Origin of the sequence: Streptosporangium sp. H16, from assembly GCF_051918855.1 — a bacterium.
In the GTDB taxonomy this organism is placed as follows: Bacteria; Actinomycetota; Actinomycetes; order Streptosporangiales; family Streptosporangiaceae; genus Streptosporangium.
Genome location: NZ_JBPXMD010000008.1, coordinates 171,025 through 282,855, shown reverse-complemented (window position 1 = coordinate 282,855; position 111,831 = coordinate 171,025). Strand labels below are relative to the sequence as shown.

The following is a 111,831-nucleotide window of genomic DNA, read 5'->3' as shown; positions in this document are numbered from 1 at the left end:
CCGCTCGATCTGGCGCTCCACGGCGGCGTCGACATAGGCGGAGAACCCGCGGGCTCCGACCCGCTCCCTGACGGCGCGAATGTTGCCCGCCCTCAGGGAGACACTGACTTTGGCGGCCGGCCCGTCTCCGGGAGCGAACTCTCGCTCAGGCATACCCATGGAATTATCTTACTACTTGAAGTAGCAAAACACTGGTCATAGCCCTGCATGAGAGTTCGACCGCTACGTATGGCCATGCCTCGCCGGAGGTCAGCCCGACCGGGCAGCCAATCCCGCAGTAGCCGCCGGGGTTCTTGAACAGATACTGCTGGTGGTAGACCTCTCACTCAGGCAATAATTCCTGCGGAGGTCCCCATGGCACAGGTCGGCTCGGCTGTCCCCGTCGTCTCCTACGCTCGCATCTCCGCGGACATCAGGAGAGACGAACACGGAGTTCAGGACCAGCACAAGCTCAACCGCGAGACGGCGGCGCGACAGGGCTGGGCCGTGGTCCACGAGTTCACGGACAACGACAAGTCCGCGGCCAAGGCCGACGTGGTCCGTGACGGCTTCGAAGCGATGCTCAAAGCGCTTCGTGCCGGTGAGCTTTCCGACGGTACGGCGGTCCAAGGTGTCGTCATCGTGGCCGAGGACCGTCTTGCCCGCCGTCCAGGTGACTACGAACGCTTCGTAGAGGCGATCACATACCGGGACGGCCGCGTGTTCGCCGACGCACGTGGGATGAAAGACCTCTACAGCGAGGACACCGAGAGCATGGGTCTCTTCGGCGCGGTCATCTCCAAGATGGAAGTCCGGAAGATGCAGCGCCGGATGCGCCGCTCACACCGGACGCGCGCGGAACTGGGAGTACCCGTCGGCGGAACGCGCCCCTTCGGCTGGCTGCCCGACCGCCTGGCGCTCGACCCTCGGGAAGCTCCCCTCGTACGGCAGGCAGCTATGGATGTCATCAGCGGCCGCTCGCTCAACTCGATTGTGGGCGAATGGCAGAGAAAGGACATCAAGACATCCCTTGGCAACAACTGGAGCTCACGGTCCCTGAAACTCATGGTCACAAATGCTCGGCTGTGCGGTTGGAGAGAACTCGACGGCGAGCTCGTACGAGATGCCTCGGGAGACCCGATCGTCGGCCAGTGGCAACCGATCATCACCTCTGAGCAGTGGATCGCGATCAAGAACATCTTCGAGGCACGGAAGGGTCATTACATCTACCCCGACGGAAGAGTCGGCGGCATCCTCGCAAGAGACTTCAAGGAACATCGGTACCTCCTGACCGGCTTCCTGCGTTGTGGACGCACCAAGCCCGATGGCTCGATCTGCAACGCCTCCCTTCGTGTCACCCGTGTGAAGGAGTGTGTCCAGCACATCTACTCCTGCCCTGCCAAGACGGTGGGTGGTTGCGGTGGGCTCGGCAGGCGTGGAGACATGGTTGACCTGTACGTCTCCGAAGCCGTTCTGGCCAAGCTCGAAGAAGTTCAGATAGCTGCATCCGTCAGTCCTGCCGAATGGGAAGGAAAGCAGGAATACGAGGACACGAAAGCTCGTCTCGAAGAACTCCGCAGCCAGTGGGCCGCAGGGAACATAAGCAACGAATTGTTCTTCTCCACAGCGCCTGACCTTGAAAAACGCATCAGCCGTCTACGCGCGGAAGGGCAGAACTTCACGGCGTCCGCCGAACGTCATCTGGCCCGATCCACCACGGACGTGGTCGAGATCCGGCGACGCTGGTACCTCACCGAGGAAGAGGGCGGCCTGCCCCTGTCCATCAAGCGGTCGTACATCCGCGAAGCCCTGCATGCGGTGATCATCTATCCCAGCGGCGGAGGTCGTAGGCCCTTCAATCCCGATCTCCTCGAACCGGTCTGGCGGGAGACCTGAGTCTCAGGACGTCCTTGGACGTCTTCCGCGAGCAGGCGAGCCGTTGCCCTTACCTAAGGGTGACGGCTCTCTTACTTCATGCCCGGTGTAGCCGGACGTCACAGGATTTCAGAGGACGCATACGGACGTCAAGGGACGTCGACGGACGCCCCTGCACAGCAGGAACGCGCGCAGTCCATGAGGCTTATTTAGCGGCTTCCGGTGGTAAAAGAATAAGTAATCAAAACCGCGCCACGAATGAGGGAGACAGCGAGAAAACGGCCTGCGGCCCAATCCGAGCGTGTAAGAGAACCGGGCAAGACCACATCCCCTAGACAGCCGTTCCGCTGGAAGCACCCGGCCCAGTGGTAGGCCGGCAACGCACGGCACGCTCGCCGGTCATCGTCGCAGCAGACACTCCATTTCTCCTCTCGCTGGCAGCACCACGACTCGCCACCGGTTGTCTTCGGCATGTTCGCGATACTGCTCGCCCTTTCCCGTCCGTCGGCGACGGTTCCCTACTCGGAAAGGAGGCACTACGAAGTCCCTACCACCCACCGCGCAGGCCCAGGAGTGGGGCAGGCGCCAAGCAGCCCGATCCCCCCGGTGGGATCGCGATAAGTGGCGACGCGTCGCCACTGTCTTCGGTGTCGAGATCAGCGACGAGATCTCCGACACCGCCCCGGAGCGCGGTGGGAGGGACGCCGCATGAGCAACGGCCCCTCCTTCTCCCCTGATGTGCTCGCCGCCGTACAGCGCGCGGCCATGCCGGACTTCGACCGGTGGCAACGCATGGTGTACGCCACTGGCGGCTGTGCCCAGCCTGTCCGGCTCCACGGCGAACGCATCACCGTGGACGCCGGAACGGGCGAGATCCTGGACGTCTACCGAACGGCCGACGAACCCACCGGTTTTCTGCTGACCGCATGCGGCAACCGCCGCGCGTCCCGTTGCCCTGCCTGCTCGGCCATCTACAGGGACGACACCTATCACCTGATCATCTCGGGATTGCGCGGCGGTAAGGGCGTCCCCGAGGAGGTGAGCGGGCATCCCCGCGTGTTCGCCACCTTCACCGCCCCATCCTTCGGCGTGGTCCACGCACACCGGTCAGGCGAGAACGGCAAGCCGTTGCTGTGCCGTCCTCGGCGTGATCGTCCGGTGTGCGAGCACGGGCGACCGGAAAGCTGCGGCGCACGCCATGGCAGCGATGACCCCCAGGCGGGGCAACCCCTCTGCGTGGACTGTTACGACTACCGCGGTGCGGTGTTGTGGAACGCACACGCGGGCCGGCTCTGGCAGGAGTTCACCAAAACCGTCCCCTCGGCCCTCGCCCGATTGCTCGGCGTCAGCCGTACCGAGCTACGCCGGACGCTGCGCCTGTCGTACGCCAAGGTCGCCGAGTACCAGGCGCGCGGCCTGGTCCACTTCCACGCGGTGATCCGCCTCGACGGTCCAGAGGGGCCAACCGATCGGCCTCCGGACCGGGCTACCGTCCCGCTCCTCGATCGCGCGATACGACAGGCCGTTGAGCAGGTCACCCTCACCGTTCCCGGCGGGACATCCGCCGGTTATCCGCCGATCTCGTTGCGTTGGGGAGACCAGCTCGACGTGCGGCCGGTGTACGTCTCCACCGACCTGGACGGGGTAAGTGATCAGCGGGTGGCGTCCTACGTGGCCAAGTACGCCACCAAGGGTGCGGAGTCGGCCGGGACGGTGGACCGACCGATCCGCAACATCTGGGACATCACCGGCCTGGACGTCACCGAACACACCCGCCGCATGATCATGACCTGCTTCACTCTTGACGAGCTACCCCAGTACCGGGACTTCCCGTTGCGGCGATGGGCTCACATGCTCGGCTACGGCGGCCACTTCTCGACCAAGAGCCGCCACTACTCCACGACCCTCGGTGATCTCCGCCAGGCCCGAGCCGATCATCGCGCCACCCAGGCCCGGCTCGCCCTTGGCCTCCCCGACCCTTCCGAAAGCAGAACGATCACTTTGTCCGAGTGGCGCTACGCCGGAAGCGGCCACCGGCACGGCGAGCTCTTCTGGGCTGAACTCGCCCGCCAGGGCATCGCCGCCGCTCGCCGAGCTGCTTGTAACCGGCAGGTTCCCGATTGAGCTTGAGCCCTGCTCTCTGCCCTGGCGATGTGGCCGGCGGAGTGTCGTAGGCACCCGGGGACTCACGAAATGAGTCCGGCCGTCCACAGCACGGCGAGCTGTAACCGCGCGAATCGGAAAGAGCTCGGGCCTCAATGAGCGTCAGGTGTCTCAGTCTCCGTTCAGGATGTGGGTCATCCACTCCAGCGACCCCGTGCCGAGCGCCTCGTCCGCGAGGCGCTTCGCGGACGCCGTCTTCAACGCGGCGAGCGAGCTGTCGATCCACGGCTGCACGTTCTGATGACCCTGCTCGCGATACTCGATGGCCTGGATCAGGCATTCGAGCTTGTCGGCGTCCCGGGCGCAGACCGCTTCGAGACTGGCCTTCTCCTCGTACTCCCTGACCGCGCCGCTCACCATTTCCGCCACCGACTCTGGAACGCCACGCATCTGGTCGGCGGTGACCTCCTCGTTCGGCGCCGCCTTCAGATACCGCTTGCCGATGTAGGGGATATCGGTGATGCGGGTCTCCTGCGTGTCGTGGAACAGGCTCATGAACGCCGCACGCTCGGGGTTGCCACCTTCCAACGCCGTGATCACACTCGCGATGATCGCTGTCCGGAAGGAGTGGTCGGCGATGCTCTCGGGATCCCGTACCCCCGCGACCAGCCAGCCCGTGCGCTTGTAGCGCTTGAGCAGCCCGATCTCGTACAGCAGGCCCGTCAGCTTCGACAGTTCCTCCGCCATGGAAGTCCCCTCTCACCCTCGGTGGATCATGCGCAGAGCGTAGATGACCGCCTCCAGTTCCCGCTGGGACTGCGGTGACGCGGTGGCCTCGTCCAGGGTACGGACGGCTGCATCTCTGAGAGCATCCGCGCTCTGGGTGTCCAGCGCCGAGGGACGCAGCATGACCAGCGCCCACAGCGTGTGCGCCACCACGTCGAGGTAAGGGTTGGTGGAGTCCAGCTTGCCGGTCAGATGCCTGAGAAGCTCCGTCCCACGCCAGACGTCCGGGTTCAGCTCAATCATGAACGTGTCCGCCAGCTGTGGCTCGCCGACCTCGCCGAGCCAGTAGGCCCAGTAGTTGAGGTTCGCCATCTCGCAGATCTCGTCGGCCAGATGAACCCGGATAAAGTGCTGCAACCCCTCGCGGTCGCCGAGCCGGGCCAGTGAGTGAGCGCCGGATCGGACGACAGCCCATGACGGGGTCCATTCGCCCGCCCGACCTATCCGCCGTTCTTCGGCGCGCTGCATAGTCGTGAGCCAGTCGGCGGTGTCGGCAGTGTCGTCGAAGCTCGCGACGTAGCAGCATGCCGTCCACCCGGCCCGTATCGGCGCCCTCGGCCACTGCCTTCAGATGCTCGAAGAAGTGCACGCGTTCGTCGGGCAGAAGAGAAGGCGCGGTTGCCACCGGCCCCCGGCGGCCGGTCCCGCGAACGGCTCCCGCCACAGCAGACGGCGCGGACTTGGTGAATGGCCACGCCACGAGATCGGTGAACGGGCGCGTGATCACCCATGACGCCAGCGGATGATCCTCGGTCCCGGCTTTTCCTGGCTCCGTGCTGAGCACGTAGCCGACGAATCGGTCCGCCTCAAGGGCCATGTCCAGCTGAGAGAGCAGACGCGACCGGACACCGAGCCGTAGAAGCCAGTGTCGCAACGACAGGTATGCGCCCGTGGAGATCGCCATCAGTGGGCGCCGCCCGGACTCCCACCCCTGAACCGTCGTGACGTCCAAGCCAAGGCGTTCAGCGAACCGCTCCTGGGTCAACCCCGCGGACTCACGGATGACCTTGAGCACATACCCGGAGATCCGGCCTTCACGGCCGCGCTCAGCGTTACCCCGACGGGTGGTCAGGGTTCCCGCACCGTGGACAGTCATGAGAGGGAGCCACCGCCGTCCGTACTCGTACTTCCGGTCAGTTCTGCGACATCCGCGCTGTTCCTAGCGTTGTCACCAGCACGGACAAGCCGATCCAGCGTAACCCGCAAGGGCCTGGTGTGACCGACTCATTCAGCAGGTGGAGCAATGGAATCACCACCCAGGACGAAGCTCATCAGAGGCACCGCTGACGACTTTGCCTATCGTCCGTCATATGTCGCCTCCGCCGAGCGCTTGAAGCTCTCGCTCGAAGACCTTCAGATCGCCGCCGATGTTCACGAGGGGCAGGGGGTCGCGCTCGTGTCGGTCTGGCTGAATCTCATCGTCTGGACGAACGGGCGCTGGTACCGGTGGTGGACAGGGCGGGTGTCACAGAAGACGGGGAGACGGTTGTACGCCGTCCACAGCACGGAGAACCCGGTCACCACCGCGCGCCATGTCGCCCTCCGATATCGCGAGCTTCACACCAGCCGTCCGCTGCCGGCCGTGCCGGCCGAGGCTCGATGTGATCCTGTCTGACGAGTGCCTGAGCCCGCACGTGGTCCTGGCCCAGCGGGATCACCTGCGGCTGGAATGGCGACGACCGTACCCGGCATTGGAGCGGGTGCGGCCGGTGGCCTGGACCTGCTTCTGTCGCGCCACGGTCTACGAACTATGCGAGGGCGGCGGACGGGCCTTCATCCGGCGGATCGTTCAGCTCGACGACGGACATGAGGTCCATGAGACCTCTGTCTACTCGATCCATGAGGCTCGGGCGATCTGGACGGCTCTGCTGTCCGGAAGAGCCCGGTAAACCAGGCGTGGCGGCGCGGGATCCGGAGGGACGGCGCCGCCACGCCTGCCAGAGACCACCTCACCGACTCCTGGCCCACTCCTCCCCGACCAATAGGTACGGAGGGATGTGAGGTTGAACAGGAGGCAACGGGGCGAGGAGTCAGAGCACTTCATTACGAGTCAACGGCACGTCCCAGGTCGGTGGCCTCACACCCTGATCAGACGGTAGATACGTGTCGGTGGCGTGTGATCGTGTAAGACGGTGTTGCTGTACGGAACTGCTGTACAGCGCTCCTCGCCGGGCTGCGGCACGGCCGCTCGATCACCGCTTACTGTGCAGGATCTCCATGGCCTGAAGCACGTCGGTGACGACATGATCTGCGCTGTGATCGTGGCCGACCCAGGTGCCTCGGTCGATCCAGATCGTACGCAGTCCGGCTGCCTGTCCCCCGCCGATGTCGGCAACGAGGTGGTCACCAACCATCCATCCCCCGCCTTCGAGGGTCACACCGCAACGCTGGGCCGCGACCTCGAACAGACCGATGTCAGGCTTTCGGATGCCTTCGAGTCCTGAGAGCGCATAGGCGTCGACAGCCTCGACCAGCCCCGTCTGCTGGATCTTGCCGAGTTGGTTGTCCGCGGTGCCGTTGGTGACGATCGCCACTTTCCAACCCGACGCGCGGAGTTGAGACAACCCGTTCATCACCTCGGGCCGACAGTGAACCAGGTACGGCATGCGCTGGCGGTAGCGATTCCACAGCTCGTCGACCGGCTCGGGTAGAGCGAAACGGTCCCGGACCTTGCTGAAGAAGACCTCACGATGGGGGTAGCCGACCCGGTCCAGAGCGAGCAGCCAGTCAGCCGCTTCGCGCTCAAGGTAGTGCTCGTCGGCGAACTCCCCGGCCCAGACCTGGAAAGCCGCGTCCAGGTTGATGAGAGTGTTGTCCAGGTCGAAAAGCGCGAGTCGTTGCACATCGATCCACCCTAGGTACGGTCGTCACCGCAAGCTTGAGCTTGTGATTTAACCTCTGATCTTCGCATTGCCTTGCTTGACGACGAGGTGATCAATCGCGCATGGCGGACTGGGCATAGGACGGGCCTGGAGCCGTCGCCATCTCGCCGAGACCATGCTGTGGGTCCTCCGAGTCGTCATAGGGCGAATATTGATTGGCAGGCTTCTCGATCGTGTCCGATGCTGGGGGTCGTGATCAGGATTCCGCCGCGTACGGCTACCGACGCCTACCTCGCCAAGATGGGCGGGGCGAGGCGTCTCGACATCGTCTTTGATATCGATCTTGGGGAACTGCTAGAAGGCCACCACGTGGTTGCCCGCGGACTGGAGATATCAGGCGCCGACGGTGTGCTGCACTACGAGTTCGTTCCGGGACTGCAGCAACACGAGATAGATCTCAAAGGACCGTTCTTCTGGTATTGGACCCTGTCTGCGGAGGATGACCTTGGCACCCTTTACCGCGATGACAATGGTGGTGCCTTCGATCCAGACGGCAAGACGGCCGCGCATGGAACTCGCTACCTGGGTGGGCCGGTTCCCGGCTCGGCCCGCCGACTGCGTGTGAACTTCACGCCGGTCGAGGGATGGACGCCGACGCGATCGTGGTGCCGACAGTTGGATATCGCACTGCCGGGCGGCCGCGTCACAGAGGCGTGGACCGACCCGCGCCAGGACGCCGGATGACGACGGCCTCGGCGACGACCGGGGCGGCGTCACCGCCCTGTTCAGCTCCCTGACCTCGGTGTACCGCCCCAAGTAGTCCGCCACGGATTGCTGTCACTGGAGATCAAAAAGCCCCGAACGATGATCGTTCGGGGCGTCTTTGCTGCTCAGATGATGTGGTCAGGGGCGGGGTCGAACCGCCGACCTTCCGCTTTTCAGGCGGACCAATCACCCTGGTGTGGTAGCAGAGACCGTGGTCAGAGGGTGGTGGACGGTAGCCGAAGTGAGCCCGTGTGTGAGGACGTTGCTGTCAGCGCTGCTGTCACCTTCGACCGTAGCCGTTCGGTGGCAAGCCCCTCTTCCGTTGGGGCTTGCCACTAAATGCCCCGGCCGTCGCCGAACCCCGGCCTTAATGTGGCGGCCATAATCGCATGACCATCAGAATCCGAGAACAAGTTTTGCTGCAGCAACTAGAGCTTTCGACCGCTCTTCAATGAAGGCTTCATAGCTATCATCAAACAGGGACGCTGGACAGTATGCTCGCTCAAGAATCTTGGGAATCGAAAGCGCGTTCATATGCCCTCTATAAACACTCGGCGCTACTCCACCCAAGGTCTTGTTGTCTTGTGAAGACATGAAGACGAAATTTGCAAGCCGATTAATTTCTGGAGCAGAGAAGCCCTTTGACTTCAAGTACGCCTGCGGGTATAGGTGATGAAACTCGTTCCTATTATAATTTTGTAGTACATCATCAAGGGAAATTGGCTGACCAGAAACAAAGCTTAGGGGCTGCGAGTGGGCCAACAGCATCACAAAAGTCTTAGTGTTGGTTGTTCGAATGCTAAATAGCTCACTAAAGAACGATGGTTCGACGGAAACGGAAATACGGTCAAGGGTGAACCCATTGCCGTCTCGAAGATTCTTCGCCTCTTTGATATCTCGATTTAGGTTCCTGATAACACCGGCACTGAACCTACGAGAGAAGCACGAGCGCCAGACCCAACGCGTAAGAATTTCCCGTTGACGATCTGAAACCTTGACAGCCTTGCTCCCCGGACTGGCGAAAAAGACCGCCAAAGGGATGATCAGTGCGGAATAAGGCAGGTTGTCAAGGGACTCAATTTTGAAGTTTCTTCGAAGAAAGTCGATAGCGCCCTTGATCCCATTTTCAACCTCGGAGAACCGGTCTCGCACCTCCGAGCCATTCATACTCACGAGCGTTCCGGGCGACACATCGTTCTTTACGATGGCAGCGCAGCAGCGGAGAAGAAGGTTTGTGTCATCACCTACAGACTCAAAGCCAAATGGCTTTAAGTCGTCAGCCAGCTCTGTAAATCGGTTCTGGAGGTCAAAATCTTCACTCCACGTCCAGGCCGAGAGCAGCTGAAATACGTCTAGCTCAACCCCCATTCGGTTAACACGCTCGAAGACAATCGCAACCTTAGCTCGATTGTCAGTTTCGATATACTGAACAGGAATCGATGCCTCTTTAAAGGTAGACTGAACAGAATCTATGAGATTGGCTTTCTCGCCGCTTAAATTCTGGGTTGCCTTACGGTATCCCTGAACGTCGAAAAATGTCCCAATTGGAAAGTGTCGATCACAGTCGGCCTCGTCGGGGGGTATAGCGACAAACTGAGAATCCTGAAAGTTTCCCGAAGCCGCTTCCATATCGAAATAAATGTTCGTCCAGCTTGCATCACCGTTGGGGATAATATCAGTTTGGAAGACTCCAAAGACGGATGTCAGTCGCTGCTGACCGTCAAGTACATAATCAATTGGATAATCTGGTTCACTATCCGGGAGCTTAAACGGACCTAGATTACGCTCGGTTTTGAGTTGTTCTTTTGTTCGCCAGAGAATGGCCGCACCAAAAGGATATCCCTTATAGATGCTATCCATGAGGAATGCCACACGCTCGGCATCCCACACGAAACCTCGCTGGAATGCGGGAATTCGCAATGATCCGGACATTACGTGCTCAATCACCCGACGAATAGGAAACCCGTCCACATGTCCTCCGGTCTAGTCAAACGCTAGGCGAGTATGCCGTTTCGGATTGTAATGGTGTCGTGGCATGTTCGCAGGATTTCGCTTGCTGTACTGACTGCTAAAGCCGGTTAGTCGGGCCAGGACTGCTCGGCCCGGAGAGGCCGCACGTCCGGTCCGAACGGACTGGCTCCGGCGTGGGCCGAGACCCTGGAGGTCTCCTGCTAGACCAACTTTGGCCGGTTCCGCAGGAAACCGGCCCCATCTGCGATGCTCTGGTTGAGGCATGTATGTGTGCTACAGGATGATCACGTCCACGCGGCATGGCCACTCGATCACCGCGCGCTGTGCAGGATCTCCATAGCTTGAAGCACGTCGGTGGCGACATGATCGGCGCTGTGGTCGTGGCCGGTCCAAGTGCCTCGGTCGATCCAGATGGTACGTAGTCCGGCCGCTTGTCCCCCACCGATGTCGGCGACGAGGTTGTCACCGACCATCCATCCTCCGCCTTCGAGAGTCATACCGCAGCGCCGGGCCGCGACCTCGAACAGACCGATGTCGGGCTTACGGATGCCTTCGAGTCCTGAGAGCGCGTAGGCGTCGACGGCCTCGGCCAGTCCCGTCCGCTGGATCTTGCCGAGCTGGTTGTCCGCGGTGCCGTTGGTGACGATCGCCACCTTTCAGCCCGACGCGCGGAGTCGAGACAGCCCTTCCATCACCTCGGGTCGACAGTGGACGAGGTAGGGCATGCGCTGGCGGTAGCGATTCCACAACTCGTCGACCGGCTCGGGCAAGGTGAAGCGGTCACGGACCTTGGTGAAGAAAACCTCGCGGTGCGGGTAGCCGGCTCGATCGAGAGCGATCAGCCAATCAACCACCTCGCGGTCTAAGTTGTGTTCCTCGGCGAACTTTCCGGCCCATGCCTGAAACGCCTCATTCAGGTTGACGAGCGTGTTGTCCAGATCGAAGAGCGCGAACCTCTGCACGGCTGCCACCATACCTGGGGGCATTCCTTTGTCCGCGTGTGCTTGGACGGCGCGATCACGCGGTCATCCGGTGGCAAGGGGACCCGTACCGCAGGGCCGCCAGGCCCGAGGCACGGAAGCCCCGCGGCAGCCTGCTGTTACGCTTTTCAAGTCTAATTGCCAAACCGAGATGTACCCACTCTTAGCATTAAATGGCTGCTCATAAGCGGCACTGCTTGTCAATGATGACCAGCTTTTCCGTCACATTGGCTGATAAGTGTCCAGCCACTAGCCGTGCTCACCGGATGCGGGGCCTTTATTATCCTCCCTGGCATCCACGAGCACAATCGTCGAACGCTCTTCATCTGTCAAGCTATTCATTAGACGTCCAATTCTTTGCTCATCTTTAGCGTCCGAGTAGACAATGACATAAAACGAACTGCTAGTACGATTTACATCCTCATAGATCTTCAATTGATTGCGCAAGCCTGATTCCAGCCGCTTGCTACTAGCAAGCTTAAATTCGACGAGAGATTTGTCCTTTGAGCCCATGCTCACAGAAAAGTCAACCGCCCCGCGTCCATTGCGCGGTTCACGGTTAACATCGAAGGGGGTTCCGTGCCACACCGCTTGGAATAGTATTTGCACATCATTTTCTCTTAGATTCTCTACCCCATTCCGATGAAGGAGCTTATAGCCGTCCTGTTTCTCGATGAAGAACTTAAAGGTTTCCAGTCGACGGCAGGTCTCTTCGCGGCTTGTTGTTTCCGTACTATAGAAGTTAGTACTACCTCTTAACCTAGCGCTGATCTCTTCAGCCATCTGGCGAATATCGGCAGCCCTTCTAATTTCCGACGGATTGAACACTAGTCCTACATCTCCACGACCTCCCCATTTGGTGTCAGGAGGCACTAAGACGCGCTGTCGCGCCTTTACCGTTGCCCCGGATTCACCTAGTGTTACTTGAGGTTGCCATACCCTCGAACTCTTCCGTGCGTTATTGCAAAATTCAGGAAGCGCAATAACAGCGAAATCTTTAGGGTCAATACGGAAGGGCAGATTATCGTCCTGAGCAAACATCACACCCCCCTCCGACTCAATCAGTCGCCAGTCACTGATTGTCACTTCACTATTTGATCTATTTCGTACAGTTAAATATATGCAGCCAAAGGATTTCCAGAACGTCTGCTTGCTTACATCGATGACACTCCCCTTGTATGTTCGAATTTGATGACCACCTTCCGGATCATCAAAAAAGCCTGCAATCCCATACCCCAGGTGCAAAATCACGGGGCGGATGAATGTAAGGGAAAACACATCGACTCCATCACCAGTCGCATAGCCTTTGTGACAGCTACATAGATTACTCCGAAGCCCTTAAATTCTCAGCTAATCACCTCATACATCGACAAACCGTCGCGTGGAGGCAGTAAGCGGGCGACGGAGCGTCAAGCCTGGCTCTGCGTATACGTTTGCTGGCCACCGTTCCACCATCATGTGTTGCCCCTACGATTGCAGCTGGGTTTGGTGCGGTGGGGCTAGTCTTCTGCGCCTCGGGATAGATGGTGCGCGAGGAACTAGGTTTCACCTCGGCCACTCCACGAGCTCGGCGTCGCATGATCGCCTAGGAGCCGGAGATCTCCGCCGAAGGCGTGCTCTCACTGTCGCCGACTACGGTAGGGACGTCGACTCCTGGACGTACTCCATGATTGCCTTCCGCGTGTTTCAGCCGGTTCTCTATCAGGAATTGGCGCGTGGGCGGCGCTGGTCGCGACCGGCCGAAGAGCCGCAGCGCGGCCAGCGACCGCCCGGCGCGCGCAGGCCGCCGCAGGCGGACTGCCTTGACCCTGTAGTGATACTTGTCGCCGAAAACGGCTCTGGCCCAAGATCGACACCGGATGTTCCGGGTGATCAAGGGCCAGGATCTAACTAAAACCGCAGGTCTACGCCTCGCCGGAGGTCAAGCCGACCGGGCATGAAACTCCGGTGCCGCCGATCCCGCAGTACCCGTTAACGTTGCGGTGAAGGTACTGCTGGTGATACTCCTCGGCAAAGAAGTAGTCCCCCGCCGGGGCGATCTCGGTGGTGATGGGGTCGTAGCCCGACTCGGCGAGCACCTTCTGGTAGGCGTCACGCGAGGTGAGGGCCGACTTCTCCTGCTCGGGCGAGTGGAAGTAGATCGCCGAGCGATACTGCGTGCCGACGTCGTTGCCCTGGCGCATGCCCTGGGTGGGGTTGTGGGCCTCCCAGAAGACGCGCAGCAGCTCCTCGTACGACACCTTGGCAGGGTCGAAGACGACGCGGACGAGCTCGGTGTGGCCGGTCTGGCCGGTGCAGACCTCCTCGTAGGTCGGGTTCTGGGTGTAGCCACCCGCGTAGCCGACCGAGGTGGTGATCACTCCCGGGGTCTGCCAGAAGATGCGCTCGGCGCCCCAGAAACAGCCGAGGCCGAAGTCGGCGATCTCGCTTCCCTCGGGGTACGGCGGAGCGAGCGGGGCGTCGAGGACCGCGTGGCGGCCGGGTGCCGTGATCGGCGTGGGGCGGCCCGGGAGCGCGTTCTCCGGGGACACCATCGTCGTCTTGTCCTTGCCGAACAACCAGCCCATTGTGAACCTCCTCCTGACACGTTCTCACCAGGAGGCAACCGTGCGCGACCTTCCCGTGTTCCCGTAAGTCACGCTTAACAGAGCGGAAAGCACTACTAAATTGTATTAAACCTAGTAAGGAGCGAAGATAGGCGTCATGCCTGAAACGCGCCGTGGAGTCCTGTACGGCATCGCCGCCTACAGCATGTGGGGCCTGTTCCCGCTGTACTGGCCGCTCCTGAAGCCCTCGGCCGCCCTGGAGATCCTGGCGCACCGCATCGCGTGGTCCCTGGTCGCCGTCGTCGCCATCCTGGCGGTACGGCGCCACTGGTCCTGGTTCCGCGAGCTCCTGCGCACCCCGCGCAAGCTCGGCCTCCTCGTCCTGGCAGCGGTGATCATCACGGTCAACTGGGGCCTCTACATCTACGCCGTCAACAGCGGGCACGTGGTCGAGAGCGCGCTCGGCTACTTCATCAACCCGCTGGTCAGCGTGCTCTTCGGGGTGTTCCTGCTGAAGGAGCGGCTGCGACGGTGGCAGTGGGTCGCGGTGGGGCTGGGCACGGCGGCGGTGGTCATCCTGACCGTCGACTACGGGCGTCCGCCGTGGATCGCGCTGGTGCTGGCCGCCAGCTTCGGCACGTACGGGCTGGTCAAGAAGATCGCCGGGGTGGGCGCCGCGGAGAGCATGACGGTCGAGACGCTGGTGCTACTGCTCCCCGCGCTGGGCTACCTGGTCTACCTGGGACAGCAGGGGACGAGCACGTTCGGCAACGCGGGGGCGGGCCACGCGCTCCTGCTGGCCGGGGCGGGTGTGGTCACCGCCGTCCCGCTGCTCTGCTTCACCGCCTCCGCGATCCGGATACCGCTCACCACGATCGGCCTGCTGCAGTACATCGCCCCGATACTGCAGTTCCTGTGCGGCGTGTTCGTCATAGGGGAGGTCATGCCGCCCAGTCGCTGGCTGGGGTTCGGCGTCATCTGGCTGGCATTGTCGGTCTTCACCTGGGACAGCCTCCGGACGGCCGCTCAGGCCCGCCGGACGGCTCCCGACTCCGTTCCCGTACAAGAACCCGCGTAAGACCCCATAGCGCCACATGGTGGCGCCAGGGGCCGTGGAGGGCCGCGCAGAGGCGACCGGGCCGGTCAGGAGCCGCGGACGGCGAGGACCAGCGGGGTGAGGTCCGGGTCGACGCCGGCCTGCTCCAGGGCCGCGGCCAGGGAGCGCTCGTAGGTGGGCGTGGCCGCGGCCAGCCGGGCCCGTCCCTCGTCGGTGATCACCGAGTAGACGCCGCGGCGGTCGTCCGAGCAGAGGTCGCGCCGGGTCATCCCGGCCTCCTCGAGGCGGGCGACGAGGCGGGTCACCGAGCTCTGGTTGAGCCCCACGGCCTCGGCGAGTTCCTGCATGCGCATGCAGCCGGCGGGGGCGGTGGCGAGCCGCCCCAGCGCGCGGTACTCCGACAGCCCGAGGCCGTGTCCGCGCTGGAGGGCCTTGGTCAACTCCGCCTCCACGCGCGCGTGCAAGAGGGCGAAACGATCCCACGACATGGTGATTCCTCCTGGAGTGTTCTATCGGCAGGAGTCTACATGCACATACAATATTTGCTTTTACATGCAACAAACATCGTGGAAGACATACGAAAAAAACCGGTCGGACCGGGCGGGTGAGCCGGGTGATCATGCCTGCGGTGGCCGGCCGGAACGCCTCACGACGTGGTCGCACGACTCCAGGCTAACGGGGCCGGCCGGACCGCTCCACGAGGCGGCCGCACACCGCCTGGCGGGCGGCGGCCGGCCGGACCACCCACGACATGACCACACGGCGCCAAGAAAGCGGCGCCGAGGGAGCGGCGCCGAGAAGACAGGGCAGGCGGTGGTCAGCCGGAACGCTCCACCACGTAGTCGCACAGCGCCAGGTAGGCGGAGCGGGCCGGGATGTCGGGCAGGCTCATCAGATCCTGGCGGGCGCGGTCGGCCCAGGCGAGCAGCTCGGCGCGGGCGCGTCCCATCGCGGGGTCGGCGCGGAGCAGACCCAGGGTCTCCTCGATGTCCTCCTCCGCCACCGGACCGGCCAGCAGCTCGCGCAGACGGGCGCTCTCGGGGGCGTCCGAGGCGAGGACGTAGAGCACCGGCAGGGTCCGGATGCCCTCGCGCAGGTCGGTTCCTGGGGTCTTGCCCGACTCGACCGTCTCCGAGGCGACGTCCAGCAGGTCGTCGCCGAGCTGCCACGCCACCCCAATCGCCTCGCAGGCCCGGGTCAGCCGCTCGACCACCTCGGGCGAGGCGCCGCTGAGCATGGCGCCGAATCGGCCGGAGGTGGCGATCAGCGAACCGGTCTTGTCGGCCAGCACCCCGATGTAGTGGGCCACCGGGTCGTCGCCCGGGCGGGGGCCGATGGTCTCGCGGATCTGGCCGCGCACCAGGCGGGAGAACGTCTGGGCCTGGATCCTGATGACGTCGGCACCGAGGTCCGCGAGGATCTCCGACGCCTGGGCGAACAGGTAGTCGCCGGTCAGGATGGCCACGGTGTTGTCCCAGCGGGCGTTCGCCGACGGGGAGCCCCGGCGGACCGGGGCCTCGTCCATCACGTCGTCGTGGTAGAGCGTCGCCAGGTGGGTCAGCTCGATCACCACGGCCCCGGGCACCACGCCCTCGGCCTGCGGCGAGCCGAACTGGGCGGCGAGCAGGGCCAGCATGGCCCGGAACCTCTTGCCGCCGGCCTCGATGAGGTGCTTGGACGCCTCCGTGACGAAGGCGTCCTCGCTCTGCACCGAGGACCGCAGCAGCTTCTCGACCTCTGCCAGTCCGGTCGCGACGTCCTGCGCCAGCCGCTCGTCGACGAACGGAAGATCAACAACCGGTGGCGCAGCCATGAAACGTTACTCCTCTAGCGAATGAACAGCGCGGACGCAGCCTGATCCGCGAGATCGAGCACCGGCTGCGGGAAGACCCCGAGCACTACCGTAGCCGCTGCCGCGAGGGTGACCACAGCCGAGGTGCCCACCGTGGGCGCCGCGATGGACGGCCCGTCGGCGGCGGGCTCGCTGAAGAACATCAGCACGATGACGCGGACGTAGAAGAACGCCGCGATCGCCGAGCTGACCACACCCACGACGACGAGCGGCAGGGCGTCCCCGGCGACCGCCGCCGAGAAGACGGCGTACTTGCCGAAGAAGCCGCTCGTGAGCGGGATGCCGGCGAAGGCGAGCAGGAAGAAGGCGAAGATGCCCGCCAGGACCGGGGAGCGCTTGCCCAGGCCGGCCCACCGGGACAGGTGCCCGGCCTCGCCACCCGCGTCGCGCACCATGGTGACGACCGCGAAGGCGCCGACCGTGGTGAAGCCGTACGCGGCCAGGTAGAACAGGATGGCCGACAGGGCCTGGGCGTTCTGCTCGGCGGCGCCGACCGCGACGATGCCGGTGAGCAGGAAGCCCGCGTGCGCGATCGAGGAGTAGGCGAGCATCCGCTTGATCTCGGTCTGGGTGATGGCCAGGATCGCGCCGACGATCATCGTCAGGATCGCGACGCCCCACATGACCGGCTTCCAGTTCCATTCAAGGCCGCCCAGAGCCACCCAAAAGACCCTGAGGACGGCTCCGAAGGCCGCGACGAGCACGGTGGAGGCCATCAGGGCGGTGACCGCGGTGGGCGCGCCCTGGTAGACGTCAGGCTTCCACGCCTGGAACGGCGCGGCTCCGATCTTGAAGAGCAGGCCGATGCCGAGCATCGCGGTGCCGATCAGCAGCAGGGTCTCCTGGCCGCTGACCGCGCTGAGCGAGGCGCTGATGGCCCGCAGGTCCACCGACCCGGCGTAGCCGTAGATCAGGGCCATCCCGTACAGGAAGAAGGCCGAGGAGAACGCGCCGAGCAGGAAGTACTTGACCGAGGCCTCCTGCGAGAGCAGGCGGCGACGGCGGGCCAGGCCGCAGAGCAGGTACAGCGGCAGGGACATGACCTCGAGGCCGACGAACATGATCAGCAGGTCGTTGGCGGAGGCGAAGAGCAGCATGCCGCCGACCGAGAACAGCAGCAGCGGGTAGACCTCGGTCTGGGCGTACCCGCTGAGGATCGCCTCCTCCTCGTCGGGGCTTCCCGGCACCGCCGCCGCCTGCGCGACGAACTGCTCCTCGTCGTTGATCAGGAGCGTGCTGACCAGGGCGAGCACGAGGATGATGCCCCAGATGAACAGGGAGGGACCGTCCACCGCGACCGAGCCCATCGCCGCCGGGGCGTCCGGCAGGCCGTTGACGGCGTTGAGCACGGTCATCAGGAACGCGCCGGCCAGGGCCAGCAGCGTGAGCGGCATGTGGATCGACTTGCGCAGGTAGCGGGGCGCGAACGCCTCGATCAGCACGCCGATGATGGCCGCGCCGAACACGAGCAGCATCGGCGACAGCAGCGCGTACTCGATCGTCGGGGGTTGGATGATGGCGTCGTTCACTGCCCGGCCCCCTTCTGGTCCGCCACGGCGGGTTTGGGCTGTTCGATGTTGATACTGCTGAGCGTCTTGTCCACCGCCGGGTTGATCACATCGAGCACCGGCTTGGGATAGAAGCCCAGCACGAGGAGCACCGCGACCAGCGGGGCCACCACGAAGATCTCACGCAGGTTGAGGTCGGGCAGGCTCAGCACCGGCTTCTTCGAGGAGCCGGGCTCCTTCGGGGAGTCGGGCAGGACGTGCGCCGCCTCCTCGGGGGAACCGGGCACGGCGTACGCCGGCTCCTTCGGGGCGCCGGTCATCATGCGCTGGTACATCCACAGGATGTAGACGGCCGCCAGGACGACACCGCTGGTCGCGATGATCGCCGGGACCGGGTAGCGCTGGTAGGTACCGAGCAGGACCATGAACTCGCTGACGAACGTGGACAGACCCGGCAGGGAGAGCCCGGACAGGCCGGCGATCAGGAAGGTGCCCGCCAGCAGCGGGGCGACCTTCTGCACGCCTCCGTAGTCGGCGATACGGCTGGAACCCCGGCGGTAGATCAGGAAGCCGGCGATCAGGAACAGCGCGCCGGTCGAGAAACCGTGGTTGACCATGTAGAGGGTGGCGCCCGCGCCCGCGTTCGCGGTCATCGCGAAGACGCCCAGCGCGATGAAGCCGAAGTGCGAGATCGAGGTGTAGGCGATCAGGCGCTTCATGTCGGTCTGGCCGATGGCCACGATCGCGCCGTAGACGATGCCCACGACCGCCAGCACGATCACCAGCGGGGTGAAGAACTTCGACGCCTCGGGGAACAGTTCCAGGCAGAAGCGGAGCATCCCGTACGTGCCGACCTTGTCCAGCACGCCCACCAGCAGCACCGCGGCGCCGGCCGGGGCCTGCGCGGCGGCGTCGGGCAGCCAGGTGTGGAACGGCCACAGCGGCGCCTTGACCGCGAACGCGATGAAGAAGCCCGCGAAGAGCCACTTCTGCGTGGTCGGGTCCTGAACGGCCGCGATCAGCTCGGGGAACATGAAGGTGTTCTTCCCGGCGACCACGTAGAGCGCGATCACCGCGACCAGCATGAGCAGGCCGCCGAAGAGCGAGTACAGCAGGAACTTCACGGCCGCGTAGGACCGCTGCGCCCCGCCGTACGACCCGATCATGAAGTACATCGGGATGAGCATGGCTTCGAAGAAGACGTAGAACAGGAAGACGTCGGTCGCCGCGAAGACGCCGATCATCATCGCTTCCAGCACCAGCAGCAGCGCGAAGTAGGTCTTCACCGACCGCTTGGGCGGGGCCTCGGCCCCGGAGCCGTCGGCGTCGTGCCAGGAGGCGAGGATCACGATCGGCACGAGGATCGCCGACAGCGCGATCAGCACCAGGGCGATGCCGTCGACGCCGACGCCGTAGTGGACGCCGAAGCGCGGGATCCACTCGTAGACCTCGGCGAACTGGAAGCGCGTCCCGGAGGCCGGGTCGAACTGCGCCGCCAGGACGCCGGTCAGCGCCAGCACGACCAGCGAGACCGCAAGGGCCAGCTGCTTGGCGAGCTTGTCACTCTTGACAAGGGAGACACCCACCGCGCCCAGAACGGGCACGGCCATCAGGGTCGAGAGCCAGGGCATCACATGTTCCCTACGTAGAGCAGCGCGCCAACGACCACGGCGGCACCGAAGAGGATGGACAACGCGTAGGACCGCACGTAGCCGGTCTGGATGCGACGCAGCCGCCCGGAGGTCCCGCCGATCCCCGCCGCCAGGCCGTTGACCAGGCCGTCGATGCCGCGGTTGTCGAAGAACACCGCGATGCGGGCCAGCCACTGGCCGGGGCGCATGAACAGCGCCTCGTTCAGCGCGTCGCCGTACAGGTCACGGCGGGCGAAGGTGGTGACGAACGAGCCGCGCGGAGCGACCCGGGGCACCTCGGCGGAGCCGTAGCGGAACCAGGCGAGGACGACACCGACGGCGACCAGCGCGAGCGTGGCCAGGCCGGGGACGCTGAAGGGGTGGAACCCGGGGAGTTCCTCGGGCAGGCCGACCGCCGGGGCGAGGAACCTCATGAGCCGGTTGTCCAGGACCATGAAGGCGCCCAGGAAGATCGAGCCGATCGCCAGCAGGATCAGCGGCACGGTCATCACCGAGGGCGACTCGTGCGGGTGCGCGTCGTCGGCCCAGCGCTTCTTGCCGAAGAAGGTCATGAAGATCATCCGCGACATGTAGAAGCCGGTGATGCCCGCGCCCAGGACCGCGAGCCAGCCCAGGATCGGGTTGTGGTGCATCGCCGTCTCGATGATGCCGTCCTTGGTGAAGTAACCGGACAGCAGCGGGAAGCCGATGATCGCGAGGTAGCCGACGATGAAGGTGACCGCGGTGACCTTCATCACCGAGAACAGCCCGCCGTACTTGCGCATGTCGACCTCGTCGTTCATGGCGTGCATGACCGAGCCCGCCCCGAGGAACATGTTGGCCTTGAAGAAGCCGTGCCCGATGAGGTGCGCGATGGCGAAGGCGTAGCCGACCGGGCCGAGGCCCGCGCCGAGCATCATGTAGCCGATCTGCGACATCGTCGAGCCCGCGAGGCCCTTCTTGATGTCGTCCTTGGCGCAACCGATGATCGCACCGGCGAGCAGCGTGGCCACGCCGACGATCGTCACGACGAGCTGCGCGGTCGGGGCGGCCTCGAAGAACGCGCCCGAGCGGACGACCAGGTAGACGCCCGCGGTGACCATGGTCGCCGCGTGGATGAGGGCCGAGACCGGGGTCGGGCCCTCCATCGCGTCCAGCAGCCACGACTGCAGCGGCAGCTGGGCCGACTTGCCGCAGGCGCCCAGGAGCAGCAGCAGTCCGATCGCGGTGATCGTGCCCTGCGAGGCGCCGCCGGAGGAGATCGCCCCGCTCACGGTCCCGCCGGACAGCTCGCCGAAGGCGACCGTGCCGAACGTCGTGAAGATCGTGAAGATCGCGATCAGCAGGCCGAAGTCGCCGACGCGGTTGACGATGAAGGCCTTCTTCGCCGCGGCCGCCGCCGAGGGCTTGAACTGCCAGAACCCGATGAGCAGGTACGAGGCCAGGCCCACGCCCTCCCAGCCGATGAACAGGGCGACGTAGTTGTCGGCCAGCACCAGCAGGAGCATCGCCGCGACGAACAGGTTCAGGTAGGCGAAGAACCGGCGCCGGTCGACGTCGTGCGACATGTAGCCGATCGAGTAGATGTGGATCAGCGATCCCACACCGGTGATCAGCAGGGCGAAGCTGATCGACAGCGGGTCGATCAGCAGCCCCATGTCGGCGACGCCGGGGATGAACTGGTAGAGCGGGACACCCTGGCGGCGCTGGGCCTCGGGCAGGCCGAGAATCTCGACGAAGGCGGCGACCGCCACCACGAAGGCGCCCAGGGACATCGCGACGCCGAGGAGGTGACCCCAGCGGTCGGAGCGACGCCCGGCCAGCAGCAGGACCGCGGCGCCGAGCAGCGGGAGTGCGATCATGAGCCAAGAGGCCCCGATCACGCCCCCGGAATGCTGGATGATCTCAGCGGGTTCCACGGCCACCTCTTAGTACTTCAGCAGGTTGGCGTCGTCCACCGACGCGGACCTGCGGGTTCGGAAGATCATCACGATGATGGCGAGGCCGATCACGACCTCGGCCGCGGCCACCACCATCACGAAGAACGCGATGATCTGGCCGTCCAGGTTGCCCTGCTGCCTGGCGAAGGTGACGAACGCGAGGTTGCAGGCGTTGAGCATGAGCTCCACGCACATGAACACCACGATCGCGTTGCGCCGCACCAGCACACCGACGGCGCCGATCGCGAACAGCAGCGCGGAGAGCACCAGGTAGTGAGTGGTCACTTGCCGTCCTCCTGCTGGAGTGCCGCGTCCCTCACATGGACGGGCTCGTCGTCTGAGCCGGAGTCGCGGCCCTGTGCCGCCTCCTTCTCCAGGACCTGCTTGATGAGCGCCGCCTTCGCCGGGTCGGTCGGCGCGAAGCCGTCCTCGATCTCGTGCCGGGCGAGCACCCGGTTGATGGACTTCTCCGCGACCGTGCCGTCGGGCAGCAGGGCCGGCATGTCGATCGCGTTGTGCAGCGCGTAGGTGCCGGGCCCCGGCAGCGGCGAGGGCTGCGGACCGGTGAAGCGAGCGCGGGCCAGGTCACGCTGGGTGGCCTTGGGCCGGATGCGCTCGCGGTGCGCCAGCACCATCGCGCCGAGCGCGGCGGTGATCAGCAGCGCCGAGGTGACCTCGAAGGCGAAGACGTACCTGGTGAAGATGAGCTGCGCCAGGGAGGGCACGTTGCCGCCCGCCCCCTGCACGGCCGTGGCGAGGCCGGTGGGCGGGGCGTAGACGGCGTTGCCGACGCCCAGGGCGAGCAGCGCCGCGAAGGACATGCCCGCGACGAACGCCCACAGACGCTGTCCCCTGATCGTCTCGACCAGCGAGTCGGCTGAGTCGACGCCGACGAGCATCAGGACGAACAGGAAGAGCATCATGACCGCGCCGGTGTAGACGATGATCTGCACAGCGGCGAGGAAGGGGGCGTCCTGGACCGCGTACAGCACGGCCAGCGACAGCATGACGACGCCCAGCATCAGCGCCGAGTAGACCGCCTTGCGGCTGAAGACGAGCCCGAAGGCCGCCCCCACCGAGACGACCGCCAGAACCCAGAACGTGATGGTCTCACCCATTGTTGCGTCCCAGCCGGTAGTAGTCCTCTTCGGTCTCGCCGAGACGCATGGGGTGCGGCGGGACCTCCATGCCGGGGCCGAGCGGCGCGAGCAGCATCTCCTTGGTGTAGATGAGGCTCTCACGGCTGCTGTCGGCGAGGTCGTACTCGTTGGTCATCGTGAGCGCCCGTGTCGGGCAGGCCTCGATGCACAGGCCGCACAGGATGCACCGCAGATAGTTGATCTGGTAGGTGCGCCCGTAGCGCTCACCCGGCGAGAACCGCTCCTCGTCGGTGTTGTCCGCACCCTCGACGAAGATCGCGTCGGCCGGGCAGGCCCAGGCGCACAGCTCGCAGCCGACGCACTTCTCCAGGCCGTCGGGCCAGCGGTTGAGCTGGTGCCGGCCGTGGAAGCGCGGGGCCGTGGGCCGCTGTTCCTCGGGGTAGTTGACCGTCTCGACCTTCTTGAACATCGTGTGGAAGGTCACGCCGAATCCCTTGATGGGATTCAGCCAATCAGTTGCTCCCACTGGGAACCTCCTTGCGCGCTACACCGTGGTAGTGCGGCAGGTCGAGCGGCGGCACCGGGAAGCCACCGGCGGACGGCTCGGCTTGGAGTTGCTCGAACTCGGCCTGGACCTGGGCGGCCCTGGTCTCCTTGCGCCTCTGCAGCACGCTGTCGAAACGCCACCAGATACCGAAGCAGCCGACCAGCACGGCCGCGAGCACGATGAACACGACCGACTGGTCGACGTTGTCCAGCCGCATGGCCTTGACCGTGGCGACGAGCATGATCCAGGCCAGGTTGACCGGGATGAGGATCTTCCAGCCGAGGGCCATCAGCTGGTCGTACCTGACACGCGGCAGCGAGGCGCGGCACCAGACGAAGAAGGAGAAGACCAGCACCATCTTGAGGAAGAACCACAGCAGCGGCCACCAGCCGGTGTTGGCCCCGTCCCACATGGAGATCGGCCACGGGGCCCGCCAGCCGCCCATGAACAGGGTGATGGAGACCGCGGAGACCACGAAGACGTTGACGTACTCGGCGAGCATGATGACCGCGAACTTCAACGAGTTGGAGTATTCGGTCTGGAAGCCGCCGACCAGCTCGCCCTCGCCCTCGGGCAGGTCGAAGGGGACCCGGTTGGTCTCGCCCAGCATCGTGATGATGTAGATCAGGAAGGACGGGATCAGCAGGATCATGTACCAGGAGGGCAGCGGGATCTCCAGGCCGCCCAGCGTGAGCACCCCGCCGTTGGCCTGCGCCGCGACGATCTCCGAGGTGGAGAGGGTCCCGGCGAACAGGAAGACGCCGACGAACGACAGGGCCATCGCGATCTCGTACGAGACCACCTGGGCGCTGGCCCGCAGGCCGCCGAGGACCGAGTAGGGGGAGCGCGAGCCCCAGCCGGCCAGCACGATGCCGTACACGCCGATCGAGGCCATCGCGAGCACCAGCAGCACCGCGACCGGCAGGTCGGTGAGCTGCAGCGGCGTCTGCACCCCGAACATCGAGACCATCGGGCCCATCGGGATGACGGAGAAGGCGAGGAAGGCCGGGACCGCCAGGACAACCGGGGCGATGAAGTAGATCACCTTGTCGACGGTCCGGGGCATCAGGTCTTCCTTCAGCCCCATCTTGAGACCGTCGGCCACCGACTGGAGCAACCCGAACTTGCCCGCCCGGTTGGGACCGTACCGGTTCTGCATGCGGGAGATGAGCTTGCGCTCGAACCACACGCCGAACAGCACGCCCAGCATCAGGACGATGAAGATGACGGCGGCCTTGATGATGCTGATCCAGAGCGGGTCCTTGCCGAAGTCGGCGAGGCTCGGATCGGCCGCTAGAAGAGTCCGGGCGTTCATTACCGCTCCTCGTTGGCTTCGCCGGCGGCGCGTGCCTCGCCGGCCGTCGTGCCGGTGGCACGCTCGTCGGACCCGGTGTCGGTGGCCGCGCCGATGCCCGCGACGGTGCTCGCCGAACCCGGCGTGACCGGGCTCGCGGCGGCGGGCGCGACGGAGGCACCCCCGTCGGACGCGGCGTTCCCGGAGGAGGCGCCGATCGCGACCACGTCACCGGCGACGGCGCGCAGGTCCCGGGTGACCGAGCGGCCCGCGGAGTTGGCCGGCAGCCACACCACCCGGTCGGGCAGGTCCGCGATCCGCACGGGCAGGCTCAGCGAGCCGCGCTCGCCGCTGACGACGATCTCGCCGCCGTCGACCAGGCCCGACTCGGCCGCGGTGGACTCCGACACCAGCGCCTCGGCCCGGCGGGCGGTGCCCGCCAGGTACGGCTCTCCGGCCTGCATGCGGCCGTCGTCGAGCAGCAGGTGCCAGCTGGCCAGCACGGCCTCCCCCGCCCTCGGCCGGGCGGCGGCCCGGCCGACCGCGTCGGGGGCGGCGGCCCTGGGACCGCGCCACGCGCCGATCGAGCTGAGCTCGCGGCGGGCGGCGGCGGGGTCGGGCAGGCCGAGGTGCACGTCCATCGCGTCGGCGATCGCGGAGACGACCCGCAGGTCGCTCATGATCCCCGGAACAGGGAGCGCCTCGGCGAAGGTGCGCCCGCGTCCCTCCCAGTCGACGAAGGTGCCCGACTTCTCGGCCACCACGGCGACGGGGAGCACCACGTCGGCGCGGTCGGTGACCGCGCTGGCGCGCTGCTCCAGGCTCACGATGAACGGGGTGTTCTCCATGGCGAGCAGCGCGGCCTGCGGCGCCGGCAGGTCGTAGGGGTCGACACCGGCGATGACGAGGGCGTCGAGCTCGCCGTCGAGCGCCGCCGCCAGCATGGCGGTGGTGTCGCGGCCCTCGCCCTCGGGCAGGGAGGCGACGTCCCACGCCCTGGCCACCTCGGCGCGGGCGGTCTCGTCGGAGACCGGGCGGCCGATCGGCAGCAGGTTCGGCAGCGCTCCGGCCTCGACGGCCCCGCGCTCACCGGCGCGGCGCGGGATCCAGGCCAGGCGGGCGCCGGTGGAGTCGGCGAGCCGCAGCAGCGCCGACAGCGCGCCCGGCACGGTGGCGAGCCGCTCACCGGCCAGGATGATCGCACCCGGCTGCCTGATCGCCTCGGCGGCGAGCGCGTCCACGGCGGCCAGGTCCTCCAGGACGGCGGTCTCCGACCCCGGCACCGCCGGGATCAGGGTGCCGCCCATCTTGGCGAGCCCGGGGCCGGCGAACGGCGCGACCGAGAAGACCTTCAGGCCCTTCTTGCGGGCCGCCTTGCGCAGGCGCAGGAAGACGATCGGCGACTCCTCGTCGGGCTCGAAGCCCGCCAGGAGCACCGCGGGTGCCTTCTCCAGGTCGGCGTAGCGGACCTCGATGCCCTTGCCGGCGACGGCGTGCGCGAGGAACCGCGCCTCCTCCTCGGAGTGCGGCCTGGCACGGAAGTCGATGTCGTTCGTGCCGAGAGCGATCCGGGCGAACTTCGCGTACCCGTACGCCTCCTCGACGGTGAGGCGACCGCCGACCAGCACGCCGGCGCGCCCGCGCGCGGCGGACAGGCCCCTGGCGGCCGCGGCGAACGCCTCGGGCCAGGAGGCCGGGACCAGGCGTCCCTCCTCGTCACGGACGAGGGGGGTCTTCAGCCGGTCGGGCTGGGTCGCGTAGGTGAAGGCCCAGCGACCCTTGTCGCAGTTCCACTCCTCGTTGACCTCGGGGTCGTCCCCGGCCAGGCGGCGGGTGACCTTGCCGCGCCGGTGGTCGGTGCGCAGGGAGCAGCCGCTCGCGCAGTGCTCGCAGGCGCTGGGCGTGGAGACCAGGTCGAACGGGCGGGCCTGGAAGCGGTACGCGGCACCGGTGAGTGCGCCCACCGGGCAGATCTGCACGGTGTTGCCGGAGAAGTAGGACTCGAACGGGCGTCCGTCGGCGGTGGCGACCTGCTCCTTGGCCCCGCGCTCGAAGAAGTCGATGAGCGGGTCTCCGGCGATCTCGTCGGAGAAGCGGATGCAGCGCGCGCACTGGACGCAGCGCTCGCGGTCGAGCAGCACCTCGGAGGAGAGCGCGACCGGCTTGTCGAAGGTCCGCTTCTTCTCCACGAAGCGGCTCTCGCCCTGGCCGTTGGACATGGCCTGGTTCTGCAGCGGGCACTCGCCGCCCTTGTCGCAGACCGGGCAGTCGAGCGGGTGGTTCAGGAGCAGCAGCTCCATCACACCACGCTGCGCCTTCTCGGCGACCGGGGAGGTGAGCTGGGTCTGCACGACCATGCCCTCGGCGACCTCGATCGCGCAGGAAGGCTGCGGCTTGGGGAAGCCGCGGCCGTTTCCGGCGTCGGGGATGTCCACCAGGCACTGGCGGCAGTTGGCGGCCGGCTCCAGCAGCGGGTGGTCGCAGAACCGGGGGATCTGGATGCCGAGCAGCTCTGCCGCCCGGATGATCAGGGTGCCCTTCGGGACGCTCACCTGGAAGCCGTCGATGGTGACGGTGACCAGGTTCACCGGCACCTGCTGCGCCGGGGTGGTGGCTTCGACGGTCATGGCGTCTCCTCCGTCGGCCTCATGACCGAGACGGTGCTGTGCTTGCCGACGTGCTTGCCGGTTGCCTGGGTCCGCGCGCTCACTGGGCACCCCACACCGTGGACGGGGCGTGATCGAACGGGCAGCCGCCGATCTCGAAGTGCTCGAGGTATTCGTCGCGGAAATATTTCACCGACGAGTGGATGGGGCTGGTGGCCCCGTCGCCCAGGGCGCAGAAGGAGCGTCCCAGGATGTTGTCGGCGATGTCGGTGATCGTGGTCAGGTCCTCTTCGGTGCCCTGACCCTTCTCCAGCCGCTTGAGCACCTGCTTGAGCCAGTAGGTGCCCTCCCTGCAGGGGGTGCACTTGCCGCACGACTCGTGCGCGTAGAACTCGGTCCAGCGGAGCACGGCGCGCACCACGCAGGTGGTCTCGTCGAAGATCTGCAGGGCCCGGGTGCCGAGCATCGAGCCCTTCGCGCCGACGGACTCGAAGTCCAGCGGGACGTCGAGGTGCTCGTCGGTGAAGATCGGGGTGCTCGACCCGCCGGGGGTCCAGAACTTGAGCCGGTGGCCCTCGCGGATGCCGCCGGACATCTCCAGCAGCTCGCGCAGCGTGATGCCGAGCGGGGCCTCGTACTGGCCGGGCGTGGTCACGTGGCCGCTCAGCGAGAAGATGCCGAAGCCCTTGGACTTCTCCGTGCCCATCCCGGCGAACCAGTCGGCGCCGTTGGCGATGATGGAGGGAACACTCGCGACCGACTCGACGTTGTTCACCACTGTCGGCGAGGCGTACAGGCCCGCCACGGCGGGGAAGGGGGGCTTGAGCCGAGGTTGGCCGCGATAGCCCTCCAGCGAGTCGAGCAGCGCCGTCTCCTCGCCACAGATGTAGGCGCCGGCGCCGCTGTGCACGACCAGCTCGAGGTCGAAGCCGGAGCCGAACAGGTCGGTGCCGAGATAGCCCTTGGCGTACGCCTCGGCCACGGCCGCCTGCAGGCGGCGCACGACGTGCACGACCTCGCCGCGCACGTAGATGAAGGCGTGGTTGGCCCGGATCGCGTACGCGGTGATGATGACGCCCTCGACCAGCGAGTGCGGGTTGGCCATCATCAGCGGGATGTCCTTGCACGTGCCGGGCTCGGACTCGTCGGCGTTGACCACCAGATAGTGCGGCTTGCCGTCACCCTGGGGGATGAAGCCCCACTTCATGCCGGTGGGGAAGCCCGCGCCGCCTCGGCCGCGCAGTCCGGAGTCCTTGACGGCCTGGATGACGGCGTCGGGGTCCATGCCCAGCGCCTTCTCGGCCGCCGAGTAGTCGCCGTAGCCCTCCAGGGTGAAGGAGTTGGGCTGGTCCCAGTTCGCGGTCAGAACCGGGGTGAGAGTGGTCACTTCGTCTCCTCGCCTGGCAGCCCGTCGCTCCGTGACGAGGCCGCTCCGTGCCTGCCGGCACGCTCGTTGCGCCCGCACGCGCCGGTCTGACCGGCACGCCCGCTCCTGGTGGCTCCACACCGTGGCACGTTCACGCCTCCGGAGCCTTCCATCCCTTGGCCTTGGCGATCTTCAGACCCTCCAGGGAGGGGCCGTTCGCCGAGGGGCCGTCGCCGGCCAGGCCGTCGGGCAGGCCCGCGAGCACCCGCGAGGCCTCCTTGAACGTGCAGAGCTTCTTCGGCCCCCGGGTCGGGGAGATCTCCTTGCCGTCCCTGAGATCGTCGACGAGCTGCTTGGCCGAGGCCGGGGTCTGGTTGTCGAAGAACTCCCAGTTGACCATCATCACCGGGGCGAAGTCGCAGGCGGCGTTGCACTCCAGCCGCTCCAGCGAGACCTTGCCGTCGGGGGTCGTCTCGTCGTGACCGATGCCCGCGTGCTCGGACAGCTCTTCCCAGATCTGGTCGCCGCCCATGACCGCGCAGAGCGTGTTGATGCACACGCCCACGTGGTACTGGCCCATCGGCCTGCGCTTGTACATCGTGTAGAAGGTGGAGACGCCCACGACCTCGGCCTTGCTCAGGCCGAGCATCTCGGCGCAGAACTCGTGGCCGTCGTCGGAGACGTAGCCGTCCTCCGACTGCACCAGGTGCAACAGGGGCAGCAGGGCCGACCGCGGCTTCGGGTAGCGGCCGATGATCTCCTTGGCGTCGCGCTCCAGGCGCTCCCGCACCTCCGGCGCGTACCCCTTGCTCACGGTCGCGCTCACCTCCTCGCCACCCGCGCGGGCGGCCTCGTTCGAGGGCTCGCCGCCCAGGGCGGTGCTCGTCCCGAGGGCGCTCTCGCCCGTCAGGCCGGTACCCGTGCTCGCGTCGAGCCTCTCGTCCGCCGCGTTCGCCGACTGGCCGGCCGGGCCCTTGCTGGGGCTCATCGGTCGACACCTCCCATCACCGGGTCGATCGAGGCCACCGCCGAGATGACGTCGGCGACCATGCCGCCCTCACACGTCGCGGGCATGGCCTGCAGGTTCGTGAAGGACGGGTCGCGGAAGTGTACGCGGTAGGGGCGGGTTCCGCCGTCGCTGACCACGTGGGCGCCGAGCTCGCCGCGGGGCGACTCGACCGAGGCGTACGCCTGCCCGGCCGGGACCCGGAAACCCTCGGTCACCAGCTTGAAGTGGTGGATCAGCGCCTCCATGGAGCCGCTCATGATGTGCGCGATGTGGTCGGGCGAGTTGCCCAGGCCGTCGGGGCCGAGCGCGAGCTGCGCGGGCCAGCCGATCTTCTTGTCGTCGATCATCACCCGGTCGTTCTTGAGCGGCCCGGAGAGGCGGTCGAGCGCCTGCTCGATGATCTTGAGCGACTCCTCCATCTCGGCCACCCGCACCAGGTAGCGGCCGTAGACGTCGGCGGTCTTCTCCGTCGGGACGTCGAACTCGTAGGTCTCGTAGCCGCAGTAGGGCTGCGACTTGCGCAGGTCCCACGGCAGGCCCGCGGCCCGCAGCATCGGGCCGGTGACGCCCAGCGCCATGCAGCCGGTGAGGTCGAGGTAGGCGACGTCCTTGGTACGGGCCAGGTAGACCGGGTTCGCGTCGAGCATCTTGCGCATGTCCTTGATGCGCCCCGGCATGACCTTGAGCAGCTCGCCGACCTTGTCGACGGCGCCGGCGGGCAGGTCGACCGAGACGCCTCCGGGCCGGACGTAGGCCATGTTCATCCGCAGGCCGGTGATGTACTCCATCACGTCGAGCACCATCTCGCGCTCGCGGGACCCGAAGAGGAACGGCGTGGTCGCGCCCAGCTCCATGCCGAAGGTGCCGATGGCCACCATGTGCGAGGAGATCCGGGTGAGCTCCATCATCATCACGCGGATGGCCTGGGCCCGCTCGGGGATCCGGTCGGTGATGCCCAGCAGCCGCTCGACGCCCATGCAGTAGGCGGTCTCGTTGAAGATCGGCGCCAGGTAGTCCATCCGGGTGACGAACGTCGTGCCCTGGGTCCACGTCCGGTATTCGAGGTTCTTCTCGATGCCGGTGTGCAGGTAGCCGATGACCGTGCGGGCCTCGGTGACCGTCTCGCCGTCCAGGTTCAGGACCAGGCGGAGCACGCCGTGCGTGGACGGGTGCTGGGGGCCCATGTTGATGACGAGCTGCTGGTCCTGCTGGCCGGAGAGGGTCTCGACCAGTTCCGTCCAGTCGTTGCCCGAGACGGTGTAGACCTTGCCCTCGGTGGCGTCGTCGTACGCGTCGTACGGGCCGCCGATGGTCTCCTTCGTCTCCTGGTAGGGGACGCTCATGTGTAGGACCTCCTCTGGTCCGGCGCGGGGATCTCGGCGCCGCGGTACTCGACCGGGATGCCGCCGAGCGGGTAGTCCTTGCGCTGGGGGTGACCGTCCCAGTCGTCGGGCATCATGATGCGGGTCAGCGCCGGGTGCCCGTCGAAGACGATGCCGAAGAAGTCCCAGGTCTCGCGCTCGTGCCAGTCGTGGGTCGGGTACACCGAGACCGTGGAGGGGATGTGCCGGTCGTCGTCGGGGCAGGAGACCTCGACGCGCAGGCGGCGGTTGTGCGTGATCGAGCACAGGTGGATCACCGCGTGCAGCTCCTGGCCCACCAGGTGGGGGTAGTGCACGCCGGAGACGCCGAGCGAGAGCTCGAAGCGCAGGGCGGGGTCGTCGCGCAGGGTCCTGACGACGTCGAGCAGGCGCTCGCGCCTGACGTGGAAGGTCAGCTCGCCGCGGTCGACCACCACGCGCTCGACGGCGTCGCCGAGATCGCCGCCGAGGGCGCGCTCCAGCTCGTCGGCGACGGTGTCGAAGTAGCCGCCGTACGGGCGGGCGCTGGACAGCTCGGGCTTGCGCCGCACGACGAGGCGGCCGTAGCCGGAGGTGTCGCCGGTGCCCGAGGCGCCGAACATGCCCAGGTGGGCGATCGGCTCCTCCGGAACCTCGGGGAGGTTGTCAGCGGGTTCGCTCGTCATTTGGCGGTCCCCTGGTCGATCAGCGGCAGCGTCCGCAGGGCCTGCAGTTCGAGCTCGTCGATCTGCTTGGCGCGGTGCGCGCCGAACTTCGTGTTCTGGATCTTGTCGTGCAGCTTGACGATCGCGTCGATGAGCATCTCGGGCCGCGGCGGGCAGCCGGGCAGGTAGATGTCGACGGGGACGACGTGGTCGACGCCCTGCACGATCGCGTAGTTGTTGAACATGCCGCCGCTGGAGGCGCAGACGCCCATCGCGATGACCCACTTGGGCTCGGCCATCTGGTCGTAGATCTGGCGCAGCACCGGGGCCATCTTCTGCGACAGCCGTCCCGCGACGATCATCAGGTCGGCCTGGCGCGGAGACGCCGAGGCGCGCTCCATGCCGAAGCGCGCCAGGTCGTGCTTGGGACCGCCGGTGGACATCAGCTCGATGGCACAGCAGGCGAGACCGAACGTCGCCGGCCAGACGGAGTTCTTGCGCGCCCAGCCGGCCACCTGCTCGACCGTGCTGAGCATGAACCCGCTCGGAAGTTTCTCTTCAAGACCCATATCTAGTCCCAGTCCAGACCCTTGCGGCGCCACACGTACGCGTAGGCCACGAGCACGGTGACGATGAACAGCAGCATCTCGACCAACCCGAACAGCCCGAGCTGGTCGAACGCGACCGCCCACGGGTAGAGGAAGATGATCTCGATGTCGAACACGATGAACAGCATCGCGGTGACCATGTACTTCAGCGGGAAGCGGCCTCCGCCCACGGGCTGGGGCGTCGGCTCGATGCCGCATTCGTAGGCGTCGAGTTTCGCGCGGTTCCAGCGCTTGGGACCGGTGAAGGGGGCGATCGTCACCGAGAAGATCGCAAATCCCGCCGCGAGAACGGCGAGCACCAGGATGGGTGCGTACAACTCCATCGCTACGCCTCCTCTCCCATCTCCACGCGCGCCGGCGCGTAGCTCTGCGTTGTGGTGTATTTCGAAAGTCTAGGCAGGGCGATCATCGCCCCCGGTTCCAGGTGTCCGGCCCTCGTCGCTCTCATGCCGGTGGCGCCACCTTCGACAGGGCGTTGATGATGCGGTCGGACGCGTCACCCCGCCGGTCGGTGAGATTAGCAAGGAGCTTGAGCGCGAACCGCATCAGGTGGGGGTGCGGCAGCGCGTGACGCGTCGCGAAGTTCATCACACCGCGGTGCCCGATCAGCTCCACGAATCCCCTGCCGAGGGTGAAGTAACCACCGTATGCGTCTTTCAACGTCTGAGGGTAGGCGCGCAGCACGCGCTCCCGCTGCGCGGGGGTGACCCTGCCGAGCGCCTGGACGATCGTCTCGGCGGCGATGTGGCCGGTCTCCATCGCGTACGCAATGCCCTCGCCGTTGAACGGGTTGATCATCCCGCCGGCGTCGCCGACCAGCACCAGGCCCCGCGTGTAGTGCGGCTGGCGGTTGAAGGCCATCGGCAGCGCGGCGCCCCTGATGGGGGTCGTCATGTTCTCCTCGACGTAGCCCCACTCGGGGGGCATGCCCTTCACCCAGCGCTTGAGCAGGTCGCGGTAGTCCATGCCCTTGAAGGACTCGCTGGTGTTCAGCAGCCCCAGGCCCACGTTGGAGGTGCCGTCGCCGACACCGAAGATCCAGCCGTAGCCGGGCAGCAGGGTGTCGCCGTCCCACAGCTCCAGCCAGGTCTCCAGGTAGTCGTCGTCGTGGCGGGGGCTCTCGAAGTACGTCCGCACCGCGACGCCCATCGGGCGGTCCTCGCGCTTGTGCAGCCCCATCGCCAGGGAGATGCGGGTGGAGTTGCCGTCGGCGGCGACCACCAGCCGGGAACGGTAGGTGACCTCCTCGCCGTCCCGCTTGGCGACCACGCCGACGATGTGCCCGCTGCGGTCGTCGAGGACCGGGGCGGTGACGTTCACCCCCTGCAGCAGGCGGACGCCCGCCTTGACCGCGTTGGCGGCCAGGATCTCGTCGAAGTCCTGGCGGGTGCGCACCAGGCCGAAGTCGGGGAAGCTCGACAGCTCCGGCCAGTCGAGCTCGAAGCGCATCCCGCCGCCGACCACGCGCAGGCCCTTGTTGCGGACCCAGCCGGGGGCGTCGATGTCGATCCCCATCGCGATGAGCTGCTTGACCGCTCGGGGCGTCAGCCCGTCGCCGCAGACCTTCTCGCGGGGGAAGGTGGTCTTCTCGAGCAGCAGGACGTCGAGCCCGGCCTGCGCGAGGTGGAATGCGGTTGTCGAACCGGCGGGCCCGGCGCCGACGACGATGACGTCGGCGTCAGCCTCAGCGACTTTCCGCTGTGTGGCGGCTGGCACGGTCACGGGACCTGTCCTGTCCTACACGCTGTGGGGGCCTCGGGGTAAGGGGCCTTTCGTTCCTTTGTGAAGAGCTTCACAAACTTGTCGGGCCGAAGTCTAACGCCTTTGCGGGGCAAAGTGTCAGGCGGGTGTTGCCCTCGTCGCCAATCTTCCACGCGGGGCGCTACGCGGGCTTGTACGCGCGGTGCAGGGCCACGATTCCCAGGCTCAGGTTGCGCCAGGCGACCCGTTCCCAGCCCGCTCCCTGAATGATCTTCGCCAACCCCGCCTGGTCCGGCCAGGCCCTGATCGACTCCGCCAGATACTCGTAGGAGTCGTCGTTGGAACCGAAGAGCTTCGCGGCCCGCGGCATCAGCTTCATCAGGTACTGCGAGTATACGAGGTCGAAGGACCTGGGCGTCGGGTGCGAGAACTCCAGGATCACCAGCCGCGCGCCCGGCCTGGCCACCCGGTACATCTCGCGCAGCGCGCCGCCGGTGTCGTGCACGTTGCGCAGCGCCGTGGAGATCGTCACCGCGTCGAAGACGCCGTCGGCGAAGGGCAGCCGCAGCGCGTCGCCCGCGACGAAGCTGACGCCCCGCACCCCGCCCCCGGAGATGCCGGAGCCGCCCCTGCGCCTCACCCCGGTGCTCAGCATGCCGAGCGAGAAGTCGGAGGCGATGGCGCGGGCGCCCAGCGCGGTGAACGTGTCGGTCGACGTACCGGTGCCCGCGCCGAGGTCGAGGACCAGCTCGCCGGGGCCCGCGTCGACGGCCGCGGCGGTGGCCTTGCGCCACAGCCGGACCTGGCCCAGGGAGATAACGTCGTTGACGAAGTCGTACCGCCTGGCCGTGCGATCGAACATCGCGGCGACCTCGTGCGGCTGCTTGTCCAGAGAAGCGCGCGTCATGACTCCCACCCTAGGCCCGCCCCGATAATCCACGGAAAGTAGTCATTCCATCACCCAGAGCATGCTAAAAATTGTCGAATGTTTGCCAGAGCCACTTGCCTGCTGGTCGCGGTCCTGACCCTGGTCCCACCCGGGATCGCCGCCGCCGGCACCACGAAGCACAGCGGGGTCGTCTCGGCCGATCCGGCGAACACCACCCCCCACGTGCTCGACGGGATCGTCAACGCCATCGCGCTGGTGGGCGGCACTGTGGTGGTCGGCGGCTCGTTCGGCGAGGTGCGCGAGGCCGGGAGCGCGGGGGTGGCGAGAGTGCTGCCGCGCACCAACCTCTTCGCCTACGACCTGGCCACCGGCCGGATCCTGCCGGGCTTCGCGCCGCGCCTCGACCGCCCGGTCCAGGCCCTGGCGGCGGGGGTCCGCGGCACCGTCTACGCGGGCGGGCGGTTCACGAGGACCGGTGGCGCGCGGACGCGGGGCCTGGCCCTGCTCCGGCTCTCCGACGGCTCCCCGGTGTCCCGTTTCGGCGCCCAGGTCCGCGGCGGCACGGTCACCGGTCTGGCCAGGCTCGGCCGACACCTCTACGCGGGCGGCGACTTCACCCACGTCGGCCCCGTCGCCCGTACGGCACTGGCCAGGATCGACGCCGTCACCGGCGAGGCCGACCCGTCCTTCACGATCGAGCCGGGCGCGCCCAGGGGAGGCAGGACCAGGGTCCACGCGATCTCCCTCAGCCACGGCAGGCTCGCGGTCGGCGGCGACTTCACCACGCTCGGAGGCCTGCCGCGGGCCCAGCTCGGCCTGATCGCCGTCACCCCCCCGGCCGTCACCGCGCCGAACTCCACCGCGCCGGACGCCCCGTCGCCGGGTCTCCTCGCCTCACCCGCCGAGGTGGCGCCGTGGCGGACCGACGCCTACCGGGGCCGGTGCAGGGCCGACTTCCCCGGCTACGTGCGGGGCCTGGACTTCGCCCCCGACGGGAGCTATCTCGCCGTCGTCACGACCGGCGGGCCCGGGGGCCGGGACAGGATGTGCGACACCGCCGCCCGGTTCGAGACCCGCGCCCCGTCCGAGACCGGCGTGGTACGCCCGACGTGGGTGAACCACACCGGGGGTGACTCGCTGTACGCGGTGGCGGCGACGGGGGCGGCCGTCTACGTCGGCGGGCACCAGCGCTGGCTGAACAATCCGGACGGTCGCGACTCGGCGGGCCCCGGGGCGGTGGCGCGGCCGGGGATCGGCGCGATCCACCCGCGCACCGGCAGGGCCCTGGCGTGGAACCCGACGCGGGACCGCGGAATCGGGATCAAGGCATTCCTCGCGCACCCCGGCGGATTACTGGTTGGTAGTGACACAACTCGTCTTGGTCACGAGTACCATGCCCGAGTCGGCATGTTCCCGTTGCCGATCACTCCCGATTCTTAGTGATTCGCTTGCTCATCGCGTCTCTCTGCTTCGAGAGCAGGACGTAACTGGCCACACCGCTGATCAGGAATGCGACGATCAGCAGGGCCAGGGGCTCGCGCAGGCCGAGGATATAGAGCACTCCTAGAGTCACGGCCAGCAGACCGGCCCGGGACGCGGTGTAAACGATGACGGGACGCACGGTGTCAAGGCTACGTCACCTCGCCCGCGCGGTCTCGATCGCGGTGCCGCACGGGTAACTCTTCGCATCTACTGCGAGCGCTGCTAGTCTTCCCAAGAGATCTGTTTCGTAAAGAAACACCCACGAGAGTCCCAAAAAGGCTCTATCATATAACAATCGGGCAGGCAGTAGATAACAACCCGTGATCTTTGTTGAAAACCACGGATAAATCAGGCTTCGCTCGGCACACTGGTTACCTGTCCGCCCGCTGGCAGGAAGCGGGATGCGAGGGGGAGAGATTGTGGAGAGTAGCAGCGAGCGTCTGCTGACGCCCGGAGAGGTTGCCGCCCTCTTCCGGGTCGACCCAAAGACGGTTACACGCTGGGCCGCGGCAGGCCGTATCAGCAGCATCCGTACCCCCGGAGGGCACCGGCGTTTCCGCGAGTCGGAAGTGCACGCCCTTCTGCGTGGAGAGGACGTCTTGACGGCCGAACGGCCGGCAGGCGAGTCCCCGCGCGTCTGACGACTTAGGACGTCACACCATCGGTGATCCTGCGCGCCTTACCCGGAAGCCGCAGGGTCACCGTGGAGTCGTGTGAGGTACGACACGACACGGACGGTGACCTCCCCCGTCACCGGGCCACCCGCCCCGCCGGGCCCGCCGCCGCGTCCCCGCGTCCGGAACCACCCGGCGCGCCCCGGCCCTGATCTCCCCGGTGCCGGCTCTCCCGCCCGGCCCAGGCCTCCGGCCTCGAAGCCGGCCCAGGCCCCCGCCGCGGCCTCGAAGCCCCTCAGGTCTCCTGCTCGGCCTTGAAGGCCAGGAACTCCCGCTCCAGCTCGTCGTTCTCCTCCAGCCACCGCCGCCGCCGCTCGGCCCACTCCTCCTCGGTGAGTGACTCGGCCAGCCAGCGGTCGTAGTCGGGATCCCCCGGAGAGACCTCCACGTAGGCATTGCCGATCAGACGCCCGTCATCGCTGGCCAGGGTCTGCGGCACGCGCAGGGTCCCGTCAGCGAGTCTGACGACGTACATCCAGATCACCTAGATTCCGTAGCGCCGGTTGAAGAACAACATGACGTTGAGCGCCATTCGCGTGTCGCCGCCCAGCATGTCGACCAGCGCGGGGCGCTGCCGGGAGACGATCGCGGCGAAGGCGTCGGCGAAGAACTCCTTGCGGCCCAGGTCGCCCGACTGGAGATGGAACCCCGAGGCCAGCGCGGGAACACACTGGGCGTAGAGGGCGGCGAACTCCGGGGAGTCGGAGACCCAGTCGCCGTGGGGGGCGTCCACGTCGTCCAGGGCGTGCCCGACCTCGTGCATCATCACGTCGGGGGTGGGCGAGGGCCGGTCTCCCACCACGATCTTGCGGTCGCCGTACGCCCCCGCGCACACGTCCCACGTCGCCCGGCCCGAGGGAAGCGGCGCGCCGCGCAGGTATCCCATGTCGTCCAGGTCGGGCACCCCGCCCGCGCCGACGTAGATGCCGTCGAGACCGTCGGCCAGCTTGTCCTTCAGCCCGTCGGGCAGCCTCGCCAGGCTCTCCACCGCCCGTACGACCTCGGGGGGCGGTGTCTCCCGCCTCGAGTCCCACTGGCGGTGCAGGATGCGCTCCAGGCGCCCGCAGTGGCGCAGGCCGTCGCCCAGGTCCGGGGTGTCGGGGGAGTTGGGCTGTGCCCGGGGGCTCTCGTCGTCGAGCTCGAAGTCCTTCCAGGTGTACTGCGGCCGGTCGGCCACCGGGGCCGTGACCGTCCCGACCCGGCGCTCGGCCTCGCGGGGGACCTCACGCGGAGCCTCCCGCAGGGCACTCTCCGCACGCGTGGCCGGACCCCGCTGCCACCACCGCCGTCGATGGCGGCCCTTGTCGCCCGAATGTGCCATCACACCCCCTGGGGAAGTGGCAACGGGTCCACGGTACGGGGTCGGACCCTTGCCAGTCATCCGTAACGCGGAGCCGGACCGCAGCAGGCCTCACGATGGCTTACAGTTCGGGCATGCCCCTGCTTGTCGGTCTGGCGATACTCGCCTTCTGGCTTTACTGCCTGTTCGACGTCATCACCACGCCGGACGAGGAGTCCAGGAACCTGCCCAAACTTCTCTGGGTGCTCATCGTGGTGCTGATGCCGATCGCCGGGGGAGCCTTCTGGCTGCTGCTCGGCCGGCCGACCGGCCCCCGGGCGCCACGATCGCTCCTGGCCGAGGAAAGGCCGCCGCGCGCCGAGGCCCCGAAGGGCCCCGACGACGACCCCGACTTCCTCAAGGACCTCGACCGCCGCCTGCGCGACGACGACTGACCTCTCCCGACGGCGATCGACCGGCCGGTGTGGCCGTGACGACTGGGGTGACTGGTGTGGCCGGTGTTGCCGATCGGCCACCCGGCCGGGAATTCCGGTGCGAAACCCGCCGGGAATCCGGCGTGAAATCAGCGGGAACCCCGGCGTGGAAATGCGCCGGAAAATTCCGGTGTGAAAATTCGGCCCGGGGAAATCTCGGCATCGAGAATCATCGCGGTGCCGGGAATCAGCCGGGAACTCAGGGAACCTCGGCGTAGGAGTGCAGTCCCCCGAGGAAAATGTTCACTCCGACCAGGTTGAACAGCAGGCAGGCGAAGGCGACGAGCTGCACGATCATGGCCGCCTTTCCCTTCCAGCCCGCGGTGGCCCTGGCGTGCAGATACGCGGCATAGGCGATCCAGGTGATGAACGCCCAGATCTCCTTGGGGTCCCAGCCCCAGTAACGGCCCCACGCCTTGTCCGCCCAGAGCGCCCCGGCGATGACGGCGAAGGTCCAGATCGGGAAGCCGATCACGATGGCCCGGTGCGCGACCCGCTCCAGGTCCCGCCGGGACGGCAGCCGGACCGCGGTGTCCTTCCTGACCAGGTAGAGGATGCCGGAGACTCCGGCCACGATGAACAGCCCGCTGGCGACGATGGCCGCGGACACGTGGATCGCGACCCAGTACGAGTTCAGCGCGGGCACCACGGGACCGGCCTGCACGTGCAGGTACCGTACGGCGAACCCGAGCCCCAGCGCGGCCGCGACCGTGACGAACGCCCCCAGGAAGCGGACCGGGTAGCGGAGCTGCATGAACAGGAACGCGCTCACCGCCGCGAAGCACATCGCGACCACGAACTCGTACATGTTGCCCCACGGCCACCGGTCCACGGCCAGGCCTCGGGTGAGGAGGGAGGCGAGGTTGGCGGCCCAGCCGAGCCAGCTCAGCCCGACGGCCACCGGTCCCGCCCACACCGCCCAGGCGGGCGGCGCCTTCTCCACGGGACCGCCCTCGGCGGCGGAGCCGGTGCCGGCCGGGGCGGCGCCCCCGCCGACGGTGGCCAGAACGGGCCGGTCCGCACGGGCCGACGCACCCGCTGACCGGCCGAAGGCCAGGTCGAGGGCATAAGCGATCATTGCGGAGACGTAGAGCAGCACCGTCGCCAGGATGAGCTGGTCGCTCAACGTGGCGAGGCCGGCGTCGACCTCAGCGGACATCCTTCACTCCTGAATCGGGAACTCCCGGGTCCAAAACTCCTGGGTTCAAAGCGGAGACGATCTCGGTGAACTCCTCGCTGAAATCGCCACCCTCGGTGCGCGTGAGGCCACCCGCCTCGACCTCGCGGCCCTCGTGGAGCCGCACCCACACCCTGCGGCGGCGGACGGTCAGGGTGAGCACGAGACCGACGACGGCGAGGACCGAGGCCACGAGCGCGGGCATCCGGCCCGGGTCGTGGGTGATCTGCAGGGCGATCCACTCCCTGACGCCGGTGAACTCGATCGAGCCCGCGCCGTTCGGGAGCGTGAGCTTCTTGCCGACCGCCAGCGGGTCGGCCTTCATGACCAGCGGCTTCATCTTCTTCAGACTCGCCGGATCGAGCTCGTAGACCGACTGCGGCCGGCCGTCCTTCAGGCCCAGGTCACCGGCGAAGGCGCCGTACACCTGGGCGGTGGGGTTGGCGGCACCCGGGAAGACCGACACCCACTCGGCGCCCATCGGGACGGTCGTCGGCAGGAAGCCCACGAGGATGCCGAGCTGCTCGGGCTGCGCGTCCGGAACCTTGATCACGCACTCGGAGGTGAAGGTGGCGGGCTGGACGACCAGGCAGGGCACCGGCCCGTCGAAGGCGACCTGGCCCTTGCCGTCGGTGATCCTGAAGGTCGGCGCGTAGCCGTGGTCGATCAGGTAACTCAGCGTGCCGTTGACGTCCAGCGGCTCGTTGACCTTCAGGACGTAGTCGCGCGGGGCGGCGCCCGGGGCGTCCTCGACCTTGAGCCTGGCCTCGTAGTCGAGGGCCTGCCCGGCCTTCTCGCCCTTGGCGATGTAGGTCGCCTGGAAGTCGTCGACGGTGAAGGAGAACGGCTCCAGCGACTCGGCGTTCACCTGCTGGCCGGGCATGTAGCGGTCGTAGGCGGCGACCGTGTTGGCGAACCCCTCGCCCTCCACGACCAGCACGTTGCCCCGGTAGCCGTACAGCGCCCCGGCCCCGACCGCGACCAGCAGGCCGAGCAGGGCCACGTGGAACAGCAGGTTGCCGGTCTCGCGCAGGTAGCCCTTCTCCCCGGCGACCCAGCCGGGCCCCGTGGTCACCCGGAACCGCCTGGCGCGCAGCCTCTTGGCGACCTCCTCGACGGTCAGGTCGGCCTCGAAGGAGGCGTGCTGCGGCAGCCTGCTCAGGTTGCGCGGCGCGGCGGGCGGCTTCCTGCGCAGCTCCCGCAGGTGGGTCGCGGTGCGGGGGAGCACACAGCCGATCAGGGACACGAACAGCAGAAGGTAGATCGCGGCGAACCAGGGCGCCCGGAACACGTCGAACAGCCAGAACCTGTCCAGCCACTCGGCCAGCTGGGGGCTGTCCTCGAAGTACTGGAAGACCTTGGCGTCGGAGACGCCACGCTGCGGCCAGATCGAGCCGGGGATGGAGCCCAGGGCGAACAGGAACAGCAGGATCAGTGCGGTCCGCATCGAGGTGAGCGTCCGCCAGAACCAGCGCGCCCACCCCACGACCCCGAAGCCCGTGGGCCGCCGCGTCTCGCTCACCGCTCGCTCTCCCGTCCTCGGGTCGACGGACACCATCAGATCACCGGCTCGAATCCGCCGACCCAGCCCTGCGTCATCGCGACGAGCTGCTCCCAGAGCCCGGTGACGAGCAGCACGCCGACGACGACCAGCATGACGCCGCCCGCCCGCGTGATCAGCTGCGAGTGCCGGCGCACCGCCTTGAACGTCCTCAGCGCCCTGCTGTACGCCAGCCCTGCCGCCACGAACGGCAGGCCGAGGCCGAGCGCGTACGCGAAGGCGAGTATCGCGCCGCGACCGGCGCTGCCCTCGTTCAGGCCGAGGGTGAGCACGACCCCGAGGGTGGGGCCGATGCAGGGGGTCCAGCCCAGGCCGAACACCAGGCCGAGCAGGGGTGCCCCGGCCAGGCCGGCGGCCGGGAGCCGGTGGATGCGGAAGTCGCGCTGCAGACCCGGGACGACCCCCATGAACGCCAGGCCGAGCACGATCGTGAGGGCGCCCAGCACCCGAGTGATGATCGCGGCGTTGCCGAACAGGGCCGCGCCGAGGCCGCCGAAGAGCGCTCCCCCGGCCACGAACACGGTCGCGAAGCCCAGGACGAACAGCACGATGCCCGCGACCATGCGCCCCCGCCTGGGGTCGGCGCTCATGCCGGTCACGTACGACAGGTAGCCGGGGACCAGCGGCAGCACGCACGGCGACAGGAACGACACCAGCCCGGCCGCGACCGCGATCGGCAGCGCCAGCGCCAGCGAGCCGCTCGCGACGGTGCCCACGAGGTCGGCGTTCATCGCGGGCCCGGCCGTCGCCCGGAGCCGTTATCCCTCATCGCGGACCTTGGTCACGGCGGCGAGGAGGTCGCTGTACTTGACCGCGCCCAGGGCCCTGGCGGCGATCCGGCCCTGGCGGTCGATGATCAGGGTGGAGGGGATGGCGGCGGGCGGGACCGTGCCCTGGAAGGAGAGCGCGACCTTGCCCGGCTGGTCGAAGATGCTCGGGTAACCGGACTGGTGGCTGCGCTCGAACGCGAGCGCGTCGGCCTTGCGGTCCTTGAAGTCGATGCCGAGGAACTCCACGCCGTCGGCCTTCGTCTTCGCGGAGATGTCCTTGAGCACCGGCGCCTCGGCCCGGCAGGGCGCGCACCAGGAGGCCCAGAAGTTGAGCACCACGATCTTGCCCTTGTGGGCCGCGAGGGTCGCGGTGCCCCCGTCGAGGGTCTCCCCCTCCACCTTCGGGGCGACCTTGCGGTCCGCGGCCTGGAACAGGGTGATCTTGCCGTCACCGGCCACGAAGCGGGTGTCGCCGGTCTGCGGCTGCGATCCCTGGGTTCCGGCGCATCCGGCCACGGCGACGAGCAGCGCGGCGGCGGCGAAGGATTGTGCGCGCATGGGTGACGGAGGCTCCCTGTACTACAACCGGTAGAGCAATCACTGTACCGGCGAGGTCAGGCGCCCGGCACAGTGGGGCGTTTGACGAGCGCCGCCGCGGGCTCGCTGTATCCGACGCCGATCAGACGGTTTCCCTCGAAGGAGAAGCTCGTGAGGCTGGCGAGGCCGCACTGCCTGCGGCGCGGATCGTGCGGCAGGCGCCTGCCCTCGGCGGCGAGCCTGATGGTCCAGATCGGGAGCTGGTGGCTGACCATGATCGCTTCATGGCCGCGCGCCGCGTCGCGGGCGGTCTCGATCGCGGCCCTCATCCGGCTGACCAGGTGGGTGTAGCGCTCCCCCCAGGAGGGGCGGAGCGGGTTCCACAGGTAACGGTAGAAGCGCGGGTTGCGGAAGAGACCGTCACCCCTGCCGAGGGAGAGGCCCTCGAAGATGTTCTCGGCCTCGATGAGCCGCTCGTCGACCGTGACGTCCAGGCCGAAGGTCGCGGCGAGCGGCGCCGCCGTCTCCTGGGCACGCTCCAGCGGCGAGGAGAACAGCGCGGTGACGTCCCGTCCGGCGACCGTCTTGGCCACCGTCTCGGCCATCTGCCGGCCGTTGTCGGAGAGGTGGTAGTCGGGAAGCCTGCCGTACAGGACGTTGGCGGGATTGTGCACCTCACCGTGGCGCAGGAGGTGAACGACGGTGGTCTCAGGCATGGTGTCGCCAGCCTACCGACAAGTACGGGTTGGTGGCCGGGCAGGTGGGCCACCCGGGTCGGATGGGGCAGGACAGGGTCACCGCGTGAGCCCCCTCGCGCTCGCGCTCGCCCTCGTCCTCTCCTCCGCCGTCGCCCACGCCTGCTGGAACCTGATGAGCAAGCAGGCGTCCGCGCCCTGGCCTCCTGACCTCGCCGCCGCGGGGGCCTGGTCCTGCCCTTCCGGCACGAGTCACCGGGCGCGGGTGCCGGGCTCAGAAGCCGCCGGAGCCGTCACCCTCGACCGTCGAGGTCGCCGGGGAGGCCATCGCCGGAGTCGCCACCGGCCCGACGGGCTCGGAGACGGGGCCGCGGAAGTCGGCGGAGACGGCCTTCAGCGCCTCGACCGCGGCCCGGATGGCCGGGCGGCGGGCGGCGTCACTCCGCCAGAGCGCGTAGATCCTGCGCGTCGGGCGCGACCGGATCGGGACGACCCGCACCCCCGGCGGGACGAAGTCGCGGCCCAGCCGGGGAATGATGGCGCATCCCTGCCCCGCCGCGACGAGGGCCATCTGGGTCGGATACTCGTCCGCCATGCAGGTGATGTCCGGCTCCAGCTCGGCCGAGCGCAGCGTGTAGACCAGCCAGTCGTGGCAGACCGTGCCGGGCGAGGAGCTGATCCACTGCTCCCCGGACAGCTCGGCGAGCTCGATCTCGGGACGATCCGCCAGCGGGTGGGACGCGGGCAGGATCACGTCGGCGATGTCGTCGAAGAGCGTGGCCCGGGACAGCCCCTCGGGGATCGCCACCGGGCGGTTCATCCAGTCCTGGATCACCGCGAGGTCGAGCTCGCCCCTGGCCACCTCGCGGACCTGCCGCTCCGGCTCGCGCTCCATGAGCTGGAGGCGAAGGTCGGGGTGGCGCGTGCGCAGCAGGGCGAGCGCGGCGGGCATCAGGCCCCGGGCCGCCGTGGGGAAGGCGCCGATGCTCAGCCGCCCCACGACCTCGCCGCGCAGCGCCTCGAAGTCGGCCTCCGCCGTCTCGACCAGCGCGAGGATGCGCTCGGCGTGGTCGGCGAGCAGCCCGGCCGCGTCGGTCAGCCGCACGCCGCGCCCGTTGCGCTCCAGCAGGGTCGCGCCGGTCTCCCGCTCCAGCTTGGCCAGCTGCTGGGAGACCGCGGAGGGGGTCACCATGAGCGCCTCGGCCGCGGCACCCACGGAACCGTAGACGGAGACCGCGTGCAGGGCCTTGAGCCGGTTGAGATCCAACATGTAAGCAACCCTAAACGACATGAATCAGAAAGTCTCACTTGTGCTGAAATATTGTTGGAAACGACGATTGGTGGATGCGTATCCGGCACTTCCTCCTCGCCGTCGCCCTCACCGCCCTCTGGGGCTTCAACTTCGTGGTCATGGAAGCGGGACTCCGGCACTTTCCCCCGCTGCTCTACGTGGCGCTGCGCTTCCTTTTGGCCGCCTTCCCCGCCGTACTGCTCGTCGGCGGCCCCGGGGTGCCCTGGCGCAAGGTGCTCGTGGCCGGGGCGACCCTCGGCATCGGCCAGTACGCCCTGCTGCTCACGGGCATGCGTGCGGGCATGCCCGCCGGGCTGACCTCCCTCGTCGTCCAGGTCCAGGCCGTCTTCACCGCCGTCCTGGCGGTCGCCCTGCTGAGGGAACGGCTCACCCGGCGGCGGATCACCGGCATGGCGATCGCGTTCGCCGGCCTGGCACTGATCGCCGCCGACCTGGGCACCGGCGGCCCCATCGGCGCGTTCCTGCTGGTCGTCGGCGCGGCGTTCTTCTGGAGCGCGGGCAACATCGCGGTCAGGAACGCCGCGCCGCCCGACTCGTTCCGCTTCATGGTCTGGGTCTGCGGGGTCGCGGCCATCCCCATGACGGCCCTGTCCCTGCTGGTCGAAGGGGTTCCCCGGCTGGAGTTCTCGGTGGAGGGCGGCCTGTCGGTGCTCTACGTGTCACTGGTCGCCACCCTCGGCGGCTTCGGCATCTGGGGCTTCCTGCTCCAGCGCTACGACGCCTCGGTGGTCGCCCCGTCCGCCCTGCTCGTCCCGGTCTTCGGCATGTCCTCGGCCGCCCTGTTCACCGGGGAGCCGATCTCCCCCGCCAAACTCGCCGCCGCCGCCCTGATCATCTCCGGCGTCCTCTACGCGAGCACCCGCGCCCGTACGCCCGCCCTGACGAACAGGACACCGGAAGCGGAGAGAGTGTGAATCACCCCGACAGGCAACGGAGCCGGAAGCTACGGTGACCGGCATGGATGCCGCCTTCGACCATTGGCCGTCCCCGCCCCCGGAAGGCTGGACCGCCGACGACCTCGACCACCTCTCCGAAGGCCCCGACGGCGAGCCCGGCTTCTTCGAGCTGATCGACGGGGCACTCGTCTTCGCCGCCCCCCAGACGCGTTTCCACCAGCGCGTCCTGGCAGACCTGGCGACCGGCCTGAAACTGCGGGCTCCCGGGCACATCGCGGTAGTGACCCGAATGGACGTCAAGCTCGGCCACCGAACGCGCCTCTGCCCCGACATCATGGCCATCGACGCGAAGGCCGCCGATGACGACGACCGGACGTTCTACGCTCCCGGCGAGGCGCACCTCGCCGTCGAGGTCGTCTCCCCCGAGTCCGAGGACCGCGACCGCAAGACCAAGCCCTCCCGCTACGCCGAAGCGGGCATCGCGCACTTCTGGCGGGTGGAGAACAGTGGCGGCTCCCCCGTGGTCCACGTCCACGAGCTCGATCCCGCCACCCACGCGTACGCCCTCACCGGCATCCACCACGACCGGCTGACCGTCCCGGTGCCCTTCCCGATCACCATCGACCTCGGAGACCTGCCCAGATAGACACCCAGCTCAGCCCAGGCCGTCGAACTCGCCACCCTTGACGCCTCCCACGAAGGCTCGCCAGCCGTCAGAGGAAAAGCCCAGCACCGGACCTGAGGGATCTTCGCTGTCGCGAACGGCCACGATGCCGGGAAAATCGGTGGCGACCTCAACGCAGTCGGCGCCGCCGTTGCCGCTGAGACTGCTCTTGCGCCATACGGCATTGGCCAGGTAGCGCTGGGACATCCGCTCGCCCTCCCCGCACTTGGAAACCTCCTCTGACCGATCACGTGGTCAGGGGCGTGTGTCGAAGTCTCCAGTTTTGACGCGGCCGAGGAAGGCGGTCCAGTCACTCGGCGAGAAGACAAGTGTGGCGCCACCGGGGTCCTTGGAGTCGCGGACGGCGACCAGTTCCGAGACGAAGGCGACCTCGACGCAGTTGTCCGTCGTTCCCTGACTACGTGAACTCTTCCGCCAGTTGGCTTGGGGGAAGTCCATGAAGTGACCTCACTTCAACGTGTCGAGCATGTCGGACAGGTAGGCGAGGGATGTGTCGGGAGCAAGAGCCGCCGCACACAGGTGCTGGAAAATCAGTGTATATCGGGCAAGTTCGGCCGGCTTTTCCAGATAGAGACCATCGGTGCCGGTCTCCACGTAGACGATCTTCGGATCCTCGGGAAATTCCATGATGACGAACTGACCTGCCATGCCCGCGTGCAGACCGGCGGCAAGCGGCAACACCTGGATGGTGACGTGTTCCAAGGGCTCGGTGTCGATGAGCCGCTGAAGTTGTTCGCGGAAAACGAGAGGTGAGCTGAGAGGACGGACGAGGGCGGCTTCGTCGATGACGACCCAGAAGCGGGGGGAGTCCTGTTGGGTGAGGAGCCGCTGTCGCTCCAGTCTCAGCGTGACGCGTCGTTCGACCTCAGCGGGGTCGCGTACCAGTGCCGCACGAGTGATCTCCGCCGCGTACGCGGGAGTCTGTAGCAGGCCGGGGATCACGAGAGGTTCGAAGGTCGAGATGGCCGAGGCTTCGGCTTCCAGATCGATGTAACTACCGGCCAGCACGTCTTTGTAGGCGGTCCACCAACCGCGCTGGCGAGACTCCCTGGCAAGTGTGATCATCGCTTCGCGTTGGCCGGGATCGGTGACGCCGTAGACGTCGAGCAGGTCACGGACATCGCGAGGGTTGGGCCGTTGCCACTGGGCGGTCTCGATCCGGCTGAGTTTGCCTCGTGACCATTCCAGACGTTCGGCGACCGAGTCGGCGGTCATGTTCGCCGCTTCGCGCAGGCGTCGCAACTCGCCCGAGAGGCGACGGCGGCGAACGGTGGGGCTCTGCCTGCTGGCGGTCATGGCTGCGTCTCCTTGTGGCCGGTTGCGATCGTAGGGCATCTGAGTGAACCAGAGATTGAAACCTCAATAGGAGAATGCCAATGGTTGGCATTGCGATTTTAACTGTAACGGTCCAGGATGACTGCGGAGCGTAATCCGTCGAGCAGTGGCTTACGACAGGAGGACGGCGACATGAGCGCGCACGATCCGCAAGAGCAGTTCACTCACCTGGTGCGACTCGGCTGGGACCTGAGAGGTCTGGGCCTGGGCACATCGCTGGTGCTTCCCCGAACGGGGCAGCCGGTCCTGGAGGTCATGTCCGGCAGCGAGACCCGCGTCCGCATCACCGTCGTCCGCCGCGCCTGCGGGTGGGTGTTCGTCTGGCGCCCGTGGTGGGCCAGGGTGTGGCGGCCCGGCGAAGCGGTGTGGGCCGAGGCGGACAACGCGGCCGACGTCATCGTCTCGGCGGCGATCGCGTGAACGCGTCCTGCCAGGCCGCCTGCCGGTACGAGCGGCAGCGGACGGCCTCGGAACGCTGGGCCGTGCTGCACCCGCTGGGTCACGCCGAGTTCGCGGGAACCCCCTGCTCGGTCGCGACAGTCCGCGCCTGGGCGCGACACCTGCTGACCGGGAGAGTCGCCGACGCCGCCCTCGACGACGTGGTGCTGCTGCTCAGCGAGGTCGTGACCAACTCCGTCGTCCACTCCGACTCCGGACACGCGCCCGAGGGGTCGGTAACGGTCTGCCTCGGCCTGGGCGCCGGCATGGTGCACGCCGAAGTGATCGACGACGGCTCGGCGACCAGCCTGCCATTCGTCCGCGCGGCCGCCCCCGACAGCGACGGCGGACGCGGCCTGCTCCTGGTCGAGGCCATGACCACCACCTGGGGCACCCACCACGGCCCCGAAGCGGGCACCACCGTCTGGTTCCGCCTACCAGCCAACGAAACCAACAGAACCGACGAACCCGGTTCCCTCCCCAACTGACCCACTTGGCCGAAGCTCCTCTTTCGAGGCGTACCCCTCCTTCGGTCACAGTGGCGGTCCGATCCCTGCGCCAAGCCGTGACCAGCACCGACAAGCCGCAGCACGCCAACCAGCCGACAGCGAACCACGACGAGCCCGATGCAATCACGATGAGCCCCCTGCGCTCCTTCCCGCACCGGCGCTTCAGCTACGGCGAACAACCCCGAAAACGGCCCCGTACGGATTGCTTCAGCGTCCCAGAGCACACTGGGCGGCCCGCAAGAAAGCGACTACGGTCTACACGGCATACGGCGAGACGGGTCGTGTGCGGAGGTGGGTGGGTGTTCCGGGCGGCTTATAAAAATCCGTAACCAGCGCGCCCGCCAGGCCGGAGGCCTGACACACCGGAGCCGCCACCAACGACGGCCGCCCGGAGCACCCACCCACCGGAGCGCGCGCCTACCAAAGCACGAGCCATCCAACCCGCTTTAAACGAACACTCGCACCGCTAACCGGAAACAGAAGCGGCGGCCTTGGCGGCGACCGGAAGAGCCTCGGCGATACGGGAGAGCGCCTCGTCGTCGTGGGCCGAAGACAGGAACCACGCCTCGTACGCCGACGGCGGCAGGTAGACGCCCTGGTCGAGCATCGCGTGGAAGAACGCCCGGTAGGCGGCGGTGTCCTGCTTCTGGGCGGTGGCGAAGTCGGTGACCCGCTCGTCGGTGAAGAAGATCGAGAACAGGCTCCCGGCGCGCTGCAGGCGGTGCGGCACCCCGGCCGCGGACAGGGCGTCGGCGGCGGCGCGGCCGATGACCAGTGCCGCGGCGTCGACCCGGTCGTAGACCCCCTCGTCGCAGGCGCGCAGGGTGGCCAGGCCGGCCGCGCAGGCCAGCGGGTTCCCCGACAGGGTGCCCGCCTGGTAGACCGGCCCCTCCGGCGCGAGGTGGGCCATCACATCGGCGCGCCCGCCGAACGCGGCGGCGGGCAGGCCGCCGCCCATGACCTTCCCGAAGGTCATGAGGTCGGCGTCGACCGGGTCGAGCCCGTACCAGCCGGACTCCGACACCCTGAAACCGGTGAGCACCTCGTCGACGATCAGCAGCGCGCCGTGCGCCGTGCACAGCTCGCGCAGCGTGGCGTTGAACCCGTCGAGCGGCGGGACGACGCCCATGTTGGCCGGGCACGCCTCGGTGATCACGCACGCGATGTCGGCGCCGAAGGTCTGGAAGGCCTCCGTGACCGCCTCGACCGAGTTGTACGGCAGCACCACGGTGTCGGCGGCCGAGGCGCCGGTCACGCCGGGGGTGTCGGGCAGGCCGAAGGTCACCACACCGGAACCGGCCGAGGCGAGCAGGGCGTCGACGTGGCCGTGGTAGCAGCCCGCGAACTTCACGATCTTGGATCGGCCGGTGAACCCGCGGGCCAGCCGCACGGCGGACATGGTGGCCTCGGTACCGGAGCTGACCAGGCGGACCTTCTCCACCGGCTCCACCCGGGCGACGATCTCCTCGGCGAGCTCGACCTCACCGGGGGTCGCCGTACCGAACGAGGTGCCGTCGCGCAGCGCCTCCTGCAGGGCCTCGATCACGGCGGGGTGCCGGTGGCCGAGGATCATCGGCCCCCACGAGCAGACCAGGTCGACGTAGCGGTTGCCGTCGACGTCGGTGATGTAGGGGCCCTGCCCCGAGGTCATGAAGCGCGGCGTCCCGCCGACGGCGCCGAAGGCTCGGACCGGGGAGTTGACGCCCCCGGGGACGATCTCGCGTGCGCGGGCGAACAGGGCCTCGGAGTTATCAGTACGGCTCACGCCCTACAGGTTAGTCACCGTGAGACGGAGCTCTGCCCGTCCCATACGGGTCCGCCCCGGTCTTCACCGGAACGGGGCATCCGCCGCAGGACGGTGGGACATCGTGGACGGGCGCCTTCCGACTCACTCACGGATGATCACCGCTCACGAGTGACGTCCGCCTCACGAGTGATGTCCGCCTCACGGGCGACGGCTCACTCGCAGGTGTCGGCGAGCCAGTCGAGGACGCGCAGAGGGTCGGGCAGCGGGCGCCCGTCGGGCGGGCGCAGCCACGAGCCGGACCCGCCGGTCGGCAGCAGCGAGGGCGGGGCGAGGACGTAGCTGTCGCGGCAGTGCCAGCGCAGGCCGGGCATCTCGTCGATGGTGGACGGGCCGAAGTCGAGGGCGCAGGTCCACCACTCGTCCTCGTCGTCGGAGGCGTTCCTGGTGGCCACGAAGAACAGGGCCCGGTCGCCGTTGACGGCGACCGGGCCTGAGGTGGCTCCCGCGGAGTCCATGTTCGCGAGGGTGGTGCGCCCCGCGGCGAGCGGTACGTCGAAGACGTCGAACACCCGCCCCGTGGGAAGGACCACGTTCGCCTCGGGCTCGTACCGCCACCAGTTGGTGAGCAGAGTGGGGTCGGTGGTGGCCTGCATCTGCCAGGCCCGCGAGAGCGGGTGGGCTCCCGGGTCGGGACAGCCGACCCGGTCGCACGAGCAGGAGCGCGAACCGCCCTTCAGCGGCCTCGCGCCGGGACAGCTCGCCCAGCCCAGCGCGGCGTACTCCAGCACAGAATTGATCATCTGCTTCGAATGAGCATGCCGTCTACTTCGACGAACCATCGGTACCCCGACCATTGTGTCCTCCGTCGTCCGCGCATCCCGCGTGTCACCCGGATGCGATCGACCTGTCCACACTCTGGTCAGTGAAGAACGTCAAATACCCAGGGTCTACGCCACCTGGGACACATCCGCACCGGTTATCGCACTCTAACGCACACGCTTCTCCACCAAGCGACGAACCTCCAGTTCTCGGCACGTGCCGTCGGTCTCATCTCAGTTTCGCGGCCACCTCGGTCGCCCAGTAGGTGAGGATCATGTCGGCCCCCGCCCTGCGGATCGCGACCAGCGACTCCATGATCGCCCGGTCCCGGTCGATCCAGCCGTTCGCCGCCGCGGCCTCGACCATGGCGTACTCACCGCTGACCTGGTACGCCGCCACCGGCACGTCCACGGCGTCGCGCACCTGGCGCAGGATGTCGAGGTAGGCCAGCGCGGGCTTGACCATGACGGCGTCGGCGCCCTCGTCGAGGTCCAGCCGCACCTCGCGCAGCGCCTCGCCGACCGGTCCCGCCGCGTCCTGCTGGTAGGCGTTGCGGTCGCCGAACTGGGGAGCGCACTCGGCCGCCTCGCGGAACGGGCCGTAGAACGCCGAGGCGTACTTGGCCGAGTACGCCAGGATCGGGATCTGCTCGAAGCCGTCGCCGTCCAGGGCCGCCCTGATCGCCGCGACCTGGCCGTCCATCATGCCGCTCGGCGCGATGACCTGCGACCCGGCCCGCGCCTGGGCCACCGCCGAGGCCGCGTAGCGCTCCAGGGTGGCGTCGTTGTCGACCTCCCCGTCCGGGGTGAGGATGCCGCAGTGCCCGTGGTCGGTGAACTCGTCCAGGCAGGTGTCGGTCATCACCACCAGCGTGTCGCCCACGTCGGCGACCAGATCGGCGACGGCGAGCTGGACGATTCCCTCCGGGTCGTCGGCGGCCGACCCTCGGCTGTCCTTCACCGCGGGGACGCCGAACAGGATCAGCCCGCCGACCCCGGCCTCGGCGGCCTCGTGGGCGGCCTTGCGCAGCGAGTCGCGGGTGTGCTGAAACACCCCGGGCATCGAGCCGATCGGGTTCGGCTCGGCGATGCCCTCCTTCACGAACATCGGAAGCACCAGCTCCGCCGGGTGCAGCCGGGTTCCGGCCACCATCCGGCGCATCGGTGCCGTACGGCGGAGCCTGCGCGGGCGCGCGACAGGGAACTGGGCCGTCATGTTGTCTCCCCCTCTCCCCGGCCGGTAGGGGAACTGCGGGCCGGAGGAGCTCGGTGTGTGTTCCTGGCTCGCCGCTCGACACGGCGCGGTGCCTGCCGCGACACCGATCGACGTGACACGGTGCCGGCCGTGACACCGATCAACATGACGCGGTGCCGACCAGCGTGACGCGGTGCCGGCCGCGACGCCGATCCTCGCGGCGGCGATCACGCCCCGCGGCGCTCGCCGGGGGCGTCGAACGCGGCCTGCCCGCCCGTCGTGCACGGGCGAGCGCCACTCTCAAGGTTACTTGGCGCGGCGCCGGGCTCCCCGCCGGGTCTGCGAGGGCCTGCGAGGGGTGTCCCCCGCCACGACGGCGGCCTGCCGCTGCTTGGCACCATACTCCGCCAGCGCCGCCGCGAGGGCGGAAGCCGAGGGCTTGTCGGCCATCACGTCGACGCGGAGCCCGAACTCCTCGGCGGTCTTCGCGGTCTGCGGGCCGATCACGGCGATGACCGTGACGTTGTGCGGCTTGCCCGCGATGCCCACCAGGTTGCGGACGGTGCTCGACGAGGTGAACAGCACCGCGTCGAACCCGCCGCCCTTGATGGCCTCGCGGGTCGGGGCGGGCGGCGGCGCGGCGCGGACGGTCCGGTAGGCGGTCACGTCGTCGCACTCCCAGCCCAGCTCGGTCAGCCCGGCCACGAGCGTCTCGGTCGCGATGTCGGCGCGCGGCAGCAGCACCCGGTTGATCGGGTCGAGCATCGAGTCGTACGGGGGCCACTCGGCCAGCAGGCCCTCCGACGACTGCTCGCCGGACGGCATCAGGTCGGGCTTGACGCCGAAGCTCACCAGCGCCCGCGCGGTGCTGTCGCCCACGGCCGCGACCTTGAGCCCGGCGAACGCGCGGGCGTCCAGGCCGTACTCCTCGAACTTCTCGCGCACGGCCTTGACCGCGTTCGCGCTGGTGAAGGCGACCCACTCGTAGCGTCCGGTGACCAGGCCCTTGATCGCACGGTCCATCTGCTGCGGGGTGCGCGGCGGCTCGACGGAGATCGTGGGAACCTCCTCGGGCACCGCGCCGTACGAGCGCAACTGCTCGACCAGGCTGGCCGACTGCTCCTTGGTCCTGGGCACGAGCACCCGCCAGCCGAACAGCGGCTTGGTCTCGAACCACGACAGCCGGTCGCGCATGCCGACGGCCTCGCCGACCACGATCAGCGCGGGCTCGGTCATCCCCGCGTGCTTGAGATCGGGCGCGAGCCGGCCCAGCGTGGTCACCACGGTGTGCTGCTCGGTGGTGGTGCCCGCGCTGCTGACCGCCACGGGCGTCGAGTCGGGACGGCCCGCCGCGATCAGCGCCTTGCCGATCGGGACGGCCTGGGCGATGCCGTTGTAGATCACCAGGGTGCCCGCCCCGGTGGCGTACGTGGACCAGTCGTCGATCTGGGTCGCGTCCACGACCCGGAACTCGGGCACCGACACCGCGGCGGGGATGCCCGCGTAGGTGAGCACCGCCGTCGCCGGCGGCACGCCGGGCACGATCTCGAAGTCCACCTCCGCCTTGGCACAGGCCGCGACCTCCTCGGTGATCGAGGAGAAGAACATCGGGTCGCCCGCGCACAACCGCACGACGCCGCTGCCGCCCTTGGCGGTCTTGACGACCTTCAGCGAGACGGCGCCGTCCTCGGCCACGTCGACGATCTCGACGTCCTCGCGGCAGTGGCGCAGCAGCGGGCCGTACGCCTCCCGGTCGAGGATGACGACGTCCGCCTTGGAAAGCAGGTCGGCGCCACGCAGCGTGAGCAGGCCCTCATCACCGGGACCCGCGCCGACGAAGGCGACGAACCCGGACGGGCGCTCGAAGGTGGTACTTCCGGAGCTCAATGTGCTCGCTCCCCTATCAACGTGCCGGCCCCTTCCGCGATCATCTCGGCCGCGAGGTCGCGGCCGAGATCCATGGGCGCGGAAGAGCTTCCGGCGGTGGACTTGCGCACCGCGCGCCTGCCGTCGACGGCGACGACAGCGGCGGTAAGGATCAGATCGGGCCCGTTCTCGGCCGAGTACGCGCCCACCGGGGCGGCGCACCCCGCCTCCAGGGCGTTGAGCACCGCGCGCTCGGCGGTGACCGCGGCCCGGGTGCGGGCGTCGTCGAGCACGCTCAGCAGCTCGACCAGGTCGGAGCGGTCGGAGCGGCACTCCACGGCCAGCGCCCCCTGACCCGGGGCGGGCAGCATCTCCTCGACCTCGAAGATCTGGGAGATCTCGGCGTCGCGGCCCAGCCGGCCGAGCCCGGCGGCGGCGAGCACGACGCCCTGCAACTGGCCGGAGGCCACCTTGCCGATGCGGGTGTCGGCGTTGCCGCGGATCGGCACGTAGTCAAGATCAGGACGGATCATCCGGAGCTGGGCGATCCGGCGCGGGGAACCGGTGCCGATCTTCGCGCCGGGCGGCAGGTCGGCCAGCTTGGCGACGCTCACCAGGGCGTCCCTGGGGTCGTCGCGCGGCGGGATCGCCGCGATGACCACGCGCGGGTCGGGCGTGGTGGGCAGGTCCTTCAGCGAGTGCACCGCGAAGTCGATCGCGCCCTCGATCAGCTTGTCGCGCAGCGCGCTGACGAAGACCCCCGTGCCGCCGAGCTGCGTGAGGTCGGCCTTGGTCACGTCGCCGAAGGTGGTGACGCCGACCAGCTCGACGGCCGCGCCGGTCAGCTCGGTGAGGCGAGCGGCGACCAGGCCCGACTGCGTCGTCGCCATGACGCTCCGCCTGGTCCCCAGCCGGAGCGAAGAAGAAACACCTCTCACAGGCCTGCCTCCTTCTTGCTCGGCTCGGTGTTCTTACCCGGCTCGGCGTCGATCGTCTCGATGCGCCTCACCGCTTCGGGCACCTTCGGGTCAAGATTGAACAGCTCGCGCAGCGCTTCGGCGTAATGATCGCCCGCCGGGGACTCCGCCAGCTGCTTGACGCGCACGGTGGGCTCGTGGAGCAGCTTGTCGACCACGCGCCTGACGGTCTGGCCGACCTCGTCCCTGACGCGCCCCTCAAGATCGGGGACCCGCGCGACGAGCCGTCCGAGCTCCGCCTCGACCACCTGGGCCGCCTTGCTCCGCAGCGCCACCACGGTCGGCGTGACGCGCGCGGCGCGCTCGGCCGACAGGTAGGCGGTGACCTCCTCGGCGACGATGCCGCGCACGGCGGTGACCGCCTCGGCGCGACCGCCGTCGTCGGTGCCGGCGTCGGCCTCGCCCTCCTGCATGGACTCCAGGTCGACCAGCGTCACACCGGGCAGCCGCCGCACGGCGGGGTCGATGTCGTGCGGCAGGGCCAGGTCCAGCAGGAACGTCTCGCGGGGGGTCACCATGTCGGCCGTGATGACCACGTCGGTGGCGCCGGTGCAGGAGATGACCAGGTCGGCCTCCGCCAGCTCGGCCGCCAGGTCGCCGAATCCGGCGGCCCTGCCGCCGACCGTCTGTGCCAGCCGCACGGCGCGCTCGTGGGTCCGGTTGACCACCACGATGTCGGTGACGCCCGCCCGCTGCAGGGTCGCGGCCGACAGGGCGCTCATCGAGCCGGCGCCGACCACCAGGGCCCGCTTCCCCTCCAGGGGGCCGAGGGCGCGCTCGGCGAGGGTGAGCCCCACGCCGACGAGGGAGGCGCCCGCCCGGTCGATGCCGGTCTCGGTGTGCGAGCGCTTGCCCACCCGCAGTGACTGCTGGACGAGCTCGTTGAGCGTCGGGCCGAGGGTGCCCTCCTCCTGGGCGAGCCTGAGCGCCGAACGCACCTGGCCGAGGATCTGTCCCTCTCCCACGACCATCGAGTCGAGGCCGGAGCCGACCGAGAACAGGTGCTCGACGGCACGGTCCTCGTAGTGCACGTAGAGGTGGGAGGCCAGCTGCTCCATGGAAACGCCGGAGTGGGCGCTGAGCAGCCGGGAGAGCGAGGTCACCGCGGCGTGGAACCGGTCGACCTCGGCGTAGATCTCGACCCGGTTGCACGTCGAGACGACCATGCTCTCGGCGACGTGGACATCCTGCTGGATGTCCTGGAGCAGCTTCACCAGCGAGTCACCGGAGACGGAGACCCGTTCCAGCAGGGCCACCGGTGCCGTCCGGTGGCTCAGGCCGACGACGAGAACGCTCATCGGCCCTCTCCCGCCTTCCGGTCGCTCCGGAAGGATCCGCGATTTCGAGGGGCTCCCGAGTCCCGGGAGACTCGTGAGTCCCGGGATCCACGAGAGGCTCCGGAACCGCGAGAGGAGAGGTGGCCGCCCCGGGCCTGGGCCGCGGCGCTCGCCGCACTGCTCGTCACCCTGCTCATGCTCGCCGTACTCGTGCTCGCCGTCTCCGTATTCGTCCTCATACGCGCCATCGTCATGGTGATCGTCATGCTCGTCGTGATCGTCCGGGACGTCGCGGCCGTCCGGGAAAGCGTCATAGGCGTCCGGGAAGGCCGGGAGATGCCGTGCCCGTCAGCGTGCCCGTCAGCGTGCCCGCCGGCTCGTGCACCGTGCCTGTTCACAAGTCCACCGCCTCGGGCCACTCCTCGGCCATCGCGGGCCCCCCACTCATCCGATCCGCCTTGCGTTGCTCGTGAAACGCCAAGATCTGCAATTCAATCGACAGGTCGACCTTACGGATATCGACGCCTTCCGGCACGGAAAGGACGACGGGGGCGAAGTTCAGGATGCTGGTGACCCCTACGGCGACGACCCGGTCGGCCACCTGCTGGGCCGCCACGGCCGGTGTCGCGAGCACCACGATCGACACTCCCCGCCGCCTTATCACGGCTTCCAGCTCGTCGATGTGCTCCACATTCAATCCCGCGATGTGGTCGCCCACCACTTCGGGGTCCGCGTCGAGCAGCGCCGCGACCCTGAACCCGCGGGAGACGAACCCGCCGTAATTGGCGAGCGCACGCCCGAGGTTACCCACTCCGACGATGGCGACAGCCCAGTCCTGGGTGAGACCCAGCTCACGGGAGATCTGGTAGATGAGGTATTCGACGTCGTAGCCGACCCCCCGGGTGCCGTACGACCCCAGGTGGGAGAGATCCTTGCGGAGCTTGGCCGAGTTGACGCCCGCCGCGACGGCGAGATCCTCCGAGCTCACGGTCGCCAGGCCACGCTCGGCCATGCCGTTCAGCGCTCGCAGATAGAGCGGCAGCCGGGCGACGGTCGCCTCGGGAATGCCGCGTTCGCGGGCTTGGGACAGACGGCGGATCACGTGCCGGAACTCCAGGGGGACAGGCGGCCGGCGCGGCCCGGACGCGACGGATGACGAGGTGAAACCACTGTCATTCAGGTTAGTCCTTTTGTGAACCGATGCACAAAGTGAGTGTTCACAATCTTGGCCGTGCCCCCCTCCGGTCCGTCCTCCGCCCCCTCACCAGGCCCTGGAACCGCGCGTACGGCGGGCGCGAGCCCCGTCGCCACCGGGCCTTTCCGGCCGCCGGACCCGATCTTCACCCCTCGCCGCGAGGACCGGCGCGTCGCCGCGTTTCGGCTACCGTGGCGGTCATGTCACCGCGAGACCATCGCATCACCCTGCTCGGCAAACCCGGTTGCCACCTGTGCGACGACGCGCGGGCGGTGATCGAGCGGGTCGCCGCGGACCTCGGCGTCCCGTGGGAGGAGCGCGACATCACGGCCTCCGAGGAGGACCAGGCCCGCTACTGGGAGATGATCCCGGTCACCCTTGTCGACGGGGTGCAGCACGACTTCTGGCGCGTCGACGAGAACCGCCTGCGCGCTGCCCTCGCCGCCCTCGACGCCTAGCCACCGTCGGCGCCACACCTGAGGGACGCTCCTCGCCCGTGAGCGCCCCGGGTGGCCACCTGACACAGGCCACCCGCGCCGCGCTCGCTACCTGAAGGCGGTCGGGAGCGGCATCACCTTCGCGGCGTTCACGGTGAGTTCGATCACATTGGTGGCGAGCACCATCGTCTGGCGCTCGGTGACGAAGCGCTGCGTGTGGGGCTGGCGCTGGTGGTCGCTGTAGGCGACCTCGTCCCGGTAGAGCTCGTAGACGATGCGCTGGAGAGGCGCCGACTTCACCGAGTGGCAGGTGTAGACGAGCGTGTCCGGCTCGGAGCGGCGCACCGCCTCGACGGTCTCCTCCGCGAGCCGGTCGAATCTCTCGCCGGTGCCGTCGAGCAGGGTGAAGACCGTCAGCAGGCCGAAGATGCTCGGCGAGGGGCGGTTCGAGCCACCCGGCAGGTCACCGGCCCCGCCCGGCGTTCCCGGCCCGCCCGGATACATGGCACCGGTCGAGGGGGTGACGCCGAACGCCTGGTCGTAGCCCTGCGAGCTCCCCCGGTCGTAGCCTCGGGAGCCTCCGCGCCCCTGCTCGGAGCCCGGGGAGGGCGCGCCGCCGAAGGCCTGGTCGGCGGGCATCGGCTGGAGGCTTCCCGACCTGCCGGGGCCGGGCACGCCCGGTATGCCGAACTCGCCGGTGCCCGGCCCCGCGGGCCTGCCGAAGTCACCGGTCCCCCCGGGCCTGCCGAACTCGCCGGTGCCCGGGCCTGACGGCCTGCCGGAACCGGGGGCGCCGTGCCTGCCGAACTCGTGGGCCGGGATGTTGTACTCACCGGTCGCCGGGCCGGGCACGCCCGGCATGCCGAACTGGCCGGTGACCGGCGGCGGCTGCCTGCCGGGATCACCGCCGCGCCTGCCGGGGTCACCGCCGGACGGCTGGTCGGCGGGCGGCATGCCGTATTCGCCCGCCATGAACATCCCCGTGGCAGGGCCGCCGAACCTGTCGTCGGGCGAGGAGGGTTGCTGCTGCCGCATGCGCGCAGCGTAGTCGACGTCCTGCTCACCCGCCCGGTACTCGGCCACGAGGTCACCGAGGCCTGAGCGGCGGGGCGCCTCCTCGGCCAGGGCGCGGGCGGGGGGACTATCCGGGGTCACGCGGCGGCCGGCGACCTGCACGTCGCGGGGCTCGTACTCGGGGCGGCGCGGCCGCGGGGGGCGGTCCTCCCACTCGTCGTCCGCGTCGTCCGCGTCCTCGTCGTCGTCCTCGTAGGGCGCGAGCGGGCGGAGCATGGCGTACCAGACCGCGGCGGCGGTGACGAAGAGCAGGAGCGCGGTGAACATCCCGGACACCGCGAAACTGACGGCTCCGACGAGGGCGAGGCCGGTGGGGCCGAGCACCAGGAGCGCGTGCATGTTGTCGGCGTCGTAGTCGTCACCGCCGCGCCAGCGGAGGACCGCCAGCAGCAACCCGCCCAGCAGCACGAGCGCGACGATCACATGGACGGTCCCGAGCAGGTAGGCCGGGGGCAGGTTCCAGTGGCGGCTGCCCAGCGGGAGGGCCTTGGCGAAGTCCTTCTCCTGCAGGACCGGGTCGACCGCCAGGATCACCGTGGCGATGACGGTGAAGGCGATCCCCAGGAGCCAGGAGGAGAACCTGGCCGCGCCCTTGCGAGCCATCAACTGGATGACCCCGACGGCCAGCCACAGCGGCGCCAGCATGGATCCGGTCAGTTGATAAATACGGAACGTGCCTGTCCCAAATCCGATCAGATAACCGGTGGCGATTACTCCGAGTGAGACCGAGAGAGACGCCGTCGTGATGCTCCAGGCGATCAGCCAGCCCTTGGGCTCACTGCGGAGGCGACTGACGAGAGCACCGGTGGCGATGGCTGCGAGCAATGCACCGGCGAAGGCGATGACAGCGACGAGGACTTCCATGGTGTCTCCAATGCTGCCGGACATTACCCCCCAACCGGTAGCCGAACCCTCGGTCGGCTCCCGGCGCCGGTCTGAAACAACCGACCCCACACCGTATCCGGCGATTACCCCCAGTCACGACGCTTCAAAGTGGATTGTGGAATTTCCACTTCATTTCTAGAGTGATCGAGCACGCCGTACCCCCTCCCCTCAGGGATACCGGATGCCTGAAACGTGGCCGCTCGCCGGGCACCTCCCCACGACAGCCGGGGTAGCCCAGCCCGTCCGCAGTAGTGACCTCACCGTGCGTGAGGATGCCTCCGAAGAACTCCGGAGGCTCGTTTTGCGCGCCAAAACCGGAGATTCGGATGCTTTTGGCACGCTCTACGATCGTTACCTCACCCTGGTGTACCGCTACGTCTACTTCCGGGTCGGCTCACACCCACTGGCCGAGGATCTCACGAGCGAGACCTTTCTCCGCGCGCTCCGCCGGATCACGGACTTCACGTGGCAAGGGCGTGATTTCGGGGCCTGGCTCGTGACCATCGCGAGGAACCTGATCACCGATCACTTCAAGTCCGGCAGGTACCGCCTTGAGGTCACGACCGCCGAGGTGATCGACACCCCGCTCGACGGCCCGCACATCCCGGAGAACGCCGTCGTCACCGCGATGATCAGCGATCGGGTGCTCACCGCCGTCCGCGGCCTCGGCCCCGAGCAGCAGGAGTGCGTGGTGCTGCGTTTCCTGCACGGCATGTCGCTGGCGGAGACCGCGCTCATCATGGGCAAGAAGAGCGGCGCCATCAAGGCACTCCAGTTCCGCGCGATCCGCGCCCTGGCCCGCGCGCTGCCCTCTGACCTCAGCTGAGACCGGCCGTCATCGGCTGTCCTCGATCCTTCGCCTCCCGGCCGCGGCCGCCACGCCCGAAACAATGTTCCCATGCCGATGTGGCGCAGCGCGTAACCTGCCGTGCCAAGTCGTCGTTAGGCAAGTGACATCGATGGATCATGAGCTGGGGGCGGCAGGGAGCGTTCATGGGGAAGTGGCTGCCCGGATTCTCGCGGAGGTCGCAGGCGCGCATTCAGGACCGCGTGTCACGACTCGGCGCCCGCATGGCGGCCACCCCCGGGCCCGAGTTCAACGCCAGGCTCCGCGAGCGGCTCACCCAGTCCCCGCCCGGGGAGGACGTCCCCGAGCAGCGGCCGGTGGGCCCCCGCCACTCCCGGCGGAGGTCCCGTGCGGGGCTCTTCCCGCGGTTGCTGAGCATCGCCCTGGTGGCCTCGATGGCGGTATCCGGTATGTGGACCTACCGGTCGATGCCCGGTGACACCTTCTACCCGCTCAAGCGCGCCGCCGAGAGGACGCTGTTCCACCTGAGCAGCGACGACGCCGAGCGGGCCGACCGCTCCTTCGGCTACGCCGAGACCCGCGCCCGCGAGGTCAAGGAACTCCTGGGCTCGGACGAGGGCGAGCGCGAGGAGGTGATCGGGGAGACCCTCCAGGCCATGGAGGACACCACGCGCTCCGCGGTGACCTCCCTGCGGCAGATGCGGCGCCGCGACTCCGCGAGCGCCAAGGAGCTCAAGCGCTTCGTGCAGAAGCAGCGCACCCAGATCGCCGGGATGATCCCCAAGATGGGCGCGGAGAACCAGCGCAAGGCCCACGTCTACCTCAACTACATCGAGGGCCTGGCCCCGCCCGAGTAGCCGTTCCGGTACGGGACCGGTCCCACCGTCCCGGACCGCCGCGCGTGGGAGCCGGACCGCCGCGCGCGGGAACCGGGCCGCCCTCCCGTCCCGGACCACGGCATCGGAGCCCGGCCCCGCCGGGCTCGCGCGATGCGTACGACACCAAGACGTCACATCCGGCTCATACCGACGCTACTGATCTCACCCCTCTGCCCCGGTTAAGCTGAGGGGCTATGAGGCGGCTACTACGACGGCGGGACGAAGCGGAGACGGCCAGACGGGCGACGGTCGGGGAGGTCGCGGCGGGCGAGGTCGCCGCCGCGGCCGCCGTGGCGATGCCGATGGCCGAGCCCGACCCGGTGGCCGCCGCCTTCTTCGACGTCGACAACACCATGATGCGCGGCGCCTCCATCTACCACTTCGCCCGCGGCCTCGCCTCCCGTGGCCTGTTCACCAGCAAGGATCTGTTCAGGTTCGCGATCGGCCAGGTGGTCTTCCGGATCCGCGGCGACGAGAACCCCGCGCACATCGACGAGGCCAGGGAGACCGCGCTGGCGTTCGTCGCGGGGAGCAAGGTCGAGGAGATCGTCCGGCTCGGTGAGGAGATCTACGACGAGGTGATGGCGGACCGCATCTGGGCGGGCACCCGCGCCATCGCGCAGGCACACCTCGACGCGGGCCAGCGGGTCTGGCTGGTCACCGCGACCCCGGTGGAGCTGGCCCGGGTGATCGCCCAGCGCCTCGGCCTGACCGGCGCGCTCGGCACCGTCGCCGAGACCGAGAACGGCGTCTACACCGGCCGCCTGGTCGGCGACCTGCTCCACGGCCCCGCCAAGGCGGAGGCCGTCAAGGCCCTGGCCCGCAGGGAGGGGCTCGACCTGTCGCGCTGCTCCGCCTACAGCGACTCGGCCAACGACCTGCCCCTGCTCTCCCTCGTCGGCCACGCCACCGCGATCAACCCGGACGCCGAGCTGCGCGAGTTCGCCCGGCAGAACAGCTGGGACATCAAGGACTTCCGTACGGGGCGCAAGGCGACCATGATCGGCCTGCCCATCGCGGCGGGTGCCGGAGCCGTCGCGGGCGGCATCGCCGCCGCCGTCGCCCTGCGCCGCCACTACCGCTCCGGTCGCTGACCCTCCGCTCGCGCCGGTTCCACCGTCCCCGCCGCCGTCCCTGGCCGCCCCCGGCCGTGACGGTCCTTCACTCGGTAGGGCCTCGAAGCTCAGGGGACCCCGGGGAAGCCTTGGGGAAAGGTGCCTCAGAAAAGGCGTCGGAGAAAGGGCGGGAAGGCGTGGCCGCGCCTGAGCCGGAGCTCGTCGAGCTGCTGCTGGACGACCTCCCTGACCTGGTCGGTGAGGTTGAAGACCAGCATGGGGTCGTCGGCGTCGGCGGGGTCGAGTTCGTCGGTGCGGATCGGCTCGCCGAAGCCGATCATCCACTTGGACGGGAGCGGGACCAGGCCGAGGGGCCCGAGCCAGGGGAACAGCGGCGTGACCGGCAGGTAGGGAAGGCCGAGCACCCTGGCCAGGATCCGCAGGTCACCGATCTTGGGGTAGATCTCCTCCGCGCCCACGATGGCGCAGGGGACGATCGGCACGCCCGCGCGGATGGCGGAGGCGACGAAGCCGCCCCGGCCGAAGCGCTGCAGCCGGTAGCGATCGGAGAACGGCTTGCCGACTCCCTTGAAACCCTCGGGAAAGACGCCGACGACCTCGCCCTTGCGGAGCAGCCGGTCGGCGTCCTCGCGGCAGGCGAGGGTGTGACCGGTCTTGCGGGACAGGTGGCCGAGCACCGGGAGCCGGTAGACCAGGTCCGCCCCCAGAAGACGGAGCGCGCGGCGTCCGGGATGGTCGTCGTACAGGGCCACCTGCAGCATGAGCCCGTCGAGCGGGAGGGTGCCGGAGTGGTTGGCCACGATCAGGGCTCCGGAGTCGCCGGGCACGTTGTGCATGCCCACGGTCTCGGTGCGGAACCAGTGGCGGTACAGCGGGCGGATCAGCTCCAGCAGCACCCTGTCGGTGAGCTCGGCGTCGAACCCGAACTCGTCGACCTCGTAGTCGCCGGCCACCCGGCGGCGCAGGAAGGCGAGCAGCTCGGCCAGCCGGTGATCGTCGTCTTCCTCGCCGGCCGGCGGCCCGGAGAAAGGCCACCCGGCTTCGGGGACGGGCTCGCCGGACGATTCCGAGAAGGGCTCATCGGACGGAGCTCCCGGGAAGGGGTCGCCGGACGGGCCGGACGCTTCGGAGGCGGACGGGCCGGACGCTTCGGAGGCGGACGGGCCGGACGCTTCGGAGGGGGGTTCGCCGGACGGACCGGGGAGGTGCTCGCGGGAGGCGCGGGCCCTGGTGATGGGGATCACCTCGGCGTCCTCGCTCCCGGCCACCGCGTCGCTCATCCCGTCACCGGCCGGGACACCATGTCCATCAGGGCGGCGGGAAGGCCCCCGGCCAGGTCACGCGCGCGCAGGAAATCCTCGAAGGCGGCCGCGGTGGAGAACTTCGGCCTCCAGCCGAGCGCCGTGGACAGCGCGGTGGTGTCGACCACGCGTCCGTGACACATCAGGCGGAGTTGTTCGGGGGAGAACCCGACCAGTCCCGCACTCCGGGCGAGGTCGCCCATGAAGCGGAAGACGGGAGAGGGGACGGGCATCGGGAGCAGGCCCGCCCTGCGCGCGCACTGCGACAGGAGCAGCACGCCGTCTCCGGCCACGTTGAACGTGCCGGGGTGGTCCTCCATCGCCATCCGCCGCAGCACCTCGACCGCGTCGTCCTCGTGGACGAACTGCAGCCGCGGGTCGAACCCGAGCACGGTCGGCAGGACGGGCTGGGTGAAGTAACGCGTCAGCGGTGAGTCGACGCCGGGTCCCATGAAGTTGGCGAACCTGAGCGTCGACACGGCCACGTCGCGGCGCCGCCTGGCGAAGCCCCGGACGTAGCCCTCCACCTCGGAGGCGTCCTTGGCGTAGCCACGGCTCGGCGGCTCTCCCGGCTCGGCGTCCTCGGTGAAGACCGCGGGGTCGTGCGGGGAGGAACCGTAGACGGCGGTGGTCGAGCGCACGACGACGCGGCGGACCGTCGCGGACCGCTGACAGGCACCGAGCAACTGCATGGTGCCGATGACGTTGTGCTCCTTCATGAGCGCGCGGCCGCCGCTCCGGGGAGGAGCGCTCACCAGACTCATGTGAACGACTGTGTCGATGTCGGCGGCCGCGATCACCTGGGCGATGTCGGGGCTGCGCAGGTCGACGCGGACGAACTCCGTCCGGCCGAGAGGTACGCCGCCATCACGTGAGAGCGAGGGCGGCGGCACCGTATCCACTCCGATGACCCGGTCGATGTCCGGGTCATCCGCGAGAACGCTCGCCACTCGGGCGCCGATGTGGCGCGAGACCCCGGTGACAAGCACGGTGTGGGTCATCGGCGCCTCGCAGATCCGCGCTACTTCTTGTTACGCCGCTGGATGCGGGTCTTCTTGAGAAGCTTGCGGTGCTTCTTCTTCGCCATGCGCTTACGGCGCTTCTTGATCACAGAGCCCACGGGACCCCCAGGTAGCTGGTAGCCGAGATTGTCGAACCGGTGCGCGAGAGCACACCGGCACAACAGACTACCGGCGATCCACGGTAGATCGCCCCTAGGGGGACCCCGGGCGCATGAACTCACGACGTGGCGACCACGTCGCTACCCCGACGAGACAGGGGCCGGCTCTCCAACGGTCATACCGGAAATCACGCCCCGGTCAGACCGGAAGGAGCAGGACCATGAGCGCCCAGCGCGCCTGGCTCACCTCACGACCGGATCGTTCCCCCCGGCCGCTCGGCTCGACGCGTCGAGCCCACCCTGCCTCAACCTGCCTCGATGTAGGCATCCCTCAGATAATCGTGAACCGCCTGCTCCGGCACCCGGAAGGATCGACCGACCCGGATGGCCGGCAGCTCGCCCGAATGCACGAGTCGGTACACAGTCATCTTGGACACCCTCATGACAGTGGCCACTTCTGCCACCGTCAGGAACTTCACCTCGCTGAGAGGTCTTTCGCCTGCACCCATCGGACGCCTCTTCCGCACGTGTATCCGGGTTATCCCCACTGGTGCCATTGCTCACGCACGTGTACTGCTGTCAGCGTAAGTCGGGACCCCTGTCACGCAAACCCCCTATTTTCTCAGCCCTTGGAGTCTCGCGTCAGCGAAACAGCTGAAATCGCTGGCCAGCAGCCGGACCGTGCCCCTCGCATTGATCTTGGAACGGACCAACTGTCTCCCATTAGAGTCGCCCACAATCACCAAAAAGTTGGCAAACGGTCGGCGAGGTGCGTGGAATGCAGGCGCGAAATGCCCGTATAGGGATGACCTAATTTGTGCATCCCCTGTCTCAGAGGGCCCGTACGACCCTCTCGACCAGGTGGTTCGTCAGCGGTTCGTAATACCTCGGTAGCACGTTGTCATCGAGCGGAACGGTGACCGCGATCTTGCCCTCGGCCTCTCCGACGAAGAGGGCGGGGTCGTTGCTGTCGGCGAATCCGACCGTGAGGATGCCCGCCTCGCCCGCCGCCCCGGCCCAGCCGTGGTCGGCGATCACCAGATCGGGACGGTCCGCGTCCAGCTCGGCGATCATGGCGCGCATCGGGGCGGGGTCGTGGGTGTGCACGAAGGCGCCCTTGTCGTCGAGCATCGCGACGTCGTCCAGATAGCGGATCTTGCGCCTGCGGCCGAACCCGCTGCCCCAGTACGACCAGCCCTCGGCCGGGGCCATCAGGGTCACGCCGCGCGCCCTGAGCATCCGGCCCAGGGCCATGTGGATGGTGAGCAGACCGGTGGGGTGCCCGGTGGCGATCAGGATCTTGGGGTTCTCCCCCCGGAGCACCCCGGCGATCGTGTCGCCCATCTTCTCGACCGCCTCGATCGTGCGGTCGGGGTCGATGGTGTCCTGCCCCTCCCGATGACGGGGATCGGCCACGACCCCGGCGGACTTGGCCATCAGCTCCAGCACGTCCCGGTAGGACCAGGCGCCCTCCATCGTCAACCCGAACATGTAGTGCGGGTCGCGGTTGGACAGCGACCGGTAGTGGTCCAGGTTGTTCTCCCGGCTGGTCGCCACGTCACCGGCGATCCGGGTACGGACCAGGTGCTCACGAAGCTCAGCGCGCGTCATCGGTTCCTCAGTCCAGTTTGCCGACCGACCATGGGTTCGGACCGTGTGTCACGGGAGAGGATCGAGCCCGTGGAAGGGGAAGACGGCATTCCTCGTCGCCATGATGGCCCGGTCGATCGGGTCTGCTGGGTCATAACCAGCGGAGAAATCGCGAAATTCCGGGTCTCGGCCATCGGTCAGCGTGAGCGGCGCCGTCTGGTTGGTCCGTTCCTTGACGAACGTACGCCATGCCTCCGGAGTGGCGGTCGCGGGATCGAGGGGGTGGCCCGCCACCTCAGCGATCAGGTGGGTCCACGCCCGGGGCACCACCTGCACCAGCTCGTACCCTCCGCCGCCGGTCACGACCCACCGCCCGCCCGCGGTCTCGTGGGCCAGCTCGTGCAGCGCCGCGTACGCGGCCCGCTGGCCGTCCAGGCTGAGCATGAGGTTGGCCAGCGGATCGAGGGCGTGGCTGTCGCAGCCGTGCTGGGTGACCAGGACGTCGGGGGCGAACTCCCGCAGCAGCGGCGGGACCACCGCGTGGAAGGCCCTGAGCCAGCCGCTGTCGCCGCATCCGGCGGGCAGGGCCACATTGACCGCGGTGCCCTCCGTGCCGCGCTCCTCGGGGAACCCCGTGCCAGGGAAGAGGGTGCGAGGGCTCTCGTGCAGACTGATGGTGAGAACCCTGGGGTCGTCGTAGAAGAGCGCCTGCACGCCGTCGCCGTGGTGCACGTCCACGTCCACGTAGGCGATCCTGGACGCCCCCTGGGCCAGCAGCCACGCGATCGCCGCGCCCGGGTCGTTGTAGACGCAGAACCCGCTCGCCCCGGCGGCCATCGCGTGGTGCAGACCTCCGGCGACGTTGACCGCGTGCTCGGCCTCGCCGCTCCACACCGCGCGGGCGGCGGCCAGGCTGGCGCCGGTGATCAGCGCGGACGCCTCGTGCACCCCGGGGAAGGCGGGGTTGTCCGTGGTGCCGAGCCCGTGGGCGAGGTCGGGCCGCCCGGTGGCGGAGACCCGTTTGACGGCCTCGATGTAGTCGCGCTCGTGGACGAGCGCCAGCTCGTCGTCGGTGGCGGGCGCGCAGCCGCTCATCTCCACCTGGTCCAGCACGCCGAGCTCCCTGGCCAGCGCCATGGTCAGCTCGACCCGCACGGGCGCGAGCGGGTGCCCGGGGCCGAAGTCGTACGAGGTGAGCGCATCGTCCCAGACAACCCGCACGGACCGGCTCATGCGCACTCCCTGTCTGGTCGCGACGCCGCGCGTCACGGCCGATCTTCCTGCTCCCGGCTCGACGTTACCGCACGTGTACGGAATGGCGTTTACGCGGCCGTCTCGGAGAACGCACCCGTTTTCATCTGAGCGAAATATCAAGATTTATTGCTATTAACGAGCACGTTTGACGGGCTGCGTAGGAGATCCGGACACCTGCTGGAGGCCGGACATCCTCGCGCCGGTCTTACCTCCCGGCAGGGAGACCAGACGAATCAGACGATTCAGACGGAGGAGACCCGGCGCAGTCCCCTGACGGCGGGGACGAGCAGGAGGGCGGCGCACCCGGCGACCGCCACGATCGAGGACCCGGCCAGTAGCTGCGGCGCGCCCACCACCCCGGCCACCGGGCCGGCGAGCACCTGGCCGACCGGGACGAACAGGGTCGAGCCGGCGACCTCGTACGCGGTGACCCGGTTGAGCGCCTCCGCAGGGACCTGGGTCTGGATGCTCGTGGCCCACATGACCGACCAGAACGCCCACCCTGCGCCGCCGATCACGTGCGCGGCCATGAGGACCGCGGCCGGCGACGCCGCGGCGATGGAGAGCGGCTCCAGCGCGAAGCCGAACAGGCCGATCGCGCCGGCCATCAGCGGCCGTCCGGGACGGACCCGCATGGCGACCAGGCCGCCGACGATGGTGCCCGCGCCGGAGGCGGACATGACCAGGCCGTAAGCGGTCTCGCCGAGCCTTTCGCTGATCAGCACCGAGCCCAGCGGGATCATCGGGCCGAACAGGGTGACCCCGAAGACCGCCCAGACCAGGATCACCGACCACATCCAGGTCCTGGACCGGAACTCCTGCCACCCCTCGCGCAGGTTGCGCCACATCGAGCGCTCGGCGACCGGCCCCGCGACCACCGGCAGGCGCAGGAGGAGCAGGCACACCGCGCTGACGGTGAACCCCGCGGCGTCGATCGCGAAGACGACGCCGACCCCGGAGAAGCCGACGATGGCGCCGGCGACGCCGGGACCGGCCAGCAGCATGATCGACTCGGAGACGCGCAGGGTGGCGTTGGCCTTCTGCACGTCCCGCGCCACGCGCGGGACCGTGCTGGAGACGCCGGGCTGGTACATCGCGGCGGCGACGCCGTTGATCGCGGAGATGACGAGGATCTGCCAGAGATCCGGCCTGCCGAGGACGAACAGCGCCGCGGCGGTCCCCTGGCTCACCACCCTGACCGTATCGGCGCCGATCATCATGCGGCGCGGCGTGAACCTGTCGGCGAAGACCCCGCCGAACAGGATGAGCACCGCGAAGGGCGCCATCCACGCGGCCAGCGCCAGCCCCACCCCGGTGGAGCCGTAACCGAGCCCGCCCACGCCCACCGCCGTCGCGAACGGGACCATCGCGGCCCCGAGCATGGAGACGGACCTGGCGATGAAGAAGAGCAGGAAGCTCCGCGTCCAGACAGCGGGTCCGTCCTGTTCCCGCCCCCGCCCGCCGGCCGATACCGCCTGCTTCACGATCGCCTCATTCCCCGAAGTTCCGGGAAAATGATGCCGTATGTAGGAAAGTTTCCTAATAGAGGGGGTGGCTCAGCCTCAGGCTCACTTCCTGGCCCGGCCTCCGGCTCGGCCCTCGCTCGGCCCTCGCTCAGCCCTCGGCGAGCTGACGGCCCCGGTCCCTGGCGGCCTCGATGGCGGCCAGGAAGGCGGCGCGGACGCTGTGCCGCTCCAACTCGGCGATGGCCGCGATGGTGGTGCCGCCAGGCGAGGTGACCGCCTCGCGGAGGATCACCGGGTGCTCCCCCGAGTCACGGAGCATGATCGCCGCCCCGACGATCGACTGGGTAACCATGTCGAGGGCGGCGGCGCGGGGCATCCCGAGCAGGATGCCGGCGTCGACCATCGCCTCCACCAGGTAGAAGAAGTAGGCGGGACCGCTGCCCGACAGGGCCGTGGCCGCGTCCTGCTGCGACTCGGGGATGCGCAGCACCTTGCCGACCGGGCTGAACAGGTCCTCGGCCCGCCTGAGGTGCTCCTCGGAGGCGTGCGCGCCCGCGGAGATCACGCTCATCGCCTCGTCGACCAGCACCGGCGTGTTGGACATGACCCGGACCACGGGGATGTCGGCGCCGAGCCGCGACTCGACGAACGAGGTCGTGATGCCCGCCGCCGCCGAGACGACCAGACGGTCGGCCGGGATGTGGCCCGCGATCTCGGCGAGCAGGGAACCCATGTCCTGCGGCTTGACCGCGAGAATGATCGTGTCGGCGTCCTTGGCCGCCTCGGCGTTGGAGGCCACCCGCACGCCGTACCGCTCCGCGAGGGCCTGGCGCCGCTCGGCGCGCCGCGCCGTCGCGATCACGTCGCCCGGCTTGAATCCGGCCCTGAGCAGCCCGGACAGCAGGGCCTCGCCCATCTTGCCGGTGCCAAGAATCGCGATCATGTGAGCACCTCGAAATCGTGGATCGGACCTTCCCGCAGCCTATCGGCCCCGCCATCGGGGGGAATCATCCCTTGTGACGGTCGCCGGCGACGCACGACCGTGGACGTCCACCGCCGAGAAGGGAAGGGAGGTCCGGCAGCGCGATGTCAGAGTCTTCTGAACCTCTCCGGACCCCGATCCGTCTTAGGGGTATGCGTATGATCGCGACCCCTATCCTGGCCGGAAGCCTCCTGCTGGCGCTGGGCTGCGGCACCGACCCCAGCGCCACGGTCACCGCCGTCTCCCCCACGCGCCCGGTGAGTCAGGCCACCGCCATCCCCGGTGGCCCCTCCGCGCCGGCGAGCCACGGCGTGGCCCCCCGGGAGGAGCCCACGAGCGGTACCCCCAAACCGACGAGGCCCGAGGGCCACACCGACAACCCCCGCAAGGTCAGATGGCTGAAGGCCAAGCCGTCGAAGGACGGCCGGAGCCTGCGGATCACCTGGTGGTCCGGGGTGGAGCCGTGCAACGTGCTCGACCGGGTCACCGTGCGCGAGACCTCCAAGCGGGTGACCGTCACCCTCTGGGAGGGCCCGAGCAGCAAGGTCCAGAACGTCGCCTGCATCGAGATCGCCATCCAGAAGGTGACGACCGTCAAGCTCAAGAAGCCCCTCGGCGCCCGCAAGGTGGTCGACGGCGCCCGCTGACGCGGCGATCCGGCGCGGGAGGGACCGCGCCGGAGCACGCCCCTCGCGAGCGGCGACCGGGCCGTCCCGCCCGTTCGCAGGACCCGCTCCGGAGGTCCTTTCCGAGGACCCGCTCAGAAGCCCCGCCCCGGAAATCGGTTCCGACGACCCGCTCCGGAGGTCCTTTCCGAGGACCCGCTCCGCGGGCTCGTGCCGAGGGGCGGGGCGGCGTACGACCTCGTGGACGGTGACCGGGCGGCCCCGGTCACCGCCCGGGAACGATCCCGCGTGTTCCCTCGTCAGAGGGGGTGACGGACACCACCCTGTTTCCCCGGAAAACGGGGAATGCCTCCGCGCGGCCGAAGGTTGAGCCCAATAGACTCAAGTCGTTTGACAAACGTCACACGAGGTTCCACTATGAGTCTCATCGACTCAACTTTGACTACAAGGACGTACTCATGGCACGTGCGGTAGGTATCGACCTGGGGACGACCAACTCCGTCGTCTCGATTCTTGAGGGCGGTGAGCCCACCGTCATCGCCAACGCTCAGGGTTCGCGGACCACGCCGTCCGTGGTCGCGTTCGCGAAGAACGGCGAGGTCCTCGTCGGAGAGGTCGCCAAGCGGCAGGCCGTCACCAACGTCGACCGGACGATTCGCTCGGTCAAGCGCGAGATGGGCACCAACTGGTCCGTCGAGATCGACGGCAAGAAGTCCAACCCGCAGCAGATCAGCGCCTTCGTGCTGCAGAAGCTGAAGCAGGACGCCGAAGCCTACCTGGGCGAGAAGATCACCGACGCGGTGATCACCGTTCCCGCCTACTTCAACGACGCCCAGCGCCAGGCCACCCAGGAAGCCGGCACCATCGCCGGCCTGAACGTGCTGCGCATCATCAACGAGCCCACCGCCGCCGCGCTGGCGTACGGCCTCGACAAGGAGAAGGACGAGACCATCCTCGTCTTCGACCTCGGCGGCGGCACCTTCGACGTGTCCCTGCTCGACGTCGGCCAGGAGGACGGCCACGGCTTCGTCGAGGTCAAGGCCACCAGCGGCGACAACCACCTCGGTGGCGACGACTGGGACCAGCGCGTCGTGGACGAGCTGGCCAACCGGTTCAAGAACGCGCACGGCGTCGACCTGACCAAGGACAAGATGGCGCTGCAGCGCCTGCGCGAGGCCGCGGAGAAGGCCAAGATCGAGCTCTCCAGCCAGTCGGAGACCTCCATCAACCTCCCCTACATCACCGCCTCGGCCGAGGGCCCCCTCCACCTGGAGGAGAAGCTCACCCGCGCCGAGTTCCAGCGGATCACCGCCGACCTCCTCGAGCGGTGCAAGGGCCCGTTCAACCAGGTCGTCAAGGACGCCGGGATCAAGGTCTCCGACATCGCCCACGTGGTGCTCGTCGGCGGCTCGACCCGCATGCCCGCCGTGGCCGAGCTCGTCAAGGAGCTGACCGGCGGCCAGGAGCCCAACAAGGGCGTCAACCCGGACGAGGTCGTGGCCATCGGCGCCGCCCTGCAGGCCGGCGTGCTCAAGGGCGAGGTCAAGGACGTCCTGCTGCTCGACGTGACCCCGCTGAGCCTGGGCATCGAGACCAAGGGCGGGATCTTCACCAAGATCATCGAGCGCAACACCACGATCCCGACCAAGCGCTCCGAGGTCTTCACCACGGCCGAGGACAACCAGCCGTCGGTGCAGATCCAGGTCTACCAGGGCGAGCGCGAGATCGCCGCGTACAACAAGAAGCTGGCCACCTTCGAGCTGACCGGCATCGCCCCGGCGCCGCGCGGCATCCCGCAGATCGAGGTCACCTTCGACATCGACGCCAACGGCATCGTCAACGTCTCCGCCAAGGACCTCGGCACCGGCAAGGAGCAGACGATGACGATCACCGGCGGCTCCGCGCTGCCGAAGGACGACATCGAGCGCATGATGCGCGAGGCCGAGTCCTACGCCGAGGAGGACAAGAAGCGCCGCGAAGAGGCCGAGACGCGCAACAACGCCGACTCGCTCGTCTACCAGACCGAGAAGTTCCTCGGCGAGAACGCCGAGAAGGTCCCGGACGACATCAAGAACGAGGTCAACGAGGCCGTCTCCGAGCTCAAGAAGGCTCTGGAGGGCACCGACTCGTCCGTGATCCGCGCCTCCGCGGAGAAGCTCGCCACGGTCAGCCAGAAGATGGGTTCCGCCATCTACGCCCAGGCGCAGGGGTCGGAGACCCCGGCCGGCGCTCCCGGCGCGGACGCCGGCGACGGCGGGCAGAAGGCCGACGACGACGTGGTCGAGGCCGAGATCGTGGACGACGAGCCGAAGCGCGACAACGGCGCCAAGTGACGGTCGGAAAGCCGAGGGGAGCACCAGCGTGAGCACGCGCGAGAACGGTTCCGAGGAGGAGCCGGTGATCCGCGACAACCGGAAGATAGACCCGGAGACGGGGCAGGTACGCGAGGCGAGCCCGGCCGAGACCACGGGCCAGAACGCCAGGGAGCAGGCGGCCGACCAGCCGTCCTCCCTGGCGTCCGACCTGGCCTCGATCGAGCTGGCCACCCAGCTCGCCGAGCGCACCGCGGACCTGCAGCGCCTTCAGGCCGAGTATTCCAACTATCGCAAGCGGGTCGAGCGGGACCGCGTGGCGGTCAAGGAGCAGGCGGTGGCCGGCGTGCTGGCCGAGCTGCTGCCGGTCCTCGACGACATCGGCCGGGCCCGTGACCACGGGGAGCTGACCGGCGGCTTCGCCAAGGTGAGCGAATCACTGGAGGCGGCCACCGGGAAGCTGGGGCTGAGCACCTTCGGCACCAAGGGCGAGCCGTTCGACCCGACGGTGCACGAGGCTCTGATGCACAGCTACTCCCCCGACGTCACCGAGCCGACCTGCGTGGAGATCCTGCAGCCCGGTTACCGGATCGGCGAGCGAGTGCTCCGCCCCGCGCGCGTCGCGGTCGCGGAGCCAGAAGATCCCGCCGCGGACGACAACTGACACCCCCACATCTGATCTCTGAGAAGGAACGTAGATGAGCACCAAGGACTACCTGGAGAAGGACTACTACGCCGTCCTTGGTGTGCCCAAGACCGCTACGGCCGATGAGATCAAGAAGGCGTACCGGAAGCTGGCCAGGCAGTATCACCCGGACGCCAACCCCGGAAGCTCGACGGCCTCCGAGAGCACCGCCAAGTTCAAGGAGGTCTCGGAGGCGTACGACATCCTTTCCGACACCAAGCGCCGCAAGGAGTACGACGAGGCGCGGACGCTGTTCGGATCGGGCGTCGGCGGCTTCCCGGGGGCGGGGGGCGCTCCGCGCGGGGGTGGTTTCCCGTTCGATCTGGGAGACCTGTTCGGGGGGACCGGCCAGCAACAGCAGCAGGGCGGCGCCGGAGAGCGCATCGGCGACATCTTCGGCGGGCTCTTCAACCGGGGCGGCGCGAGCCGCCCCGGGGGGACGGCGAGCAGGGCGCGGCGCGGCCAGGACATCGAGTCCGAGGTCACGCTCTCCTTCTCCGAGGCGGTGGAGGGCACCACGGTGTCGCTCCGCCTGACCAGTTCCTCCGCGTGCACCGGGTGCGGAGGAACCGGCGCCAAGGCCGGGACCACCCCGCGGGTCTGCCCGACCTGCGAGGGCACCGGGGCGGCCAGCCGCAACCTCGGCAACTTCGCCTTCTCCGAGCCGTGCCGCGACTGCAAGGGCCGCGGCCTGCTGGTCGACGACCCGTGCCCGGTGTGCGACGGGAGCGGGCGGGGCAAGAGCACCCGTACGATCCAGGCCCGCATCCCCGCGGGGGTCGGCGACAACCAGCGCATCAAGATCAAGGCCAAGGGCGCGCCCGGCGAGAACGGCGGTCCCGCCGGTGACCTCTACGTCCAGATCCACGTCAAGCCGCACCCCGTGTTCGGCAGGACGGGCGAGAACCTGACGGTCACCGTCCCGGTGACCTTCACCGAGGCCGCGCTGGGCGCCGAGATCAAGGTGCCGATCCTGAAGGGGCTGCCGGTCACGCTGCGCATCCCCGAGGGCACCCCGAACGGCCGCACCTTCCGGGTGCGCGGCAGGGGCGTGGCCCGCAAGGACGGCACCAAGGGCGACCTGCTCGCCACGATCGAGGTCCTGGTGCCACAGCAACTGGAGGACAAGGCAAGGGGCGCCCTCGAGGAGTTCCGCGACGCCACCTCGGGTGGTGACCCGCGGGCGGACCTGATCGAACAGGCCAGAAGCGAGTAGCCATGGAAGCCAACTACTTCGATCTGTCGGACGACACACCCGTCTATGTGATCTCGGTGGCCGCCCAGCTGTCAGGTCTGCACCCGCAGACCCTGCGCCAGTACGACCGCCTCGGCCTGGTCAGTCCGGGCCGTACGGCGGGACGCGGACGCCTGTACTCCACCCGCGACATCGTGATGCTCCGCGAGGTGCAACGGCTCTCCCAGGAGGAGGGCATCAACCTCGCGGGCATCAAGCGAATCCTGACCCTCGAGACGGAGGCCCTGCGCCTGCGCGACGAGAACCACCGCCTGCGCGCGGAGATGAACATGATCCGCGCGCTCATCCAGTACCAGCTGCCCCCCGCCTGAGACTCCGTCCCACGCCTTCAAGGACGCGTCCGTGACCGGGCTCGTGAGAACGCGCCGCGTCACGGTCGCCCCGTGAGGACCCGCCGGGCCGGCGTCGCCATCGAACACAGCACTTTCGAGTGAGGCCTGACAAGCATGGACTACAAGCTCACCCAGAAGAGCCAGGCGGCGGTCTCCTCCGCCATCAGGCGGGCGGCCGCCGAGGGTAATCCCGAGGTCGCCCCGGCCCACCTGTTCACCGCGCTGCTCAGCCAGACCGGCGGCACCGCCGTACCCCTGCTCGAAGCGGTGGGCGCCGACTGGAAGCGGCTGCGCGTCGAGGCGGAGAAGCAGCTCGCGGCCCTGCCGAAGGCGCAGGGCTCCACGGTCAGCGCCCCGTCGAGCTCCCGGCAGCTCCTCACCGTGATGAACACCGCGGCCCAGCGGGCCCGCGGGCTCGAGGACGACTACGTCTCGACCGAGCACCTGCTGGTCGGTCTCGCCACCGACGGCGGTCCCGTCGCCGAACTGCTCAAGGCGAACGGCGCGAGCCCGAACGCGCTGCTCGACGCCTTCGAGAAGGTGCGCGGCCACGCCAGGGTGACCAGCGAGACGCCGGAGGACACCTACCAGGCGCTGGAGAAGTACGGGATCGACCTGACCGAGCGGGCCAGGGCGGGCAAGCTCGACCCGGTGATCGGCCGCGACTCGGAGATCCGGCGCGTCATCCAGGTGCTCAGCCGCCGTACCAAGAACAACCCGGTGCTCATCGGCGAGCCCGGCGTCGGCAAGACCGCGGTGGTGGAGGGGCTGGCCCAGCGGATCGTCGCGGGCGACGTCCCCTCCAGCCTGCGCGACAAGCGCCTGATCGCGCTCGACCTCAGCGCGATGGTCGCCGGCGCCAAGTACCGCGGCGAGTTCGAGGAGCGCCTCAAGGCGGTGCTCGGGGAGATCAAGGAGAGTGACGGCCAGGTCGTCACCTTCATCGACGAGCTGCACACCATGGTCGGCGCGGGTGCCGCCGAGGGCGCGATGGACGCGGGCAACATGCTCAAGCCCATGCTGGCCCGCGGCGAGCTGCGGATGATCGGCGCGACCACGCTGGACGAGTACCGCGAGCGCATCGAGAAGGACCCCGCGCTGGAGCGGCGGTTCCAGCAGGTCTACGTGGGCGAGCCCACCGTCGAGGACACCATCGCCATCCTGCGCGGCCTCAAGGGCCGCTACGAGGCGCACCACCAGGTCCAGATCTCCGACGGCGCGCTCGTGGCCGCCGCCGCGCTCTCCGACCGCTACATCACCTCCCGCTTCCTGCCCGACAAGGCGATCGACCTCGTCGACGAGGCGGCCTCCCGGCTCCGCATGGAGATCGACTCCCGCCCGGTGGAGATCGACCAGCTCCAGCGGAACGTCGACCGGATGAAGATGGAGGAGCTGGCGCTCGCCAAGGAGACCGACGAGGGCAGCCTGCAGCGGCTGGAGCGGCTCCGCAAGGAGCTCGCCGACCGCCAGGAGGACCTCAACGCCCTGGTCGGCCGCTGGGAGCGGGAGAAGGCGGGACTCAACCGAGTCGGCGACCTGAAGAAGCAGATCGACGAGATGCGCGGCGCCGCCGAGCGCGCGCAGCGCGACGGCGACTTCGAGGCCGCCTCGCGGCTGATGTACGCCGAGGTGCCCAAGCTGGAGGCCGAGCTCGCCGAGGCCAGCAAGGCCGCCCAGCCCGAGGACCCCATGGTCAAGGAGGAGGTCGGCTCCGACGACATCGCCCAGGTGATCTCCTCGTGGACCGGCATCCCCGCGGGCCGGCTGCTCGAGGGCGAGACCGCCAAGCTGCTCCGCATGGAGGAGGAGCTCGGCAGGCGGCTGATCGGCCAGCGGCAGGCGGTCGAGGCGGTCTCCGACGCCGTACGGCGGGCCCGGGCGGGCATCTCCGACCCGGACCGGCCGACCGGCAGCTTCCTCTTCCTCGGCCCGACGGGCGTCGGCAAGACGGAGCTGGCCAAGGCGCTGGCGGACTTCCTGTTCGACGATGAGCGGGCGATGGTCCGCATCGACATGAGCGAGTACGGCGAGAAGCACAGCGTCGCGCGCCTGGTGGGCGCCCCTCCCGGCTACATCGGCTACGAGGAGGGCGGCCAGCTCACCGAGGCCGTGCGGCGCAGGCCCTACGGCGTGGTGCTGCTGGACGAGGTCGAGAAGGCCCACCCGGAGGTCTTCGACATCCTGCTCCAGGTGCTCGACGACGGGCGGCTCACCGACGGGCAGGGCCGGACGGTCGACTTCCGCAACGTGATCCTGATCCTCACCTCCAACATCGGCTCGCAGTTCCTGGTGGACCCGGGCATGGCGAAGGAGGCCCAGCGGACCGCCGTGATGGCCGCGGTCAGGAACGCGTTCAAGCCCGAGTTCCTGAACCGGCTCGACGACGTCATCCAGTTCGACGCGCTCGGCACCGAGGAGCTGTCCAGGATTGTGGACCTGCAGGTGGTCCACCTGGCCAGGCGTCTGGCGGACCGGCGGCTCACGCTGACCGTGACCCCGGCGGCGCGCGACTGGCTGGCGCTGACGGGCTACGACCCGCTGTACGGCGCGCGCCCGCTCCGCCGCCTCGTCCAGTCCGCGATCGGCGACAAGCTGGCCAAGGAGGTGCTCTCCGGCGAGGTCCAGGACGGCGACGAGGTGCTGGTCGACCTCGACGAGGCGAGCGACTCCCTGGCCATCGGCCCGGTAAGGGCCTGACGGCGACCCGCCCGCCCGCTGCCGGGCCCGGCAGCGGGCGGGTCCCGGTAAGGCCCGGTGACGGCCTGACGGCGGGCGGACGGAGCCCGGTAAGGCCCGGTAATGGCTTGACCACCATTGAGCTAAGCCCGCCCCTGGGCGAGACCCCCCTGTTACGTTCGGTTTTCGTCGGATTACCGAACGCAACAGGGGGATGCGCATGTCGAACTCATCACGGAACATCCGAGGGATCCTCGCGATGGCGGTGCTCACGGTCGGCGCCGGCCTGACGATGGTCTCTCCGGCGTCGGCGGAGGTCGCGCCCTGCCCGGAGCAGGGCACGGCGACCGTGCAGGGGGCTCCCGGACCGGTGGAGCCCGCGTGCGAGGAGACCGGCGCCGCCGGTACCGCCACGACGCCCGAGGGGGCACAGGCCGCGACCGGCACCATGGCACCGCCGGCCGCGACCGGCACCATGGCACCGCCGGCCGCGACCGGCACCATGGCACCGCCGGCCGCGACCGGCACCATGGCACCGCCGGCCGCGACCGGCACCATGGCACCGCCGGCCGCGACCGGCACCATGGCACCGCCGGCCGCGACCGGCACCATGGCACCGCCGGCCGCGAACACCGGCGAGATGCCGATGACCGCGGACACCACCGAGACGGCGGGCGACGCGCAGGCGCCGACCGCGGCGAGCGGCGCGCAGGCACCGGCCACGGCCGGCGGCGCGGAGACGCCGATGACGGAGACGCCGGCAACGGTGACCGACGCTCAGGCGCCGGTGGCCGTCGACGGTGCCGGGGCACCGGTGGCCGCGAACATCGGTGAGACGTCCGTGACCGCGGACCGGCTCGCCCGCGTCACCGGCCTGCCCCAGCTCTCCCAGCCCTCCGCCGTGGTCAGCTTCGCCGACGCCGGGGGCGTCGCCGCGGCCACCGGCTCCCACGCGCTGCCCTTCGGACAGTCGAGCCTTCCCGGCCACGAGTGGACGACCTCGTGGGTGAGCGTCATGGCCGAGGCGCCGGACCTGCCCGGCCTGCCGAGCGCGCCGAGCGCTCCCAGCGACGGCATCAGCTGGCTGCGGGCCCCGGCGCCCCCGGCACCGGGTGAGCTCGCCGAGGCGGCGGTCGCGCCGGCCGCGCCGGTCGAGGAGCCCGCGCCCCCGCTGCCCGTTCCCGCCCCGGCGGATGCCGCCACCGAGAACCTGCCGCCGGCCGACCTGCCCAACGTCGACCTGCCCGCGGCCGAGATGCCCGCGGCGGAGATGCCCGTCGAGGACATGCCCACCGCGAACCTGCCCACGCAGGAGTCGCCGGCCGCCGCACGCCCGGAGACCCCCGCACTGCCGGAGGCCCCCGCCGTCGGCGGCACCGCGGCGGAGAGCACCACGGACGCCACCGCGGCGGAGAGCGCCCCGAGCGCCGCCGCGGCGGTTCCCGTCCTTCCCGCACTGGAGGGGACGCTCCCCGACCTCGACGTGGAGTGAACCTCCGTACGGAGTGAACCTCGACGTGGAGTAAGTGGAGCAGGACGCGCAGGAAACGGTGGATCGGCCACCGGTCCGCGGACCGGCACAGATCCACCGTGAAACCATCGCAGGGGAGAGCCGTGCCTCACAGGGCACGGCCCTCCCCTTCCGCGTGTGCGGGCCTGCCCTTCCGCGTGTGCGGGCCTGCCCTTCCGCGTGTGCGGGCCGGCGAGGGCGCCGTCAGTGCGAGGCGTCCAGGAGGGCGTCGAGTTCGTCCTCGGGAAGCCCGAGGTCGACGCGGATCCGGTAGCGGGTCCTGAGCAGGGCGATGTGCTCGCCGCTGCCCTCCACCGCCCGGTGCGCCCCCTCGGTGGCCCACTCATGGGCCTCCCCCAGGTCGCCGTAGGCGACGAGGGTCTCGGCGACCGTGAGGGCGGTGGCCGCGGTGACGTCACCCGCGGCGCGGATCGCCGCGATCACCTCCCTCGCCTCGTCCGGCCGTTCGAGCTCGAAGAGGGTGTCGGCGATCCCGGCCCGGGGGTCGACGCTCACCTCACCGCCGTCGTCCACCGCCCGCTGGAAGCAGTCGAAGGCCCGGGCGGGCTGCCCGGCCTGCCGCCACTCCTCGGCGGCGAGCACGAGGATCGCCGCCCGTGATATGTCGCCGGACGCGTACGCCTCGACCAGGGCTTCGAGTCGCCGGGCCAGGTCTTCGTGATCGTCGGCCAGAAGTGCCTGCTCAAGCAATCGATCAAGTTGCTCACGTGTCACATGCGCCACATCGCGAGAGTACCGAGCGACGCTCGACCGCGTACGGCCAACGGCAGGTATTGGCCACCTTACCTTGGGCAAACGTACGGCTACGCTACGCGTTTTTCCCCAGCAAAACGGGCATATGAGCGACGAGTCCTGCTAGAGGAGCGTGTCACGGGGAGGAGCCGCGATGGGCATGTCCAAGCAGACATCGTTCACGTTGATGCTCCTCCTGGCCTTCTCGGTGGTCGTTCCCGGGTCCGCCGGATACCTGTCGGTCAAGATGGAGGCGATCGGGCAGGCCCACCGGGAGTTGCTCACCCTGGAGAACCGGATCCGTGCCGAGAGGCTCGCCGCCCGGATCAGGAAGATGGAACGAACCCCCCGGGACCGGCGTCTCCAGCCGATCATCTCGTCCGGCCGCGAGCCCTGTGACCCCTCCGCGAGGTCCCGCGACGAGCCGGGAACGCGGTCGTCCGGGCCCACGGCGGTCGTACCCGTGCCGGTGGCGGGCACGGAACGGTCACACGAGGGGCGACCGCGCGCGCGGAGACATGTCGAGAGACACCTCGTCCAGGGAGTCCAGGGACAGGACGCCCGGGAACGGGACGCGCGGGGACTGCGCGCCCGAGGACCGGACACGCGGCGGCCGGACACGGGTGGGCCGGGAGCGTGGTGGCAGGACGTGCGGGAGCCCCGGGCGCAGAGGCTGACGGCGCAGGGGCGCCCCGGGGCGGGGACGACCGGTGAGGCCGCCCCCGTGGAGCGGTGGTCCCAGCTCGAACGCAGGGGCAGGCCGCATCGGGAAGGGGAGGCGCGGGAGGAGCACGTGTTCACCGCGCCGGACGCGATCGGCGCCGAGAGCGCCCCGGAGGGCACCGGCGCGTCCCCCGGCGAGGACCTCCCGCCCGGACCTCCTCTGACCGGGACGCGGGCGAACTGACGGCCCGGACCCTCGCCCGGGTGCGCCGGCGACTCTCAGACCGAGACGCGGGCGAACCGGCGGCTCAGACCCCCGCGGACCCGCTCCGCCCGGGTGCGCCGGCGAACCTCAGACCGAGACGCGGGCGAACCGACGGCCCGGACCCTCGCCCGGGTGCGTCGGCGACTCTCAGACCGAGACGCGGGCGAACTGACGGTTCAGATAGCCGCGGATCAGGCGCTTGGCCTCGGCCACGATCTCCGGGGCGCCGTTCGGATCTCGCCGGAAGGCCAGCTTGAGCACGGCGTCCCCCGCCTCCACCGCGACGAGGACGGCCAGGTCGAACTCCTCGCTGTCGGCCAGCCCGTACTCCTGCAGGAGGAGGCCGCGCAGCCGCCCGGCGATCACCGTGTTGTTCTCGGACCCGGGGTCGAGCAGGTTGAGGTCGACGACGTCGCCGAAGTGCAGGGACCGGAAACCCGGCACGGTCCTGTGCATCTCGACGTACTCGTCGATGATCGCGTCGACCGCGTCCCACCAGCCCGCGTAGTCCTCTAGGAGGAAGCGCCGGCCGATCCGGGAGACGAACCCCTCCACGTGGCGCCGGGTCACCGCCTGGGTGAGGGCCCGTTTGTCGGGGAAGAACTGGTAGACCGAACCGATCGCGACCCCCGCGCGCTCGGCGATCCTCGTGGTGGAGAGCGCGTCGTAGCCGATCTCGTCCAGCAGGTCGGCACAGGCGTCGAGCATCCGCTCGACCCGTCGCGCGCTTCGTCGTTGAGTGGGTTGACGCCGTAATGGAGCCTCACCCGGCTCCTCGCAGGAGATGGTGGACACCACCCCATCTTGCCCCTCTGACAGACCGAGGTCAGTGCTTATTCGTCAATCGCGAGATTTCTCCATCCCCGGTGAGCCGGACGAGCCCGGCCAGGCGGCGGGTGAGCGCCGGGGAGATCCGCGAGAGCGCGTAGCCGATCCTGCCCTCCGCGTTCACCGCGACGACGGGCAGATCGCGGTGGACGGCGCGCAGGATGTGCGCGGCCACCCGCTCGGGTGGGTACCCGCGCGCGGCCAGCGCCCGCCCCGCCGGTTCGCCGGCGACCTCGGCGAGCTCGCCGACGTAGGTGGCGTTCCGCGCGATCGCGGTGGAGACGAACCCGGGGCAGATCGTGGAGACCCCGATCCCCTGCCCGGCGAGCTCGGCGCGCAGGCAGTCGCCGAGCATCTTCACGGCCGCCTTCGACGTCGAGTACGCGGGCAGCAGCCTGCTGGGGAGGAAGGCGGCGAGCGAGGCCACGTTCACGATGTGACCGCCCTGGCCGCGTTCGGCCATCTGGGCGGCGAACAGGCGGCAGCCGTGGATGACACCCCACAGGTTCACGTCCAGGGTCCGCCGCCAGTCGTCGACCGAGTGGTCAAGGAACGGGCCCGCCACCGCGATCCCCGCGTTGTTGACCACGATGTCGGGCACGCCGTACCGGTCCCTGACCAGCCGGGCGAACTCCTCCATCCCCGCGGCGTCCGCGACGTCCACCCGGTGGGCGTGCGCCGCGACCCCGCTCCCGGCGGTGCCCTCTGCGGCGCGGCGCGCGGCGGCGAGGTCGATGCCCTCGGCGGTGCTGCGCGCGGCGGCGAGGTCGATGTCCGCGCAGATCACCTCGGCGCCGTGCGCGGCGAAGGCGCGGGCGGTGGCCCGCCCGATCCCGCCGCCCGCGCCGGTGACCACCACCAGCCGGCCGTCGTAGGGCCCGCGCTCGCCGGGCCGGTCCCTGCGCAGTTCCCTGGAGGGCGGCGCCCCCTCGACGTGCTCGGCGAACTCGGCGATCATGCGGGCGAGCACCTCGGGACGGCTGCGCTGCACCCAGTGGCCGGCGGGGACGCGGCGGTGCCACAGCCTGGGCGTCCAGCGGTGCGCCGAGGCGAGCAGCGCGGAGGAGACGAACGGATCCCGCGTGGCCTCGACGAGCTGGACGGGCATCCGCGGCGCGGGCGCGGCGGGTGACGCGCCGCGGCCGGTCAGCATGTTGGCCCGGTAGAGGCCGAGACCGTTCAGGCCGTCCCTGACGAGCGTCTCCGCCGGGTGCCCCGGGCGTCCCGGCGCCCGCACCGACCGGCTCACCACGCGCGGCAGCACGGCGCGCAGCACGAGCTCGGGGACGACCGGGACCTGGAAGGCGCCGATGTACCAGGACCGCAGGAGTTGCCCGGCGACCTCGCGCGGCCTGCCGTGCCGTACGAAGCGCGCGGCCTGGTCCAGGTGCGGGCCGCCGACGGAGGTGAAGGAGAGGATCCGCCGCTCGATGTCCGGCCTGCCGATCAGCTGCCAGCCCTGGATCGACCCCCAGTCGTGCCCCACGAGGTGCACCCCCGGCTTGCCCACCGCGTCGAGGACCGCGGTCAGGTCGGCGGCCAGGTGGTCGTAGCCGTAGCCCTCGGTGGTGCGCGGGGCGCCGGAGAGCCCGGCGCCGCGGACGTCGTAGCGGACCACGTGGAAGCGGTCCTCCAGCAGCGTGGCCACCTCGTCCCAGACCCGGTGGGTGTCGGGGTAGCCGTGCACGAGCAGGATGGTCGGGGCCGCGGGGTCCCCCTGTTCGAACAATGCCAGCCGGACGTCGCCGGACTCCACCCACCGCATCGCGGCCTCCTGTCGCACGAGGTGTCCGGAACGTTTCCCGCGCCCCTCCGAGCTAGCCGGACTGGCCGGGCCTGGCGGCCAGACCGGTGCAGCCGCGCAGCGCCTTCCAGCCCGCGACGGCCTGCTGCCGCCCGGTCCCGGTGAGCGGGACCGGAACCCCGCCCTGGATGGTGGCCGGGGTCCACTGGTCCTTGAGCACCTTGCGTCCGTTGATCGTCAGGGTGAGCACGCCGGTCCTGCCGGTGTCCGGACCCCAGTTGTAGAAGACGAAGTTGCCCAGGCCGTAGCTGACGTAACTGTTCTTCAGGTATCCGGCGCCGAGCAGGATGTGCGCGTGACCGCCGACGACGACGTCCGCCCCGGCCGCGACCAGCTTGGGCGCCAGGCCGCGCTGCGCCTCGTTGGGGCACTTCTGCAGCTCGGTGCCCCAGTGCAGGTGGACGATCACGGTGTCGGAGTTCTTGCGCGCCCTGCGCACCTCCTGGATCAGCCGCGCCTCGTCCTTGGCCGAGGCGAGACCGCCCTGGTCACCGGAGGCCGTCCACGCCTGGATGAACTCCGCGTCCAGCACCTGGGTCGCGCCGATGATGGCGACGCGGTTGCCGTTCACGGTCGTCCGCCACGGCTTGTACGCCTCTGCCTCGTTCCTGCCCACGCCCACGACGGGGAACCTGGACCGTTTGATGGCGGCGAGGGAGTCCTTCAGCCCGCTCTGCATGTAGTCCATGCCGTGGTTGTTCGCCAGCGAGGCGACGTCCACCCCGGACGCCTTCAGCGCGGTGAGCGCCGCCGCCGGGGCGCGGAAGGTGTACTGCTTGCCGGGGGCGGGGGTGCCGCCGGTGGTGATCGCGGTCTCGAGGTTCACCATCGCCAGGTCGGAGCGCTTGAGCACCTTGGCGATCGGGCCGAGCGCGGTCTTCGGATCGGCGTTCAGCCGGGTCCGCAACACGCCCTCGAAGTGCACGTCCCCGCCGAAGGAGATGGTGTACGGCCTGCGCTCGGGCGTGGGGGCCTCGGCCGGTTCGGTGGGCTTCTCCACGACGTCGGGGGACGATTCGGGGGCGGCCGACTCGGCCGCGGAGCAGGCCGCGAGGAGCACGGCGGAGGCGGTGATCGCGGCGGCCAGGGCGAGGCGTCGAGCTGTGTACGTGTCCATCGGTATCCGAGGATGCCATCTCATCCACCGCCTGTGTCACAACTCGCCCTACGAGATTCGTTTCCCCAAAACTGGATCAAGTCGTAAACTTGAATGATTCTGGTTTAGGCCATACGGTGTGGTCACGGAGGACGAGGACCGGCTCCGGCAGGCGAGCCTGCGGGTGACCGCCGCCCGGCCGGCGTTCCGAAGACACTCGATGAAGAGAACCCCCGGAGGACCCTCTATGAGCGCCAGGCCTATCACCACCACCGACGCGGGAATCCCCGCGCCGAGCGACGAGCACTCCCAGTCGGTGGGCCCGAACGGGCCCCTGCTGTTGCAGGACCACTACCTGATCCAGAAGATGGCCCACTTCAACCGGGAGCGCGTCCCGGAGCGGGTGGTCCACGCCAAGGGCGGCGGCGCGCACGGCGTCCTCCAGATCACCGAGGACGTCAGCCAGTTCACCAAGGCGGGCCTGTTCGCCAAGGGCAAGGAGACCCCGCTCTTCATCCGCTTCTCCTCGGTCGCCGGTGAGCTCGGCAGCCCCGACACCCAGCGCGACCCGCGCGGCTTCGCGCTGAAGTTCTACACCGAGGAGGGCAACTACGACCTCGTCGGCAACAACACGCCGATCTTCTTCATCCGCGACCCCCAGAAGTTCTCCGACTTCATCCACAGCCAGAAGCGCCGCGCCGACACCAACCTGCGCGACCACAACATGCAGTGGGACTTCTGGACGCTCTCGCCGGAGAGCGCCCACCAGGTAACGTTCCTGATGACCGACCGCGGCACGCCCGCGTCCTGGCGCCACATGCACGGCTTCGGCTCGCACACCTTCCTGTGGTACAACGCCGCCGGCGAGAAGTTCTGGGTCAAGTACCACTTCAAGACCGACCAGGGCGTCAAGAACTTCACCGACGCCGAGGCCGGAGCGGTCATCGCGCAGGACGCCGACTTCCACATCCGCGACCTGCACACCGCGATCGCGAACGGCGACCACCCGTCCTGGACGGTGAACGTCCAGGTCATGCCGTTCGAGGCCGCCGCCGACTACCGGTTCAACCCGTTCGACCTGACCAAGGTGTGGCCGCACTCCGACTACCCCGAGATCACGATCGGCAGGTTCGTGCTGAACCGCAACCCGGCGAACTACTTCGCCGAGGTCGAGCAGTCGAGCTTCGAGCCGTCCAACCTGGTGCCGGGCATCGGCCCGTCCCCGGACAAGATGCTCCAGGGCCGCCTGTTCTCCTACCCGGACGCCCACCGCTACCGCATCGGCGTCAACTACCAGCAGCTGCCGATCAACGCGCCGAAGGCTCCCGTCCACAGCTACAACAAGGACGGCCAGATGCGCTTCGGCAACACGGGCGACCCGGTCTACGCCCCCAACAGCGTCGGCGGCCCCGCGGCCGACCCCGCGCGGTACGAGGGCGAGCACTACCAGGTGACCGGTGAGATCATCCGCTCCGCCTACACCCTGCACCGCGAGGACGACGACTTCGTCCAGCCCCGCGCCCTGTGGGAGAACGTGCTGTCCGACACCGACCGCTCCCACCTGGTGAGCAACGTCGTCGGCCACGCCTCCGCCCCGGAGGTCACCCCCGAGATGAAGAAGCGCGTCGTCGAGTACTGGACGAACGTCCACAAGGACCTCGGCCAGAGCGTCGCCCAGGGCCTCGGCGTCGCCGCCTGGTAGTCACGGGTCTCTCCTCGTACACGGCTCGCGCCTTTCGAAGGTGCGGGCCGTACGGCTGTCCTACGGCTTTCGGCAGCCGTCCTCGACTGCCCCCGGATACACGAAAGGGGGCTGTCCCGCCGTTGGGCAAGCCCCCGGTCCTGAGAAGGACGGCCGCTCAGAGATCGAAGTCTCCGCCCTTCACCGCCGTGACGAACGCGCTCCACCCGGGCCCACCGAAGACCAGCACCCGTCCGCCCCTGTCCTTGCTGTCCCTGACCGCGAACCTCTGGCCGGACAGGCGAGCCACCTCGACGCAGTTGCCGCTCGCGGCACTGAACCCACTCTTTCGCCAGATCGCTCCATATAGGTCAATATCGGACATACCCCACCTCCTCTCCCACTGGGGACCATAAGGCACCTCAAGAATGAAGGCGTGATGAAGAACTTGCAAGGTATTGGACATGTCCAGACAGGACATCGTGTCCGGCACGCTTCCCTGGTGTGCGATGATTTTCCCCTGCTCTACCGGCGGGCGGTCAATCCATCCGGGAAGCAGAGAGAAGAAACGCGGTAATCGCAGCGGAGCGGCTCTTGTTCTCCCAGATGAGCACTGGAGCCGCTTCTGCTATATGTCGAACTCTCCGTCCTTCACTCCCCCGACAAATGCTTTCCATTCATCGGGAGTGAAGACCAGTACGGGGCCGGATCCGTTCTTGCTGTCTCGAACCCCTACGCCGCCTCCGTCCAGCGTCGCCACTTCGACACAATTGCCGTTCGGAGAACTGCGCGCGCTTTTCTTCCACATCGCACTATTATAATTAGTCGCGTTCATTTTCTTTCCGTAAATGATGGTAAACCAACCGGTTGCCAGCCGGTCGCTACCTGCTCCAATGCTCGCTTACCTGCTTGATCAATTCCTGCGAGTCGGCCTCCCGAAGGGCCCGTTCCATCAAGTGCTCAAAGGCACGCTCATATCCGTACACTTTTTCCACATCATCCACGTATTGTCCACCGAAAAGCGATTCAAGGTAGACAATGTCCGGAAAGTCGGAAAAAGTGAGATGTACGAACGGCCCTGTGGACACAGGTGGCGGAACATCTTGGGAAAGAATTCTCATGTCTACGTGTTCCAGCTCCGAAACCTTGATCAGGTGCCGCAACTGATCCCGCATGACACGAGCGTCACCGTATTGACTTTTCAACACGGATTCGTTGAACACCGCCAGCAGGGTCAGTGGTCTGGAGTCGTACAGCAAGGTACGCTGACGCGCCATCCGCACCTCGACCCGATCCTGGAACCAACTCGACGGCACCTGGCTCGCATGCTGCCCCTCCGAGATGACCGCACGAGCGTATTCCTCTGTCTGGAGAAGCCCGGGCACGATCTGGGGTTCCCAGTTACGCATCTCGGTGGCCTCTGCCTCCATCCCGATGAGCGTGATGTAGTCGTCGGGAACAGAGTTTCGGTATCTCTCCCACCAGCCCTTCCGGGAGGCGTCGCGCCGCAGCGCGACCAGAGCCTCCCGGAGTTGCTCGTCGACGCCGTAAAGCTCGGCGAGCGCCTCGACGTCCGCCTCCTTGGCCAGCGTCTTGGCGGTCTCTATCCGGCTGACCTTGGCGGTCGACCACCCCAGGCGGTTGGACACCTCGTCGCCTGTCATGTTCAGGTCTTCGCGGAGCCGGCGCAGCTCCATGCCCAGCCAACGCTGACGAAGCGCTGGGCTGCCACGTTCTGGCATCACAACCTCCTCATCATGACGGGCGGGCGGCTGTCACGGCTTCACAGGAACCTGGACGAATGATAGTGCAAATTACACGGATGGTTGCAGTGCATCTGTGGAAGTTTATTGCTTTTTTCCTTACGGCAAGTCTTGCAGCCAAATCTGTGCTGAGCGACTATCAGAACAGGAAGCTTCTCGAAAGATCGGGGGAGCCACCGGTGATCATCCGGTGGAGCGTCTTCGAGGACCTTCGTGAGCCGCGTGGCGCGGGACAGACACGTGGTTGTTCGGCAACGGCGCCGTCTTCGACGAAACGAAGTTGACGCGGGGAGGTCGGCAGGGGGAGCACGGAAATCGAAGGCCGGCGACGGCCCAGAGTCGCACGCACCAAAGAGGGTGCCCTGATCGGGCACAAAAAACACCGGGCCGGCGGCCACCGACCCGGTTGGCACAAGAACTCCGCGTCAAAGCCACGAAGGGAGTCTCCTATGTCCTTCCACCGTACCAACAGAACCCACGGAATCAAGACCTTCATCCTTGATGTGATCTATGTGACCGACCGAGAGCTCTACATGGATCAGGATGAATGGGCCTACCGGCTCGGCTGGACCGTGACCAGGACCGGTTTCGGGTCCAGGCACTACCGCGAGCCCCGGTTCGACCTTCTCAAGGCCGAGCGGACCGCCGCTCCCGCACTCGCCCTGGCGCCCGTCCGCGACGAGGGGGTGGGCGGTGATGTCGCGGCGTGACCTCCGCCACGACCGCTACGGCGGCTACGGCGGTTGCGGCGGCCGGCCTCCCGGCAGGGCGGGCCTCCTCGTCCGGCTGTGGCGCTGGCGGACGGAGATCATCCTGCTCACCGGCGCCCTGTCCCTCCTGGTCACCGTGGTCCTCTCGCTCTGGGAAGGCGACTGGTGGCCGTTTCTCGTTCTGGCGGGCACCGCCGGTGCCCTCGTCGGCTCCGGCTTCTGGAGGAGCTGGGTGACGGCACACGCGTGGTGCCTGGTCTCCCGGCACCGCATCCAGCGGGCGTGCGCGGAGACCGGGATACACACCCGCTCGGGCCGGCTGCCGCTGGTCCTGTGGATCACCCCCTCCGCCGCGGGGGAGAAGGCGCTCGTCCTCGCCAGGGCCGGAACCCGCGCCGAGGACTTCGACGCCTTCTCCGCCGAGATCGCGGCGGCGTGCTACGCCCGCGACGCCGTGGTCTGCCGGCACGGCAGGTGGGCGAACCTGCTGACCGTCGAGATCGTCCGCGGGGACGGGGCCGCCGGTCCCCCGGTGGGTCTCGACCGGTTCTACGGGCGGGCGAACTGGGTGAACCTGCGGGCCGGCCGGTCCGCGCGGGAGGAGCCCGACCCGAGCCCGGCGGGGAAGCCCGCCACCCCGCTCCTCCTGCCCGGCGAGCCGCCCGGCGAGCTTCCCGACCGGCGTCGACAGGCCGCGTGAATCCAGAGGATCGCACAACGGGAAGCCCCGGAGTCTCAGCACTCCGGGGCTTCCCCATGGTCCGGAATCGACGTTCCAGGGCTTCCCCGCGGCCCGGAGTTCGCGCTCCGGGGCTTCCCCGCGGCCCGGACGGCGGCCATGATGAGTTCACTCGCCGAACTCAGGAGTGCCGATGAGAACAGCGCACCGGACCTGCCCCCTCTGCGAGGCCGTCTGCGGTCTCCGGCTCACCCTCGACGACGCCGGGCACGTCACCTCGGTCAAGGGCGACCGGGACGACCCCTTCTCCAAGGGGTTCATCTGCCCCAAGGGCGCGACCCTGGGCCACCTCGACGAGGACCCGGACCGGCTGGGCGTCCCGATGATCCGGACGGGCGAGGAGTGGCGCGAGGCGTCCTGGGACGAGGCGTTCCGCACGGTCGCGAAGGGGCTCGCGGGCGTGATCGACGCTCACGGCCGCCAGTCGCTCGCCGTCTACCTCGGCAATCCGAACGCCCACTCCATGGCCGGCGCCCTGTACGGCGGGGCCCTGATCCGCGCCCTCGGCACCCGCAACGTCTTCTCCGCGAGCACCGCCGACCAGATGCCCAAGCACGTCTCCTGCGGCCTGATGCTCGGCGACCCGCTGGCCATCGCGGTGCCCGACCTGGACCGCACCGACTACCTGCTGATGCTCGGCGCCAACCCGCTGGAGTCCAACGGCTCGCTCTGCACCGCCCCCGACTTCCCCGGCCGCCTCAAGGCGCTGCGCGGGCGCGGCGGCAGGCTCGTGGTCGTCGACCCGCGCCGCACCCGCACCGCCGCCCTCGCCGACGAGCACCTTTTCGTACGCCCCGGCACGGACGCCTACCTGCTGTTCGGCATCGTCCACACCCTTCTCGCCGAGAATCTCACCTCGATCGGCGCCGACATCGACGCCGACATCGACGGTGTCGGGGTCAACGGGCTGGACGAGGTCAGACGGCTGGCGGAGGACTTCGCCCCCGAGGTGGTCGCCCCGATGTGCGGGGTGCCCGCCGGGGAGATCGCACGGCTGGCGCGCGAGCTGGCCGCGGCCCCGACGGCCGCCGTCTACGCCCGCATCGGCACCTGCACCGCGGAGTTCGGCACCGTCGCGCAGTGGCTGGTCGACGTCGTCAACGTCCTGACCGGCAACTTCGACCGTCCCGGCGGGGTCATGTTCGCCAAACCCGCCGTGGAGAACGGCCGCCGGAGAAAGCCGTACACCACGGGACGCTGGCACAGCCGCGTCCGGGGGCTGCCGGAGGCGAACGGCGAGATCCCGGTGGCCACCCTCGCCGACGAGATCGAGACGCCGGGCGAGGGACAGGTCAGGGGACTGGTCACGGTGGCCGGCAACCCGGTGCTGTCGGCACCGGGCGGGCCCCGGCTGGACCGGGCCTTCCGCGACCTGGAGTTCATGGTCTGCGTGGACCCGTACCTGAACGAGACGACCCGGCACGCGAACGTCATCCTGCCGCCGCCGCGTGTGATGCAGTCGCCGCACTACGACCTGTCGCTGCTGGCCTTCGCGGTCCGCAACTACGCGAGATTCTCCCCGCCCGTCCTGCCGCTGGAGCCGGGACGCCCCTCGGAGGCCGAGATCATGGCGCGGCTGGCGATGATCGCCTCGGGACAGGGCGCGGACGCCGATCCGGCCGCGCTCGACGAGCTGATCCTCGACCAGATGCTCCGCAGGGCCGTCGAGACGTCCGGCTCCCCGGTGGAGGGCGCGGACCCGGCCGAGCTGCGCGCCTCCCTGGACGGCGGCAGCGGAGCCGAGCGGCGGCTGGACGCCATGCTCAGGCTCGGCCCGTACGGGCTCTCCCTGGCCACCCTGCTGGCGAACCCGCACGGCATCGACCTGGGCCCGCTGGAGCCTCGGCTGGCGGAGATCGTCCGCACGGCCTCGGGGCGGGTGGAGCTGGCCCCGCCGCAACTGGTCGAGGACGCCGCGCGGCTGCGCGGGCGGCTCGCCGTCCCGCCCGCGGAGATCGTGCTGATCGGGCGGCGCCACCTGCGTTCCAACAACAGCTGGCTGCACAACGTGGAACCGCTGGTCGGCGGGACCAACCGGTGCACCCTGCAGATCAACCCGGACGACGTGAGCAGGCTCGGGCTGGGCGAGCACGCCGTGGTGCGCTCGGCCGCGGGCGAGCTGGTCGTGCCGCTGGAGCCGACCGACACGATCATGCCGGGGGTGGTGAGCCTGCCCCACGGGTGGGGGCACTCGGGCACCTCGCAACCGGTGGCCGCCAAGCACGCGGGGGTGAACGCGAACACGCTGACAGACGATTCCGTCGTGGACGCGCCCTCGGGAAACGCCGTGTTCAACGGGGTTCCCGTCACCCTCGGCCGGGCGTGATCCCATGATCGCTCGGAAAAGCGGGATCGACGCGCATTAGGCTTGCGCGCGTGACCACCCCTCCAGCACCGGACCGTCTGCACGCTCAGCTCACCTTCGCCATGGAGATCGACAAGCTCAGACGCATCGTCCGCCGCAACACCCTCATGGACGGGTCGCGGCGGGAGAACGACGCCGAGCACTCCTGGTACGTGGGCATGCTGGCGATGGTCTTGGCCGAGCATGCACCACCGGGCACCAACCTCGACAGGGTCGTCGCGATGCTGCTCGTCCACGACATCGTCGAGATCGACGCGGGCGACACGTTCATCTACGACGACTCGGCCGTCGAGGCCCAGCCAGCCGTCGAGCGCAAGGCCGCCGACCGGATCTTCGGGCTGCTCCCCTGCGACCAGGCCGCACGGTTGCGCGAGCTCTGGGACGAGTTCGAGGAACGCAGGACACCGGAGGCCAGGTTCGCCAAGGCCCTCGACCGGATCGCGCCCATCATGGCGAACCACCACAACGAGGGCGGCACCTGGTCGCTGTACAAGGTGACGGCCGAGCAGGTGCTGGAAAAGGTGAAAATCATCGAGGAGGGGTCGGCGACACTGGGCGCCTACGCCACCGAGATCATCGCCCTCTCCGTCAGCCGAGGACATTTGGCGCGTGCATAACGCCGTTCTCGGGTAGGTCCCTATGGGTTGAGAAGGGGGCGATGGTGAAGGAAACCGTCAAAACAGGGCGCCGGACCTTCAGACGTCTGGTGCCCGGGGTCGAGCTCACCGATCGTATCGAGCGCTCGCCCAGGGCCGACAGGCCGATCCGCATACTCGCCAAGGCCGTACGTCAGCGGATCGGTCCCGGGCCGCTACGCGACCTGCTGCACGGGGTGCCGACCGGCAAACCACTCCATCCGCCGCTCGCCAACCTCAGCCTGGGGCTCTGGGCGGCGACGGCGGTGCTGGACGTGACCCGCTACGACCCGCGAGCGTCGCGGGTGCTGGTCGCCGGAGGGCTCGCCACCGCGATGCCCGCGGTGGCGGCGGGCGTCACCGACTGGTCCGCGCTCCACCGCGAGCAGCAGCGGGTGGGGTTCGTGCACGCGATCGCCAACCTGACCGCCCTCGGGCTCTACGCCGGTTCGCTGGTGTTCCGGCTGGCCGGGCGTGACCGGACCGGGCGGATCCTGTCGTTCGCCGGGCTGGGCGCCGCGAGCGTGGGCGGCTACCTCGGCGGCCACCTGGCCTACCGGCAGGCGGCCGGGGCCAACCACGCCGAGTCCGTCGCCCATCTGGTCCCGCTGGGCTGGCACGACCTGTGCGAGATCGGCGACCTGCCCGACGGGCGCCCGGTGACGCGGCGTCTCGGCTACATCGACCTGTTCGTGCTGCGCGTCGGCGCCGTTGTCACGGTGCTCGCCGACCAGTGTGCCCATCTGGCGGGCCCGCTCCACCAGGGGCGCCTGATCTCGGAGGAGGGGACCGCCTGCGTGGTCTGCCCGTGGCACGGGAGCACCTTCAGGCTCTCCGACGGGGCCGTCGTGCACGGCCCGGCCACCGCTCCCCAGCCGTCCTTCGAGACCCGGGTCCGCCGCGACGGCGTGCTCCAGGTCCGTCCCGCCCAGATGTGACCGGATCCCGCGGGGATCTCCGGTGCGGGGTGAGCCGCGTCCGTCCGGCGACCCGGGCGCGACGCGGACCCTGCGCCCAGGCCTGACGGGCGTGCCCCGTCCGAGCGCGAAGCGGACTCCGCGCCCAGGCCTGACGAGTGTGTCCCGTCCGGGCGCGACGCGGACCCTGCGCCCAGGCCTGACGGGCGTGCCCCGTCCGGGCGCGACGCGGACCCCGCCCCTGCGCCCCGCCCAGGCGTGACGGGTGTCCCACCCGGGCGTGACGAGAACCGGCCCGCCGCCGGCCCGGCCTATGCCGACTTGCCGTCGGCGGGGTGTTCGACCAGGGCGAGAATACGGCTGGACATGAAGCGGGCGGTGCGCACGGCCGTTCCGCTCCGGGTGACCTCGCTCACCTCGACGACGCCGCCTCGGGCGTTGGCCACCTCAACCCGGCGCCCCGCTCTGGTGGCGCTGACCTCGTAGGTACGGGAACTGTCTCCTGCGTCGATGACAACCTCGACTTTGTCACCTTTCATACCTATATAGGTACCCGGTAGGGGGCAGGTTCACCCGTACACCAGTTTGACTATCGCCACTGCCCCGATGCAGACGATGAACCAGCGCAGCACCGGGGCGGGCAGCCTCCTGCCGACCTTCGCACCGAGGAAACCACCGATCGCGGCGCCCAGCGCCACCATCAGGACCGCCAGCCAGTCGACCTCCGCGATGGCGACGAACAGCAGCGCGGCGGCCGCGTTGACCAGCAGCGCGAGCACGTTCTTGGCCGCGTTGATCCGCTGCAGGCCGTCGTCGAGGAAAGTGCCCATCAGCCCGATGAGCAGCACGCCCTGGGCAGCGCCGAAGTAGCCGCCGTAGACGCCGCTCGCGAGGATGCCGCCCCAGAGCCAGGGGCCGCCGTGCGGGCGGGCGTGCTCCCGCCGGGCGCTCAGCCATCTGTTGAGCCTCGGCTGGATCACCACCAGCACGCACGCCATGCCGATCAGGATGGGCACGACGATGTCGAACGTCTTCGCGGGGAGGTAGAGCAGGAGCACCCCGCCGGCCACCGCGCCGGCCACCGCGGGGATCGCCAGCCTGACCAGCCGCCGGCGCTGCCCCCTCAGCTCCACTCGGTAGCCGAGGGCGCCGGTCAGCGACCCGGGGACCAGGCCGACGGTGTTGGAGACGTTGGCGACGACCGGCGGCATGCCCAGCGCGACCATCGTCGGGAACGTGATCAGAGACCCGGAACCGACGACGGCGTTGATGCCCCCGGCCCCGATGCCGGCCACGAAGATCGCGACCGCCTCCCACGGTGTCATGCACTTCCCCTCACTGGTAAGGCTCGCGCCCATGTACAGGTGCACGGCACTCACCGGATGGTAAGAGGAGATCGACGACATCAAGTGGCGGGGGTGTCCTCAACAGGCGTGTCCCTCATCGGAAATCCCTCCCTGACCGGGGATTTCTCCGTATCCGGAAACCTGTCCACGTTGTGGGATCCGCCCTTCACCGGAGACCTGCCCGCGTCCGGGGACCCGCCCTTCACCGGGGACCTGTCCCTGTCCGAGAGCTCCTCCTTCATCGGAGACCTCTCCGTGTCCGGGGACTCGTCCTCCGCCGGGAGAAGGTCCGCCAGGCTTTCGAGGACCCGTCTCAGGTCGGGCGAGACGGTCCACGGCTTGCCGGGGTCCCCCCTGGCGATCTCGCGGAGTGCCCGCAGGTACGCGTGGACGAGGGGCTCCGAGCCGGGACCGCCCTCGTGGACGGCGCGTAGGAGCACGCCGATCGCGTCGGCCTCCCCCCGGGCCCGCGTCGCGCTCGCCTCGGCGTCGGCCCGCGCTTTGAGCACCGTGGCCTCCGCCTCGCCGCGCGCCCTCAGTATGGCGGCCTGCCGCCAGCCCTCGGCGGCGAGGACGGCCGCCTGTTTCTGCCCCTCGGCCGCGAGCACCGCGGCCCGCCTGTCGCGGTCGGCGCGGGCCTGCCTCTCCATGGACTCCTGGACGGAGACGGGCGGGTCGATCGCCGTGAGCTCGACCCGGCCGACGCGGAGGCCCCACGCGCCCGTGACGGCGTCGAGCGCCTCGCGCAGCTCGGCTCCGATCTCCTCGCGGGAGGCCAGCGCGCGGTCCACGCTCATCCCGCCGACCACGTCGCGCAGGGTGGTCACGGTGAGCTGCTCGACGGCGGTCAGGAAGTTGGCGATCTCGTAGGTCGCCGCGCGGGCGTCGACCACCTGGAAGGAGACGGCCGTGTCGACGGAGACGACGAGGTTGTCGGAGGTGACGACCGCCTGCGGCGGGAAGGCGACGACCTGCTCGCGAAGGTCGACCGTGTCCTTGATCCGGTCGATGAACGGCACCACGAGGTTCAGCCCGGGAGCGAGCGTCCTGTGGTAGCGCCCGAACCGCTCCACGACGCCCGCCGTGGCCTGCGGCACGACGCGAACCGTCCGATAGGCGGCGAACGCCGCCACGGCCACGACGACGAGTGCGGCGACAAGCGATTCCATGAGCCATCCCGGGCGGTCGAGTGACGTGGAACTCTTGACCCGGCAGGATATTTGCTTTTCCCTTCACCGGCCTTTGAACGGCCGAAACAGTCGTGGAACTGTCTCGGGACCGCCTCGAAACCGGTGCGCCCTCGAAACCGGTGCGCCCTCAGGGCCGGTGCGCCCTCAGAGCTGGTGCGCCCGCGCGTACCAGCGGCCGTCGCGTCCCCGATCCAGGGTGAGCGGGACGCTGAAGGTGCGCGACAGGTTCTCCGCGGTCATCACCTGGTCGATCGGCCCCTGGGCCACCGCGGAACCGTGCCGCAGCAGCAGCGCGTGGGTGAACCCGCTGGGCACCTCCTCCACGTGGTGGGTGACCAGCACCATGGTCGGCGCGGTCGGGTCGTGCGCGAACGTCGCCAGGCGGCGGACCAGGTCCTCGCGCCCGCCCAGGTCCAGACCCGCGGCGGGCTCGTCCAGCAGCAGCAGCTCCGGGTTCGGCATGAGCGCGCGGGCGATCTGAACCCGCTTGCGCTCCCCCTCGGACAACGTGTTGAACCGGCGCCGGATCAGGTGGGCGCAGCCGAGCTGGTCGATCAGCTCGACGGCGCGCGTGACGTCGTGGGAGTCGTACTCCTCCGTCCAGCGGCCGAGGATGGCGTACGAGGCCGTGAGCACCAGGTCGATGACCTTCTCCTCCGGCGGCACCTTCTCCGCCAGCGCGGCGCTCGCGAGCCCGATGCGGGGCCGAAGTTCGAAGACGTCACTCTGGCCGAGCCGCTCGCCCAGGATCTCGACGATGCCCTCGGTGGGGAACAGCATCGCCCCGACCACCTGTAGCAACGTCGTCTTCCCCGCGCCGTTGGGACCGATGACGACCCACCGCTCGTCCTCGTGAACGGTCCAGTCGATCTCCCGCAGCAGGGCCGCCCCGTCCCTGCGGACGGTGACGTCCTGTAGCCGAAGCACCTGACCGCCCATCCCTTATGCCTCCTTGTGAATCGCTGGAACAAAACCTATTGCAGGACAAGCGCATATCGTGGATCGGTGCACCCTGATTCACCGATCTCGGCCACCCTGGTCTGCTGGGGCAATGCCTGGCTCGCCGGACAGGTCGGCCTCGACGAGGCCGCCGACCGCGTGGAGCGGCAGGCAGGCCCCCAACTCGTCGCCGGCGAGACCGGCGACCTCCCCCTCCGCGGGTTCCTCGCCGACCTGCGGATCGAGGGCATGAAGTCGCTGCGACTGGCCCTCCCCATCGCGGGCGACCCACTCGGGCTCACCGGACCGCCCCCTTTCAACTCCGCGGCCATCGAGGCCGGGCAGGCGGCGACAGCCGTGCTTCCCAGCAGATGCCTCGGCCTGATCCCGGTAAACGACCGCCGCGGGTCATCGTACGCCGGGGTTCGCTGGACCGTGCTGGAGGCCCGTACCGCGGCCCCCGACCTGCCCTCCCTCGCCGAGGCCGAGCACGAGCTGACCCGCGCCATGCGCGTGGCCACCGACGCCCTGCTCGGCGTGGAGGGCCCGGCCCAGGGCCACCGGCGGCTGGAGATGGTGGACGACGGCCTGGCTCCCGGATACCCCGCCAGAGCGCACCGGGTCGCCGCCCTGGCCGCCCGCCTCGCCGCGGTGCTCCGAGTCGCCGACGACCGCGGGCTCACCTCGGGCCAGATCGCCGTACGCGGTGAGGCCCTGCGCGAGCTCGACCGCGCGGTGCGCCGGGCCCGGGTGGTCGCCCACCACGCCATCACCGAGCTGGTCTGACGGCCGTGGCGGTTCGGGGGCGGGTCATCGGGCGGAGGTCAGCCTCCAGAGCTTGACGGCACGGTCCCTGCCCGCGGAGACGGCCAGAGTACGGTCGCCGACGGTCATGACGCCCACCGAGTAGACCCCGCCCTTGTGGGCCTTGACCGGCTTGCCGAGGGGCTTGCCCTCGGCCGGGTCCCAGAGCCGGACGGTCCCGTCCGTACTGCCCGACACCAGCACGGTGCGGCCGTCGACCTCGCCGAACGCCAGGGAGTAGACGTTGCCGCCGTGGCCCCCGAGCGGCTTGCCGACGGTCTTGGACGACGTGGGGTCCCAGATCCTGATCTTCTTGTCCTTGCCGCCCGAGGCGATCACGGTGCGGTCGCCCAGCTTGCCGAAGGCCACCGAGAAGACCTGCCCGCTGTGCCCCTTGTAGACCTTGCCGTACCGCTTCCTGGTGACGAGGTCCCAGATGCCCAGCGTCTCGTCGGCGCTGGCGGACACGACGACGGACCGCTTGCCGATCTTGCCGAAGGCGAGCCAGTTGACGTCGTCGCGGTGCGCGGAGATGGTCTTGAGCAGCCTGCGGCTCTTCAGGTTCCAGAAGTAGAGCGTGCCGTCGCCGTCCCCGGTGACGGCCAGCGGCGAACCGTTCACGGTGCCGGCCGCGACGGCGAAGACCGCGATGGGGTGGTGGCCCAGGGCCGTGCTCTTGCGGGACTTCAGGCTCCACAGGCGGACGGAGTGGTCGTAGCCGCCGGTCACCGCGTACGGCCTGCCGCCGAAGGTGACGGTGGCGACCGCGTAGACCTCGCCCCGGTGGCCGCGGAGCCGGTGGAGTCTCTTGTGCTTGGCCGGGTCCCAGAGCCCGAGCGAACCGTCCTGGCTGCCCGAGACCACCGTGGGCCTCTTCCCGATCTTGACGCCGGCGAGGGACTGGACGGCCTTGGTGTGTCCCTTGAGCGTCTTGCCGTCCTGGCCGTCGAAGGTCACCACCGTGGCCCGCGGGGTGGGCGGCTGGGACGGCCTGGAGGTGGGGGCGGTCGTGAGGCTCGCCGTGGGCGCGGGGGTGAGAGCGTGCGTGACGGCGGTGGGGACCTGCGTGGCCCGCGCGGGAGGAGTCTGGGAGGCGGTCGCCGGGGACGGTGTGGAGGGAACCGGAGGTGGCTTCCGCGTACCGTCACCGGCCAGGGCGCCTCGTGTGGCCGGCGGGGCGTCAGGGGTCGCGGCATCGCCCCGCAGGTTCGGTACCGCGACCAGCGCGGCGGCGGCCAGGGTCAGGGCCCCCGAGAGCACCGCGGTCACCAGGACGGCGCGCCTGCGCCGCGCGCCGCGCTCGCCGGGTGCCGCGGGGGCCGTGCCGGCGAAGAGGTCCGGACGCTGCGGTGGCGGCGGGGGGTAGACCCCCTCTGGCGGTGCGGGAGAGGGAGAGGGAGCGGGCCGCCGGCCCACGGGCGTCAGGTTGCCTGGGTAGCGCGCGGGCCCGGCGGGGGAGGCGAAGGGGGTGACCACGGGCGGGGGACCGCCCGGCGCACCCGGACGCCTCCAGGGGGCACCGGGGGCCGCGGGGCCGCCGTGCGGAGCGCCACCGGGACGGTCGCCGGAAGGGCCCGCCCGGCCGCCCGGGGTACGGCCGGGAGCGGCATCGGGCCTCCCGCCCCTCGGGTCCTCCCCCGAAGGCCGCACCCACAGTGTCTCGGGGGCGGGTGGCCGCTCCTCGGCGGATGACCGCTCGTCGACGGGCGGCCGCTCCTCGGCGCGCGGCCGCTCCTCGGCGGATGACCGCCCATCCGCGGATGATCGCCCATCCGCAACCGGCCGCTCGTTCGCGACCGGCCGCTCCCCGGCGGACGACCGCTCGTTCGCGACCGGCCGCTCGCCGGCGGACGGCGGGGACACGGGCGGTACGGCGAAGGCCTCGTCGGACTGGGTCTCCAGGAGCGCGAACAGCACCTCCGAGGCGCTGGGCCTCTCCGCGGCGTGCTTGCTGAGGCAGGAGGCGACGATCGGCCGCAGGGTGTCGGGGAGCGCGGACAGGTCCGGGCTCTCGTTCATCACCCTGTAGATGACCGCGGGCACGCTGTCCTGGCCGAACGCGGGCCGCCCGGTCGCGGCGAAGGTCATCGTCAGCGCCCAGCTGAACATGTCGGACGAGGGCTCGACGCGTTGCCCCGAGACCTGTTCCGGCGACATGTAGGCGGGGGTGCCGACCACGCCGCTCGTCACGGTCATCGCCGAGTCCAGCGCCCTGGCGATACCGAAGTCGATCACGCGGGGTCCGTCGGGGCCGAGCAGCACGTTGCTGGGCTTGAAGTCGCGGTGCACGATGCCCGCCCGGTGGATGGCGGCCAGCGCGGTCACGGTGCCGACCGCGAGCCGGTGGAGCACGTTGCCGCGCCGGGGTCCCCCGGACTGCACGACCCGCTGCAGGGACACGCCCTCGACCAGCTCGCTCACAATGTAGGGGCGGTCGCCGTCCACGTGGGCGCCCAGCACCTGGGCCGTGCAGAACGGCGCCACCCGGCGGGCGGCGGAGACCTCGCGGAGGAACCGGTCGCCGTCCATGCCGGTGTCGCTCAGCCGGGGGTGGAGCAGCTTGATCGCGACCATCACCCCGTCGGGCCCCCGGCCCGCGTAGACCACGCCCTGCGCCCCCTCGCCGAGGCGGCCGAGCAGCCGGTAGTCGCCCAGTGACTCGGGGTCCTCCCTGCGCAGCGGGTTCGTGTCCGGCACGTGAGCCTCCCCGTTGTCCAGCCATGAGTCGCTGGCGTCCCCCGAGTAACCAAAGATACGCAAACAACTAATGTTCAGGTAGATCATTCACTATTCCGGCGGATCCCGCTTACGCCATAATTCATGAAACAAATGGTGACTGCGCTCACCCCTAGCTCGTGCGGAGACGCCCATGCGCCGAAGCTTCGGCACGCTTCTAGGTCTCAGCCTCATAGCTCCGCTCGCGATCGTTCCCACCGCCTCGGCCGCCACCGTGAACGCGCCGTCTATAGCTCCCTCAGCGGTCCTGCCCGCGGTCCCTGCGGGCGCTCTGGCCCCCTCCGGGGTGCGGCAGGACAGGCCCTGGTCGGCGTTCAAGGTCTCGGTGAAGGCACCGAAACGGGTCAGGAACGGCCGCGAGTTCATGTACGAGGTCAAGGTCACCAACCGGGGGCCGAGCAAGGCCGACTACTTCTACGTCGGCGGGACCGTCCTGCCGAAAGGCATCAACGACACCGTTTACTACAAGGGCCCCAAGGGCACGGACTGCGACTTCTACGACGACGGCTTCTGGTGCGTGACGCCGTGGATTCTCGAGAAGGGCGAGTCGGAGACGGTACGCATCTGGGTCAAGCTGAAGAAGCGGACAAAGGGCACCGCGGTCGCCAGGCTCGGCGCCGACACCTGGAACGTCCCGACCGGAGGCGAGAACCTCAACCGCTCGGAATGGAAGCGGCTGGCCTTCCCCAACTGGTACTACCTCAAGACGGTCAAAACCAAGATCGTCCACCCCACGCCGCCCAAACCCAAACCCAAGGGCGGAGGGGGCGGCTACAACCCGCCACCTCCACCACCTCCGCCGCCCCCGCCCCCGCCGCCGGACCGGCGCGAGGAGAAGAAGGACACCTGACGCCGCAGAGGTCTCTCGCGCGGACCAGGAACCGCCGGACCGGACACCGTCCGGTCCGGCGCCGTCAGGCCAGGCGCCGTCGGGTCGGGCACCGCCAGGCCAGGCACCGGCCGATCAAGCACCGCCAAGCCAGGCGACGGCCAGTCGGGCACCGCCAAGCCAGGCGACGGCCAGTCGGGCACCGCCAGGCCAGGCACCGCCAGGTCGGGCGCCGTCAGGCCAGGCCGTTCCGCACCGCGTAGAGGGCGGCCTGGGTCCTGTCCTGCACGCCCAGCTTCATCAGCACGTTGGAGACGTGGGTCTTCACCGTTTTCTCCGCCACCGCGAGCTGCCTGGCGATCTCCCGGTTGGATCGGCCCGACGCGATCAGCGCGAGCACCTCGCGCTCCCGGTCGGTCAGCGCCGCCACATGCCTGCCCTCGCGACCGCCCTCACGACCGCCCTCCCGAACGTCCGCGCGCCCGTCCTCCCGCGCGGCCGGGACGGGTCCGGGACCCGACAGCATCGCCTCGGCGGCCTCGGGAGCGAGCAGCACCTGGCCACCGTGCACCGCCCGGATCGCGTGCACGAGCGCGGCCGGTTCGACGTCCTTGTAGAGGAAACCCGCCGCGCCCGCCCGCATCGCCGGGGCCACGTCGCCCCTGTCGCTGACCGAGGTCAGCACGAGCACCCTCGGCGACAGTCCTCGTTCCTCCAGCAGGAGCAGCGCGCCGAGCCCGTCGAGAACCGGCATCTTCAGGTCGAGCAGCAGCACGTCAGGGGCGAGAGACCCGACCAGGGCGACCGCCTCGGCGCCGTCGGCGGCCTCGCCGACCACGTCGAGGTCCTCCTGCAGGGCCAGGAAGGTACGAAGGCCCTGCCGGACGACCGGGTGGTCGTCGGCGATCAGGACGCGGATCATCCGGGCACCTCCGTCCGGACCACGGACGGCGGACCGCACGGACACCCCTTGGGCCCACGGGTCATGCGATCCCCTCTCCTCGCACCACGGATCACCCGGGCACCTCCATCCGGACGAGCGTGCCCCGCCCGGGCTCCGACCTCACCCGCACGCTCCCGCCGACGGATTCCGCCCTGTCGCCCATCGAGGCGATGCCCAGCCCCCGTCCCGCCGCGGCGGTCACGTCGAACCCGGCCCCGTCGTCACTCACCTCGAGGAACACGCGCCCGCCCTCACAGCCCAGCCGGACCTCGACGGTACGCGCCGCCGAGTGCCTGGAGGCGTTGTGCAGCGCCTCCTGGGCCACCCGGAGGACGGCCACCTCGATCACCGGTTCGAGCTCGCACACCGGGGACTCCTCGAACGAGAACGCGGCCGGGTGGAGCCGGTCGAGCAGGCGGACGTGCTTGCGGAGCGTCTCGGCCAGGCCGTGCCGGTCGAGCTCGGCCGGGCGGAGCTCCACGATCACCGCGCGCAGCTCGGCCAGCGCCTCTCCCGCCAGCCGCTCCACCCGGTCGAGCTCCCGCAGCGCCCGTACGGGATCGTCGACGACCAGCGACGCCGCGGCCTGCGCGGTGAGACGCAGCGAGAACAGCTTCTGGGTCACCGCGTCGTGCAGTTCCCTGGCCATCCGGGTGCGCTCCTCGACCAGCGCGAGCTCCCGGCCCCGCTCGTACAGGCGGGCGTTGGTGAGGGCGATCGCGGCGTGCGCGGCGAACATGGTGAGCAGCCGCTGGTCGGCCTCGGTGAAGCCGCCGGGGGTCCGCTTGTTGGACAGGAAGATGATGCCGAGCACCTCGTCCCCGTCGAGGATCGGCACCCCGAGGAAGTCCTTGAGCACCGGATGGGCGCGCGGCCAGTACTCGAACCTGGAGTCCCTGCGGATGTCGGGCAGCCGGACCGGCGCGCCCTCGCGCAGCATGGCGCCGAGCATGCCGTGCTGGCGGGGCATCGGCCCGATCGCGTCCCACTGCTCGTCGGAGATGCCCTCGGCGACGAACTCGGCGAACGCCCCCTGGTCGTCGGGCACGCCCAGCGCGGCGTAGCGGGCGTCCAGCAACCGCCGCGCCGACCGCACGATGACCTGGAGCACCTCCCGGACCGACAGGTGCCTGGTCACCGCGAGGACGGCCGAGCTCACCGCGTGCAGCACGGCGTCCCGGTCCTCGCTCTCCTCGCTCTCGGGGCTCACGAACCGACTCTAGGCGGCGGCGGGCGCCCGCCGCGTACGCCATCGGTCCTAGGCCCATCAGCCCACCCCGGGCCCGGTCCGGCGACCGATGTGCGGCGGGCGGGCGGCTCCTAGCGTCGAGGCATGACGAAGACCGCACTGATCACCGGCGCCTCCCGCGGCCTCGGCCTGGAACTGGCCCGTTCCCTCGCCGCCGACGGCTGGCGGCTCATCCTCACCGCGCGGGGCGAGGACGCGCTGCGAGCCGCCGCGGACGAGCTCGGCGCCCTCGCTCTGGCCGGGGACGTCACCGACCCCGCTCATCGCGACCGGCTGGCGCTCGCCGTACGAGAACACGGCGGGCTGGACCTGCTGGTCAACAACGCGTCGGGACTGGGCGCGGTCCCGCTGCCACCGCTGGCCGGATACCCGGCCGACACGCTTGAGGAGCTGTTCCGGGTCAACGTGCTGGCCCCGCTGGCGCTGATCCAGGCGAACCTGCGCGGGCTCAGGGAAAGGCGCGGCGCGATCGTGAACATCTCCTCCGACGCGGCGGTGGAGGCGTACGAGGGCTGGGGCGGGTACGGCGCGACCAAGGCGGCCCTGGAGCAGCTCTCCCGCGTGCTGGCCGTCGAGGAGCCGGACGTCGCGGTCTGGTGGGTCGATCCGGGCGAGATGTCCACCGCCATGCTCGCCGACGCCGTCGGTGCCGGGGAGGCGGCGGAGGCCCCGGGCCCGGAGACCGTCGTTCCCACCCTGCGACGGCTGATCGCCGACCGCCCGGACAGCGGCCGGGTGAGGCACGGATGAGCGGGCGAAAGGACCGTACGAGGGGCTGGGGCACCGGCGGACGGGGCGGTGTGGCGAGCCTGCCCACGGCGGACGCCATGGCCGCGGACTTCGTGCTCCCGCGCGAGCTGGAGGCGCACGAGCCGCCGGAGGCCCGGGGGCTGGCCCGCGACGGGGTGCGCCTGCTGGTCTCGGACCGGGGCACCGGAGAGGTCGGCCACCACGCGTTCGCCGAGCTCCCCGGCCTGCTCGGCCCCGGCGACCTGCTGGTGGTCAACAACTCCGGCACGCTCCCCGCCGCCGTCCGGCTGGACCGGCTCGCGGTGCACTTCTCCACCGAACGCGAGGACGGGACCTGGCTGGTCGAGCTCCGCCGGCTCCGGGAGCGGGGCCCTTCCGCGGGCGCGGGCGCCGGGGCTCTCGGGGGCCTCGGGGGCCTCGGGGGCCTCGGGGGCACGGAGACGGCCGGTGAGCCCTACCACGGCGGCGCGGACGGGGAGTGGCTGCCGCTGCCCGGCGGGGCGACGCTGCGGCTGCTGGGGCGCGAGACGCCGCGCCTGTGGCGGGCGAGCCTGGACCGCGAGGTCACGGGCTACCTCCGCCGCTACGGCGTGCCGATCCGCTACTCCTACGTGGACAGGGACTGGCCGCTGGCCGACTACCAGACCGTTTTCGGGGTCCGGCCCGGCAGCGCGGAGATGCCCAGCGCGGGGCGGCCGTTCACCACCGGGCTGGTGACCTCCCTGGTGTCGCGCGGGGTCGGGATCGCACCGATCACCCTGCACACGGGGGTGGCGTCCCCGGAGAAGGACGAGCCGCCCTATCCGGAGCGGTTCGAGGTGCCCGAGGCCACCGCGCGGCAGGTGGAGCTCGCGCGCGAGTCCGGCGGCCGGGTGATCGCGGTCGGCACGACCGTGGTCCGGGCGCTGGAGACGGCCGCGCTGGCCACCGGCAGGGTCCGGGCCGCGGACGGCTGGACCTCGCACATCGTGACCCCCGAGGTCGGGGTGAGGGCGGTGAGCGGCCTGCTCACCGGGCTGCACGAGCCGCGCTCCAGCCACCTGCTGATGCTGTCGGCGATCGCCGGCCGCGAGCTGCTCTCGCGGTCGTACGCGGAGGCGCTCGGAGAGGGCTACCTCTGGCACGAATTCGGCGACGTCCACCTGATCACCGGGTAGCCGGCCAGTCAGTCACAAGGGTTTTCCAAGTCGGGTCCCGCATGCTGGGCCGGTAATCAACGGGGATCACCGAATTCCGACTGGAGTAAAGAAATGCGCCGGCACCTGACCGCCTTCGCCGCCATCGCCCTGGCGGGAGGCATGCTACTCACCCCCGGGACCGCGAACGCCGCGGCTTTCCGGACCACCGCGCCGCAGGGGGTCGTGGACCAGCCGCTCGCGCCGCTGAAGACGACCGTCTCCTACCCGCGCAGGGCCTGGGCGGGCGACTCGTACGTCTACACGCTCAGGGTCAAGAACGTCGGCGAGTGGTACACCGACATCGCCTACGTCGGCGGCTACCTTCCCTCGCAGGTCTCCAAGGTCCGTATCGTCGGCAAGCCCTCCGGCTCGTACTGCGAGGTCTCGGGGCGCGAGGTGGGCTGCCTGCTCGACACCCTGAACCCCGGCAGGACTGCCACCCTCAAGGTCAGGGTCTGGCTGAGGAACGGCGCCCGGGGCACCGCGACCGCCGATTTCGGTTCGGCCTCGATCGACGTTCCCGCGGGCGGGCTGGGCACCCTCGACATTCACGGCATCGACGTCGGCACCGACGTCAAGTACGTGCGGGTGAAGACCCGGGTTCTCCGCTAGCCACGCTTTTCACCCGGCGCCTTCTGACCAGGGGTGATTACCGAAAGCAATGGATATCACAACGCCGGGAAACGCCTTGGCGAGCGGCGACGTGGCACGCGCCGGACGGGCGGGCGGGGGCCCTTGTCGTCCGGTACGGTGCCGCGCCCAACTGTTCCGTTCAAATCACGTAACAGAATATAATTTCTCTTTACATCTCCATATGTGATAAAACGCTGCGGACTTTATGGGACGTTCCAGGCGTCCCCTTGACTCTTCAGCTGGGAGACGTTTGATGCGCCACCCGATCTCCAAGATCGTTGCTATTGCTCTGGTCACCCCGCTGGCCGGCGGCATGCTCCTCGCCGCCCCCTCCTCGGCCGCTTCGGCGCAGGCACCGGCGGCGGCCGTCAAGGCGGAGCCGTACTCCACCTTCGCGGTCACCGTCTCCGCGCCGAAGAAGGTCAAGGCGGGCGGGAAGATCACCTACAAGATCAAGGCCGTCAACAAGGGCCCTCACCCGGCCGACTACTTCTTCATGGGCGGCCTACTGCCCAAGGGCTCGAAGGTCACCGCGATCTCCGCTCCCAAGAACACCCAGTGCGACAATTACGACGACGGGCTCTGGTGCTGGAACCCCAAGATCGTGAAGGTCGGCGAGTACGAGGCCATGGCGATCACCGTGAAGCTCGGCAAGAAGTCGGGACGGACCGCGCAGGCCATCCTCGGTGTCGACGCCTATGACGTCCCGACCGGTGCCGAGACCCTCTCCAGGGACGAGCTGGAGCGCATGGGCATCAAGAGCTGGTACTTCGTGAAGAAGGTCAAGACCAGCGTCGCGCGCTGACCTCACCTTCTGAGGGGCCCCGTCCTGCCACAGGCCGGGGCCCGTTCCCTTTCACGCTCCGGAAACCACGGGGTGCGGGCAACCTCATATGCACGGCACCCGCGTACCGGGCAGGATCTCCCCATGGTCCCCACGGCGAGTTTCCGGCGGTGCGCGATTCATGGCTGAACTGAGAGTCGTCCTGGCCGAGGACCACTACCTGGTGCGCGAGGGCACCCGCAGACTCCTGGAGACCTCCGGTGAGATCGAGGTGGTGGCCGCCGTGGGCGCCGCGGACGAGCTGCTCGACGCCGCCGGGCGACTGCGCCCCGACGTGGTGGTCACCGACATCCGGATGCCGGGCTCGGCCGATCTCGTCCGCCCGGGGATGGAGGGCATCGACGCGGCGCACCGCATCCGCGCCACCTCACGGGACATCGGGGTCGTGGTGCTCTCCCAGTTCTCCGACGCGATGTTCGCCCTGGACCTGTTCAGGGACGGCACCGAGGGCCGTGCGTACCTGCTCAAGGACCGGGTCGGCGACATCGACGAGCTGCTCGGCGCGATCAGGTCGGTGGCCGGGGGCGGCTCGGTGATCGACCCCAAGGTGGTGGAGGGCCTGCTGGCCAAGCGCGGGGTGCGCGGCGGCCCCCCGCCCGCGGAGCTGACGCCCAAGGAGCTGGACGTGCTCAGGGAGATGGCACACGGCCTGTCCAACGGAGGCATCGCCCGCGCCCTGCACCTGTCGGTCTCGGCCATCGAGAAGCACGTCAACTCGATCTTCATGAAGCCGGCCCTGGAGAACAGCCCTGACACCCACCGCCGGGTGGCGGCCGTCATCACCTACCTGAGCTCGGCTCGAACCCTGTCTCCCCGGTTCCAGGGACCGGCCCCGCCGCCGACGACGACGGCACGGTCCACGTTCGAGCGCCGTCCGAGGCGGCGTACCGGCCCCTCCTAAAGGGCTCCGGCCGGGAAGGGGCCCGGCCGGGAAGGTTTCCGGGCGCCGGTGGCCACCGGCGCCCGCCTTCCCGTCAGGCGGCGACGGGGAGACCGTGCGCGGCCCCGGCGACCAGCACCGAGGCGACGGACGACTCGGCCGCCCAGGCCAGTTCCCTGCGGTCACGTCCCCACACCGCGGGCAGCATCGTCACCTCCACCGTCAGCCTCCGGACGGCCACCACGCGGCGGATCGATGCCCAGAGGGGGTCGTCGCCGACATAGGCGGGCCCGGTGGCCGGGGCGTCCTCCCCTTCCAGATACCTGATCGCCACCGGCCTGACCGGGGCCCCGGCGTCCAGGGCCGCCTGGAACACCGCGGGCCTGAAGGAGCCCATCCCGCGTCCGCACCAGGTCGTCCCCTCGGGGAAGGCCGCCACCGGGTGACCGCCGGAGAGCGCGGCGGCCACCCCGCCGACGGCCTCGGGCAGTGCGGAGAGCCGGTCCCTGTCGATGAACAGCGCGCCCGCCCCGGCCGCCAGCAGACCGATCACCGGCCACACCCGTACCTCGTGCTTGGCGAGCAGGCGGCTCGGCAGGACCGCCGCCATGACGAGCGGGTCCAGCCACGACACGTGGTTGGCCACGATCAGCGGAGCGGCCCCTGAAGGCCCGCCCGCGACCGGACGGGGTCGGGAGACGGAGCCTGCCATGAACGTGAAACCCTGGCGCACCTCGACCCGTACGCCGACGGCCCGCAGCACCAGCCGGGACCAGGCGCTCGTCAGCCGGATCCTGTCCGTCGTGCCGAGCCCGCGGGCCGCGAGCGCCAGCACGGTCCCCGCCAGGACGACCAGTGCGATCGCCGCCAGTCGCAGCGCCCTGCGCGGCCCGGCGGCCCTCGACCCCGGCGGGAGGAGACATCCGGCGGGCCTGCACGGCGCCGTCGGCATCCACGGGTTCACGAGGTGGCTCCCAGGAAGTGGCGCAGGTAGCGGGGGTCCGCCTCGGCCATCGAGAGCAGTACGAAGAAGTCGGCCGTACCGAAGTCGAGGTCGTGGGCGGGCGGGCCGCAGACCCAGGCGCCCAGTCGCAGGTACCCGCGCAGCAGCGGCGGCAGCGCCCGCCCCGGCCTCGTGGCGGACGCGGAGGCGCCCTCGCGCCGCGAGGGGGCGGAGACCGGGTCCGCCCGCTGCGACGGTACGGCCGAGACCGGGTCCGCCCACTGCGACGGCGCGGCGGAGACCGGGTCCGCCCGCCAGGGGCGGTGCGGCGTGACGCGGTAGCCGGGCGGGGAGAGCGGCACCCGCTCCATGATCGCGGCGGCGTCGGCCACCGGCACCGAGCAGCAGCCGGCCAGCCAGCCGTACCCTCCGGCCACCATGTAGCGGGCGATCCCCGCCCACATCAGCCCGAGCACCGCGCCACCCCGGTGGCCCGGGTGCACGCAGGCCCGGCCGGCCTCCACCATGTTCCCCCGGATGCCCGCCAGCGCGCCGAGGTCGAACTCGGAGTCGGAGTAGAGGCGGTCGGCCCGGCGGGGGCCGAGCAGCCGGTAGGTGCCGACGACCTCACCCGTGTCGTCACACCTCACCAGGAGGTGGTCGCAGTAGGCGTCGAGCGGATCGACGTCCAGGCCGGTGATGGGACTGTCCAGCCTGGCGCCCATCTCCTCGGCGAAGACCCGGTGACGCAGGCGCTGGGCCTCGCGCATCTCGGCGGCGGTGGCGGCCAGCCCGACGCTGTAGCGGGCGAGGCGCGGCTCCATGGGAAGGGTCGTCATGAGTTCATGAAGACAGTCGCAGGTGACACGGGACCGGAGTGCCCCGCGAACTCCAGGCGTCCGGATGATGAACCACATTCACGGCCCGATCCTGAGCCAAGTACCGTAGGAACCGATGAACCAGCGCACGCTCCTGATCACGTTGAACGGCCCCGACCGACCGGGCGTGACCTCACGCCTCTTCTCGGTCCTGGCCGGCTTCCCCGTCATCGTCGCCGACGTGGAGCAGGTCGTCATCCGCGGCCGGCTCACCCTCGGCGTCCTCGTCTCCTACGCGGGCGACACGCCGACCGGCACCGGTGGCACCCTCGGCGCCCTCTGGACCGCCGTCGAGCGGACCGCGGAGGATCTCGGGCTGCAGGTGGAGCTGTCCACCGGCTCCGACCCGAAGGAGAAGCGGCGCAGGGGGCGGCTCAACGTCACCGTGCTCGGCGCGCCGCTGCAGCCCGCCGCCATGGCGGGCATCGCGGGACGGATCGCCGCGGCCGGTGCCAACATCGACCGGATCGAGCGCCTGTCCAGTTACCCGGTGACCTGCATCGAGCTGTCCCTCTCCGGCGCCGACCCCGACACCCTCAGGGCGGAGCTGGCCGTCGAGGCGCACACCCAGCAGGTCGACGTGGCCGTGCAGCGGACCGGCCTGCACCGCAGGGCCAAGCGGCTGATCGTGATGGACGTCGACTCGACGCTCATCCAGGCCGAGGTGATCGAGCTGCTGGCGGCGCACGCCGGCTGCCTGGAGGAGGTCGCCAGGGTCACCGAGGAGGCGATGCGCGGCGAACTCGACTTCGCCGAGTCGCTGCGCCGCCGGGTCGCGCTGCTCGAGGGCCTCTCGGAGGAGGTCTTCGAGAAGGTACGCAGGGAGCTCGTGCTGACTCCCGGCGCCCGGACGCTGGTACGGACGCTCAAACGGCTCGACTACCGGTTCGCGATCGTCAGTGGCGGGTTCACGCAGCTCACCGACGCCCTCGTGGAGGACCTCGGGATCGACTACTCCGCGGCCAACACCCTGGAGGTCGTCGACGGCGTGCTGACCGGGCGGGTGGTCGGCGAGATCGTCGACCGGCCGGGCAAGGCGCGGGCGCTGGAGCGCTTCGCCCGCGAGGCGGGGATCCCGATCAGCCAGACGGTGGCCATCGGCGACGGCGCCAACGACCTGGACATGATCGCGGCGGCCGGCCTGGGCATCGCGTTCAACGCCAAGCCGGTGGTCCGCCGCGCCGCCGACACCGCGGTCAACGTGCCCTACCTCGACTCGATCCTCTACCTGCTCGGCATTCCCCGCGCCGAGGTGGAGGACGCCGACGCCGAGGACGGTGTCACCGCCGCCGAACGCTGACCGTACCGGGCCCGCGGACGGTCGCGGCCACCTGCGCCTCGGCC

Annotated in this window: 109 protein-coding genes, 1 tRNA gene and 2 pseudogenes (2 of these 112 cut by a window edge); 38 read left to right on the top strand and 74 right to left on the bottom strand. The window is 69.3% G+C overall.

What is annotated here, in order from left to right; genetic code table 11:
- On the bottom strand, positions 1-159 hold the 5' portion of the coding sequence (locus tag ACTOQ2_RS16510) for a hypothetical protein (RefSeq protein WP_440100419.1). Its footprint begins 132 nt before the window's first position; 159 of the gene's 291 nt are visible here — the first part of the coding sequence; it begins with the start codon at positions 157-159; its stop codon lies off the left edge, out of view.
- 195 nt (positions 160-354) lie between these two features.
- On the opposite strand from ACTOQ2_RS16510, the gene ACTOQ2_RS16505 reads away from it, so the two are divergent.
- On the top strand, positions 355-1,875 hold the full coding sequence (locus ACTOQ2_RS16505) for a recombinase family protein (RefSeq protein WP_440100418.1): 1,521 nt from the start codon (positions 355-357) through the stop codon (positions 1,873-1,875).
- A gap of 687 nt (positions 1,876-2,562) precedes the next feature.
- Complete coding sequence (locus tag ACTOQ2_RS16500; protein WP_440100417.1) at positions 2,563-3,978, top strand: replication initiator; 1,416 nt, start codon at positions 2,563-2,565, stop codon at positions 3,976-3,978.
- Between the two features lie 150 nt (positions 3,979-4,128).
- On the opposite strand, the gene ACTOQ2_RS16495 is transcribed toward ACTOQ2_RS16500, so the two are convergent.
- The 3 genes and pseudogenes from ACTOQ2_RS16495 to ACTOQ2_RS16485 all read right to left on the bottom strand — a co-directional run.
- Positions 4,129-4,704, bottom strand: a complete 576-nt coding sequence (locus ACTOQ2_RS16495) for an HD domain-containing protein (protein WP_440100416.1) — start codon at positions 4,702-4,704, stop codon at positions 4,129-4,131.
- Between the two features lie 12 nt (positions 4,705-4,716).
- Positions 4,717-5,100: a hypothetical protein gene (locus ACTOQ2_RS16490; RefSeq protein ID WP_440100481.1), complete on the bottom strand. Its 384-nt coding sequence runs from the start codon at positions 5,098-5,100 to the stop codon at positions 4,717-4,719.
- A gap of 598 nt (positions 5,101-5,698) precedes the next feature.
- Positions 5,699-5,839 (bottom strand): annotated as a pseudogene (locus ACTOQ2_RS16485) (hypothetical protein); the annotation flags it as partial.
- Between the two features lie 147 nt (positions 5,840-5,986).
- On the opposite strand from ACTOQ2_RS16485, the gene ACTOQ2_RS16480 reads away from it, so the two are divergent.
- On the top strand, positions 5,987-6,358 hold the full coding sequence (locus tag ACTOQ2_RS16480) for a hypothetical protein (RefSeq protein ID WP_440100415.1): 372 nt from the start codon (positions 5,987-5,989) through the stop codon (positions 6,356-6,358).
- A 577-nt stretch (positions 6,359-6,935) separates the two neighbouring features.
- On the opposite strand, the gene ACTOQ2_RS16475 is transcribed toward ACTOQ2_RS16480, so the two are convergent.
- Positions 6,936-7,586 carry an HAD family hydrolase gene (locus ACTOQ2_RS16475; protein ID WP_440100414.1) on the bottom strand — a complete coding sequence of 217 codons (651 nt, stop codon included), beginning with the start codon at positions 7,584-7,586 and terminating at the stop codon, positions 6,936-6,938.
- A gap of 231 nt (positions 7,587-7,817) precedes the next feature.
- On the opposite strand from ACTOQ2_RS16475, the gene ACTOQ2_RS16470 reads away from it, so the two are divergent.
- Entirely contained in the window at positions 7,818-8,309 is a 492-nt protein-coding gene (locus ACTOQ2_RS16470) for a hypothetical protein (protein WP_440100413.1), read from the top strand.
- Positions 8,310-8,465: 156 nt separating this feature from the next.
- Here the strand turns inward: ACTOQ2_RS16470 and ACTOQ2_RS16465 are convergent.
- The 6 genes from ACTOQ2_RS16465 to msrA all read right to left on the bottom strand — a co-directional run bounded on the left by ACTOQ2_RS16465 (position 8,466) and on the right by msrA (position 13,848).
- Positions 8,466-8,531: transfer RNA gene (locus ACTOQ2_RS16465), tRNA-Phe, on the bottom strand.
- Between the two features lie 195 nt (positions 8,532-8,726).
- Positions 8,727-10,277 (bottom strand): GmrSD restriction endonuclease domain-containing protein, encoded by a 1,551-nt coding sequence (locus tag ACTOQ2_RS16460; protein ID WP_440100412.1) that lies wholly within the window; start codon positions 10,275-10,277, stop codon positions 8,727-8,729.
- A gap of 335 nt (positions 10,278-10,612) precedes the next feature.
- Positions 10,613-10,954 (bottom strand): HAD family hydrolase, encoded by a 342-nt coding sequence (locus tag ACTOQ2_RS16455; RefSeq protein ID WP_440100411.1) that lies wholly within the window; start codon positions 10,952-10,954, stop codon positions 10,613-10,615.
- A gap of 3 nt (positions 10,955-10,957) precedes the next feature.
- Positions 10,958-11,275 (bottom strand): hypothetical protein, encoded by a 318-nt coding sequence (locus tag ACTOQ2_RS16450; RefSeq protein ID WP_440100410.1) that lies wholly within the window; start codon positions 11,273-11,275, stop codon positions 10,958-10,960.
- Positions 11,276-11,530: 255 nt separating this feature from the next.
- A complete protein-coding gene (locus tag ACTOQ2_RS16445; protein WP_440100409.1) occupies positions 11,531-12,532 on the bottom strand; it encodes a hypothetical protein in 1,002 nt (333 codons plus the stop codon).
- Positions 12,533-13,185: 653 nt separating this feature from the next.
- Positions 13,186-13,848 carry a peptide-methionine (S)-S-oxide reductase MsrA gene (msrA, locus tag ACTOQ2_RS16440; protein ID WP_440100408.1) on the bottom strand — a complete coding sequence of 221 codons (663 nt, stop codon included), beginning with the start codon at positions 13,846-13,848 and terminating at the stop codon, positions 13,186-13,188.
- 136 nt (positions 13,849-13,984) lie between these two features.
- Here msrA and rarD point away from each other — a divergent pair, with 136 nt between their 5' ends.
- Entirely contained in the window at positions 13,985-14,905 is a 921-nt protein-coding gene (gene rarD, locus ACTOQ2_RS16435; RefSeq protein ID WP_440067992.1) for an EamA family transporter RarD, read from the top strand.
- 65 nt (positions 14,906-14,970) lie between these two features.
- Here the strand turns inward: rarD and ACTOQ2_RS16430 are convergent, their stop codons facing one another.
- The 18 genes from ACTOQ2_RS16430 to ACTOQ2_RS16345 all read right to left on the bottom strand — a co-directional run bounded on the left by ACTOQ2_RS16430 (position 14,971) and on the right by ACTOQ2_RS16345 (position 34,958).
- Positions 14,971-15,372: a MarR family winged helix-turn-helix transcriptional regulator gene (locus ACTOQ2_RS16430; protein WP_440067990.1), complete on the bottom strand. Its 402-nt coding sequence runs from the start codon at positions 15,370-15,372 to the stop codon at positions 14,971-14,973.
- Positions 15,373-15,701: 329 nt separating this feature from the next.
- Entirely contained in the window at positions 15,702-16,697 is a 996-nt protein-coding gene (locus ACTOQ2_RS16425) for a polyprenyl synthetase family protein (protein WP_440100407.1), read from the bottom strand.
- Positions 16,698-16,711: 14 nt separating this feature from the next.
- Entirely contained in the window at positions 16,712-18,265 is a 1,554-nt protein-coding gene (nuoN, locus tag ACTOQ2_RS16420; RefSeq protein WP_440100406.1) for an NADH-quinone oxidoreductase subunit NuoN, read from the bottom strand.
- Complete coding sequence (locus ACTOQ2_RS16415; protein ID WP_440100405.1) at positions 18,262-19,875, bottom strand: NADH-quinone oxidoreductase subunit M; 1,614 nt, start codon at positions 19,873-19,875, stop codon at positions 18,262-18,264. Before ACTOQ2_RS16415 ends, nuoN begins: the two co-directional genes overlap by 4 nt.
- A complete protein-coding gene (gene nuoL / locus ACTOQ2_RS16410; protein ID WP_440100404.1) occupies positions 19,875-21,737 on the bottom strand; it encodes an NADH-quinone oxidoreductase subunit L in 1,863 nt (620 codons plus the stop codon). Before nuoL ends, ACTOQ2_RS16415 begins: the two co-directional genes overlap by 1 nt.
- Positions 21,738-21,803: 66 nt before the next feature.
- Complete coding sequence (nuoK, locus tag ACTOQ2_RS16405) at positions 21,804-22,100, bottom strand: NADH-quinone oxidoreductase subunit NuoK (RefSeq protein WP_329089089.1); 297 nt, start codon at positions 22,098-22,100, stop codon at positions 21,804-21,806.
- Positions 22,097-22,933 carry an NADH-quinone oxidoreductase subunit J gene (locus tag ACTOQ2_RS16400; protein ID WP_440067984.1) on the bottom strand — a complete coding sequence of 279 codons (837 nt, stop codon included), beginning with the start codon at positions 22,931-22,933 and terminating at the stop codon, positions 22,097-22,099. Before ACTOQ2_RS16400 ends, nuoK begins: the two co-directional genes overlap by 4 nt.
- A complete protein-coding gene (gene nuoI, locus ACTOQ2_RS16395) occupies positions 22,926-23,441 on the bottom strand; it encodes an NADH-quinone oxidoreductase subunit NuoI (RefSeq protein ID WP_344747308.1) in 516 nt (171 codons plus the stop codon). Before nuoI ends, ACTOQ2_RS16400 begins: the two co-directional genes overlap by 8 nt.
- Positions 23,428-24,777, bottom strand: coding sequence for an NADH-quinone oxidoreductase subunit NuoH (nuoH, locus tag ACTOQ2_RS16390; protein WP_440100403.1), 1,350 nt, complete (start codon positions 24,775-24,777; stop codon positions 23,428-23,430). The genes nuoI and nuoH overlap by 14 nt, the downstream gene beginning before the upstream one ends.
- Positions 24,777-27,383, bottom strand: coding sequence for an NADH-quinone oxidoreductase subunit G (locus ACTOQ2_RS16385; RefSeq protein ID WP_440100402.1), 2,607 nt, complete (start codon positions 27,381-27,383; stop codon positions 24,777-24,779). Before ACTOQ2_RS16385 ends, nuoH begins: the two co-directional genes overlap by 1 nt.
- A 79-nt stretch (positions 27,384-27,462) precedes the next feature.
- Complete coding sequence (gene nuoF, locus ACTOQ2_RS16380) at positions 27,463-28,749, bottom strand: NADH-quinone oxidoreductase subunit NuoF (RefSeq protein WP_440100401.1); 1,287 nt, start codon at positions 28,747-28,749, stop codon at positions 27,463-27,465.
- A 130-nt stretch (positions 28,750-28,879) separates the two neighbouring features.
- Entirely contained in the window at positions 28,880-29,554 is a 675-nt protein-coding gene (gene nuoE / locus ACTOQ2_RS16375; protein ID WP_440068142.1) for an NADH-quinone oxidoreductase subunit NuoE, read from the bottom strand.
- A gap of 158 nt (positions 29,555-29,712) precedes the next feature.
- Positions 29,713-31,080, bottom strand: coding sequence for an NADH-quinone oxidoreductase subunit D (locus tag ACTOQ2_RS16370; protein WP_440067976.1), 1,368 nt, complete (start codon positions 31,078-31,080; stop codon positions 29,713-29,715).
- Positions 31,077-31,763, bottom strand: a complete 687-nt coding sequence (locus tag ACTOQ2_RS16365; RefSeq protein ID WP_440067974.1) for an NADH-quinone oxidoreductase subunit C — start codon at positions 31,761-31,763, stop codon at positions 31,077-31,079. Before ACTOQ2_RS16365 ends, ACTOQ2_RS16370 begins: the two co-directional genes overlap by 4 nt.
- Positions 31,760-32,311 carry a NuoB/complex I 20 kDa subunit family protein gene (locus ACTOQ2_RS16360; protein WP_030916695.1) on the bottom strand — a complete coding sequence of 184 codons (552 nt, stop codon included), beginning with the start codon at positions 32,309-32,311 and terminating at the stop codon, positions 31,760-31,762. Before ACTOQ2_RS16360 ends, ACTOQ2_RS16365 begins: the two co-directional genes overlap by 4 nt.
- A gap of 2 nt (positions 32,312-32,313) precedes the next feature.
- The gene (locus ACTOQ2_RS16355; RefSeq protein ID WP_440067972.1) at positions 32,314-32,673 is read right to left on the bottom strand and encodes an NADH-quinone oxidoreductase subunit A; all 360 of its coding nucleotides are present in this window, start codon (positions 32,671-32,673) and stop codon (positions 32,314-32,316) included.
- Positions 32,674-32,794: 121 nt separating this feature from the next.
- A complete protein-coding gene (locus tag ACTOQ2_RS16350) occupies positions 32,795-34,072 on the bottom strand; it encodes a geranylgeranyl reductase family protein (protein WP_362690182.1) in 1,278 nt (425 codons plus the stop codon).
- A 160-nt stretch (positions 34,073-34,232) separates the two neighbouring features.
- On the bottom strand, positions 34,233-34,958 hold the full coding sequence (locus tag ACTOQ2_RS16345) for a demethylmenaquinone methyltransferase (RefSeq protein ID WP_440100400.1): 726 nt from the start codon (positions 34,956-34,958) through the stop codon (positions 34,233-34,235).
- Between the two features lie 78 nt (positions 34,959-35,036).
- Here ACTOQ2_RS16345 and ACTOQ2_RS16340 point away from each other — a divergent pair, with 78 nt between their 5' ends.
- Positions 35,037-36,380, top strand: coding sequence for a hypothetical protein (locus ACTOQ2_RS16340; RefSeq protein ID WP_440100399.1), 1,344 nt, complete (start codon positions 35,037-35,039; stop codon positions 36,378-36,380).
- Here ACTOQ2_RS16340 and ACTOQ2_RS16335 read toward each other — a convergent pair.
- Positions 36,364-36,561: a DUF4229 domain-containing protein gene (locus ACTOQ2_RS16335; protein ID WP_440100398.1), complete on the bottom strand. Its 198-nt coding sequence runs from the start codon at positions 36,559-36,561 to the stop codon at positions 36,364-36,366. The two genes, ACTOQ2_RS16340 and ACTOQ2_RS16335, sit on opposite strands and share 17 nt — an antisense overlap.
- 262 nt (positions 36,562-36,823) lie before the next feature.
- On the opposite strand from ACTOQ2_RS16335, the gene ACTOQ2_RS16330 reads away from it, so the two are divergent.
- Positions 36,824-37,063 carry a BldC family transcriptional regulator gene (locus ACTOQ2_RS16330; protein ID WP_012887349.1) on the top strand — a complete coding sequence of 80 codons (240 nt, stop codon included), beginning with the start codon at positions 36,824-36,826 and terminating at the stop codon, positions 37,061-37,063.
- A gap of 268 nt (positions 37,064-37,331) precedes the next feature.
- Here the strand turns inward: ACTOQ2_RS16330 and ACTOQ2_RS16325 are convergent, their stop codons facing one another.
- Both ACTOQ2_RS16325 and ACTOQ2_RS16320 read right to left on the bottom strand, forming a co-directional pair.
- The gene (locus tag ACTOQ2_RS16325; RefSeq protein WP_440067964.1) at positions 37,332-37,571 is read right to left on the bottom strand and encodes a hypothetical protein; all 240 of its coding nucleotides are present in this window, start codon (positions 37,569-37,571) and stop codon (positions 37,332-37,334) included.
- 9 nt (positions 37,572-37,580) lie between these two features.
- Complete coding sequence (locus ACTOQ2_RS16320) at positions 37,581-38,417, bottom strand: hypothetical protein (RefSeq protein WP_440067962.1); 837 nt, start codon at positions 38,415-38,417, stop codon at positions 37,581-37,583.
- Between the two features lie 113 nt (positions 38,418-38,530).
- Here ACTOQ2_RS16320 and ACTOQ2_RS16315 point away from each other — a divergent pair, with 113 nt between their 5' ends.
- On the top strand, positions 38,531-38,830 hold the full coding sequence (locus tag ACTOQ2_RS16315; RefSeq protein WP_440100397.1) for a PLD nuclease N-terminal domain-containing protein: 300 nt from the start codon (positions 38,531-38,533) through the stop codon (positions 38,828-38,830).
- Between the two features lie 238 nt (positions 38,831-39,068).
- On the opposite strand, the gene ccsA is transcribed toward ACTOQ2_RS16315, so the two are convergent.
- The 6 genes from ccsA to ACTOQ2_RS16285 form a co-directional block, all read right to left on the bottom strand.
- A complete protein-coding gene (gene ccsA / locus ACTOQ2_RS16310; protein WP_440100396.1) occupies positions 39,069-40,028 on the bottom strand; it encodes a cytochrome c biogenesis protein CcsA in 960 nt (319 codons plus the stop codon).
- Positions 40,018-41,568 carry a cytochrome c biogenesis protein ResB gene (gene resB / locus ACTOQ2_RS16305; RefSeq protein ID WP_440100395.1) on the bottom strand — a complete coding sequence of 517 codons (1,551 nt, stop codon included), beginning with the start codon at positions 41,566-41,568 and terminating at the stop codon, positions 40,018-40,020. The genes ccsA and resB overlap by 11 nt, the downstream gene beginning before the upstream one ends.
- A 35-nt stretch (positions 41,569-41,603) precedes the next feature.
- Entirely contained in the window at positions 41,604-42,338 is a 735-nt protein-coding gene (locus ACTOQ2_RS16300) for a cytochrome c biogenesis CcdA family protein (protein ID WP_440100394.1), read from the bottom strand.
- 27 nt (positions 42,339-42,365) lie between these two features.
- Positions 42,366-42,935, bottom strand: a complete 570-nt coding sequence (locus ACTOQ2_RS16295) for a TlpA family protein disulfide reductase (RefSeq protein ID WP_440083893.1) — start codon at positions 42,933-42,935, stop codon at positions 42,366-42,368.
- Positions 42,936-42,991: 56 nt separating this feature from the next.
- Positions 42,992-43,630 (bottom strand): histidine phosphatase family protein, encoded by a 639-nt coding sequence (locus ACTOQ2_RS16290; RefSeq protein WP_440067951.1) that lies wholly within the window; start codon positions 43,628-43,630, stop codon positions 42,992-42,994.
- 253 nt (positions 43,631-43,883) lie between these two features.
- Positions 43,884-44,879, bottom strand: a complete 996-nt coding sequence (locus ACTOQ2_RS16285; RefSeq protein ID WP_440100393.1) for a LysR family transcriptional regulator — start codon at positions 44,877-44,879, stop codon at positions 43,884-43,886.
- 74 nt (positions 44,880-44,953) lie between these two features.
- Here ACTOQ2_RS16285 and ACTOQ2_RS16280 point away from each other — a divergent pair, with 74 nt between their 5' ends.
- The gene (locus ACTOQ2_RS16280; protein ID WP_440100392.1) at positions 44,954-45,835 is read left to right on the top strand and encodes an EamA family transporter; all 882 of its coding nucleotides are present in this window, start codon (positions 44,954-44,956) and stop codon (positions 45,833-45,835) included.
- Between the two features lie 43 nt (positions 45,836-45,878).
- Complete coding sequence (locus tag ACTOQ2_RS16275) at positions 45,879-46,463, top strand: Uma2 family endonuclease (protein WP_440100391.1); 585 nt, start codon at positions 45,879-45,881, stop codon at positions 46,461-46,463.
- Positions 46,464-46,472: 9 nt separating this feature from the next.
- Here the strand turns inward: ACTOQ2_RS16275 and ACTOQ2_RS16270 are convergent, their stop codons facing one another.
- From ACTOQ2_RS16270 to ACTOQ2_RS16260, 3 genes are read right to left on the bottom strand one after another with little or no spacing between them, the layout of a single operon-like run.
- Entirely contained in the window at positions 46,473-46,688 is a 216-nt protein-coding gene (locus tag ACTOQ2_RS16270) for a DUF397 domain-containing protein (protein WP_440100390.1), read from the bottom strand.
- A 48-nt stretch (positions 46,689-46,736) separates the two neighbouring features.
- On the bottom strand, positions 46,737-46,940 hold the full coding sequence (locus ACTOQ2_RS16265) for a DUF397 domain-containing protein (RefSeq protein WP_440100389.1): 204 nt from the start codon (positions 46,938-46,940) through the stop codon (positions 46,737-46,739).
- A gap of 9 nt (positions 46,941-46,949) precedes the next feature.
- A complete protein-coding gene (locus ACTOQ2_RS16260) occupies positions 46,950-47,798 on the bottom strand; it encodes a helix-turn-helix domain-containing protein (RefSeq protein ID WP_440100388.1) in 849 nt (282 codons plus the stop codon).
- Between the two features lie 171 nt (positions 47,799-47,969).
- Here ACTOQ2_RS16260 and ACTOQ2_RS16255 point away from each other — a divergent pair, with 171 nt between their 5' ends.
- Together ACTOQ2_RS16255 and ACTOQ2_RS16250 are read left to right on the top strand one after the other, a co-directional pair.
- On the top strand, positions 47,970-48,257 hold the full coding sequence (locus ACTOQ2_RS16255; RefSeq protein ID WP_440100387.1) for a hypothetical protein: 288 nt from the start codon (positions 47,970-47,972) through the stop codon (positions 48,255-48,257).
- On the top strand, positions 48,254-48,763 hold the full coding sequence (locus ACTOQ2_RS16250; RefSeq protein ID WP_440100386.1) for an ATP-binding protein: 510 nt from the start codon (positions 48,254-48,256) through the stop codon (positions 48,761-48,763). Before ACTOQ2_RS16255 ends, ACTOQ2_RS16250 begins: the two co-directional genes overlap by 4 nt.
- A 487-nt stretch (positions 48,764-49,250) precedes the next feature.
- Here ACTOQ2_RS16250 and hemL read toward each other — a convergent pair whose 3' ends face one another.
- From hemL to ACTOQ2_RS16215, 7 genes are all read right to left on the bottom strand, one after another.
- Positions 49,251-50,549: a glutamate-1-semialdehyde 2,1-aminomutase gene (gene hemL, locus ACTOQ2_RS16245; protein ID WP_440100385.1), complete on the bottom strand. Its 1,299-nt coding sequence runs from the start codon at positions 50,547-50,549 to the stop codon at positions 49,251-49,253.
- 194 nt (positions 50,550-50,743) lie between these two features.
- On the bottom strand, positions 50,744-51,385 hold the full coding sequence (locus ACTOQ2_RS16240) for a bifunctional DNA primase/polymerase (protein ID WP_440100384.1): 642 nt from the start codon (positions 51,383-51,385) through the stop codon (positions 50,744-50,746).
- Positions 51,386-51,578: 193 nt separating this feature from the next.
- Entirely contained in the window at positions 51,579-52,565 is a 987-nt protein-coding gene (hemB, locus tag ACTOQ2_RS16235) for a porphobilinogen synthase (RefSeq protein ID WP_440100383.1), read from the bottom strand.
- Positions 52,566-52,850: 285 nt separating this feature from the next.
- The gene (locus ACTOQ2_RS16230) at positions 52,851-54,431 is read right to left on the bottom strand and encodes a uroporphyrinogen-III synthase (RefSeq protein ID WP_440100382.1); all 1,581 of its coding nucleotides are present in this window, start codon (positions 54,429-54,431) and stop codon (positions 52,851-52,853) included.
- Entirely contained in the window at positions 54,428-55,300 is an 873-nt protein-coding gene (gene hemC / locus ACTOQ2_RS16225; protein WP_440100381.1) for a hydroxymethylbilane synthase, read from the bottom strand. The genes ACTOQ2_RS16230 and hemC overlap by 4 nt, the downstream gene beginning before the upstream one ends.
- Positions 55,301-55,344: 44 nt before the next feature.
- Positions 55,345-56,685: a glutamyl-tRNA reductase gene (locus tag ACTOQ2_RS16220; RefSeq protein ID WP_440100380.1), complete on the bottom strand. Its 1,341-nt coding sequence runs from the start codon at positions 56,683-56,685 to the stop codon at positions 55,345-55,347.
- Positions 56,686-57,058: 373 nt separating this feature from the next.
- Positions 57,059-57,766, bottom strand: a complete 708-nt coding sequence (locus ACTOQ2_RS16215) for a redox-sensing transcriptional repressor Rex (RefSeq protein ID WP_362690118.1) — start codon at positions 57,764-57,766, stop codon at positions 57,059-57,061.
- Positions 57,767-58,059: 293 nt separating this feature from the next.
- On the opposite strand from ACTOQ2_RS16215, the gene ACTOQ2_RS16210 reads away from it, so the two are divergent.
- Positions 58,060-58,317 carry a glutaredoxin family protein gene (locus tag ACTOQ2_RS16210; protein WP_440100379.1) on the top strand — a complete coding sequence of 86 codons (258 nt, stop codon included), beginning with the start codon at positions 58,060-58,062 and terminating at the stop codon, positions 58,315-58,317.
- Positions 58,318-58,404: 87 nt separating this feature from the next.
- Here the strand turns inward: ACTOQ2_RS16210 and ACTOQ2_RS16205 are convergent, their stop codons facing one another.
- Positions 58,405-60,234: an antibiotic biosynthesis monooxygenase gene (locus ACTOQ2_RS16205; protein ID WP_440100378.1), complete on the bottom strand. Its 1,830-nt coding sequence runs from the start codon at positions 60,232-60,234 to the stop codon at positions 58,405-58,407.
- Between the two features lie 202 nt (positions 60,235-60,436).
- Between ACTOQ2_RS16205 and ACTOQ2_RS16200 the strand changes: the two genes are divergently transcribed.
- The 3 genes from ACTOQ2_RS16200 (at position 60,437) to ACTOQ2_RS16190 (ending at position 63,035) form a co-directional block, all read left to right on the top strand.
- Positions 60,437-61,081, top strand: a complete 645-nt coding sequence (locus ACTOQ2_RS16200) for a sigma-70 family RNA polymerase sigma factor (RefSeq protein WP_362690109.1) — start codon at positions 60,437-60,439, stop codon at positions 61,079-61,081.
- 167 nt (positions 61,082-61,248) lie between these two features.
- Positions 61,249-61,920, top strand: a complete 672-nt coding sequence (locus ACTOQ2_RS16195) for a DUF5667 domain-containing protein (protein WP_440100376.1) — start codon at positions 61,249-61,251, stop codon at positions 61,918-61,920.
- 215 nt (positions 61,921-62,135) lie between these two features.
- Positions 62,136-63,035 carry an HAD family hydrolase gene (locus tag ACTOQ2_RS16190; RefSeq protein WP_440067927.1) on the top strand — a complete coding sequence of 300 codons (900 nt, stop codon included), beginning with the start codon at positions 62,136-62,138 and terminating at the stop codon, positions 63,033-63,035.
- 125 nt (positions 63,036-63,160) lie between these two features.
- On the opposite strand, the gene ACTOQ2_RS16185 is transcribed toward ACTOQ2_RS16190, so the two are convergent.
- From ACTOQ2_RS16185 to proC, 8 genes are all read right to left on the bottom strand, one after another.
- Positions 63,161-64,297 (bottom strand): 1-acyl-sn-glycerol-3-phosphate acyltransferase, encoded by a 1,137-nt coding sequence (locus ACTOQ2_RS16185; protein ID WP_440100375.1) that lies wholly within the window; start codon positions 64,295-64,297, stop codon positions 63,161-63,163.
- Entirely contained in the window at positions 64,294-65,319 is a 1,026-nt protein-coding gene (locus ACTOQ2_RS16180) for an NAD-dependent epimerase/dehydratase family protein (RefSeq protein WP_440100374.1), read from the bottom strand. The genes ACTOQ2_RS16185 and ACTOQ2_RS16180 overlap by 4 nt, the downstream gene beginning before the upstream one ends.
- A 20-nt stretch (positions 65,320-65,339) precedes the next feature.
- On the bottom strand, positions 65,340-65,438 hold the full coding sequence (locus ACTOQ2_RS16175; protein WP_018654693.1) for a 30S ribosomal protein bS22: 99 nt from the start codon (positions 65,436-65,438) through the stop codon (positions 65,340-65,342).
- A 305-nt stretch (positions 65,439-65,743) separates the two neighbouring features.
- A complete protein-coding gene (locus ACTOQ2_RS16170; RefSeq protein ID WP_012887307.1) occupies positions 65,744-65,947 on the bottom strand; it encodes a helix-turn-helix domain-containing protein in 204 nt (67 codons plus the stop codon).
- A gap of 322 nt (positions 65,948-66,269) precedes the next feature.
- The gene (locus ACTOQ2_RS16165) at positions 66,270-67,049 is read right to left on the bottom strand and encodes a phosphatase (protein WP_440100373.1); all 780 of its coding nucleotides are present in this window, start codon (positions 67,047-67,049) and stop codon (positions 66,270-66,272) included.
- Between the two features lie 48 nt (positions 67,050-67,097).
- Complete coding sequence (locus ACTOQ2_RS16160) at positions 67,098-68,261, bottom strand: acetoin utilization protein AcuC (protein ID WP_440067919.1); 1,164 nt, start codon at positions 68,259-68,261, stop codon at positions 67,098-67,100.
- 263 nt (positions 68,262-68,524) lie between these two features.
- Positions 68,525-69,766, bottom strand: a complete 1,242-nt coding sequence (locus ACTOQ2_RS16155; protein WP_440100372.1) for an MFS transporter — start codon at positions 69,764-69,766, stop codon at positions 68,525-68,527.
- Positions 69,767-69,896: 130 nt separating this feature from the next.
- A complete protein-coding gene (proC, locus tag ACTOQ2_RS16150; RefSeq protein ID WP_440100371.1) occupies positions 69,897-70,691 on the bottom strand; it encodes a pyrroline-5-carboxylate reductase in 795 nt (264 codons plus the stop codon).
- A gap of 197 nt (positions 70,692-70,888) precedes the next feature.
- Here proC and ACTOQ2_RS16145 point away from each other — a divergent pair, with 197 nt between their 5' ends.
- The 7 genes and pseudogenes from ACTOQ2_RS16145 (at position 70,889) to ACTOQ2_RS16115 (ending at position 80,108) form a co-directional block, all read left to right on the top strand.
- The gene (locus ACTOQ2_RS16145) at positions 70,889-71,377 is read left to right on the top strand and encodes a hypothetical protein (protein ID WP_440100370.1); all 489 of its coding nucleotides are present in this window, start codon (positions 70,889-70,891) and stop codon (positions 71,375-71,377) included.
- 437 nt (positions 71,378-71,814) lie between these two features.
- Positions 71,815-73,689, top strand: coding sequence for a molecular chaperone DnaK (gene dnaK, locus ACTOQ2_RS16140; RefSeq protein ID WP_440067911.1), 1,875 nt, complete (start codon positions 71,815-71,817; stop codon positions 73,687-73,689).
- 28 nt (positions 73,690-73,717) lie between these two features.
- Positions 73,718-74,332, top strand: coding sequence for a nucleotide exchange factor GrpE (grpE, locus tag ACTOQ2_RS16135; protein ID WP_440100369.1), 615 nt, complete (start codon positions 73,718-73,720; stop codon positions 74,330-74,332).
- A 34-nt stretch (positions 74,333-74,366) separates the two neighbouring features.
- Entirely contained in the window at positions 74,367-75,569 is a 1,203-nt protein-coding gene (gene dnaJ / locus ACTOQ2_RS16130; RefSeq protein WP_440100368.1) for a molecular chaperone DnaJ, read from the top strand.
- Positions 75,570-75,571: 2 nt separating this feature from the next.
- Positions 75,572-75,824, top strand: a pseudogene (locus tag ACTOQ2_RS16125) (heat shock protein transcriptional repressor HspR); the annotation flags it as partial.
- Positions 75,825-76,054: 230 nt separating this feature from the next.
- Positions 76,055-78,637 carry an ATP-dependent chaperone ClpB gene (gene clpB, locus ACTOQ2_RS16120; RefSeq protein WP_440100367.1) on the top strand — a complete coding sequence of 861 codons (2,583 nt, stop codon included), beginning with the start codon at positions 76,055-76,057 and terminating at the stop codon, positions 78,635-78,637.
- 238 nt (positions 78,638-78,875) lie between these two features.
- Complete coding sequence (locus ACTOQ2_RS16115; protein ID WP_440100366.1) at positions 78,876-80,108, top strand: hypothetical protein; 1,233 nt, start codon at positions 78,876-78,878, stop codon at positions 80,106-80,108.
- A gap of 222 nt (positions 80,109-80,330) precedes the next feature.
- Here ACTOQ2_RS16115 and ACTOQ2_RS16110 read toward each other — a convergent pair whose 3' ends face one another.
- A complete protein-coding gene (locus ACTOQ2_RS16110) occupies positions 80,331-80,837 on the bottom strand; it encodes a tetratricopeptide repeat protein (RefSeq protein WP_362690071.1) in 507 nt (168 codons plus the stop codon).
- 202 nt (positions 80,838-81,039) lie between these two features.
- Between ACTOQ2_RS16110 and ACTOQ2_RS16105 the strand changes: the two genes are divergently transcribed.
- On the top strand, positions 81,040-81,786 hold the full coding sequence (locus ACTOQ2_RS16105; RefSeq protein WP_440100365.1) for a hypothetical protein: 747 nt from the start codon (positions 81,040-81,042) through the stop codon (positions 81,784-81,786).
- A gap of 168 nt (positions 81,787-81,954) precedes the next feature.
- On the opposite strand, the gene ACTOQ2_RS16100 is transcribed toward ACTOQ2_RS16105, so the two are convergent.
- The 3 genes from ACTOQ2_RS16100 to ACTOQ2_RS16090 form a co-directional block, all read right to left on the bottom strand.
- Entirely contained in the window at positions 81,955-82,515 is a 561-nt protein-coding gene (locus ACTOQ2_RS16100) for a TetR family transcriptional regulator (protein ID WP_440100364.1), read from the bottom strand.
- A 118-nt stretch (positions 82,516-82,633) separates the two neighbouring features.
- Positions 82,634-84,400, bottom strand: coding sequence for an SDR family oxidoreductase (locus tag ACTOQ2_RS16095; protein ID WP_440100363.1), 1,767 nt, complete (start codon positions 84,398-84,400; stop codon positions 82,634-82,636).
- A 52-nt stretch (positions 84,401-84,452) separates the two neighbouring features.
- Positions 84,453-85,556 (bottom strand): CapA family protein, encoded by a 1,104-nt coding sequence (locus tag ACTOQ2_RS16090; RefSeq protein WP_440100362.1) that lies wholly within the window; start codon positions 85,554-85,556, stop codon positions 84,453-84,455.
- Positions 85,557-85,782: 226 nt separating this feature from the next.
- Here ACTOQ2_RS16090 and ACTOQ2_RS16085 point away from each other — a divergent pair, with 226 nt between their 5' ends.
- On the top strand, positions 85,783-87,237 hold the full coding sequence (locus ACTOQ2_RS16085) for a catalase (protein ID WP_440100361.1): 1,455 nt from the start codon (positions 85,783-85,785) through the stop codon (positions 87,235-87,237).
- 157 nt (positions 87,238-87,394) lie between these two features.
- Here ACTOQ2_RS16085 and ACTOQ2_RS16080 read toward each other — a convergent pair whose 3' ends face one another.
- The 3 genes from ACTOQ2_RS16080 to ACTOQ2_RS16070 form a co-directional block, all read right to left on the bottom strand.
- A complete protein-coding gene (locus ACTOQ2_RS16080) occupies positions 87,395-87,601 on the bottom strand; it encodes a DUF397 domain-containing protein (protein ID WP_440100360.1) in 207 nt (68 codons plus the stop codon).
- 243 nt (positions 87,602-87,844) lie between these two features.
- Positions 87,845-88,024, bottom strand: a complete 180-nt coding sequence (locus tag ACTOQ2_RS16075; RefSeq protein ID WP_440100359.1) for a DUF397 domain-containing protein — start codon at positions 88,022-88,024, stop codon at positions 87,845-87,847.
- A gap of 73 nt (positions 88,025-88,097) precedes the next feature.
- Positions 88,098-88,958, bottom strand: a complete 861-nt coding sequence (locus ACTOQ2_RS16070; protein WP_440100358.1) for a helix-turn-helix domain-containing protein — start codon at positions 88,956-88,958, stop codon at positions 88,098-88,100.
- 470 nt (positions 88,959-89,428) lie between these two features.
- On the opposite strand from ACTOQ2_RS16070, the gene ACTOQ2_RS16065 reads away from it, so the two are divergent.
- The 5 genes from ACTOQ2_RS16065 to ACTOQ2_RS16045 all read left to right on the top strand — a co-directional run bounded on the left by ACTOQ2_RS16065 (position 89,429) and on the right by ACTOQ2_RS16045 (position 94,366).
- The gene (locus ACTOQ2_RS16065; protein WP_440067887.1) at positions 89,429-89,689 is read left to right on the top strand and encodes a hypothetical protein; all 261 of its coding nucleotides are present in this window, start codon (positions 89,429-89,431) and stop codon (positions 89,687-89,689) included.
- The gene (locus tag ACTOQ2_RS16060; protein ID WP_440100357.1) at positions 89,676-90,389 is read left to right on the top strand and encodes a hypothetical protein; all 714 of its coding nucleotides are present in this window, start codon (positions 89,676-89,678) and stop codon (positions 90,387-90,389) included. Before ACTOQ2_RS16065 ends, ACTOQ2_RS16060 begins: the two co-directional genes overlap by 14 nt.
- 172 nt (positions 90,390-90,561) lie before the next feature.
- Positions 90,562-92,754 carry a molybdopterin-dependent oxidoreductase gene (locus tag ACTOQ2_RS16055; protein ID WP_440100356.1) on the top strand — a complete coding sequence of 731 codons (2,193 nt, stop codon included), beginning with the start codon at positions 90,562-90,564 and terminating at the stop codon, positions 92,752-92,754.
- A gap of 101 nt (positions 92,755-92,855) precedes the next feature.
- Positions 92,856-93,410: an HD domain-containing protein gene (locus tag ACTOQ2_RS16050; protein WP_440100478.1), complete on the top strand. Its 555-nt coding sequence runs from the start codon at positions 92,856-92,858 to the stop codon at positions 93,408-93,410.
- Between the two features lie 41 nt (positions 93,411-93,451).
- Positions 93,452-94,366, top strand: a complete 915-nt coding sequence (locus ACTOQ2_RS16045) for a Rieske 2Fe-2S domain-containing protein (protein ID WP_440100355.1) — start codon at positions 93,452-93,454, stop codon at positions 94,364-94,366.
- 290 nt (positions 94,367-94,656) lie between these two features.
- Here ACTOQ2_RS16045 and ACTOQ2_RS16040 read toward each other — a convergent pair whose 3' ends face one another.
- The 4 genes from ACTOQ2_RS16040 to ACTOQ2_RS16025 all read right to left on the bottom strand — a co-directional run bounded on the left by ACTOQ2_RS16040 (position 94,657) and on the right by ACTOQ2_RS16025 (position 97,820).
- Positions 94,657-94,884, bottom strand: coding sequence for a hypothetical protein (locus ACTOQ2_RS16040; protein WP_030916880.1), 228 nt, complete (start codon positions 94,882-94,884; stop codon positions 94,657-94,659).
- A gap of 30 nt (positions 94,885-94,914) precedes the next feature.
- On the bottom strand, positions 94,915-95,670 hold the full coding sequence (locus ACTOQ2_RS16035) for a sulfite exporter TauE/SafE family protein (RefSeq protein ID WP_440100354.1): 756 nt from the start codon (positions 95,668-95,670) through the stop codon (positions 94,915-94,917).
- 80 nt (positions 95,671-95,750) lie between these two features.
- Entirely contained in the window at positions 95,751-96,860 is a 1,110-nt protein-coding gene (locus tag ACTOQ2_RS16030) for an SPFH domain-containing protein (protein WP_440100353.1), read from the bottom strand.
- Positions 96,861-97,025: 165 nt separating this feature from the next.
- Positions 97,026-97,820 carry an ABC transporter ATP-binding protein gene (locus tag ACTOQ2_RS16025; protein ID WP_440100352.1) on the bottom strand — a complete coding sequence of 265 codons (795 nt, stop codon included), beginning with the start codon at positions 97,818-97,820 and terminating at the stop codon, positions 97,026-97,028.
- 66 nt (positions 97,821-97,886) lie between these two features.
- Here ACTOQ2_RS16025 and ACTOQ2_RS16020 point away from each other — a divergent pair, with 66 nt between their 5' ends.
- A complete protein-coding gene (locus ACTOQ2_RS16020; protein WP_440100351.1) occupies positions 97,887-98,606 on the top strand; it encodes a hypothetical protein in 720 nt (239 codons plus the stop codon).
- Between the two features lie 24 nt (positions 98,607-98,630).
- On the opposite strand, the gene ACTOQ2_RS16015 is transcribed toward ACTOQ2_RS16020, so the two are convergent.
- Positions 98,631-101,321, bottom strand: coding sequence for a protein kinase domain-containing protein (locus ACTOQ2_RS16015; protein WP_440100350.1), 2,691 nt, complete (start codon positions 101,319-101,321; stop codon positions 98,631-98,633).
- 172 nt (positions 101,322-101,493) lie between these two features.
- On the opposite strand from ACTOQ2_RS16015, the gene ACTOQ2_RS16010 reads away from it, so the two are divergent.
- Complete coding sequence (locus ACTOQ2_RS16010) at positions 101,494-102,210, top strand: hypothetical protein (protein WP_440100349.1); 717 nt, start codon at positions 101,494-101,496, stop codon at positions 102,208-102,210.
- A gap of 214 nt (positions 102,211-102,424) precedes the next feature.
- Here the strand turns inward: ACTOQ2_RS16010 and ACTOQ2_RS16005 are convergent, their stop codons facing one another.
- Both ACTOQ2_RS16005 and ACTOQ2_RS16000 read right to left on the bottom strand, forming a co-directional pair.
- Positions 102,425-103,111, bottom strand: coding sequence for a response regulator (locus ACTOQ2_RS16005; protein ID WP_440100348.1), 687 nt, complete (start codon positions 103,109-103,111; stop codon positions 102,425-102,427).
- A 91-nt stretch (positions 103,112-103,202) separates the two neighbouring features.
- Positions 103,203-104,342 (bottom strand): GAF domain-containing sensor histidine kinase, encoded by a 1,140-nt coding sequence (locus tag ACTOQ2_RS16000; protein WP_440100347.1) that lies wholly within the window; start codon positions 104,340-104,342, stop codon positions 103,203-103,205.
- A gap of 123 nt (positions 104,343-104,465) precedes the next feature.
- Between ACTOQ2_RS16000 and ACTOQ2_RS15995 the strand changes: the two genes are divergently transcribed.
- The 5 genes from ACTOQ2_RS15995 (at position 104,466) to ACTOQ2_RS15975 (ending at position 108,687) form a co-directional block, all read left to right on the top strand.
- Positions 104,466-105,131 carry an SDR family NAD(P)-dependent oxidoreductase gene (locus ACTOQ2_RS15995; RefSeq protein ID WP_440100346.1) on the top strand — a complete coding sequence of 222 codons (666 nt, stop codon included), beginning with the start codon at positions 104,466-104,468 and terminating at the stop codon, positions 105,129-105,131.
- Positions 105,128-106,288 (top strand): S-adenosylmethionine:tRNA ribosyltransferase-isomerase, encoded by a 1,161-nt coding sequence (locus ACTOQ2_RS15990; RefSeq protein WP_440100345.1) that lies wholly within the window; start codon positions 105,128-105,130, stop codon positions 106,286-106,288. Before ACTOQ2_RS15995 ends, ACTOQ2_RS15990 begins: the two co-directional genes overlap by 4 nt.
- A gap of 93 nt (positions 106,289-106,381) precedes the next feature.
- Entirely contained in the window at positions 106,382-106,921 is a 540-nt protein-coding gene (locus ACTOQ2_RS15985) for a hypothetical protein (protein ID WP_440100344.1), read from the top strand.
- A gap of 274 nt (positions 106,922-107,195) precedes the next feature.
- Positions 107,196-107,747 (top strand): hypothetical protein, encoded by a 552-nt coding sequence (locus ACTOQ2_RS15980; protein WP_440100343.1) that lies wholly within the window; start codon positions 107,196-107,198, stop codon positions 107,745-107,747.
- A gap of 160 nt (positions 107,748-107,907) precedes the next feature.
- A complete protein-coding gene (locus ACTOQ2_RS15975; protein ID WP_440100342.1) occupies positions 107,908-108,687 on the top strand; it encodes a response regulator transcription factor in 780 nt (259 codons plus the stop codon).
- 73 nt (positions 108,688-108,760) lie between these two features.
- Here ACTOQ2_RS15975 and ACTOQ2_RS15970 read toward each other — a convergent pair whose 3' ends face one another.
- Both ACTOQ2_RS15970 and ACTOQ2_RS15965 read right to left on the bottom strand, forming a co-directional pair.
- Positions 108,761-109,630, bottom strand: coding sequence for a lysophospholipid acyltransferase family protein (locus ACTOQ2_RS15970; RefSeq protein ID WP_440100341.1), 870 nt, complete (start codon positions 109,628-109,630; stop codon positions 108,761-108,763).
- Complete coding sequence (locus ACTOQ2_RS15965) at positions 109,627-110,448, bottom strand: GNAT family N-acetyltransferase (protein ID WP_440100339.1); 822 nt, start codon at positions 110,446-110,448, stop codon at positions 109,627-109,629. The genes ACTOQ2_RS15970 and ACTOQ2_RS15965 overlap by 4 nt, the downstream gene beginning before the upstream one ends.
- A 115-nt stretch (positions 110,449-110,563) precedes the next feature.
- Between ACTOQ2_RS15965 and serB the strand changes: the two genes are divergently transcribed.
- Positions 110,564-111,787 (top strand): phosphoserine phosphatase SerB, encoded by a 1,224-nt coding sequence (serB, locus tag ACTOQ2_RS15960; protein ID WP_440067854.1) that lies wholly within the window; start codon positions 110,564-110,566, stop codon positions 111,785-111,787.
- Here the strand turns inward: serB and ACTOQ2_RS15955 are convergent.
- Positions 111,768-111,831, bottom strand: partial view of a hypothetical protein gene (locus tag ACTOQ2_RS15955; RefSeq protein ID WP_440100338.1) — the end only. It continues 452 nt past the right edge of the window; only the last 64 of its 516 coding nucleotides appear in the window; its start codon lies off the right edge, out of view — the gene reads right to left on this strand; its stop codon occupies positions 111,768-111,770. The genes serB and ACTOQ2_RS15955 overlap by 20 nt on opposite strands.

Coding starts and splice junctions, on each gene's coding strand:
- ACTOQ2_RS16040 (WP_030916880.1), bottom strand. CDS start 94,884: ATGAAAGGTGACAAAGTCGAGGTTGTCATCGACGCAGGAGACAGTTCC.
- ACTOQ2_RS16385 (WP_440100402.1), bottom strand. CDS start 27,383: ATGACCGTCGAAGCCACCACCCCGGCGCAGCAGGTGCCGGTGAACCTG.
- nuoL (WP_440100404.1), bottom strand. CDS start 21,737: ATGATCGCACTCCCGCTGCTCGGCGCCGCGGTCCTGCTGCTGGCCGGG.
- ACTOQ2_RS16065 (WP_440067887.1), top strand. CDS start 89,429: ATGTCCTTCCACCGTACCAACAGAACCCACGGAATCAAGACCTTCATC.
- ACTOQ2_RS16500 (WP_440100417.1), top strand. CDS start 2,563: ATGAGCAACGGCCCCTCCTTCTCCCCTGATGTGCTCGCCGCCGTACAG.
- ACTOQ2_RS16115 (WP_440100366.1), top strand. CDS start 78,876: ATGGCGGTGCTCACGGTCGGCGCCGGCCTGACGATGGTCTCTCCGGCG.
- ACTOQ2_RS15985 (WP_440100344.1), top strand. CDS start 106,382: ATGCGCCGGCACCTGACCGCCTTCGCCGCCATCGCCCTGGCGGGAGGC.
- ACTOQ2_RS16030 (WP_440100353.1), bottom strand. CDS start 96,860: ATGGAATCGCTTGTCGCCGCACTCGTCGTCGTGGCCGTGGCGGCGTTC.
- ACTOQ2_RS16320 (WP_440067962.1), bottom strand. CDS start 38,417: ATGGCACATTCGGGCGACAAGGGCCGCCATCGACGGCGGTGGTGGCAG.
- ACTOQ2_RS16290 (WP_440067951.1), bottom strand. CDS start 43,630: ATGCCTGAGACCACCGTCGTTCACCTCCTGCGCCACGGTGAGGTGCAC.
- ACTOQ2_RS16430 (WP_440067990.1), bottom strand. CDS start 15,372: ATGTCGTGGGATCGTTTCGCCCTCTTGCACGCGCGCGTGGAGGCGGAG.
- ACTOQ2_RS16095 (WP_440100363.1), bottom strand. CDS start 84,400: ATGCGGTGGGTGGAGTCCGGCGACGTCCGGCTGGCATTGTTCGAACAG.
- ACTOQ2_RS16185 (WP_440100375.1), bottom strand. CDS start 64,297: ATGAGCGACGCGGTGGCCGGGAGCGAGGACGCCGAGGTGATCCCCATC.
- ACTOQ2_RS15965 (WP_440100339.1), bottom strand. CDS start 110,448: ATGACGACCCTTCCCATGGAGCCGCGCCTCGCCCGCTACAGCGTCGGG.
- dnaK (WP_440067911.1), top strand. CDS start 71,815: ATGGCACGTGCGGTAGGTATCGACCTGGGGACGACCAACTCCGTCGTC.
- ACTOQ2_RS16265 (WP_440100389.1), bottom strand. CDS start 46,940: ATGGACTTCCCCCAAGCCAACTGGCGGAAGAGTTCACGTAGTCAGGGA.
- ACTOQ2_RS16505 (WP_440100418.1), top strand. CDS start 355: ATGGCACAGGTCGGCTCGGCTGTCCCCGTCGTCTCCTACGCTCGCATC.
- proC (WP_440100371.1), bottom strand. CDS start 70,691: ATGATCGCGATTCTTGGCACCGGCAAGATGGGCGAGGCCCTGCTGTCC.
- ACTOQ2_RS16495 (WP_440100416.1), bottom strand. CDS start 4,704: ATGGCGGAGGAACTGTCGAAGCTGACGGGCCTGCTGTACGAGATCGGG.
- ACTOQ2_RS16285 (WP_440100393.1), bottom strand. CDS start 44,879: ATGTTGGATCTCAACCGGCTCAAGGCCCTGCACGCGGTCTCCGTCTAC.
- ACTOQ2_RS16160 (WP_440067919.1), bottom strand. CDS start 68,261: ATGAGCCGGTCCGTGCGGGTTGTCTGGGACGATGCGCTCACCTCGTAC.
- ACTOQ2_RS16370 (WP_440067976.1), bottom strand. CDS start 31,080: ATGAGCGTCCCCTACCAGGAGACGAAGGAGACCATCGGCGGCCCGTAC.
- ACTOQ2_RS15975 (WP_440100342.1), top strand. CDS start 107,908: ATGGCTGAACTGAGAGTCGTCCTGGCCGAGGACCACTACCTGGTGCGC.
- rarD (WP_440067992.1), top strand. CDS start 13,985: ATGCCTGAAACGCGCCGTGGAGTCCTGTACGGCATCGCCGCCTACAGC.
- ACTOQ2_RS16415 (WP_440100405.1), bottom strand. CDS start 19,875: ATGCCCTGGCTCTCGACCCTGATGGCCGTGCCCGTTCTGGGCGCGGTG.
- ACTOQ2_RS16045 (WP_440100355.1), top strand. CDS start 93,452: ATGGTGAAGGAAACCGTCAAAACAGGGCGCCGGACCTTCAGACGTCTG.
- ACTOQ2_RS16180 (WP_440100374.1), bottom strand. CDS start 65,319: ATGACCCACACCGTGCTTGTCACCGGGGTCTCGCGCCACATCGGCGCC.
- ACTOQ2_RS16200 (WP_362690109.1), top strand. CDS start 60,437: ATGCCTGAAACGTGGCCGCTCGCCGGGCACCTCCCCACGACAGCCGGG.
- ACTOQ2_RS16050 (WP_440100478.1), top strand. CDS start 92,856: ATGGAGATCGACAAGCTCAGACGCATCGTCCGCCGCAACACCCTCATG.
- ACTOQ2_RS16075 (WP_440100359.1), bottom strand. CDS start 88,024: ATGTGGAAGAAAAGCGCGCGCAGTTCTCCGAACGGCAATTGTGTCGAA.
- ACTOQ2_RS16220 (WP_440100380.1), bottom strand. CDS start 56,685: ATGAGCGTTCTCGTCGTCGGCCTGAGCCACCGGACGGCACCGGTGGCC.
- ACTOQ2_RS16035 (WP_440100354.1), bottom strand. CDS start 95,670: ATGACACCGTGGGAGGCGGTCGCGATCTTCGTGGCCGGCATCGGGGCC.
- msrA (WP_440100408.1), bottom strand. CDS start 13,848: ATGGGCTGGTTGTTCGGCAAGGACAAGACGACGATGGTGTCCCCGGAG.
- ACTOQ2_RS16315 (WP_440100397.1), top strand. CDS start 38,531: ATGCCCCTGCTTGTCGGTCTGGCGATACTCGCCTTCTGGCTTTACTGC.
- ACTOQ2_RS16105 (WP_440100365.1), top strand. CDS start 81,040: ATGTCCAAGCAGACATCGTTCACGTTGATGCTCCTCCTGGCCTTCTCG.
- ACTOQ2_RS16080 (WP_440100360.1), bottom strand. CDS start 87,601: ATGTCCGATATTGACCTATATGGAGCGATCTGGCGAAAGAGTGGGTTC.
- ACTOQ2_RS16325 (WP_440067964.1), bottom strand. CDS start 37,571: ATGTACGTCGTCAGACTCGCTGACGGGACCCTGCGCGTGCCGCAGACC.
- serB (WP_440067854.1), top strand. CDS start 110,564: ATGAACCAGCGCACGCTCCTGATCACGTTGAACGGCCCCGACCGACCG.
- ACTOQ2_RS16165 (WP_440100373.1), bottom strand. CDS start 67,049: ATGACGCGCGCTGAGCTTCGTGAGCACCTGGTCCGTACCCGGATCGCC.
- ACTOQ2_RS16260 (WP_440100388.1), bottom strand. CDS start 47,798: ATGACCGCCAGCAGGCAGAGCCCCACCGTTCGCCGCCGTCGCCTCTCG.
- nuoH (WP_440100403.1), bottom strand. CDS start 24,777: ATGAACGCCCGGACTCTTCTAGCGGCCGATCCGAGCCTCGCCGACTTC.
- ACTOQ2_RS16085 (WP_440100361.1), top strand. CDS start 85,783: ATGAGCGCCAGGCCTATCACCACCACCGACGCGGGAATCCCCGCGCCG.
- ACTOQ2_RS16070 (WP_440100358.1), bottom strand. CDS start 88,958: ATGCCAGAACGTGGCAGCCCAGCGCTTCGTCAGCGTTGGCTGGGCATG.
- ccsA (WP_440100396.1), bottom strand. CDS start 40,028: ATGTCCGCTGAGGTCGACGCCGGCCTCGCCACGTTGAGCGACCAGCTC.
- ACTOQ2_RS16270 (WP_440100390.1), bottom strand. CDS start 46,688: ATGTCCCAGCGCTACCTGGCCAATGCCGTATGGCGCAAGAGCAGTCTC.
- ACTOQ2_RS16355 (WP_440067972.1), bottom strand. CDS start 32,673: ATGGAGTTGTACGCACCCATCCTGGTGCTCGCCGTTCTCGCGGCGGGA.
- ACTOQ2_RS16300 (WP_440100394.1), bottom strand. CDS start 42,338: ATGAACGCCGACCTCGTGGGCACCGTCGCGAGCGGCTCGCTGGCGCTG.
- ACTOQ2_RS15990 (WP_440100345.1), top strand. CDS start 105,128: ATGAGCGGGCGAAAGGACCGTACGAGGGGCTGGGGCACCGGCGGACGG.
- ACTOQ2_RS16195 (WP_440100376.1), top strand. CDS start 61,249: ATGGGGAAGTGGCTGCCCGGATTCTCGCGGAGGTCGCAGGCGCGCATT.
- dnaJ (WP_440100368.1), top strand. CDS start 74,367: ATGAGCACCAAGGACTACCTGGAGAAGGACTACTACGCCGTCCTTGGT.
- ACTOQ2_RS16280 (WP_440100392.1), top strand. CDS start 44,954: ATGCGTATCCGGCACTTCCTCCTCGCCGTCGCCCTCACCGCCCTCTGG.
- ACTOQ2_RS16010 (WP_440100349.1), top strand. CDS start 101,494: ATGCGCCGAAGCTTCGGCACGCTTCTAGGTCTCAGCCTCATAGCTCCG.
- ACTOQ2_RS16450 (WP_440100410.1), bottom strand. CDS start 11,275: ATGGTGGCAGCCGTGCAGAGGTTCGCGCTCTTCGATCTGGACAACACG.
- ACTOQ2_RS16025 (WP_440100352.1), bottom strand. CDS start 97,820: ATGGGCGGTCAGGTGCTTCGGCTACAGGACGTCACCGTCCGCAGGGAC.
- ACTOQ2_RS16295 (WP_440083893.1), bottom strand. CDS start 42,935: ATGCGCGCACAATCCTTCGCCGCCGCCGCGCTGCTCGTCGCCGTGGCC.
- clpB (WP_440100367.1), top strand. CDS start 76,055: ATGGACTACAAGCTCACCCAGAAGAGCCAGGCGGCGGTCTCCTCCGCC.
- ACTOQ2_RS16170 (WP_012887307.1), bottom strand. CDS start 65,947: ATGGGTGCAGGCGAAAGACCTCTCAGCGAGGTGAAGTTCCTGACGGTG.
- ACTOQ2_RS16210 (WP_440100379.1), top strand. CDS start 58,060: ATGTCACCGCGAGACCATCGCATCACCCTGCTCGGCAAACCCGGTTGC.
- ACTOQ2_RS16365 (WP_440067974.1), bottom strand. CDS start 31,763: ATGACGAGCGAACCCGCTGACAACCTCCCCGAGGTTCCGGAGGAGCCG.
- ACTOQ2_RS16100 (WP_440100364.1), bottom strand. CDS start 82,515: ATGCTCGACGCCTGTGCCGACCTGCTGGACGAGATCGGCTACGACGCG.
- hemB (WP_440100383.1), bottom strand. CDS start 52,565: ATGACGGCCCAGTTCCCTGTCGCGCGCCCGCGCAGGCTCCGCCGTACG.
- hemC (WP_440100381.1), bottom strand. CDS start 55,300: ATGGCGACGACGCAGTCGGGCCTGGTCGCCGCTCGCCTCACCGAGCTG.
- ACTOQ2_RS16345 (WP_440100400.1), bottom strand. CDS start 34,958: ATGACGCGCGCTTCTCTGGACAAGCAGCCGCACGAGGTCGCCGCGATG.
- ACTOQ2_RS16425 (WP_440100407.1), bottom strand. CDS start 16,697: ATGGCTGCGCCACCGGTTGTTGATCTTCCGTTCGTCGACGAGCGGCTG.
- ACTOQ2_RS16005 (WP_440100348.1), bottom strand. CDS start 103,111: ATGATCCGCGTCCTGATCGCCGACGACCACCCGGTCGTCCGGCAGGGC.
- ACTOQ2_RS16055 (WP_440100356.1), top strand. CDS start 90,562: ATGAGAACAGCGCACCGGACCTGCCCCCTCTGCGAGGCCGTCTGCGGT.
- ACTOQ2_RS16205 (WP_440100378.1), bottom strand. CDS start 60,234: ATGGAAGTCCTCGTCGCTGTCATCGCCTTCGCCGGTGCATTGCTCGCA.
- ACTOQ2_RS16190 (WP_440067927.1), top strand. CDS start 62,136: ATGAGGCGGCTACTACGACGGCGGGACGAAGCGGAGACGGCCAGACGG.
- ACTOQ2_RS16060 (WP_440100357.1), top strand. CDS start 89,676: ATGTCGCGGCGTGACCTCCGCCACGACCGCTACGGCGGCTACGGCGGT.
- ACTOQ2_RS16480 (WP_440100415.1), top strand. CDS start 5,987: ATGGAATCACCACCCAGGACGAAGCTCATCAGAGGCACCGCTGACGAC.
- ACTOQ2_RS16340 (WP_440100399.1), top strand. CDS start 35,037: ATGTTTGCCAGAGCCACTTGCCTGCTGGTCGCGGTCCTGACCCTGGTC.
- ACTOQ2_RS16090 (WP_440100362.1), bottom strand. CDS start 85,556: ATGGACACGTACACAGCTCGACGCCTCGCCCTGGCCGCCGCGATCACC.
- ACTOQ2_RS15980 (WP_440100343.1), top strand. CDS start 107,196: ATGCGCCACCCGATCTCCAAGATCGTTGCTATTGCTCTGGTCACCCCG.
- ACTOQ2_RS16330 (WP_012887349.1), top strand. CDS start 36,824: ATGCGAGGGGGAGAGATTGTGGAGAGTAGCAGCGAGCGTCTGCTGACG.
- ACTOQ2_RS16275 (WP_440100391.1), top strand. CDS start 45,879: ATGGATGCCGCCTTCGACCATTGGCCGTCCCCGCCCCCGGAAGGCTGG.
- ACTOQ2_RS16255 (WP_440100387.1), top strand. CDS start 47,970: ATGAGCGCGCACGATCCGCAAGAGCAGTTCACTCACCTGGTGCGACTC.
- ACTOQ2_RS15995 (WP_440100346.1), top strand. CDS start 104,466: ATGACGAAGACCGCACTGATCACCGGCGCCTCCCGCGGCCTCGGCCTG.
- ACTOQ2_RS16360 (WP_030916695.1), bottom strand. CDS start 32,311: ATGGGTCTTGAAGAGAAACTTCCGAGCGGGTTCATGCTCAGCACGGTC.
- ACTOQ2_RS16240 (WP_440100384.1), bottom strand. CDS start 51,385: ATGGTCGGGGTACCGATGGTTCGTCGAAGTAGACGGCATGCTCATTCG.
- ACTOQ2_RS16145 (WP_440100370.1), top strand. CDS start 70,889: ATGATCGCGACCCCTATCCTGGCCGGAAGCCTCCTGCTGGCGCTGGGC.
- ACTOQ2_RS16400 (WP_440067984.1), bottom strand. CDS start 22,933: ATGGGTGAGACCATCACGTTCTGGGTTCTGGCGGTCGTCTCGGTGGGG.